Source organism: Brumimicrobium aurantiacum, from assembly GCF_003402975.1.
Taxonomy (GTDB): domain Bacteria; phylum Bacteroidota; class Bacteroidia; order Flavobacteriales_D; family Crocinitomicaceae; genus Brumimicrobium; species Brumimicrobium aurantiacum.
The window spans coordinates 471,115-586,457 of sequence record NZ_QURB01000002.1; the positions used below are offsets into that span (position 1 = coordinate 471,115).

The window sequence follows — 115,343 nt, forward strand, 5'->3', positions numbered from 1 at the left end:
ATGAATTTGAAAAGAGCATTATCCCTGTAGCGGTTGGAGATACCATCTTAAGAAATAAGTTTCTATTTAAATTAGTAGAAAACCTATACTCTCGTGCTGGAGATGAGTTTAAACGTGGAACTTTTCGTGTCACCGGAGATACAGTAGATGTTTATCTCGCTTATGCAGATTATGCCTTGAGAATTGAATTTTGGGATGATGATATTGAAGGGATTTTCACCATTGATCCAGAAAGTAATGATGTCATTGATGAATTAGATGCCATCAACATTTATCCGGCCAATATCTTTGTGAGTTCACCAGAAACAACGAAACAAGCCATTGAATTTATCCAGGAAGACATGGTAATTCAAGTGGAAGCTTTCAAACAAGAAGGTAAACACGCTGAAGCAAAACGTTTGTTAGAAAGAACGGAATATGACTTAGAAATGATCCGTGAACTAGGATATTGTCAAGGAATTGAGAATTATTCACGTTATTTTGACAAAAGATTACCAGGTACACGTCCTTTCTGTTTGTTGGATTACTTCCCAAAAGACTTTTTGATGGTTGTTGATGAAAGTCATGTGACACTACCTCAAATTCGAGCTATGTATGGTGGTGACCGTGCAAGAAAAATCAATTTGGTAGATTATGGATTCCGTTTACAAGCCGCTATGGATAATCGCCCGTTAAAGTTTGAGGAATTTCAATCCATCATGAATCAAATGATTTATGTGAGTGCTACACCTGCCGATTATGAAATTGAAATGTCTGATGGTGTTGTTGTAGAACAAGTTATTCGTCCTACTGGTCTACTCGATCCTGAAATTGATGTTCGTCCAAGTTTAAACCAGATAGATGATTTAATTGAAGAAATTCAAAATAGAATTGCAGTTAAAGAAAGAACCCTTGTAACGACTTTGACGAAAAGAATGGCTGAGGAATTACAAAAATACCTCGACCGAATGGGGATTCTTTGTCGATATATACACAGTGAAGTGGATACACTAGAACGTGTTGAAATTTTGCAACAATTACGAGAAGGTGTTTTTGATGTTTTAATTGGCGTTAACCTTTTACGTGAAGGACTTGATTTACCAGAAGTAAGTTTAGTAGCAATTCTCGATGCGGACAAAGAAGGATTTTTGAGAAATGAACGTTCACTCGTTCAAACCGTTGGTAGAGCTGCAAGAAATGTCAATGGATTAGTCATCATGTATGCCGATAAAGTTACTAAGTCGATGGAAAGAACAATTGACGAAACCAATCGTAGACGAGCGATACAAATGGCGTATAACGAAGAACATGGAATCGTACCGACTGCATTAAACAAAACCAATGAAAATGCTTTCCATTATAGAACTGAGGAAGAAGACAACAGTATGATTGCCGCTGATCCGGTAGAACAATACATGGACACAAAACAATTGGAGAAGAGTATTAAAAATGCAGAGCGTCAAATGAAAAAAGCTGCCAAAGACCTTGACTTTATGGAAGCAGCTCGTTTGCGTGATGAAATGTTTAGACTTCAAAAATTAATGGAAGGAAAAGATTAATTAGGGAGTGGTTTGAAGGTCTAGGGAGAGGTTTGGGAGTTTAAGAACAGAGTTTTTAAAATTCTAGCAACGAATAAATGAAAGAAATAAAATATGAATATTCCACCCTTGATTCATCACACTTTGAATAGATTTCGTGAAAAGAAAAAAACAATTAAATTTGTAAAAAATATTGGCAATGATGTCTGCCCAAAACCGTCCGCAAAAGACTAATGACTTCTGTTTAAACTTTAAATTAAGGGATTAAATATGAGGTCAAAAATTTCGCAAATAAGTCAATGGCTACTCATCGTTATACTTGTTTCTATAGTTGCAGGAAGTATTTCAGCACTTTTCTTGGGAAGTCTATCATTTGTAACCAATCTACGTTCTAATCACGATATTTTCATTTATCTTTTACCTATTGGTGGATTATTAATTGGACTCATGTACTTCTATGGTTCAAGAGGTGTTGAAGGTGGAAACAATTTACTCATCAAGGAAATGAATGCTCCTAAAACAACAATTCATTGGAAAATCGTCCCATTGGTTTTTATTGGAACGATAACAACACATTTATTTGGCGGTTCCGCTGGACGAGAAGGAACTGCTGTCCAAATGGGAGGAGCTATTGGTGACGCAATAACTTACTTCTTTAAATGGACTAAAAAACATAGAAAACGTTTATTAAGAATGGGAGTTGCAGCTGGGTTTTCTGGAGTATTTGGAACCCCACTCGCAGGTGCAATTTTCGCTTTTGAATTGGCAAGAGATAAAAAGTTCAATATTCAAGATTCTATCTTGGTTATAATGACCTCTTTTGGTGGACACATTTTTTGTATAATTTGGGGAGTAAATCATACAACTTATCCTGTAAAAATGTTCCCCGAATTTTCATGGACCCTACTGCTATTGGTAATTATCGCAGGACTTTCTTTTGGAGTTTCCGCCTATGTTTTCGCAAAATTCAAACAGTTTTTTACCCAGCTTTTCAGTAAAATACAAATTCCCTTTTTACGACCAATGATTGGAGGAATAATCTTACTGCTCCTATTTATCACTTTTAAAATCCGACCATTTCTAGGATTAGGAATTCCCGAAATTCAAGATGCATTTATGCAACAACAATTTGAGTTCAGTTTTCTGATTAAGATTTTACTCACCGCATTAACATTAGGAGCTGGGTTCAAAGGTGGAGAAGCCACTCCACTCTTCTTCATTGGTGCTATGTTGGGAAATACATTATTCTTATTCCTACCATTACCGATGGACTTCCTTGCAGCTTTAGGTTTTGTCGCTGTATTTGGTGCAGCAACCAATACGCCTATTGCAAGTAGCTTGATTGGTGCAGAGTTATTTGGATTTGAAGGATTGTTGTATTTTACAATCGCCAATTTCTTCGCTTATATCATTTCAGGAAACAATAGTGTTTATAGCGATCAACAAAAGTTATTGAAAAAGAAATCACTTTTTTCACGCAAATAAAAAAGCGCTTTATTCACACGGAACAAAGCGCTTCAATGATTTTGAAGTAGTTTACTGCATTTTATTCAAACGGTCAGTCCACTCATTTCTTGTTTTTTCAACTTTAGCTTCAATCGCCTTGTAGTCTTTTTTATTGCTTGCTTTTTTAATTTCAGCCATAATTTCTTCTTGAAAATCAGCAGCGTCATCGATAAAAGCATCAGATTCTTCAGTTTTTGATTCATTATAAAGTTGAACGCTATAACATTCGTCAACTACATCATATATCATCCCATTAATGTTCTTTTTCAAATCTCTAATATTTGCCATTTTTTTAATCTTTAAATGTGCACACAGCACCGTTAGTAAATCGTAGTAAAGTTAATTCTAAACTTTTACTTTATCTGTATATTATTCAATTGAAATTTATAACACTCACATAAAAACTCATTAACACACTGTTTTACAACAAACTACGTCTTATTAAAATTTACTTTGATAAACGAATTGAATAGCATATCTTTTTCTAAAAAAATGAGCAAAAAAAATATTTTGATAATAATTGGTCGCTATCATTAATGATGTTATTTTTGACTATTCAAGAATAAAATTATGAAAGGATTTTTAATAGAAGAATTGTTGACAGATTTAAAGAATATCAGTGAATCTAACATCAATTTGGTACAGAAAAAATGTACGCATCTCGGTGAAAATCAAATAAAATGGAGGCCCAACAAGGAGAGTTGGAACATTCAAGAAGTGCTTTCCCATTTGAATAGCTATTCTTCCTATTATCATCATCTTTTTATAGAAAAAATCAACAATACTAAATTTCTAAGCATCAAAGAGAACTTTGTTTCTTCTCCTTTAGGCAGAAGTGCATGGAAATCTATGAAATTAGGACGTTTAAACAATGTTAAACGAAAGTTTCGTGCACCAAGAAATCAAAATCCATCAATTACACCAGAGTTAATTGAAAAAGAAGCTGTTGAAAAATTCATCAGTAATCAGAAAGAAATGTTGACAATCTTGGATTCTGCTGAAAAGGTAAACTTGAAAAAAGTTAAAATTCCGATTTCTATCAGTAAAATTGTTAGACTTCGGTTAGGAGATGCACTAATGTTTGTCGTTTATCACAACGAACGTCACATCCAACAAGTAAAAAACATTCTTAGTCATCCTAATTTCCCTAAAAAACAATGAACATTGGCATTAACGCAATTTGTGGACTAACAGTAATTCCTGTTCGAGCTGATCATCAAGACACTTCTGAAATTGTAACTCAACTTCTTTTTGGAGAAACAGTTACTATAATTGAAATTCATCATCAGTGGGTGAAAATAAAAATTGTTCACGATCAATATGAAGGTTGGGTAGACAATAAACAACTTTTAAAAGTTTCAGATAGCACATTTGAATCTTTGAATAAGAATACCAAGAGACAGCATACAGATTTAAATACATTGCAAACACCTTGGGGGAAACAACATGTATTACAAGGCAGTCCGATCTTGAGTACATCAAATAATTTTCGAATTGACGATTTACAATTTGAATCCCATTCAAATTCGGGGTCAAACACAGTTTACGATTCTTTGACGGAAATAGCACTCTCCTACTCCAACAGTCCATATTTATGGGGAGGAAGAACAGCTTTTGGAATTGATTGTTCAGGCTTTACTCAAACGGTATATCACCAAATGAATTATTATTTACCTCGAGATGCTTCTCAGCAATTCCTAAAAGGAGAACCAATTGCATTTGATCAACAACAACCTGGCGATTTAGCTTTTTTCAAGTCAGAAAAAACAGGAAACATACACCATGTGGGAATAATTTTGGATAAAGAAAAAATTATTCATGCCCATGGAAAAGTTAGAATAGACACTTTAAATCCAGAAGGAGTTTATAACGAGGATAAAAAATATTATTCTCATAAGTTTACTGGCATAAAAAGATACTTCTAATCATAACCAAATCTAAAAATTGATAATAAGAATAAAACACAAGCGAATGAAAAGAGATAAAGAAATTTTTAATCTGATTGGATTAGAAAAAGAGCGTCAAATCAACGGTATAGAATTGATTGCATCAGAAAACTTTGTTAGTGAAGAAGTAATGGAAGCAATGGGATCAATTTTAACCAATAAATACGCTGAAGGTTTACCTGAAAAAAGGTATTACGGAGGTTGTGAAGTTGTAGATAAAGTTGAACAACTTGCAATCGACAGATTGTGCGAACTCTTTGGAGCTGAATGGGCCAATGTACAACCTCACTCTGGATCTCAAGCAAATGCTGCAGTAATGTTAGCATGTCTAAAACCTGGAGATAATATTCTTGGGTTTGACCTATCTCACGGTGGTCACCTAACCCATGGTTCTTCTGTAAATTTCTCAGGAAAACTATACAATCCACATTTTTATGGTGTAGACAAAGAAACAGGACTTATTGACTATGATGCTTTAGAGCAAAAAGCAGAAGAAGTTAAACCAAAAATGATTATCGCTGGAGCTTCCGCATATTCAAGAGACTGGGATTATGCACGAATTCGTCAAATCGCAGATAAAGTTGGAGCTTTAATTCTAGCAGATATTTCTCACCCTGCAGGATTAATTGCGACTAAACAATTGGCCAACCCAATGGAACATTGTCATATCATTACCTCAACAACGCATAAGACATTGCGTGGACCTAGAGGTGGTGTAATTATGATGGGAAAAAACTTTGAAAACCCATTTGGAATTCGTTGGAAGAACGGAAATTTAAGAACAATGGCTTCTTTACTAGATGCTGCTGTATTCCCAGGTACACAAGGCGGACCATTAGAACATGTAATTGCTGCAAAAGCAGTTGCGTTTGGTGAAGCACTAGATCCTAAATTTACTGAATATCAAAAACAAGTTGCTGCCAATGCAAAAGTTATGGCTGAAGAATTTGTTAAACGTGGTTATGATATAATTTCTAAAGGGACTGACAATCACAGTATGTTGATCGATCTTCGTTCAAAAGGAATTACAGGAAAAGATGCAGAGATTGCATTGAATGACGCTCATATTACGGTTAACAAAAATATGGTTCCATTTGATACAGAATCACCATTTGTTACTTCAGGAATTAGAATAGGTACACCTGCAATTACAACGAGAGGATTAAAGGAAAAAGATATCCCAAAAATTGTTGAATTGATGGATAAAGTAATGACCAATATCAATGATCAAACAGTTACAGAATCTGTTGTGAAAGAGGTAAAAGAAATGATGTCGGGCTACCCTTTATTTCAACTCTAATTTTAATTGAATATTTCAAAGGGCAATTGAGATCTCACTTGCCCTTTTTTTATGCTTCATTTGGCATATTCATAAATGAAACAATATTTGCATATTTACCGATTCCAAGAATGCAAAAAAATAGCTCAAAATCACTTCTATTTCACCTTTGAAGAATCGAAAGACTTTAGTATTTTTGCTTAAAACAAAATCAAATCAATAATAAAATGATTAAAGCAAACGACCCTTCATTAAAATCTTGGATTGAAGTAGAAGAAAATTCAGATTTTCCTATTCAAAATTTACCTTTTGGAATTTTTAAAACTGATCAAGAAAAAGCCCGTGTAGGGAGTAGAATTGGAAACAAAATCATTGATCTTTCTGCATTGTATGTTTTGGGTTATTTTAAAAACTTACCATTCGAGCAATCAGACTTCCAAACAGATGCGCTTAATCCAATAATGAAAAAAGGAAAAGAAGCAACAACTGATTTGAGAAACAGATTATCTAAATTGTTTGATGTAAACAATGATGATCTTTCAAACAACAATCATCACGTAGAGCAAGTATTGATCGACGAATCAAAAGTTGAAATGTTAATGCCTGTTCAAGTTGGTGACTATACTGATTTTTATTCTTCTAGAGGACACGCAACAAATGTTGGAACTTTATTTAGAGATCCAGACAATGCCCTTTTACCAAACTGGTTATGGATTCCTGTAGGATACCACGGAAGAGCAAGTTCTATAATTCCTAGTCATCAAGATATCAAACGTCCAAAAGGACAAACAAAACCAAATGACGATCAAGATCCAGTTTTCGGACCAAGTAAATTGGTTGATTTCGAATTGGAAATGGCATTTGTAACTTTTGATGGTAAACCATTAGGAGAAAACATTTCGACTGCTGAAGCAAGTGATTACATCTTTGGTATGTGTATCATGAATGACTGGTCAGCACGTGACATTCAAAAATGGGAATATGTTCCACTAGGACCTTTCTTGGCTAAGAGTTTTGCTTCGTCAATTTCTCCTTGGATAGTTACAATGGATGCTTTAGAACCATTTAAAACAGAAGGTCCAAAACAAGATCCAAAAGTTCTTCCATATTTAGAATACGAAGGTAATCATCACTATGATATTAACCTAGAGGTTGGTATCAAACCAGAAAACAGTGAAGAAACTACAGTTTGTAACTCAAACTACAAGTACATGTATTGGAACATGGCACAACAATTAGCACATCACACGATAAATGGATGTAATGTTCGTTGTGGTGACATGATGGCTTCAGGTACTATTTCAGGTGATGAACGTGAATCATTTGGTTCGATGTTAGAATTATCATGGAGAGGTACTAAACCACTTCCAATGAAAGATGGTTCTGAGAGAAAGTTTATTCAAGATAACGACACTGTAATTATGCGTGGACACTGTAACGCAAATGGAGTACGTATTGGTTTTGGTGAAGTTTCAACTAAAGTATTACCTGCAGATTAACATTTATATTTAGACTGAGTGGAAAACAAGCAAGAAATTGATTTAGAAAAAGAACGCAAGGAAATATTAAATGCGTTTAGAAGTTTACTACGTGTAACGAAAGATAATCGAACACGTGAAGAAACTAAACAAATTCGTAAAGCATTTGACGTAGCTGTTGAAGCTCATAAAGATATGCGACGCAAATCGGGTGAACCTTATATTTATCACCCGATTGCTGTTGCAAAAATCTGTGCAGAAGAAATGGAACTTGGTCCAACTGCAGTTATTGCAGCACTTTTGCACGATACCGTAGAAGACACCTATATCACCCTTGATGATATTGAAGAGCTTTTTGGAGAAACAGTACGTAAGGTCATTGATGGTCTAACAAAAATTCCAGAAGTTTTTGATGAAAATGTGTCTATACAAGCTGAAAATTTCAGAAAAATGATCCTTACCATCTCTGATGATTTAAGGGTGGTTTTAATTAAATTGGCAGATCGTTTACACAATATGCGTACCCTAGAAAGTATGCGGCCAGATAAACAACTAAAAATTGCTTCAGAAACTAATTTTCTGTATGCTCCTCTCGCCCATCGACTAGGATTATATACCATTAAAAGTGAATTAGAAGATTTATGTCTTCGTTACATGAATCCTCAAGCATACCGTGAAATCAGTAGTAAACTTAAGTCAACACACGCAGTTCGACAACGTTTTATTCGCCGATTTACACATCCGATTAAAGAAGCACTTAAAAACGAAGGATATGTTTTTGATTTAAAAGCAAGAACCAAATCCATTGCTTCTATTTATCGTAAAATGAAAAGTAAAGGAGTACCATTCGAGGAGGTATTTGACTTATTTGCCATTAGAATTATTTTAGATACTCCTGAGGAACTTGAAAAGCCAGATTGCTGGAGGGTTTATAGTATTGTCACTGATTTTTATCAACCAAATCCTGACAGACTGAGAGATTGGGTATCTACTCCAAGAGCAAATGGATATGAATCACTTCATACCACTGTAATGAGCCCACAAGGTAAATGGGTTGAAGTTCAAATTCGTTCTCAACGAATGGATCAAATCGCTGAAAAAGGTTTGGCGGCACATTACAATTATAAAGAATCGAAAAGTGGTGAAAACAAATTTGATCGATGGATTGGTGAAATCCGTGATTTAATTGGAAATCATTCCCAAGATGCAATGGATTTTGTGAATGAATTCAAACTAAATCTTTTCAATGATGAAATTTATGTGTTTACACCTAATGGAGACCTGCGAGTACTTCCTACAGGAGCAACAACATTAGATTTCGCCTTTGATATTCATACTGATATTGGACTTACTTGTATTGGTGCTAAAGTGAACAAAAAATTAGTTCCGTTAAGTCACCAATTGAAAAGTGGACATCAGGTAGAAATTATCACCTCAAGTAAGCAAAGACCAAATGAAGAATGGTTGAAATTTGCAATTACAGGACGTGCTAAACAAAAAATTAAAGCCGCTTTAAATGAGGAACGCAATAGAATTGCTGAAGATGGTAAAGAAATTCTAGACCGAAAGTTTAAGCAACATAACATTCGTTTTATAAGTGAAAACATCTCTGTACTAGAGCGTTATTACAATGTTTCAACAGGAACAGAATTGTACATAAGAATCGCTAAAGGAAAAGTCGATCTCACTAAACTTCGTAAGATAAAGAATGTTGGTGGGATTTTAAAAGTTGAAAAAGAACACAAACCTAAAAAAGTCAAACATGCTTCTGACATCAACAAACGCATTGATAGTAAGAAGGACACTTTAGTAATTGGTGATGACTTTAAAGACATTGATTACGATTTTGCCAAATGTTGTAACCCATTACCCGGTGATGGTGTTTTCGGTTTTATTACGGTTAGTAATGGAATAAAAATACACAGAAATGATTGTCCTAATGCAGAAAATTTAATGGGTAAAATGAATTACCGTTGTATTGCTGCAAAATGGAAGAACCATGAGGTTAAAGACCACTTGGCGAAATTGAAACTTATTGGAATCGATGACATCGGAATTGTAAATAAAATTACAGAAATCGTGTCCTTCCAGCATAATGTAAATATGCGTTCAATTAGTTTTGAATCTAAAGATGGAATTTTTGAAGGGAAAATCCAAGTGTATGTTATGGACAAATATCATCTTGATGAATTAATCGAGAAGTTTGAAATGACTGAAGGTATTCAGCGAGTAGAACGATGGGATGATATCTCAAAAGAAAACCCATTGGATTATATAGAGGGTGATTTCCATGATTAAAATCCAGTTTACTTATTATTTCAGTTAGCAATGAGTTATCGATACATCATCTTCTTTTCCATAATTCTTGGAATATTTATCGTCTTTGATTTATATATATGGAAAGGATATAGCAAAACTGTTCAGCAGAAAAGATTTAGCATTTTCAAATGGCTCATCCCCTTTTCATCTCTGTTATTTTTAGCTGGATTTGCGATCAACCTATATAGAGGTTCAAATGGTATTTATAATGCCAATCCAATTATTAACATATTTTTCGGGACATCACTCGGTTTTTTCGTAGCAAAACTTATCGCAGCCATATTTCTACTTACCGAAGATATTGTACGTATTAGCTTTTGGATTAAAAATTTAATTTTTAAGAAGGATAAAAAAGAGAAGAACTTTGCCAGCAGAAGAAATTTCGTTCGCAATATTTCACTTGGAATGGCCTCCCTTCCTATTCTCGGAAGTATTTATGCAGTGACGAAAGGCAAATACAACTTCCACATCAAGAGGTTAGACCTTTCAATGAAAAGACTACCAGCGTCGTTTGATGGCTTGCAAGTTATTCAGTTTTCAGATTTTCATGCAGGAAGTTTCGACGATTTTGAGTCTGTTGAATACGGATTATCCCTCATTAATAAAGAAAACCCAGATTTAATTCTTTTTACTGGTGACCTAGTAAATAACCGTGCAGCAGAAATGTTACCTTATATAGAAAGCATGAAAAAACTTTCAGCCAAATATGGAAAATTTGCGGTATTGGGAAATCATGATTATGGTGATTATGTTCCTTTTGAAAATGAAGCTGCCCGACAAGCCAATTTAGATTATTTAGAAAGTATATTCAAAGAAGCTGGTTTCAAACTTTTGAAAAATGAAAGTATACAAATAAATAATGGTCAAGAAGAAATAGATTTAATTGGATTAGAAAACTGGGGAGAAGGTCCATTTCCAAAGTATGGAGATATTGATTTAGCTTCCATTAATACTCCTTATGAACGCTTTAATATCGTAATGAGTCACGATCCTGATCATTGGGAAAACGAACTTCGCATGCATAAAAAGCAATTTGATTTAACCTTAAGTGGTCACACACATGGTTCCCAAATTGGGATCGAAATTCCTGGATGGAAATGGAGTCCGGTGAAGTATAGATACAAAAGATGGTTGGGTTTATATGAAGAAAACGATCAGTATCTTTTTGTAAGTAAAGGTTTTGGATTCTTAGGTTTCCCGGGAAGAATTGGGATGTCACCTGAGATTATAAAATTTAAATTACATGCCAACAAGGCTTAACATATATGGATTAACCATCGTTAACACTAAAGATTAAGTTGAAATGTTAAAAAGGTCTCTTAAATGACTATTTTTGTCAAACAATTCCGCTTATTGATTTTATTCATAACAAATGTAGAATCAAAAGTAAATAGACTACAATATTGAACAAATTTAACAGATGAAAAAGAACATTTTATTTTTAACTGCACTACTATTCTCATTAAACTTTGCAAGTTTTGGACAGGACACAAATTCAATTGACGATCAATTTAGTGATTTAATTAATAAATCTAATTCATATCAAAGCTATAAAGTCATTGACAAAACAGAATTAGGTAAATTACAGAACAACATTCATGATTCTATTGCTAATTTAAAGGAGACCATCAAAACTTCAAAAGCAAAAATTACAGCGCAAAAAAATAAAATTGACAGTATTTCAAATCAAGTATCTGCATTAGAAAAAGAACTAACTGATACAAAAAAACAAGTTGAAACCATCGATTTTGTGGGTATTCCAACACATAAAGTAGTTTACAATAGCATTACTTGGGGAATTATTGGCGGATTGATGATATTGAGTTTAATCTTATTCGTTATTTTCAACAAAAGCAATAGAAAAACAAAAGAAGCCAAAGAAAAGCTTCAATCGACAGAAAATGATTTAGTAAGTTTAAGAAAAAGATCTTTGGAAAAAGAGCAACAAATTAAACGTGAATTGCAAGACGAAATCAATAAAAACAGACAACGTAAGGAGTAAAACAATATAGATTTGATGTAATTTTAATACAACTCAAATTTCACTGTTTATAACTTATCTATAAATCTCGAGAAAAGAGCTTATCAGTTTCACAATTTCCTTATTTTTGTCTTTTAAGTAATTGATGCATGAATAGCGTACAAGAAACAGTTAAAGATATATTTTCTGCTTATTTAGAAAAGAATGGTCATAGGAAAACACCTGAAAGATTTGCTATACTTGAGGAAATATACAATTATGAAGGTCACTTTGATATAGAATCACTTTATATTAAAATGAAAAACAAAAATTATCGTGTATCGCGTGCAACATTGTACAACACGATAGATTTATTGTTGGCTTGTAACCTTGTTCGAAAACACCAATTTGGTAAGAATATTGCACAATTCGAAAAGTCACACGGATTTAAACAACATGACCACCTTGTATTGACAGATACTGGGGAGTTAATTGAGTTTTGTGATCCAAGAATTCAGAATATTAAATCGACTATAGAAGAGGTATTTGGTGTTAAAATCAATCACCATTCACTTTACTTTTATGGTGAACGTGTTGAAAAAGACACTGACAATTCATCTGAAAAATCTTAAAACGTGAGTCTTTCTATCGACATAGAAATAGAATCTTCAGTTTGTTGCTTGATTTTTTCGGGCACTATTTTATCACAAAATGAGGCGATAGAAGCAGTTGATCTTGTAGAAGAAAAAATACATGAAGGGTTTAAGAATTTCATAATAGACTTAAAAGATTTAAAACAAATCAACAGTAGTGGTTTGAACTTACTTTTAAGAATGTTTACACGAATTAGAAATAAAGGAGGTGAGTTAATCCTCACAAATGCTAACAAAACTGTTAGTACACTATTTAAAATATCTAAGTTAAATACAGTTTTTAAAATTTCGGCAGACAAACAAACTGCCATTAACCAATTAAATGCGCCAGAGGCATGAGTAAAGTAGACGTATTATTAGGATTACAATGGGGTGATGAAGGAAAAGGGAAAATCGTTGATGTATTGACCCCAAAATATGATATCATCGCACGTTTTCAAGGAGGACCAAATGCAGGTCATACTTTGGAGTTCGATGGAATTAAGCATGTTTTGCATACAATTCCGTCAGGTATATTCAGAAAAGGAACATTGAATATTGTTGGTAACGGTGTTGTTATAGACCCTGTAATCTTTCAAAAAGAGATTGAAAACCTAGCTCAATTCAACCTTCCGATTAAGGAAACTTTGTTGATTTCAAACAAAGCTCACTTGATTTTACCTACTCACCGTTTATTGGATGCTGCATCTGAACAAGCGAAAGGTAACTCTAAAATCGGTTCTACATTAAAAGGAATTGGTCCAACTTACATGGACAAAACAGGTAGAAATGGTTTGAGAGTTGGTGATATTTTTACAGCTAACTTTCAAGAAAAATATGAAAGTCTTGTAGAAAAGCACAAAGGAATGCTTGATCACTACGAAGGATTTGAATACAATGTTGAGGAGTTAGAAGCTGCTTTCTTTGAAGGAATTGAACTATTGAAATCATTGACAACTATTGACAGTGAACACTACATCAATAAAGCAATGAAAGAAGGAAAAACAATTCTTGCAGAAGGTGCTCAAGGTACTCTTTTAGACATTGACTTTGGTAGTTACCCATTTGTAACTTCGTCAAATACAATTACAGCAGGTACTTGTACAGGTCTTGGAGTTGCACCAACAAAGATTGGTGATGTAATCGGTATTTTTAAAGCTTACTGTACACGTGTTGGTTCGGGGCCCTTCCCTACTGAACTTCATGATGAAGTTGGAGAAAACATCCGTAAAGCAGGTGGTGAATTTGGAGCTACAACAGGAAGACCAAGAAGATGTGGTTGGATCGATTTACCAGCATTAAAATATGGTATTATGATTAATGGTGCTTCGGAACTTTCTATGATGAAAGGTGATGTACTTGATCACTTCGAAGAAATCAAAGTTTGTACACATTACATCATTGATGGCAAGAAAATTGATTATCTTCCGTTTGATATTACGGACATTGAAATTGAACCTGTTTACGAAACAATCAAAGGATGGAATACTGATACAACGAAATTAACTTCGTTTGATGATGCTCCAAAAGCGCTTAAAGACTATGTAAGTTATTTGGAAAAACACCTTGAAGTTCCGATTACAACAGTTTCAGTTGGTCCAGATAGAAGTCAAACATTGAACAATAAAAAGTAATTGAAAACCAAATTCAACATATTTAAAATTGCGCTCCTTCTTGGAAGCGCAATTTTTTTGTCTTCGGGAAATGCCTTCTCTCAGGATTATTTTGAATTATTAGAAGGTTCTGATGATATACGTTTGGATGGAAAAACAGGGAATTACATTGTAAAAGGAAATGTGATTTTCAAAAAAGAAAACACAAAACTTTATTGTGATTCAGCCTATTATAATCTTGTACAAAGTAACATCCGCGCCTATGGAAACATTCATCTCAACAAGGAAGACACATTAAACATGTTTTGTGACTCTATTTTTTTCGATACTAAAAAAGAGTATGCAAAAATGTATGGAAATGTGAGAATTCGTGACAATGAATATAAACTCACTACAGATTCTCTCGATTATGATGTAAAAAATGATGTTGGTATCTACAAGAATAAAGGATTAATCACCAGTATTTCATCTAGCGACAGTTTAAGCAGTGTCATTGGCTACTTCTATCCAAATAATAAACAATTCAATTTTAGAAAAAATGTTGTTTACAAAGGAGAAGAATTCACGGTAAAATCAGACACACTTCAATTTAATGCCAATTCTGAAAAAGCATTTTTTTACGGTCCTACTTATATCACAAATGAGGACATGAAAATGTATTGCGAAAAAGGATGGTATAACCTTAAGGAAGACATTGGTGTGCTTGAACATAATGCATCTATTGATCGAGAAAACCTTAAAATAAATGCAGACAGTCTTTTCTATTCTGCTCCAGACAGTTTATATATTGCAAAAAGAAAAGTGCGTATTGTAGATACAACAAACAAAATCGGTTTTCAAGGAGATTATGCTATCAATGATGACAAGAAAGGATATGCCTTTATAACCGGTCATGCTTTAGCAAAGCAATTTGAAGATGAAGACACGCTTTATATACATGCAGATACATTGTATAATTATGCCGATTCTTCAGGAAAACCTACTATGATGCAAGCCTATAATAAAGTTGAACTATTCCGTGGAGATATGCAAGGAATTTGTGATTCACTGGTTTATGACAAAGCTAACGGAGAAATGAATATGTTTCATGATCCTACGTTATGGGCTCAAAATGCACAATTAACAAGTGATACAATCAGTATTTACGAAAAAGACAACAAGATTCATCGTGCATTTTTAAGAAAGAATGGACTTGTAGCTACTGCTGTTGATTCCACAAACTATTATAATCAAGTTGCTGGAACGCTTATGAATGCCTATTTCGATAGTACACAAATTAAAAGAGTCGACATCATAGGTAATGCAAAAACACTATATTTCTTGGAGGAAGAAGATGAAAAAGATACGGTAATCATCGTCAATCGTCAAGGAATGAATAGAATTTACGCTTCAAATATAAGTTTAGGTTTTGTTGATGGAGATATTGAAACTGCAACTTATAGAGATAAACCTGATGGTATTGTTTATCCTATGTCTGATATTGATAAGAAAGAAGAACGCGTCGATCAATTCATTTGGAGCATTGAAAAACGTCCTTTGAGTTGGCAAGACATGATTTATTCTGAAGAGGAAAAGGAATTGATATTAAAGACATTTGAACGTCTAAAACATTCTGTTCTTTTTTAGTTTTCTTGCTCCCCCTTTCGATCTAGTCTTCTGGTGATTTGTAATAACCAAACTACTGAAATCGTAAATAGAACAAACATAATCCATGATATAATTTCGAACATCTCAATTTCGGAAATTTTCAACCAATCCATAATCTCTGGGAAGAAAGCGAAACATGATAATTGAATCGATGTTGTAAAGATTCCAACCCAGAAAAACCATTTCAACTTCCCTATAATAGCTGGAATCATCGAAATTGAAGAAGCAACGAAATTTGCCATCAACCAAGGAGATAAAACAGCTGCAATGTTACCAGATAATCTCCATTCGGATCCAAAAACAAATTCGAAAATAGGAGCGCCATAAAAATAGATAACTGTAAAAGGAATAATTCCAATGCAAGTGAGCAGCACAACAGAGCGTTTCAATAATGGAAATATCTTACTTCCTTGCGCAAAATCAGTTGAAACACGATTATAAAGCACCTGACCTACTGCCACTCCAATCAATAAAAGAGGTATTTTCAACATTCTAAACGAATGGTCATAAGATCCAAACAAAGCTGTACTCAAATACAATGTTAGGAAAAAAGCAATTAACAACTCTCGACTGGCATCGATTAAAGCATGAGGAAGGTTTACTCTAGGAAACTCTTTATATTGATGAGCAACAACAGACTTTCTCAGTTTTTCCTTCTTGTTGTTTACTTTATAAATTCCAACTGCATCAAAGACATAAACCAAACTCCCAATTATGAGTCCTAAAAGCGTTGAGACAGCTAATCCAAAAACACCAAAACCAGCAATTCCAGCCAATAATTTAGCAATGTTAGAAGTGGAAGAAGTCAACAAAGTTGAAATGGTGATATTTTTAAACCACTTTTTACGAATTGCCCAATGTCTACCGATACTAATAAATACGGTAAATCCAGTAAGTGCTGAAATTAGTAAAACATAGAAAAAATAGTGATCTTGCTTGGTATCAAAAAACCAATAAATTCCCCCTACGAATAAAGACAATATTATGGTGTATAATAAAATTCTTAGTGAGAGTCTATAAACATGAAAAGCATGTTCATCTTTCTTAGGAAGCGGAATGGCATATTCATAGCGCGCAGCTCCAATAACAGATAAAAAAGCTACAATTCTCATTATTACACCAAATTCACCGAAGTCTTCAGGGGAATATAGTCGGGTGATAAAAGGTGTAAGGACATAACTAATGGCTTGGGCGATAACCGTTCCAGAGGTAAGCAAAAGTGCAGACCTTATCAATTCGGATTTCAGGTTAAATTTCACCCCCATTTAATGAATTCTTAGCATAGATAAATAATTAAACAATTACTCAAACCAGATATCATTAACCACCTGATGTCCTGCGTATTCGTTTACTCTTTGAATAATTATAGAACGCCCGTAATGCAATTCATCTCTCATCACAGAAGAGTTCATTTTCAAGTGTAATATTTTATTTCGAATATATATTTTTTCGGTACGACTTGCGATACCTTGCCCCATCATTTCTGGCCAAGCATTGATGATATCCATTTCTTTCATCTTCCCTTCAAGTCCCCATGCTTTCATCATTTTATCAATGATCTTATCGATTCCTTGATCCTTCTGATTTCTATCCTTTTCTTTCATCAAACAGTTGTTTTTAATGTGGATTCAACCACAGTATTTTCTTCAATTTCGAAGGCTTTATATTCGATTTGATTATTCTTAAAAATAGTATCTATTCTTTCCTTATCGGTGTCTGTAATGAGCACTTGACCAAAATCTTGATCACTTACCATTTGCATTAATCGCTCAACTCGCCCATTGTCTAATTTATCAAAAATATCATCCAATAACAAAACAGGCTTTCTATTCAATTGGGTTAAAAGCCACTCATACTGGGCAAGTTTTAATGCAATGAGATATGATTTTTGTTGACCTTGTGAACCGAATTTTTTTATTGGATGTCCTTTTATCGTAAAAATAAAATCATCCTTATGTGTCCCAACAGTCGTATATTGTTTCCTTTGATCGTTTCTTGTAGCACCCGCCAATAAATCTTCAAAAGAAGAATCAAATAACTGTGATCGATAGGTCAAACTTACCTCTTCATTGTTGTTAGAAAGCCATTGATAATACTTCTGAAAAATTGGAATAAAGTCATCTACGATTTTTTTTCGAGCGGCATGAATATTATTTCCGTATTCTATCAATTGTTCATTCCAAACACTAATACTCTCCTGATCGAAAAAGCCATAACTCCCCATATTTTTAAGCAAGGCATTTCGTTGACTCAAAACTTTCCCATATTTGATCAGGTCATGTAAAAATTGTCTATCAAACTGAGAAATTATTCCATCCATCCATTTTCTTCTCACTTCACTCCCTTCAAGGATAAGATTTCTGTCATATGGCGAAATCATAACAGATGGAAACAAGCCAATATGATCGGCCAATTTCTCATAGGTCACTTTATTTTTCTTGAAAACTTTCTTTTGCCCTTTTTTAACTCCGCAATAAACAGTATCATCATTATTCCATGTACTCTGAATGACAAAAAAATTCTCATCAAAAAGAATATTCTGACTATCAATAGGATTCAAATATGATTTACACATACTTAAATAATAAATAGCATCTAGAATATTGGTTTTACCAGCACCATTTGGACCAATAAAACAGTTGATATCGGGCGAAAGCGATACATCAGCTTGTTGATAATTCTTAAAATTAATCAAGCTCAATTTGGATAAATATATATGATTGCTCACGCCGTAAAGATACAGAAATTGTAATGTTTTAAAAGCATTTTAGCGGACTTAAAAAATTAAAATTAGTTACTAACAAAGGACTTTTTAAAAATTCTTCGTTTTGGATGAAAAAAAAAATTACTTTTGCAATTGCTTTAAAATAGCTAATTATGAGTGAAAACATTACAAAAGAAGAATTGATCGAACAGTTTAAGGGAAACAAGATCCTTAAATACGCTACAACAGGTGTAGGTGTAATAGCAGTAATAGTACTGGCAGTACTTGCTTACAATAACTTTATTGTTGAACCGACAGAGAAAGCCTCAGAGGCAGAAATTGCAAATGCAGTAATGTATTTAGAAAAGGATTCTACGCAATTAGCAACAGAAGAGTTTGAGTATTTAGCATCAGAATATGATGGATACAATGGTGGTGAAGTTGCTCAGTTTGAACTTGGAAATTTATATTTCGAACAAGGAGATTATGAAGCAGCATTGAACGAATTAAAAGGTGTTGATATTGATGACACATACTTAATGACTTTAGCCATTGGAACTCAAGGAGACTGTTATTCAGAGCTTGGAGATTACCAAAGTGCTGTTGAAATGTATGTTAAAGCTGCTGAGCGTAGAGATAATGATGTAACTTCTCCAATGTTTTACTTCAAAGCCGGATTAAACGCAGAAGAAGCGGGTGACTTTGGAAAAGCAGCAGAATTTTACAAAATCATTAAAAGTGATTATTCAACTTTTGCAAATCAAAAAGGAATTGATAAATATATCACTAGAGCAGAAAACTCAATAATTGAATAATCGTGGCTACAGTAAATAAAAACTTATCACATTACGATAAAGACAGTATTCCAAACGGTGCCGATTTTAATATCGGCATTGTTGTTTCAGAGTGGAATGAAAACATTACTTTCAACCTTCTTGAAGGAGCCAAATCGGCATTAATTGAAAACGGTGTTAAAGAAGAAAATATTCACGTTCACCTAACTCCTGGTTCTTTTGAATTGCCACTTGCATCGCAATGGTTAGTTGAAAAAGAAAAAATTGATGGCGTTGTTGCTATCGGTTCGGTTATTCAAGGCGAAACAAAACACTTTGACTTCGTTTGTGACGCTACAGCGCAAGGCGTGAAAGACGTGAGTTTAAAATACAACAAACCTGTTATATTTTGTGTACTTACAGACAATACATTGCAACAAGCAATTGACCGATCTGGAGGAAAACACGGTAACAAAGGAGTTGAAGCAGCTATTGCTTGCTTAAAAATGATACAATTGAAAAACACACTTTAAATTTATATGATATGACCTTAATTAAATCTATTTCTGGAATTCGTGGTACAATCGGTGGAAAAGTTGGTGAAGGACTTTCTCCATTAGATGTTGTAAAGTTTGCATCTGCCTACGGAACTTGGTTGCAACAAGAAAGTAACGCCAAAAAGTTGACTATCGTTATTGGTAGAGATGCAAGAATCTCAGGTTCTATCGTCAACAACTTGGTTATTTCATCACTGAGAAGTCTAGGAATTAATGTTATTGATTTAGGTCTATCTACCACTCCAACAGTTGAAATGGCTGTGACTATGGAAAAAGCACATGGTGGGATCATCATCACTGCAAGTCACAATCCTAAACAATGGAATGCTTTGAAACTTTTAAATGGAGCAGGTGAATTTATTTCTGGTGAAGAAGGTGAAAAAGTACTTAAAATCGCAGAAGAAGAATCTTTCGATTTTGCGGAAGTTGATCACTTAGGAAAGTTAACAGAGAACAACGACTATATTCAAAAACATATTGAGGCTGTATTAAATCTACCTTATGTAGATATTGAAGCCATTAAAAAAGCAGATTTTTCAATTGTTGTTGATGCGGTAAATTCAACTGGTGGAATTGCAGTTCCTTTATTATTAGACGCATTAGGTGTGAAAAAAGTAACAGGAATTCACTGCGAACCAACAGGTATTTTTGCACACAATCCAGAGCCTTTACCAGCGCATTTAACAGATTTATCTGAAGCTATTGTAGAGCAAAAAGCCGATTTAGGAATCACAGTTGACCCTGATGTTGATCGTTTGGCCATGGTTTGTGAAGACGGAACTATGTTTGGTGAGGAGTATACACTTGTTGCTGTTGCCGATTTCGTTTTGGCCCAAAAAGGTGGCGCTACAGTTTCGAACCTCTCCTCTACTCGAGCGTTGAGAGATGTGACAGAGAAACATGGACATGATTATTATGCTTCTGCTGTTGGAGAAGTAAATGTAGTTGAAAAAATGAAAGCTGTAAACGCTGTAATCGGTGGTGAAGGAAACGGTGGTGTAATATTACCAGAATTACATTACGGTAGAGATGCCTTAGTTGGAATAGCTTTATTCTTGACGCATTTAGCCAACAAAAAAATGAAAGTTACAGAATTGAGAGATAGCTATCCAAAATACATCATCTCAAAAAACAAATTACAATTAACTCCAGAAACAAATGTGGATAAAGTTCTTGTAGAAATGGCTGACAAATACAGTAAACAAGAAGTAGATTCTACTGATGGAGTGAAAATTTATTTTGAAAAAGAATGGGTTCATTTACGTAAGAGTAACACAGAACCAATCATTAGAATTTATGCAGAAAGTACTGATAATACTAAAGCAGATCAATTGGCTAAAGATATTATGCAAGAAATCGAAACTATAATCTAATTCAATGTTGATCAAATGATTCCAACTAAGATTACAATAATGAAGATTTTTAGTGAGGAAGAATAAATTAATGAAATCTAATTTTAATTAATTTAGACAAAAAATTTGGGGTCTTAAAATTGACCTTAAAACAATATAAAGTAATGAAAGTTTATTTAGATAACGCAGCAACAACACCAGTAGCTTCAGAAGTTTTTGAAGCGATGGTTCCCTATTTAAAAAATGAATTCGGAAATCCTTCTTCAACACATTCATTTGGTAGACAAGCCAAAGGAACAATTGAGACATCAAGAAGAAAAATTGCAAGTCTAATAAACGCTAAGCCATCAGAAATCATCTTTACTTCTGGAGGAACAGAAGCCGACAACATGGCTTTCACAGTTGCGATTAACCAACTTGGAGTGAAACGTGTAATTACTTCTGAAATTGAACATCACGCAGTAATTCACACTGCTGAGAACATCTGTGAGGACAAAAATGTTGAATTTCAATTGGTAAAATTATTACCGAATGGACACGTTGACCTTGATCATTTGCAAGAATTATTAGAACAAGGTGATAAAAAAACCTTAGTTTCATTAATGCACGGGAACAATGAAATAGGTAACTTATTACCATTAAAAAAAGTAAGTGAACTATGTCGTCAAAATGGAGCTTACTTCCATTCTGACACTGTTCAAACAATGGCACATTACAAGTTCGATATGCAAGAATTGGATATCGATTTCATTACAGGAGCTGCCCATAAATTTCACGGACCAAAAGGTGTAGGATTTTTATACATCAAAAACGAAATAAAAGGATTGCCATTTATTCACGGTGGTTCACAAGAGAGAGGCTTACGTGGTGGTACAGAAAATCTTTATGGAATCGTTGGTTTAGCCAAAGCAATGGAAATCGCCTACGAAGACTTAGAAGAACACCAAAATCATGTTCAAGGTTTGAAATCTCACATGATTGCTGAATTAAAGAAAAATATAGAAGATATACATTTTCATGGTGACATCACACCTGAAAACAGCTTATATACAGTGGTGAATGTTTGCATTCCTCCTACTCCAAAAGCATCAATGCTATTGTTCACGCTTGACATCAAAGGAGTAGCTTGCTCTGGTGGTTCTGCATGTACATCCGGAAGTGCGAAAGGTTCTCACGTTCTTGAAGGTATTAAAGCAGATACAAGTCGACCAAATGTGCGTTTTTCATTCTCAAGATATACAACAAAAGAAGAGGTTGATTTTGCCGTTGGAATTTTAAAGGAAGCTCTTGAGAAGGAATTGGTTGATTAAACAATTTCACCATGTTATTTAATAGTATAGTTTTTCTTTTTGCATTTCTACCTATACTATTAACGCTCTATTACCTTACGCCAAAAAAATATAGAAACTATACAATTTTACTGTTTAGTTTCATTTTTTATGCATGGGGAGGCGTTTCATATACATTCATTTTAATTGGCTCAATTCTAATCAATTATCTCTTCGTTAAACAAATAGAGAAAAATAATGCGCTAAAAAAAACTTGGTTAATAATAGGACTAACGGTCAATGTACTGATTATTGTCTTGTTCAAATACCTAGATTTTTTAATTGATAATTTCAATATTTTAGGCGCTGTTTTTATATCTGATTTTTCACCGGTTCCTTTTAAGAATATTGTTTTACCCTTAGGGATTTCATTTTTCACCTTTCAACAAATGTCCTTATTATGGGATGTCTACAGAAATGAAAACACCGAAAAAACTTCTCTATCCAACATTGCTCTCTACATCAGTTTATTTCCACAACTTATTGCTGGGCCCATTGTGAGATACAATGATATTGTTGGTCAAATAAAACACAGAGTCTCTTCTATTTCACTTTTTCGTTCAGGAATTCAGAGGTTTGTTCTAGGACTTTTCAAGAAAGTTGTCATAGCGAATACGTGTGGTGAATTGGCAGATAGTATTTTCAACAGCTCCTATGATTCCCTCGATTCGCCAACAGCTTGGCTAGGTATTGTCGCTTATTCTCTTCAAATCTACTTTGACTTTTCAGGTTATTCTGACATGGCCATTGGATTAGGTCGAATGTTTGGTTTTAAAATTCTAGAAAACTTTAACTTCCCATATATTTCAAAAAGTATTCAGGAATTCTGGAGAAGATGGCACATTTCTTTATCTACTTGGTTTAGAGATTATGTTTATATTCCTATGGGTGGAAATAGAAATGGATCTTATAAAACCTATTTCAATTTAATCACCGTATTTTTTCTCACCGGAATTTGGCACGGTGCAACGTGGAGTTTTGTAATTTGGGGATTATTTCACGGTTTTTTCCTTATTATCGAACGCATTGGGTTTAAAAACATTCTACACAAGCTACCAAAGGGAGTTCAATGGTTCTATACCATCATAGTGGTTATGATTGGCTGGGTTTTATTTCGTGTCGAAATATTTTCAGATGCGCTATTATACATTAAAAAACTATTTAGTTTTAATCTTTCAAGTGAATTTAGCTTCCTTAATTATTTGAATAATGAAAGAATTTTAGTTTTAATTCTGGCCATAATTTCTAGCTCCTTGTTTTTTATGAAAATCAAAGAAATCCTGGAAAGAAGATCACTATTGCTCACCAAAACGGTTCAAACTTTCATGGATTTGGGTGTAGTTTTACTTTTAATAATTTCTATTATTTATATTAATTCTGGCTCTTACAGTCCTTTTATTTATTTTAGATTCTAAGAAATGAAGGAAAGTAAACTCATAAAATATCAGCTATCGATTATATTTCTTCTTATAATTATCATTCCTGCCATAGGAACTATTTTGGGCATTGACTTTTTCGAAAGGAAAGATGAAAATAGAGCATTCAAAGAATCCATAAATTTCAATATAAAGAAGCTAGACAACTTCCCTCCTCATTTTAATGCTTACATTAACGATAATTTCATATTAAGATCTCCAATGTTGAGCGTCTATCATAGAATTAAGTTTGATATTTTTAAAACCTCTCCATATCCTGAAAAAGCAATTATTGGAAAAGATGGTTGGATGTTTAAAGCAGGAAAGGAAACAGATATAATGAGCGGTGAACTTAACTTTTCAACGGCTACTTTAGATTCTTTCACCAATGAATGGAAAGAGAGAAAACAATATTATGAGGCATTGGAAATACCTGTATATTGGATGATTTGTCCCATAAAGCATAGAGTATATACTGAAAAATTACCCAATCATTATAATATATCGGAAACCAGTAGAATAAACGTCTTAAAGAAACATCTTGAAAAGGACTTTCCTGATTTAATTATCGACCCTACTGATCTTTTAAAATCTAAAAAGAAAGAGGCTAAACTTTATTTCAAACTAGATAATCACTGGAATGAACGTGCAGGATACTATATTACGGAGCAACTAATAGAAAAATTAAGGTTTAAATTTCCAAATAAGGATATTCCAAATATTCCAGAAATTAAATGGAATATAAATGAAGATTTTAGATCTGGATTCCATCATCGCGTTATGGGTATTGATGAATTAAGCGAAAAAATTGAAACAATCACAATACCTAACTCTCTTGCTACTGAAGCTGAAAAATATGGCTTTAAAGGTGTTGATGGTTTTGCTTATCCATGGGAGTTCGAAAATCGATTTATTCATAAAACACTTAATGACGGATTACGGGTTCTTTTCATTCGAGATTCCTTCGGTGGTGCAATTCGCCCTTTCGTTAAAGAGGTTTTTCAAGAAACGCTGATGATTTTTGATGCTTGGCAATACAAAATCAATGAAGAAGTTATAGATACTTTTAAACCAGATGTGGTAATTTATATTGGATTAGAAACACATATTGAAAGCTTTCTCAAAGAATATAATTAAACCTTTACTTCATTCAATCTAACTCTTTTCCATCGACCAACATTACCCACAAGGAAATTTTTCGATTATCCATTCTTGGCCAAATTGGACGAACAACATTGTTAACAGCATCAATATTCAAATAATCTCCAAAGAAAACATCTTGATCAGGTTTAAATGGCTTGGCAGACACCGTCATTTCTTTAATCGTTTCTCCACCATCCTTAGACCATGCCATGACAACTTCTGTGGCACTCCCACGGGTATTTCTTCTATCATAATATATGAAATAGAGATTACCGTTACTTTGATCGATTCTCATCCAAGTAAAAAATTGTTCTCTACTGGTATCATCTTGATTGACACGCTTTCTCTCTGACCATGTTTCTCCGTTATCATCCGAATAAACAAACCAACTATCAGGATTTCCACGGCCATTTTTCTGATCTACCCAATTCACATAAATTCGACCGTGATATTTACCTTTTGATTGATCAGTATATGTCACCGGCAATCCATTACTCCTGCCTAATCCTTGAATAGGGAATTTCCATCCTCCTACTTGATCTACGATTCCTTTTTCTTCTTCAAGCCATGTTTCGCCATAATCGGTAGAACGGTTCATTCTTATTCCATACGGTCCTGTCCAAACGACGACAATTTCTCCATCACTATTCACTGCAGACATCGCGCCTTCAACGGTGTTATTTCCATCTAAACAGTCTCCATGTTGAGTAGAAACCACTTTTGGTACCGACCATGTAGCGCCATCGTCTATACTTCGAGAGAACATTATTCTTGAAGAATCACTCCATTTGTCTGAACCATAAAAATCAAACTCTGTCCAAGTGAGATACAAGTTCCCCGTTATAGGACATTCTGAAACCCAATGTTTATCTTGTGCCTTAGGTGGATTCGCCTTTGTAGCTGAGCTTGTCCATTCTCCTGAAATAGTATCACTATAATCGCAAACAATACGGTCTATCCATTGTCCTCCCTTCGGATTGGAAAGATGAAAGTAAAAGTATCTGCCTTTTTGATTGATATGTAGAACAGGATCTCCGTTCACTCCAAACTTTGATTGTAATGACGAGCTTTCCCAAGATTTCCCTCCATCGATAGAATAGTAATAATCATTCATCACTGTTCCTGCAATCATTTCATTTGGTTGAGATGGATTAATTGCAATACTCGGCTCTACTTGAGCGTAACGGTAAGTTGCATTCACTGGTTTTTCCAATTGAACGCGTTCAAAATTTTGTCCAAAAACAAAAAAGCTTGTCCCTATAAACAATAAGGACAAGCGATTTAATAACTTCATAACTGTGTTTTATATACTAACAATAGCTTATAATTATTTTTTACGTAACCAATACGTTCCTAATTTATGTTCTTCGTAAGAGAATTCATAACGAGGAGCGTCAATTGTTCCCATTTTGGCATCAATACTCATCAATTGGTCACCACGAGCAATAATCAAGTTAAACTCTGTACCCACTGGTAATTCACCTAAAAAGTCATGTAAAGATCTTACATCAACTCTAAATCCATTAAAGGCAATAACTTCATCGTTTGGAGACAATCCAGCTTTTTCACCTTCACTATTTGATTGAACTCTATCAATAATCACTTTTCCTTCTTTACTAGACATTGAAATTCCTAATGAAGTTCTTGTCTCACGTACTTTTTCGATGGTTAATCCTAAGTCTTTAAAGTAAGAAGCGTAAGGGATAGTTTCTATACCATAAACGTAATTTTTAAAGAAATCATCAAGGTTATCTCCTAGGAAATCTTCTAAAGTAGCTTTGAATTGTGCAGGTGTCATTCCTGAATTTTCCTCTTCGTAAAATTTCTTGTATAACAATTGCATAAATTCATCCAATGATTTCTTTCCTTTAAACTTCTTAATAATCATTGCGTCTATAGCATGTGCCAACATTGCACCTTTAGAATAATATGAAATTCCTGTATTTCTACTGTTTTCATTTGGGCGATATGATTTAATCCATGCATCATACGATGAATGTGCTACAGGTTGAACCCTATTTCCAGGCGTTCCTTCAACATAATTAATCGTATTTTTAAAAACATTTAAATAATCTTCTTCAGAATAGAAACCTGCTCTACGTAAAATTAATTCATCATAGTACGAAGTAAATCCTTCCATTACCCATAATAAATCTGTGTAGTTTTCATTGCTATAGTCATATTCTACAAGATTAGCTGGACGTAAACGTTTTACATTCCAAATATGGAAATATTCATGAGCAACTAAAGACAAGAATGAAAGATAAGCATCGCCAGAATAAGTCCAACGATTTACATGTAAAGTTGTCGAGTTCATGTGCTCTAATCCTCCACCTCTACTATCCGTATTGTGAATGATGAACCAATATTCTTTATTTGGGTTTTGTCCAAAAACTGCAGTTGTTGATTCAACGATTTTCGCCATATCAACTTTTAATCTCTCGATATCATAGTTTCCTGGACCATAAATTGCAACGTTGTGCTTTGTTCCTGCAGCTTCAAAAGTAAAAGTTTCTTGATTTCCGATTTCGATAGGAGAATCTGCTAAGTGATCAAAACTATCAAATACAAAAGTTTTTGCGTTGTTGTCTGTACTGAATCCTTCTTTACTTTCTTCAAGTGGAGCAGTAATCGTTTTAAAAGAAGAATGAGGAATAATTGTCAAATTTCCACCTAAATCGATGTGATTTTCTGGAAAGGTAAAGATTGAAGTACCATTGATATAACCATGTGTTTTATCAAGGAATGACGTTCTCACAGTTAATTCAAAAGCATAAACTTCATAGTTTACAGTTACTTTATTCGCATTTCCTTTATCAATTTGCCATTTGTTTTTACTTACCTTTTTGACTTCAAGTTTATTTCCTTTTTCATCTTTGGCTCTAACTAAATTGACATTTTTCGGAAATTCTCTTACCAAATATGAACCTGGTGTCCACACCGGCATAACAATCACCAATTCTTCCTCATCAAAATCTGTGAGGGTTGTTTCTACGTGAAAATAATGTGTTTCTGGAGCGGGCATCGAGAGTTTATGATGCACTTTTTGACCTAAGACAGTTCCACTAAAAAATAGAACTAAAGCAAGTAAATTGTAAATTTTCATAATATATCATTGATTTTTCTCAAATATACGATTTACCCAAAGAAATCCTTAATTTTGTAAGAGGAATCAAATAAACAAACATATGAAATACTTATTATCATTATCACTTATAATTGCGTTGTTTGCCTGTACAGATGATGCGAAAAATACTGAGAACACAGCAAATAATGAAAAAGAACTTATTGAATTACGCAACAAAGTTTCTCAATTAGAATTGGAAAGCGTTCAAAAAGATTCAGCCTTAAATGAAGCAATTGCTTTCTTTAATGAAGTACAAGACAACTTAGCAAAAATCAATGTTAAGGAAGAAGAAATTCGTGTGAGAAGTGATAATCCTGAAATTTCAAATGATGATCAAGAATGGATTTTACAAGAAATTCAAAATATCAACTTTTTAAGAAAACAAAATGCTCAAAACCTTAAGGACTTAAAACAAAGTTTGAGTGAGAAAAACCTTAAGATTTCTGAATTAGAAAGTATGAGAGACCGTTTGGTGATGCAAATTCGTGCAAAAGATGAACAAATTGCTTCACTACAGAAAACACTTGCTGACTTAGACATGGAATATTCTGAGTTATTTGATGAATACCAAGAACAAGTTGAAATGACTTTAGACGCAATTAAGGAGTTAAACACTGTTTTCTATGCTTATGGAACTTTAGATGAATTAACTGAAAATGATGTTTTAGTAAGAGAAGGAGGTTTTATTGGAATTGGACGTAAAACGAATATTGCTGAAGATTTAAATGAAAAGTACTTCCAAAAAATGGATAAAACCAAAACGAAAGAAATTAGAATCGTAGGTGATAAACCAGATTTAATCACAGATCACCCAATTTCTTCATATAAATGGGAAGGTGATAAATTAGTGATTCTAGATGCTGATAAATTCTGGAAAGTTTCAAAGTATTTGGTTGTTACTGTTAAGTAAAAACCGATTATATCTATTAAAAGCGCAATCACAGATTTGTTATTGCGCTTTTTTTATTTCTGTTTTATACTGTTTATAATAAGAATAATTATTCCATAGAAACACTATTCGAACAGTAAAATTTATTCATTTATTGAATATGTGTAAACGTTAAAAATTCCTGGGAAGTACGTAGAATCGATTGATACAGAGTCACCCTTCAACTTGTCATTCAAATAATTCTTAATATTGTTGTCGCTATAGGCAAAATCTGCATCCGCATCAATATAAATAAACTTTTCGTAGTTGTTCAGTTTTGATATTGAATCTACTTCATGATCGCTTTTTACTAAAAATACATTTTCATCACTTAAAACCGTCTTTAAATGACCTGAAGGATTCTGTCCCTCTGTATGAGTAAATAACTCTTTATTAAAATAATAAGTGAAAGTAGGACCAAAATAATCAGGACACATAAATATCGCACTGTTTCCATTTTCATGTTGAGCTTTAACCTTTGCAACCAATGCTTTAACATCTCTATCATTATTTGTTACCGGTTTAAATGGAATTAACATTAAAATAATCAGAAGTATAGCTAGACTAGGAAATAATTTAGAATCCAGTTTACTAATTGATACAGATAGAAAAATTAAGAATCCAGGTACAATAAAAACCAAATACCGTTCAATAAACATTGGAATAATAAAAGAGCTTACAAACATTATAAAACCAGGCAAGAAGAACCAAGACAGTATCACTTTGGTCTCATAGTTTTGACCACTTTTCATTTGAAAATGAACAAACAAAACGAAGAAAAACAAAAGAAACGAGACCATTAATAAAGGCGATAAAAATTCATTTTCTAATGGAATTAAATAAGATGGAAATAGGGGAATTCGTATTGAAAGACTTATAATAAGTATAACAATGCTTAGAAATATAAAACCAAACCTTATTAAATTTCTCTTGAAAAAATGGGTGATATACTTTTGAATTATTACCCACGCTAGTGTTAAAACAACAATATAAGCTATGTGTGTATCATTGACCAATTTGCCAAAATATACGTGAAGTGGACGTAAATTCTCAACAGCTTTAATCCATGTTCCCCCTGAGGAGTCTATAAATCGAGCAATAAAGATTCCGACATAAGGCAAATAAAAGATGAGTATTATCCCCAAATATTTACCAAACCTCATTATCTCCTCTTTTTTAAAAGAAATTACAAGTCCTATGAACTGTACAAAAAAGATAAACCAACTAAAAAAATGACTGTACAGCAGTAAAACACCTATGACAATGTATAATACAACATCAAGTTTAGCGTAATTTGAAGAAAGTAACTTTAGAAATTGATACATTGAAACTGTTGACAGCAATACAAATAGTGCATAAACCCTAGCTTCATGCGCAAAATACATTTGATAATTGGACAAAGTAAATAAGGTAACAGCTAAAAAGGCTACCTTTAAGTTAAAGTATTTTCGGCAAATTTGATAAATAAAGTAAATTGTTAGACTACTAAAAATTACGGAAGGAAATCTAACAGACAACTCACTGATTCCAAAAAATGAAATCCATATATGTAAGAATATCTCATAAAGTGGCGGATTATTCCCTTGACTTAATTCACTTAAAATAGTTGAAATGCTGTATTGAGCGTGATAAACAGAAAATGGCTCATCATTTGCTAAAGATGGATAACTTACATATCGAATCTTAAGGACAAGATTAATGAGCACATATAGCAATGGCACTATAAAAGCAAAAAACAATCCCTTTATCTCATCTTTACTTTTGATTCTAAACATGACAATATTTTATATAAATTAATAATGAAGTTGAAAAATGTACCACTGTTCAGAAGCTCCTGATAAAGTAATGATTTTTATAATAATATGAATTTAATTCAACAAAGGAGATGCATACTTTTTAAATATATTATGGAATCAACCTCCTTTGCGTTTCGTTTTGTAATCTTTACTGTTCAAGATTTCAATTACTTTATCTCTATGATTTCCTTGAATCAGTATTTCGCCATCTTTGACTGTTCCTCCTACTCCACAGGAAGACTTAAGCATTTTGCCGAGATCCTTTAAATCATCTTCTGTTCCCACAAAACCTTCAACTAAAGTGACATCTTTACCTTTACGTTTTTTTCGATCGATTGAAACATACAACAATTGTTGATTGTTGGGTAAAGTTTCCTCTTCTGTTATTTCCTCATCATCATATCCGAAATCTGGGTTCGTGCTGTACACTATACGTTCTCTTTTTTTACTCTTTTTCCCCATACCTTAAATACTATTTTTCTTTTTTTCTAATGTTCTCCAATTTGAGAATACTCAATAAATGATTTAATGATTCTTGATTCTCTTTAGAGTGAACAGCATTAATAATCTTTTCTTTTTCCTTTTTCGTCAAATGCCAAGATAAAGAAATTTTATCATTGTAATTCTCTCGCAGGTTAAATGTCACAACTTGAATAGGATATTCCATCGATCGAATGGCTGTAGAAAACAACTCGTCTTGATTGAAGTCTTGAACTCTTGGAAAATTTCCATACATATTTCCAAAAGGCAATAACAACCTATCAAACAATCCTATGTTCTCAAATTTCTCTCCGATTAAGGTCTTTTTGGTGTCCCTAACTTTTAAAACAACTACTCCACTTGTGTTTTCTTTAATCCATTTTCTCAAAGCAATTAAGTAGCGCACCGTAATTTTGGAACCATAATTATCTCGAATTCCTGCATCCATAATCTGCATTCCAGGATTTGAAGGCATGGTAATCATCGGCATAATATATGGAAATGTAGCACTCATCCTTAACACTGAAGTAAAACGCACTTCATGAGGTTCATTTTTATCGAAATATTTTAAGAATTCAATATTTTCCATTTGAGGATTTAATCCAACGCGCTCATCCAATTGACTCATGGATTGGAGATAACCATGATGTTGAGCACTCACCAATAAACGACGGCCATCATTCACAATTGTTGGCGTAAAAATCATTGTTGGAACTAAACCAGACGTTTCATACTGCTCATATTCTCCCAATGAATGATCTAATGCTCCATCTAAATTTGAAATCAAAGCTTGTTCAAAAGCATAACCACGGTCTTTACTATAACTGTGGTCATTGATATTTACTTTTTGAAATCTAAATAGCAAGTCATTAGTAGAAATTGAAAAAGATAATCGATTCAATAGGTCTTTTGAAATGTTTGACAAATAACGGTTATTTGTACGATTTTCAATTTCACCATTATTTTGTAGAATGATTAAATCACGATAATAGGCTGCACCAACCATACCACCAGAAGCACCAGTAATCATCTGAATATTCTTTGAAAACTCATTACCAGTAATACTATCCAATTCTTGTAGTACACGGAAAGTCCACATAGCACTTCTCAATCCACCTCCACTGGTATTCAGTAAAATCAATTTTGGTTTTTGTTTTCCCGTTTTTCGTTTCCAATTTTCTAATGTCTGAATGTAATTATCATAATCCTTCTGAATGATAGAATCAGAATAACGAAAATCAATAAGTGAAGACTTGGAAAAATCAACGAGCTTCTCCTTTTCATAGGAAAGCCCAAAAGCGGAACTTCGAAATTGAAAGAAGTCAGTTATTGTACTTAAATAATTTACTAAAAAGAATGCAGCAACAATAAAAGGATAGGTCCAAGCTTTGAACCAAGAGAAAAGCGCACTAATTAACATGATAATAATCGTCATTATCATCATTACACTAACACTTGCTGGGACCTGAAAAATCTCATGGTCACGAAAAAAACCAATGAGTATGTAAGTAAAGAGTAATAAAATTTCAAATAATGAAGCGTTGATATGGTTTTGTGAAAACACTTTATTTAAGACATTTATATCATAATGTGAACTACTACGTGATTGACGAATTTTGAATCTTGAACCGATATAATAATAGCGATCTACATTTTTTGTCATGAATGGCTCATACCAAGTTTGCTTTCTATGTAAAGTAGTTTTTATGTTACTCGTCTTCCTTTTAAATTCCTCTGAACGTTTTCCTGTAAAAGAGAGTAAATCTTTATTGGTTGGGAAAAAATAAAGTAAGGAAATTAAGATAAACAATAGAATTCCACCGAGCAAACAAGCAATTTGTCCATAAACAATGTATTCACCAACATACTCTTGTTCTATTCTAAAATAATAAATACGTAGACAGAAGTTAATGATGAAAGCAAATGGTATTAAACTATTGTTCAGTGAGAATTTATAAAAAGGTCGAGATAATGTGGCTATAAATGGATATTTGGGACCAATTTGAATATAGCTGTAAATATGGAAAGCCATTATAAAACCTCCAACGCTGGTTCCAAGAATAAAAAATGCCAAGTAACTTGACAAACCAAGATATTCTGGTGAAAGAAATAAATAAGGTAGTCCAATACCGAGTCCTATTGCACTATTAATTATTCCAAATAGAAAAATCCAATAGAACAAGACAATGAGATTGTATTTAATTTGTGAAAACACCAAGTTGATTGGAAAGAATGCGCGTAAAGCGGCCAAGAATTTTAAAATCAACTTTATCATTATCTCTGAAATCTGGATTAGTTAGTCAACAAATTATTAAAAGGTATATATCCAACGAAAATATTGAATATATATTTCCGTAGTCATTTATTCAGTTGAACGTGATAAATAAGAGGATACGAAATCACTAACAAAATAAGCCAATGCTTTCCCTACAATTCTATCTTCATATTCATCCATCGGTGCTCCTTCCGGTAAATGAAGATACGCTAATTTTTGACATTTTCCAAAAACCTTTAAATATCTACGACAATCATCAATTTCAACACCTACAGGCGTAAAAGCACTACTTGGCATGCGAGAAATCACGTCTAAATCCAACTCCACACCTAAGTATTTATTTGAATCTAATTCTGAGAAACACTTTTTAAAGTCAGAATAGTAATTGCGTTCTTTCATTAAATATTCTTCATGAAAAGTAAAAGTGTGTTGATCTCTTCGCAGGTCATTTAGGATTTGCTGACTATTGTAGCGTTGATGCAATCCAAAAACAGTATAACGATCGAGGTACTCATCTCTATATGCATAAGAAAATGGATTTCCAGAGTGTCTCCCTTCTAATAAACGATAATCAGCATGTGCATCAAAATTTACTACATCAATTTTTTGATCATAACGTTTAGCTGAAAAGTGAATAAGTGGATAAGCATTATTGTGTCCACCTCCAATTATGATAGGAATTTGTCCTTCACCGATATATTCTTTGAGCACAGAATAAATAAAATCATCTAGTTCTTCCACTCCATTCTTCGAATTCTTATTTTCATCAATTCGACTTACTTTTCCAAGAATACAAATTTCCTCACCATTCAGATACTCATTGGATTGCATGTTTAAAAAAGTGTTTAAAAACGCTTTAAAACCGTTTTCAGCACCTTTTCTTCCCTTATTTGCAATTGGGCCAATACTCTCTTCAATTCCTAAAATTACAAACTTAGAATTTGAAGAATTGTTAATAACTTCTCCGAGCTTTTGTTCACCATCTCGAGGAGAAAAATGATTCAAAATATCTGAATTACGTAATTTTGAAAATTCGAAACTTTTATGTTTACTCTTCATTATAATTTCGCTTTTTTAGACCTTAATAATTGAACAAAATCATCCGGTGGAAGTACAGGTTTCATTGTATTTTTATTTACAAAAACAAGAACCGTTTCAGCGCTTGCAACTTGGACATTTTCTTCATTGTAAATTTCATATTCAAAAAACAAACGAACGCCTTGTTGGTCCGTAATTTTGGTTACGATTGTCAGTAAATCATCATACAAAGCTGGGGCTTTATACTTCACACTAAAGGTTGCCACAGGAAGCATAAACCCTTTGTTTTCAATATCTTTATAAGACATCCCAAGATCTCTCATTGCCTCTACCCGACCAACTTCAAAGAATTGCGCATAGTTTCCGTAATAACAATATCCCATTTGATCAGTCTCGCCGTACCTTACACGAATTTGTGTTTTTGCAATGTGTAAACTATTATTTTCTGACTTCATTTAATTAATGATTTTTAAGTAAGTTTTAAAAAAAAGATGCGTATATTTAAACTCAATTTTAAATAGGCACACTACGGATCATTTTTTCATAAAATGTCGATTAAAATAACATAATTTTCCGATGAAAACGATAAAATATTAGATAATATTAATTTTATGTTAGCTGTAAAAGTTTTGTAAAAGTCAATAGGCTTTTTATTTTTTTTTAAACTTTTTTATCCAAATATTTGCCCTAAGAAAATGATACAAAAAGTGATTAATTTCACTTTCAACATATTTATTTGCTATTAACGCTTTAAACTGATTAAATGAATCAATTGCATGAACAAAAATGGGAGGCTTGTCTAAAAATTATTAAAGACATCGTTCCGTTGCAAGCTTTTAAAACTTGGTTTTCACCAATTGTTCCCGTGAAATTGGATGGTGATATCCTAACGATTCAAGTACCTTCTCACTTTTTCTATGAATGGTTAGAAGAACACTATATTGGCTTACTTAAGAAAGTAATCAAAAAAGAACTTGGAGCAAATGGAAGGTTAGAATATAGTATTATTATGGAACGTAATACGCCTAACTCAACACCTTATACTGTAAAAATACCTACATCAGGAGGTAGTTCATTAAAGAACTCACCTGTTTCTGTTCCACTTCAAGTTGGAGAAGATCAAATTAGAAATCCATTTGTTATTCCAGGATTAAAGAAAATTGAAGTAGAATCTAACTTAAATCCTGTTTATACTTTTGACAATTTTGTTGAGGGTGATTGTAATCGCTTGGCTAGGTCTGCTGGTTATGCTGTAGCAAACAAACCTGGAGGAACAGCATTCAACCCTTTACTTATATATGGAGGTGTTGGACTTGGTAAAACACATTTGGCCAATGCAATTGGTATTGGAATAAAAGAACAGTTTCCGAACAAAACAGTATTATATGTTAGTTCTGAAAAATTTGTTCACCAATTTATTGATTCGATTAAGAACAATACATCAAACGATTTCGTTCACTTCTATCAAATGATGGATGTTTTAATCATTGATGATGTTCAGTTCTTCTCTAATAAGGAGAAAACACAAGATGTATTTTTCCACATCTTTAATCACTTGCACCAAAATGGAAAGCAAATCATTTTAACATCTGATAAAGCACCTGTTGACATTCAAGGAATGGAACAACGTTTATTGAGTCGTTTAAAATGGGGATTATCAGCCGATTTACAAGCTCCAGAATTGGAGACAAGAATCGCTATTCTAGAAAAGAAAATGTACAGCAACGGAATTGAACTTTCTAAAGAAGTTGTAGAATACCTTGCATACAGTATTAATACGAATGTTCGTGAAATTGAAGGAGCTTTAAATTCATTGATTGCCCAAGCATCATTAAACAAAAAAGCCATCACATTAGATTTGGCGAAACAAATGATTGACAAATTCGTGAAAAACATCACTCGTGAAGTTTCTATCGAATACATTCAAAAAGTAGTTTGTGATTATTTTGATATTGAAATTGAAATTTTAAAATCAAAAACAAGAAAAAGAGAAATCGTTCAAGCAAGACAAATTGCGATGTACTTCTCTAAGAAAATGACGAAATCATCTTTGGCAAATATTGGTGCACATTGCGGTGGAAAAGATCATGCAACTGTATTACATGCTTGTAGAACGGTTAACAATCTTTCAGAAACCGATAAACAATTTAAAGCCTACTTAAGTGATTTAGAAAAGAAATTATCAATGCAATAGAATTACATCGTTAGAGATATAAAAAAGCCGTTTTGATTAAGTCAAAACGGCTTTTTTATTGAAATCAATAGTACAACTTTTCGGCTTATTCAATTTCAATCATTCCCACCACTTCATATGCTCGGGTGACATCAACTTGAATCTTTTCATACAAAACATTGGCATACTCATAATATGTTATTCCATCGATTTCTACTTTTTCATATTCATCTGGTAATTCATAAATAATTGTTCCAATTTCAGGATTCACCACTTCATATTGACTTTGACTTTGCTTGAAAAAAATTCCGTTCACCACAAAATAGTCTCGGTTATTGTAATGTACCTTTCTATAATTTGATGGCAATACAATAATTTTAAATCCAACCTTCGGAGCAATTCTAATATAATGTCCTCTTGATTGCGTGTAAAATCTATTGTTGGCATAATAGTAATTATGTCCTTTATGTACAATTACTGTTTTCTTAGGTAATGTTCTTACCGAAACCACCTTTCGGGTTGGCTTCTTATACTTTACTTGGCTTTGTTTTACCACTTTCACCTTTTTCGGTTTATGATTAGGTTGGGCCATGGCAGATGTTGTAAAACCTACAATTATCAATGTTGCAAATGCACAAGCTTTAATTAAATTCATCATTTCTAGGTATTAATTGTTAAACATTATGCTAAACTCTTTTCATTATCAGAATTATAGCTTCTTCCTTCATTAAATATACCTTCTATGTTTTAATAGTATAGCCTACAATAGACAGTTGACATTATTTTACCCACAGAAAAGTTGCTTCTATAGATTTAATTCACCTCCTATCATTTAAATTCAACTTTTAAATATCCTTAATTCTATCTTTGTCGCATGAGAGGTATGTCAAGCCAAGAAGGCAAAAAAGAAAAAAATAAGAATGTTTCCTTTAAATGGGCATTCAAGGAATATATTTGGCCAAGGAAAAAACTCATTTTCTTAGGTCTTTTTTTAATCTTAATCAAAAGTGGTGCAGGACTTGTACTCCCCTATTCAACCAAGTTTTTTCTAGATGATATTGTCCCAAGTGGAAATATGCAAAACCTGATGATCCTGGTTGGAATCGTGGCAATCGCAGTATTGGTTCAAGCAATTACATCCTACTTATTAACTCTTTTACTGAGTGTAGAAGCACAACGGTTAATTTCAATTTTAAGAGCAGAAGTTCAGCGTAAATTATTGAAATTACCCATTAGCTTTTTCGATAATAATAAATCTGGAGCTTTAGTTTCTCGCGTCATGAATGATGTTGAAGGCGTACGTAATCTTGTTGGAACAGGACTCGTTCAATTAGTTGGAGGTTCATTAACCGCTGTATTGTCGTTGATAATTTTATTGAACATGAATTGGGTGATGACCCTTTTTACGATCATACCTGTTGCCTTATTTGGAATTATAGCCTTAAAATCCTTTAAAAAGATTAGACCAATATTTAGAGCCAGGGGAAAAATCAATGCCGAAGTCACAGGACGATTAACAGAAACACTTAATGGTGTCCGCGTCATTAAAGGATTTAACGCAGAAGAACAAGAAAGTGAAGTCTTTGAAGATGGTGTAGAGCGTTTATTTCAAAATGTAAAAAAGAGTTTAACTACAACTTCATTTATCACCAGCTCTTCAACTTTTCTCCTTGGCTTAGCTTCAGCTGGAATAATTGGATTGAGTGGATATTATATGATGTTTGAAGATATGACCTCTGGTGACTTCATCATGTTTACCTTATTTCTTGGATTCATGATTGCACCTATCGTTCAGATGAGTAATATTGGTTCTCAGTTAACCGATGCTATGGCAGGACTCGATAGAACACAAGAATTAATGAAAATGAAGGAAGAAGATGACAATGAAAAAAGAACGCATATCATTAAAAATTTGAATGGTGATGTTGTTTTTAAAGATGTTCGATTCAGCTACGAGGAAGATAAAGAGGTTTTACATTCCATTGACTTTGAAGCCCCTGCTGGTACTGTAACTGCTTTGGTTGGATCTTCAGGTTCTGGTAAATCAACAATTGCAGGCTTGGTGGCTACATTTTTAAACCCTACAGAGGGTAAAGTAACGGTTGATGGAATTGATTTGGCCACAGTAAACCTTTCTTCCTACAGATCAAATTTAGGGGTTGTTTTACAAGATGATTTCCTCTATGAAGGAACCATCAGAGAGAATATTTTATTCCCTAAACCGAATGCTACTGAAGAGGAGTTACAAAATGCCGTTATTGGTGCTTATGTAAATGAATTTACAGATCGATTTGAATTAGGATTAGATACTGTAATCGGAGAACGAGGTGTTAAGCTTTCGGGTGGTCAGAAACAACGTATTTCAATTGCGCGTGCTTTACTTGCAGATCCTAAAGTGATTATTTTAGATGAAGCAACTTCAAATTTAGATACACAAAGCGAAACCTTTATTCAGAAAAGTTTGAATGAATTGATGAAAGACAGAACAACTTTTGTGATTGCACACAGATTAAGTACTATTCAACAAGCAGATCAAATTTTAGTGATTGAAGACGGAAATATCGTAGAAAAAGGAAAGCATAAAGAACTCCTTGAACGTGAAGGAAGATATTATGAACTCTACACTTACCAAAGTAGAATTTAGGTTAAAACGAAAGGGGAGTACTAGCGTATTCCCCTTTTTTTGTATTCAAAAAAAGGACACCAAATGGCATCCTTTAATTTCTTATATTAAAAAGTAAATTTACTCTTCAGTAAACTTGTCGATTACTTCTTGAGTTACTCCAGTAGAACTGAATCCTCCATCGTGGAATAAGTTCTGCATTGTTACGTATCTCGTGTAATCTGAGAACATAGAAATACAGTACTCTGCACACGCTTCTGCTGATGCATTTCCAAGTGGACTCATTTTATCAGAGAATGAAACAAATTCATCAAATCCTTTAATTCCCTCTCCTGCTGTTGTTGGCGTTGGAGATTGAGAAATCGTGTTGATTCTTACTTTGTTCTTAATTCCGTAGTGGTAACCAAAGCTACGAGAAATAGATTCTAATAATGATTTAGCATCTGCCATATCATTGTAATCTGGGAAAATTCTTTGCGCAGCAATGTAAGTCAATGCCAAAACAGATCCCCATTCGCTAATTGCATCTTTTTTCATCGCAATAGATAAAATCTTGTGCAAAGAAGTTGCTGAGATATCTAAACTTTGACTGTAAAACTTATAGTTTACTTCTGTATAATGTTTTCCTTTTCTTACGTTTGGTGACATTCCGATAGAGTGTAAAACAAAATCGATTTTACCTCCAAGAATCTCCATTGACTGATCAATCAAGTTTGAAATATCTTCATCACTTGTTGCATCAGCTGGAATAATTTGACTATTTGTTTTTTCTGCTAACTCTTTAATTTGTCCCATTCGCATTGCGATAGGCGCGTTAGTCAATACAAACTCTGCTCCTTCAGCATGAGCCAATTCAGCAACTTTCCAGGCAATTGACTTATCGTTCAATGCACCGAAAATAATTCCTCTTTTTCCTTTTAGTATGTTATTAGCCATATTCTTTTCTTTGCTTACAAAAATAGAAAACTTCTTGAAATAGGCGACTTTTAAAACTAATAGAAAATTACTTTAAACATTTAAACCAAATCCATATCTTCGTGTTATAAGTAGGAAAACTTAAAAGCTGTATGTAATGAGTAAGGAGAAGAAAGAGAATTCACAACAACACGACAATAAAGATTTCATCAATCCGATTGATCCAGATCACATTACAGAAAATCCACATAACCTGCCTTATCCTCACACAACAGGAAGTGCATTGGTAAAGCCGGAAGACGAAGGTAAATTGAAAAGTCGTGCCCTCAACGCCATGGATCACCAAACTGACATGCAGTTAAAACAACTGTATGAACAAATGAATTTACTGGCCGAACAAGCCAAAGGTCTACAAGACAGAAAAGTGATTTCAGAAAAGATTTACAATGCTGAAATGCGATTTGAGCCACTCATTAATCACATTTATCACCTCTACCAAAAGGAAGATAAAACCTATTTACTTTCATTGATTGCGCCTGACCAATGGGGAAGGTCTAAAAAGTCATTCGAATTTGTTGCCACTGTGCGATTATTGGCAGACCATACATGGGATATTATAGAAAAATCTGATATTGAAATATAATCAACATTTAAATCAAAAGAAAAACAGAAACTATATATTATAATTGGTTTTCATTTGCTTAATTCGTTTCACCAATTCATCTTTTAGACTATTTGGTTCTTGAACAATAATATCACCACCATAGCTTAGTAATTCACGAATTAATTCTTCTGAAATCAAAGCGAATAGCTCAAATTTAGTATGTTCTAGTGTATCTAAAACAATTTTCTGACTTTCATGAAAGGGTTGTGAATTAATATACTTTGCTGCAATATTTCCTGCTGAAAAAATAATCTTCTCTGGTCTTGCCTCAGCAGAAGCAGTAATACCAATGGAATGTCTAAAAAATAAATCAGCTTTAAAATCACTCGGCTTCTCTCCTACTTGTTCAATAATTTCTAAGTCCGAAATTCGATCTAAAGCATAAGTAATTACCTTCTCCTTCACAGAATCAAAACAAATAAGATACCATCGATTATTGTACTCTTTCAAAAGCAAGGGGGTTACCTTACGCTGTTTCTTCACTTGAGTAACAAAACTTTCATACATGAAATAAGCAATGTATTGATGCTGAATTGCAGAAAGCAAAGGCTGAAGAAATTCGTTTCCTTTGGCCGCAGTGGATTTCTCAAATTGTATCATCTGATCAATATCTGCATCTGATTTTCGTGCATCGGAATCGACATTTACCCTATCAATGATTTTATTCAAAGCAAAACCAAAATTTTGAAACATCTCCGTTTCCTTAAATTGTGATAAAGTGCTTAACGCAAATTGAATGGATGTTAAATCATCTTCCGATAAAGGCTTTTCATTAATTGTAAAATCAGGATTGTCATAATAATATCCTTTATGTGCTTTAGAATATTTTATCGGCGCATCCATTTCTTGACGCATAGCAAAAAGGTCTTTCTCTATGGTAGAATCAGAAATATGTTTTCCATTTGTGTCACCATACAATTCCATTTCACAAGCATGACGCAAATCTAATTTTGAAGGATAAGGATTATAGGTATTTCCTAAGGCTTTATCTATAATTCTATAACGAATAAGTGCATTCTTTATATGCGGCATTTTAACGCTTTTAAATCGATTTAAAATTGTTTAAGAATTTGAATTCTTTTTTCAATTGGTGGATGAGTTGAAAACATTCCTTTGAAGCCTCCAAATAAACTTGCAGAAGTATCTTCAGGAGCGTTTTCTATAAACATTTGTTGAACATCCTCGTTTTTTACGGCATCAACGTGATGATTTCCTGATATCTTTTCTAAAGCACTAGCTAAACCTAAAGGATTTTTAGTCATTTCAGCAGCACCTGAATCTGCCAAGTATTCTCTTTTACGACTTAAAGCAAATTTAAAAAGTAAGGATAAAAAATAAGCCAATGCAGCTAAAACCATAATGACAACCATTACAGCAGCTCCACCTTTACCGTCATTTTTATTGTTTCTTCGAGAAGACATTCCACCATATAGAAATGAACGAAAGGCAAATTGTAAGATAAAAGAGAAAATACCAACAAAAACAATTGAAACGATGAGTAATTTTACATCATTATTGCGAATATGCATTAATTCATGTGCTATTACTCCCTCCAGTTCTTCGTCGTTGAGTTGATCAATAATCCCACGTGTCAATGTAACTGTGAAGTTCTTTTGATTAATTCCACTAGCAAATGCATTTAATGCTTGGCTTTCAATGATTCTCAACTTTGGCATTGGCATTCCAACACTGATACACAAGTTCTCTGTTAGATTGTAAACACGCATATGGTCCTTTCGAGAAAGTGTATGAGATTTGGCCGCACGATTAATCATTGCAGTATTAAAAAAATAGGCGATCAAGAACCAAACAGCAACTCCACCAAGTATATAAGGAATGGTAATAATAAATTGATCGAATACAAAGTTTAAATTTGGTGGGCCTTCTTCACTATAATTTACAATAAAAAAGAAAAGGAAAACCATAATTAACACCAAAATCGGAAAGCCCATGAGTAATAAGATAGACTTTCTATTGTTACTGCTTATTTGTTGCTGTAAACCAATGTATTTCATAGAGAACTATAGATCAATTAAAACTTAATCTCAGGAGCTTTATCTAAAACAACTCTTTCTGCTTGTCCAACGTCAAACATTGGTTCTTCTTTGAATCCAAACATCCCTGCGAAAACTATATTCGGGAATTTTTGAACCGATACATTTAGCTCTTTAGTTGATGAATTAAAGAATCGTCTTACTGCAGCTAATTTATTTTCTATATCAGCCAACTCATTTTGTAATTGCATAAAGTTTGAACTTGCTTTTAAATCAGGGTAAGCTTCAACTTGAATGTTTAAACCACTCAATGCTGAGTCCAATTGTTTTTCTGCAGCTATTTTTTCATTAACAGAACTTGCATTTATTGCTGCTTGTCGGGCCGCTGTTACCGCACCCAAAGTCCCTGCTTCATGTTCCATATATCCTTTTACCGCTCCCACTAATTGAGGAACTAAATCATGACGTTGTTTTAATTGAACATCAATATCTGCAAAAGCATTATCTCTGTTTTCTCTTAATCTTACTAAACTGTTGTAAATTGAAATGACCCATATAACGAGTACCGCAACAACAATAATTCCTATCCAAAATCCACTCATATTTCATGTTTTATTTATTATAAAAATAGTAAAATTTTAAATGTAAAAATTAAGATCTTTTTATATTATGATTTTTTAATGAACAAGTATTCTTTGAACATTTTAATCTTGAAAATTTTATAGCCTTAAAACTAAAGATACAACAGAAAGCTATCTTTTATTACAATATTTTTTTTTTGAATTGAACAATCACTTTTGAAATGTATAAAGTACTTCCTACTATTTTGGCTATCACCTTAAATTTCATATTTATCTCTCAGGCCCCTGGATACAACTATGGAAAACAAATCATTATTAATTCAAGTAAAGTTTCGGGAACTAGTAACTTGAGCAATTTTCCTGTACTCATTTCTTTTACAGATCCTGATTTAAGATCAAATGCAAATGGTGGTAGAATTCAAAATGAAAATGGTTATGACATCACATTTACTTCAGATGATTGTGTAACTGAACTCGATTATGAAATTGAAAGCTATAACGCTGCAAATGGAACATATAATATATGGGTGAAAATTCCTTCGTTACTTGCTACTTCTGATTATGCTTTGTATATGTATTATGGAAATAATACAATAACTTCAAACCCCTCCTCCGCTAACACATGGAGTCACGGATATGATGGAGTATGGCACCTCCATAATGATTTGTTGGACGCATCTGCATCTGGTAACAACGGTTCTAACTTTGGGTCGACAAATACATCCCCTTCTAAAATAGCAAATGGTCAAAACTTTGCAAGACCAAATCATTATATCTCAATTAATAATCATCCTTCAAGAACTGGTAGTTTTAGTTATTCTGGGTGGGCAAAAACAATTAATCGTTCTAGTCATGGACAACGTATAATCTGTGATGATGAAAACAATAGCAATGGTAGTCATGCCCTAAGCGTTGGAGATCCAGGTACTGGAAGAATTCGATTCTACATTCGTGGAATGAATCCTGTGAGTTTAGATAGTCCGGTTTTAATTTCTAATAACACTTGGCATTATTGCGTTGCGAGTTACGATAATTCAACAAAAGAGAAGAAAATTTACATTGATGGAATTGAGGTTGCATCAGAAAATGTAACAGGGACATTAGTAGCGGCTTCAGGAACTCCATCAATTGGTGGGGAAAACTCATCTGGAGAAGTAAACAATCGATTTTCTGGAGATCTAGATGAGATAAGAGCGATTCCATCTGTTTTGTCTCCTGACTGGATTAAAACAGAGTTCAACAATCAAAATAGTCCGTCGGATTTTTACAGTATTTCAGCAGAATATCCTGCAGAGGATTTATGTATAACACTTCCTATAAAATTAATTGATTTTAATGCAAAACTACTCGATGAACGAAAAGTTGAGATCAATTGGATAACTTCATCTGAAGTAAATAATAGTCACTTTATTGTTCAAAAATCAAAGCATAATGAATGGATAAATTTAGAAAAAGTAAAAGCTGCTGGAAATTCAAGTACGCAAAGGATTAACCAAATAATTGACAATAATCCATTTAAAGGTGTTTCATATTACAGGTTAAAGCAGGTATATTTTGATGGAAAATTCTCTTATTCAGCAGTAAGAACTATTGACAACTCAAACGAAAATAATGGGAATTTAAATATATATCCAAATCCGACCAATCATTCAGTTACTATTTCTGGAGACGCTTTTGAACTAGAGCAATTGAATTTAATAAGTTTAACGGGAAAAGAGATTACCCATCTAGTTAAGTTCACGAAACTCAATAGCTCTAAATACATTCTCGATATTTCTAAATTATCTAAAGGTCAATATCTTTTAAAAACTAAAACGAAGGTTTATAGAATTCAAAAAATATAGTTTATTATCCTTTTGCTTTCTTCTTTGAGTCTTCAAAATAATTGAAATTCTTACCAAAAGAAAATACCAGAAGTTAGTTCTATAATAGAATGAACAAAATTATATGATTGTTCTATAACGAAGTAATGAATGCTTCATTGATGCATTTCATCACTTTACCAACATTAGTAAGATTGATATTTTCGTCCATTAAAAAGTTATTCATTAACGAAATTGAAATAACTAAGCATACTATATAAAATTGATTGTAATCCACAATTATTGGATTAAAATTTTTTTATCAAATATTAATTTTAAGATAGCTCAAATAAAAATACAGTACATCAAACTTATCTGAACAAAGTTAAAACCACAAAAAAATCCCGACATTTCTGCCGGGATTTAATATTATGTTAGAAGTTTAAAACTACGCTTCCGTAATTTCGTCATTCTTTTTCTTTTTCAATAAATCTGCTACGATTGGTGTTGCAACACAAACAGAAGAGTAAGTACCAACAATCACACCGATCATTAAGGCAAATACAAATCCTTTTATTGCACCTCCATCAAAGATGAAGATTGTTAACAATACAATAAACGTAGACAATGAAGTATTGATCGTACGACCTAATGTAGAGTTAATTGCATCATTAATAATATCGTTTTGAGATTTTCTTCTGTATTTGTTTAAGAACTCACGAATTCTATCAAATACAACAACCGTATCATTAATTGAGTAACCTACAACAGTAAGAATTGCAGCGATAAATGCTTGGTCAACCTCCATGTTGAATGGAAGAATACCATGCAACATTGCAAACAATCCAAGTACAATAATCACATCATGTGACATTGCTACGATTGCTCCTAAACCATATTGCCATTTTCCGAATCGGATTAAGATATAAACGAAAATGATAATCAATGAAAGGATAATTGCGATAGAAGAAGACTTTTGCAATTCTTCAGAAACAGTTGGTGAAACTGAACGACTGTTTTCAATCGTTGCAACACCATAGTCATCTTCAACACTTGCCAATGCTGCAAGTAAGTCTTTACGTACATCAGCTTCAGAGTTTGGAACATTTTGTAAGTAATCTGTTGCAATTTCTACACGGTAATCAGAGTTTCTTACCTTCACTTCAACAGAAGCTTTAGATTCGTCAACAACTAATGTGTTTCTAATTACTTCAGTTAATTCTTCAACGTTTTGTCCTACTGGTTTTTCAAAAACAGTTTCATAAGTACGACCACCAGCGAATTCTACAGAAGGCTTCAATCCTCTAGTAGAAATTGCAATAATACCTGCTAAAACAAAAATTCCTGAAACGATATAGAACTTTTTACGGTTTTTAATAAAACCTAAGTTGATGTTTGTAAAGGCATTTTTAGAAATCGAAGTCGTAAATGCAAATCCTTTGTTTTTTGAAACTTGAGATTCAAAAATCAAACGTGTAATAACAACGGCAGCGAATACAGAAGTAAAGATACCGATGATTAACGTAGTTGCGAAACTTTCGATTGGTCCTGTACCAAATGTTTTCAATACGATAGCAACTAATAATGTTGTTACGTTGGCATCAATAATCGAAGACAATGCATTACTATAACCGTCTTTGATAGCCAACTTCATACCTTTACCTTCACGAATTTCTTCACGAACACGTTCGAAGATCAGTACGTTTGCATCCACAGACATACCAATTGTTAATACGATACCTGCAATACCTGCTAGTGTTAGAACAGCACCAAATGCAGCTAAGAAACCTACAATTAATACGATATTCATAATCAAAGCAATATCAGCAACTAAACCTGCTCTACCGTAATAGAACACCATGTAAATCAATACTAATGCAAGCGCAAAAGCGAAAGAAATTAAACCAGAACGTGAATTTTCTTCACCGATTGTTGGTCCAACAACTGCTTCATCTACAATAATACATGGAGCAGGAAGCGCTCCAGCGTTCAATAGGTTCGTTAAGTTTTGTGCCTCAGCCACTGTAAAATCACCAGAGATTAGAGTTTGTCCTCCTGTAATTGCACCGTTAATAATTGGCGCGCTGTACACTTTATTATCCATTGTAATGGCAATAAAGTTTCCAACATTTTCAGAAGTCATTTTACCCCACTCTTCAGCACCACGGTCACTCATGTCGATACTTACACCTCTATCAGATTGATTTGGATCAAAAGATAAACGGGCATTTTCGATATCAGTACCACCTACTCTTGCTTTAAGGTCTTGAGGTATCTTCATAGCATATAAAGTGTAATATAAAGTATCAGAAACTCCGATATTATCACTTTTAGCACCCCAAACGAATCTGATGTTTTCCAACATCATTTCTTCAGCCTTTTCATTTAAGATTTTATTCACCTTAGAAGTATCAGAAGATTTAGAAAAACCTAAACGAGGACTGTTTTGGAATCTATTTTCAGCATCAATATTTACTTGGAACATTTTACCAAAGTCAGACAGTCTAAAAGATGTATCTTCTTCAGCATCATTTTCCATTCCTAACTCCTCCTCAAGAGACATTTCAGTTGTGTCTTCTTCAGTAGTTTCTGCAACATCTTCTGTAACAGTTGTATCTTCTTCTTCAGAGAATAAGTCTTCAAACTCATCATCACTTACGTCATCAGAACGCTCAATTAACAATTCATTAAAGAAACCTCCTAGTTCTTGTCCTTTATATGCAAGGTAAAACTCAAGATTTGCAGTTGATTGAAGACGCTCTCTTACAGTTGCTTGATCTTTAACACCTGGAAGTTCGATATACAAACGGTTAGCATTATCATCTTTTGTGATATTAGGTTGAGCAACCCCGAATTGGTTAATACGATTTTCCATAATCGTTTCAACACCGTCAAGTGCACCTTCAGAAAGACTTCTTAAGTATTCTTTAGTTTCCTCATCTGTTGCTTTGTTTGTAATCTTAGAAACAACATCATCTGTTGAGAATTCACGAATCAAAAGACGGTCTGGGTACATTTCTTGATGCTTCGCAACAAAAATATCGATGAAGTCTCCTCCTTGGGCATTGAATTCCTCCAAAGCACTTTCGTAAGGTTTCTTAAAATGTAAATCTCTTGGGTTAAGAGCTGCATTTTGTACTAAGTCAGACATTGATAACTCAAGTGTTACTGACATACCTCCTTCAAGGTCAAGTCCAAGCGAAACGCTTTTCCCTTTTACTTCATTGAAAGTGTTTCCTAAGAAAACTTCTTCTTCATTTTTCTCCTTTAAAATTTCATTGATAAAAGCAGCTTTAGCCAAAGCTTCAGCTTCATTATTTGTACTGAAATTTACAAAAGTTCCGTTTGGCAACTTAACTGAGTCACCATTCGCACTAGCCTTAAGAGCTTCCACTCTTTCAGTAGCTAATACTTCTGCTTCTTTTTCAATACCACCTCCAATGAACGAAAATGAGATTTGGTAAATACTTACAACAAGAAGTAATATTGTAAAAAACCAAAAAAATCCTTTGTTACGCATAGTTAAAGTGTCGTTTATTATTTAATAGCTGGCAAATATAGAATTATCATTTATTAATCACAACCTAAACTGCAAGTAGTTCTGATTTTTTTTAAAAACACATTTTTCAGAAATATTTTCTTTTTCATAAACAAATAGAAAAGCCTTCATAATGCTGGTTCACTACTCCAACAAGGCTAATCTCGCGAAATTGCTGAAAGTTCTGAGAATTTACTATTTTTGCCCTCGTTTAACAATTTGAAACACCCTTTTTAAATAACAAGAAAAATAGATATGAAAAAACAAATCATTGCACTTACTTTTATCAGTACATTGCTTTTTTCTGGCTTTGCTAAAGCAGACGAAGGAATGTGGCTGCCATTTTTATTAGGTAGGAACTATGAAGACATGAAAAAACATGGTCTTAACCTAACCCAAGAAGAAATTTACAGTATTAACAACTCATCTTTAAAAGATGCAATTGTTTCTTTCGGTGGATTTTGTACTGCAGAAGTTATTTCTGACCAAGGTTTAATTTTAACAAACCACCACTGTGGTTATGATGCAATTGCAGAAGCTTCAACAGAAGAGGAAAACCACCTTGACAACGGTTTTTGGGCAAAGAACCACAAAGAAGAAATTGCGATTCCTGGTTTAACAGCTACTTTTATCATTTCTATTGATGATGTGACTGAACAAATCACGAAGAACCTTACAGACGATATGACTGAAGAGGAACGTGCAACGAAAATTAAAGAGATCTCTGCACAGTTGACTAAAGAAGCTGTTGGAGACTCAAACTATAAAGCATTTGTACGTGATTTCTTTGAAGGAAATGAATTTTACATTTTCGTAACAGAAACATACCAAGACGTTCGTTTGGCAGGTACACCACCAGAGTCAATCGGAAAATTCGGTCACGATTCAGACAACTGGATGTACCCTAGACACACAGGTGATTTTTCACTATTCAGAATTTACTCTGGAGAAGACAACAAACCAGCTGCATACAGTGAAAACAACAAACCATATACTCCAAAACACTCTTTACCTGTTTCGATCAAAGGATATGAAAAAGGTGATTTTGCAATGGTATTTGGTTTCCCAGGTTCTACAGACAGATACCTTTCTTCTTTTGGAGTTGAACAAGCAGTTAGCCTTGAACAACCAAAAAGAGTTGAGATCCGTAAGGTAAAACTTGACATCATGAAAAAATACATGAAAGAAAGTACTGAAGTACGTTTAAACTATGCTTCAAAGCATGCACAAGTAGCCAACTACTGGAAATACTTTATCGGTCAATCTGAGCAATTAAAAAATAACAAGGTAGCGGATAAAAAACGTGAATTAGAAGCACGTTTTACTGAATTTGCTGAAGAGAATCCACAATATGCAGAAGTATTACCAATGATCGAAAACACTTACAAATTCACGAATAACAGTGTTTATGCAAATGTTTACCAAAGTGAATTTATTTACTCTGTTGATCTAAACCTTAACGTATTCCGTTTTGTATTATTGGAAAATTATGTAAAGCAAGGAATGGGCGACAGAGCTTACGCTAGCTTTAAAGAAAGATTAATGAGTTTCTACGAGACTGCAAACATGGATTTAGAATTCGAAACTTTAGAAGCAGTGCTTAAGATGTACTACAAAGACATTCCAGAAGATATGATGCCAGAGTTAATTCAAAAAGCTGGTGACAAAGGAAAACTTGACAAATTAGTAAAGAAAGCGAGAAAAAAATCAATTTTTGCTTCAAAAGAAAGTTTTGAAAAGTTTGATGCTAAAGTTCAAGATTCGGAAGAATTTCCAATTGAAAAACTTAAAAAAGATCCATTATTCCAAATCATTGAGTCGATTTATACTGAATACGAAGCTTTAACTAGTGACGAAGAGTATATTCAACAAATGAACAACCTTAAACGTGCAAATAGATTATTCGTTAAAGGATACCGTGAAATGGATGCTGACAAAACATTCTACCCGAATGCAAACAGTACTTTACGTTTAACTTATGGTTCTATCTTGCCATACTCTCCTGAAGAAGGAAAAGAGTACGGAATTTACACTACCTTAGAAGAAGGTTTGAAAAAAGAAGATCCAAACAACCCTGAATTCCATGTATCTCCTAAATTGAAAGAACTATTCAAAAACAAAGATTACGGAAGATATGCAAATGACAAAGGTGAAATGGTTGTTAACTTTATCAGTAATAACGACATCACTGGAGGTAATTCAGGTTCTCCTGTAATTAATGCAGATGGTGAATTGATCGGTACTGCTTTTGATGGTAACTGGGAAGCAATGTCTGGAGATATTTTCTTTGAGAAAGACATCCAACGTACAATTTCTTGTGACATTCGTTATGTATTATTCATAATTGAAAAATACGGAGAAGCACACAACTTGATTGAAGAAATGGAGATTGTTGAATAATCATACATTATTTTTAAAGAGAGCCCAAGCATTTATGTTTGGGCTTTTTTATGATCTAATTTTTTCAACTATAAAGAAACGGTAAAGGAAGTTAAAGAAGAATTATTTTGGAATTAAACAATTGTCCGATTGAAAATGTTAATTTAATGCACAGTTAGAAAGAATAATAAATGAAGTTAACGATTCACGAAATAAGAGAAACTTTAAAGCTGGGCCTACCTGGAGAGGAAGCACATATCCCTATGTCCCCTACTGGAAGAGGAAGATCCTCTGAAGCAAAAAGAAATGCAAAAAACTTCAAAGAAAGTGCTGTAGCTTTGGTCTTATATGAAAGCGAGAACAAACTCAATGGAATATTAACAGAACGTTCTCCGTACAAAGGTTTACACAGTGGAGAAATCTGTCTACCTGGTGGAAAAATGGAAACATTCGATGAGGATTTAAAAGCTACTGCCTTAAGAGAATGTGTTGAGGAAACTGGTCTAAAATATGAAGGTTTTGATTTTATGGGAGAATTAACACCCGTTTTTATTCCTGTGAGTAATTTCAGCATTCAACCCTTTGTTTTTCATTATAAATCTCAGCCTTTGTTTTATCCAGACACCCGAGAAGTGGCTGAAATATTCTCCTTCCCTATCGCACAACTTTTAGAGAAAGATGTCATTAAAAAAACGAAGATTGAACTTTCTGGACGCAGGTTTTTGGATGACATCCCCTATTTCGATATCAATAACAAAGTGGTTTGGGGGGCCACCGCTTTGATACTACATGAATTTAAGCAACTGATTGGTTCACCAAGATAATTCTTTTCTCACATTCTAATTCTTACTTTCATACGCTGTGAAGGGAGTCTATGAACCATATAAATTCCTTCTAAAAACTTGCATTTCAAAACAGCTATGATACCGTGTATGTCAATAAGTAATATTGACCTCCTTTTAAAACTAAACGATTCTCTCAATACCCAGTAGCAGTAAAGCCTTACGATTACACTGATAAAGAATAACTAACTTTGATTGTGTAACTTATAGATTTTAATCAAGATAATCACTAAATTCGTAACAACACATAAAATTCTCATATGAAAATCTTCTTAGTATTATTCGCTTTGGTCTTTTGTTTTACAGCTTGCCAACCTGAAAACAGAATTTATCATGAACATCAAGTATTATCACCAGACCTTGAGTGGTTAAAAGAAGATGTTAAAGAATTCGAAGTAGCCATCAAAGACAATAGTGTTCCTTATGACATGAGTTTAACATTTAGATATGCAACAGGATATCAGTTTCAAACTGCGAATATTAAGGTTACTGAAACAAGTCCAAGTGGAAAAATATCGGTAAAAGAATATAAGCTTAAAGTGCGTGAAGAAAATGGAGATTATATTGGAGAACCAGGATATGATATATGGGACAGTCAACATTTGGTAGAAGAAGACAAACAATATGAAGAAACAGGAGTTTACACTTACAAAATGGAACAAGTTACTCCAGCCGATCCATTAAACTTCGCTATGGAAATTGGCCTAATATTGGATAAAGTTGTACAGTAAATATTAAGCGATTTCAAGGTATTCTTTTGAAACAAGTGAAATCTGGAATCATTCTTAATTTCAATATAAATGGGACTTCTGTAAAGAACTAATTAGTAAACAACCATATACCCAACATAGCCAACAACTTCTTTGATGAGACCAAACCAACCTTGAAATGTATCAACACTAGGAATTATAAACTCATCCCATGTATAAAAACGTTCTTTCCCTACGTATTGATCTGTGGAAAAAGGAGTCACTTCCAAATTATAATTCTCAAATGATGCTTTGGCGCGCTTCATGTGTCGGGCAGAAGTAATCAATAAAAATGAATCAAAGTGTGGGTATGATTGCTGCATTAATTCGGCAGTAAACTTCGCATTTTCATTGGTATTCCTCGATTCTGTTTCAACGATAATATCAATTTTAGGAATTCCCCAGGAAACCAATAATTCTTTCAATTGAATAGCTTCTTTTAATCCTTTATCAATCACATCTCCATGTTTTCCTATAATACAAATCTTATCTATTTTTTTGGATTTATATAAATCAATGGCTTGCCAAATTCGATCTCCTCCCCTACGGATACTTAAACGATCAGCATCATTATCGTATTCAAACATTCCACCCAAAACGAGGCCAACATCATGGTGTTTTATTTCCGTTTTTTTTACTGCATTAAACTCCCACATTCTTAAAGACTCCTTGTATATAAAAGTGTTTGAAAAAAATATTGCAATGATAAGACTCAATAATTTGGCATTCCGTTTTATCTTTTTATTTCGAGCAACAAAACTGACAATTAAGGCAATGATTAACCATGATAAAGGAGTGATAAAAAAATAGATTATTTTGGAGACTATGAGCATGTTACGAAAATATTATTAGGCAAAAACAGAATAAATATTATATTTGTTCCAAATCTAATTAAAATTTAAAATATGAACACAGAAGAATTATTTGGCATACCACAAGAAGAAATTTTCTCAACATTAGTGGAAATTGGAATCAACTTGATTATTGCTATTGTAATATTCATTATTGGTATGAGATTAGCTAAGTTTTTTAGTAAAATGGTTGCTAAAATTCTCGAAAAACGAGATTCTGATAAAGGACTTATCTCTTTCATGAATGGTCTCGTTGGTGGTTTAATTAAAGTCTTAACTGTTCTAACAGTATTTTCTCAATTGGGAATTGAAATGACTTCATTCATTGCTATTCTCGGTGCTGCTGGTTTGGCTATTGGTATGGCCTTCTCAGGAACATTAAGCAATTTAGCTGGTGGGGTAATGTTATTAATTTTCAAGCCTTTTACAGTTGGTGACTACGTTGAATGTCAAGGTGAATCTGGAACAGTGAAAGAAATTCAAATTTTCCATACTGTTTTGACAACTCCAGACAACAAAACGATTATAGTACCGAATGGTTCTCTATACAATGGAAACATTACAAACTATAGCATGCAACCTACACGTCGTGTTGATTTCACATTTGGATTTGGTTATGGTGAAGATTTAAAATTGGCGAAACAAACAGTTTTAGACATCGTAAATAGTCACCCAAAAGTAATGCAAGATCCAGAACCATTTGTAAAATTAGGTTCTTTAGGAGATTCTTCAGTGAACTTAACAGTACGTGTTTGGGCGAAAAAAGAGGATTACTGGGATATTCACTTCTATGTTAACGAATTGGTTTATGAAAAATTCGATCAAGAAGTAGATGGATTATCTATTCCTTATCCACAAATGGATGTCCATGTAGACGGAAATGCATAAGATTTAAATTGAGCATAGCTCATTTCAAGAATGCCGTATACTTTTGTGTACGGCATTTTTTTTAATCTTAAATTTTGAATTTTTCTGGGATTAACAAAAAAGCGTCTTAACTTATTCTTCTATCTCTTCTCCAACAGAGAAAAAAGTTCCGCTCGGTGTTATTTTCATTTGAACTACCTCCCAGGTAATGAAAAGAATCAATAGCTTGTCGATGTAAGACTTTTTTAATTGAGTACTTCTATACAACTTACTCAATGTGATGCTTCCTGCTTCTTTAATGGTGTTTAAAATCAATTGTTCGTCCTTATCGAAGGTTTGCGGCGTTGATGTCTTATTGCGCATCTTTTTCCAAACACCAATCAATATTTTACTTGCCAATAAAGTATGGTCTTCTCGACGAACATAGGTTTTCCAGTTTCCATTGTCATCTAATGCTTTGATTGGTTTATTTTCTACTTCAGCAACTGTTACTTCCAAAACCAACTTATGCTCATCTTGCATAATTTGGGTTTTCACATCTAACTCAGGTTTACAATACAATGTTGCGGCCCCTTGAATAACATGAAACTCCTCTTCTGGATTGACACCAACAACTTTTCCATTGTCTTTCACACCGATCAATAATCTTCCACCATCTGTATTGGCAAAAGCGGCTAAGGTGCGTGCAATTTTCTTGGCATCATCTACTCGAAATTTAAAATCTTGTGTTTGATGTTCCCCTTCTCTGATATAGGATTTAAGAATGTTCACGGTTTGATGTTTTAAGTCTGAATCAACAGACAGTACTTTTCAAAGATAATCAGCTATTCCAAATTTCCCAAGCCTTTAGTGCTTGATGTTTTAGCATAGACAATCCATTGAGTGTATCAGCTCCATTTTCACGGGCTTTTGCAAGTAATTTTGTTTCTGATGGATTATAAATTAAATCAACCACAAAATGATCTTCCCCTACATATTCTATGGGAATTTCAGGTTGTTCATCTATATTTGGATGTGTACCTAAAGGTGTACAATTCACTATCATCAAAAAGGAGTTTACCATGATATTATTGGCTTGATCATAACCAAAAATCATATTTTCAGGATCTGGAGTTCGAGATAAAAACCCGACAGTTATTCCAAGATTTTTGAGTGTGTAGGCTACAGCTTTTGAAGCGCCTCCTGTTCCTAAAATTAAAGCTCTTTCATGTACATTCCTTAAGAAAGGCTTGATGGATTGTCCAAACCCAAAAGCATCTGTATTGTGTCCAATTGAACGACCATCTTTAAAACGAATACAGTTTACTGCACCGATGACTTTTGCTTCTGGACTTAACTCATCAAGAAAAGGAATGACAGTTTGTTTATATGGAATGGTTACACTTACACCTGTAAATTGTTTTCCGGCAGTTTGAAACCACGTTTTTACTGAATTTTCGTCTTCCAACTCAATGTTTTCAAAAGTAGCATTCAATTTTTCTGCTTTGAATTTATCTGTAAAAAAATCCTTAGAAAACGAATGTCCAAGGGTTTTACCTAACAAACCAAATTGCTGAACTTGCTTTTCCATAATTATGCTTTCTTACTTTTATTTCCGAAGCGGTCCAAAAGGAAAACTATTAAATAACCAACCACAGCTAAAAGGATCACTGAAGTTAATTGTGCGTCACCGATGAAGTTTTCTGGTAAAACATTTACCATCATCCAATCTTCCTTTCCATCTGAATGAACAACAATAGGCTCTTCCCCAATAGGATTTTTCCAAGGCCAAATTTTCAATAAGGATCCGATTAAAAATCCTGACAATACAGCCAATACAAGGTTTTTATAGTTTTCGTAAAGGAATTTCAGTAATTTACTAAATGATAAAATACCCACTAAACATCCTAAGCAAAACAAACCAATTATTGTAAAATCTAAATTTTTCAGTCCTTCGATAATCATTCCGTAAGAACCCAATAATACCAAAATAAAGGCGCCACTAATTCCAGGAAGTATCATAGCACAGATGGCGATTGCACCACTTAAAACAACATACCAAAGGTCTCCTCCACTTGCTACAACATGCACAGTTGAAATATAACCAGCAACAGCAGTTCCTACTATGAGTCCTATGACATTCACCACATTCCATTTACTCACTGTTTTTAAAATCAATTGAGCGCTAGCAATGATCAAACCGAAAAAGAAAGCCCACAATAAAACAGGATATTCTACTAAAAAGAATGTAACTACTTTTGCTAAAGACATTACACTAACGCCTATTCCAAGGATCAATGCAACAAAGAAATTACCATTTACATGATTCCAAAAAGATGAAAATCCTTCATCTTTAAGCTTTTTTAATGCGGCAAGATTTATGTTACTGATGCTAGTAATCAGTTCCTCATAAATCCCCGTAATAAAAGCGATTGTTCCTCCAGATACACCTGGTATTACATCTGCTGCTCCCATGGCCAAACCACGTAAGCTAATTCCTCCCAATTGCGGAAGTGACCTTGATTTCTTTTCCATTAAACTTCTATTGATTGATCAACTTCTTCAGCATATGCTGTAACACCGCCGGTAATGATAGCGATATCTCTAAAATCATGGTTTGCACACAAGAAATTGGCAATAGCCTCTGCCCTTTTACCAGATCGACAGATAACATAAGTTGTTTTGGTATTATCTAACTCATTTGCACGTGAAGGAATTTCACCCATTGGAATATGTGTACAATCAAGGTGTCCAATTTCATATTCATAAGGTTCACGAACATCTAACAGAGTAAAAGACTCTTTATTCTCAATAGCATGCGCTAATTCTTGTGCAGTTATTTCTTTCATGGGTTTCATTCAAATAAAAATTCTCCGTAAAATTAGAAAAAAAACAATCAATTGCGAATAGTCAATTATATAATAACTATTACAAATTTTACTTAGATGTAAAAAATCAAATTCCACCATTCGTAATTCTACCATTCGTAATTCATAATTGATTTATATCTTTATAAAAAATTAAACAATGAGTAAAGCAATAACATCAGAAAGCAAAGACTTTTTAAAGAAATACTTAAACAATGCAGCACCAACAGGTTTTGAAGCTCCAGGACAAAAAATGTGGTTGGAATACATCAAACCTTACATTGATGATTATATGGTAGACAACTATGGAACTGTGGTTGGAATCATCAATCCTGAAGCAAAATACAAGGTTGTCATTGAAGCACACGCCGATGAAATTTCTTGGTTTGTACATTACATTACCGATGATGGTTTTATTTATGTTCGAAGAAATGGAGGTTCTGACCATATGATTGCACCATCAAAACGCGTGAATATTCACACAGATAAAGGAATAGTAAAAGCTGTTTTTGGTTGGCCAGCTATTCACACTCGTCACGAAAATGATCCAAAACCAAGTTTAAAAAACATCACTTTAGATTGTGGATGTAGTGACAAGGAGGAAGTAGAGAAATTAGGTGTACATGTAGGTTGTGTTGTCACTTTCGAGGACGACTTTATGATTTTAAACGAAAAGCGCTATGTTGGACGCGCTTTAGACAATCGTGTTGGTGGATTTATGATTGCACAAGTTGCCAGAATGTTGAAGGAAACAAACACTGAATTACCTTTTGGTTTATATATTGTAAATTCTGTTCAAGAAGAAATTGGACTGCGTGGTGCACAAATGATAGCACAAAAAATAAAGCCTGATGTGGCCATTATCACTGATGTTTGTCACGACACCAACACGCCGATGATCAATAAAAAAGAGCAAGGAGACTTAAAAGGTGGAAAAGGTCCCGTCTTAACGTATGGTCCAGCGGTTCAAAACAATTTATTGAAATTGATTATAGAAGCTGCAGAAAAAGAAGAAATTCCGTTCCAACGTTTGGCTGCATCTCGCGCCACAGGAACAGATACTGATGCTTTTGCTTATAGTAATGAAGGTGTTCCAGCTGCTTTAATCTCCTTACCCATTCGCTACATGCACACGACAGTTGAGATGACACACGAAGAAGATGTAGCCAATACCATAAAGTTGATTCTAGCTTCGATTAAGAAAATTGAAAACAATCAAGACTTCAGGTATTTTAAATAAAAAATAATCTTTTTTAATGTCGCCGAGTGATTCTTTTGAGTTACTCGGTTTTTTTGTAATTAAAATGGAATACATAGCAATCGGAAAACATCTATTGATCAAACACTACCTGAAATCCATTACTTTGAAAACCACTTTATATTGTTAACGGGCAAACAAAAGTTTGATATAATTTTATTAAGTCAATACTATTAAATTTAGATTGTAAGAAAAGTGATTCTTGGGTTATTATTCAACAGGTGAGATGAAACTTAAAAAGCAAGTAGATAAACTCAAAAGAATAGATTATTTATTGAGTCTTCTTCAGATTCTAGAGGCAAATTGAACATTCTTTTGTGGTAGCCTATCATCTCAACAAATAATTCCTTTCTACGAAGTTGTTTTTAACTTTTATTTCCTCAAAGATTGTTGTTGGTCAGTATTTTCTAAAAGTTTAAATTTTATTACTATATTGTAAACTGTTTATATTTCAATTAGATAACCCATAAATCCGGATTCTTTACCTGATTACTTGAGTTATTATTTTCTGAAGAAAACTTTTTTAAATAAAAACTACTGATGAAAGAACCTAAAATACCAAAAAACGAGTCGGAACGGCTAAAAGAGTTGGAAAGCCATCAAATAATTGGGCTTGACGAAAATCCGGATTTTGATTTTATTACTTCAATGGCGGCTGAAATTTGTGGTGTAAAAGTATCGCTGATTAGTCTTATTACTGAGGACAAACAATGGTTTCTTTCCCACTATGGTATCGATATTAAAGAAACACTAAAAAAGTATTCTTTTTGCGCACACGCCATCAACACCCCTAATAGCCCTTTTATAATAGAGGATGCTCGTAGTGATGAAAGGTTTCATGACAACCCTTTTACCGCTGGCGACCCACACATTGTTTTCTATGTTGGTATTCCTTTAGTTACAGCCAATGGCTACCCGCTCGGTTCTTTATGTGCTATCGATGACACTCCAAAAAAGCTAAACAAATTGCAGTTGGAGAAGCTTAAAAAATTAGCAAAACAGACTGTTAACCTGATTGAAAGTAGAAAAAAAAGCATAAAACTTGATAACTTAAATACTGAATTAGAGAAGAAGAATAAATTGCTTTTAGAAACACAAAAAGCAAACAATATAGGTATATGGGAGTTAGATATAGCAACAGGTAAGACTATTTGGTCTGATTTTGTATACAAAATTCATGAAGTACCTATGGACTTTGACCATAACAAAGTAAAGGCCATAGAATTTTACCATCCTGATTACAGGCCTATTATTTCAAATGCCATTACAGAATGTATTTCTAAAGACAAATCTTTTATTATAACTTGTCAAATTATTACCGCTAAAGATAGGTTAATATGGGTAAAAGTCACAGGAAGAAAAGTAGACAATAAGCTGATCGGAAGTTTTCAGGATATTTCTGACTTAAAGAAGAATGAAATACGATATAAATTTGTACTTGAAGGTACTAATGTTGGTATCTGGAAATGGAATATCCAAACAAATGAGACTGTTTTTAATGAACGATGGGCTGAAATGATTGGATACACGATCGAAGAACTCGCACCAATCAGCATTGAAACTTGGCGAAAGTTTTGTCATCCAGACGACCTCAAAGAATCAGAACGAAAACTTCAAGACTGTTTCGAAAAAAAGACAGAATTCTATGAGATTGAACTTCGCATGACACACAAAAATGGTAATTTGGTTTGGGTTTATGATAGAGGTAAGGTTATTGAATGGACAAAAGACGGTAAACCTTTAATGATGTATGGTACACATCAGGACATCACCAAACGTAAGTTAGCAGAAAAGGCCATTAAAAAATCTGAGAAGTTTTTACGTGATACGCTCAATGGACTAACAGAGCACATTGTTGTATTGAATGATCAAGGAGAAATTATACTTACCAATAAAGCCTACAAAAAGTTCGGAGAGCGTAATGGAGTCGATTCCAAGACAACAATAGAAGGTGTCAATTACATTCAAATATGTGAAGATGCAATAGGAGATTTTTCAAAAGGAGCAACTCCTTTTGCGAATGGGATTAAAGATGTTTTATCAGGTAAACGAAAGTATTTCGAGATGGAATATCCATGTCATTCACCTATTGAAAAAAGATGGTTTTTAGGTCGTGTAACACCTATTCAGATTGAAGGAAAAATGCACGCAGTAATCACCCACAAAAACATTACTACCACAAAACAGAATCATACTAAACTACTACAAACAAAAATGTTAGTTGAAGAAAGAGAAACGAAGTATAATATTTTGGTTGAAAATATGGAGACGGGTCTTTTTTTACATGACGCGAGTACACAAGTTATATTTTCTAACGCAGCTGCATCAAAAATTACAGGCTTATCAAAAGACCAACTCATTGGAAAAAAAGCAATAGATCCTGCGTGGTCCTTTAAAAGGCTTGATGGCTCAGACATACCCTTAGAAGAATATCCTGTAAATAAATGTATTAAATCGAAAAAACAAATAAAAGATTACAAATTAGGGATTAATATTCCAGGTAGTAAGAACCTTAAGTGGGTGTCTATTAACGCTGTCCCTGTTTTAGATTCGAAGGATAAAATATTATACATTTCGATTACTGCTCTCGACATTACAGAACGTTTATTCAATGAAAAAGAATTAAAAAAATCTAAGGAAAGAGCCGAAGAATCAGAGTTTAGATTGAAGCTAGCTTCAAAATCGGCATTGTTAGGGATTTGGGACTGGAACATTATTGATAACCAACTCATATGGGACGACCAAATGTATAAACTCTATGGATTGAATAAGTCTACTACAGAAGATACAATAGTTGATTTATGGTTAAATCGACTGCATTCAGATGATAAAGAAAGTGCTTTTCAAGAATTAACAGCAGCGGTAAATGGGGAAAAAGACTTCGACACCTCCTATAGGGTCATTCACCCCGATGGTAAAACAGTGTATATAAAAGCAAATGGTATAGTGTTGAAAAACGATTTAGGCCATGCAGAAAGAATCATTGGTGTAAACCGTGATATAACTGCAAAAAAGCTCAAAGAAATTGAACTAAAAAAATCAAAAGAAAAAGCTGAAAAAAGTAAACAAAATTTAATTAAAATTAATAATGAACTCAAGCGAACTCAAAAGTTACTTGAACAAACTGAAGAGGTCGCAAATATTGGGGCTTGGGAATTTGATCTTGTTTCAAACACAATCAAAATAAGTAAAACAACTTATGCTATTTTCGAATTATCTAAAGATACTGTGTTAACTCCAAGTACCGAAATACCACTTTATAGAGAAGGAATTGAAAAAGGTAAAATTTCAGATGTACTAAGGGAGCGTTTTAAGCATGTGAGCCATTTTGACGATGAAATACAACTAGTTACCTTTGAAAAAAATATTATTTGGGTGAGGATAATAGGATTATCAGAAATAAAAGACGGAAAATGTATTAGGTTTTACGGTACTTTACAAGACATTTCAGAACAAAAGAAGAATGAGCTAGACATAAAAAGGTACTCTCAAATATTTGAAGATTCATTGAATGAAGTATACCTATTTGATTCAGAAAGTTTCAAATTTATTCAAGTTAATCAAGCCAGTATAGAAAACATCGGTTTTTCAAGTGATGAATTATTGGACATGACACCATTTGATATCAACCCTGAATATTCACTTGAAAGTTTCAAGGAACTGATACAGCCACTTTACACCAAAACCAAGGGTATTATTGTATTTGAATCTGTTCATCAGCGTAAAGACAAATCACTATACAATGTTGAAGTACATCTTCAACTCATGAAACTCGATAAAAAAAATGTTTTCGTTGCCATTATTAATGACATCACCGACCGAATACAATTGAGGAAAGAAATAAAAGCCAAAGAAGTAGCAGAAGAAAGCGACCGTTTAAAATCTGCTTTTTTATCTAACATGTCTCATGAAATTCGTACACCATTGAATGCAATACTTGGTTTTTCAAGTTTACTTAAAAAGAAGAACTTATCTGAAGAGAAAAAAGACCAATATTTAGAATATATTGAATCAGGTGGTAAAAACCTACTAAACCTCATTTCAGACATTGTTGATTTATCGAAATTAGATGCGAATCAACTTAATATACTTAATGAAACTTTTAGTCTTAATAAACTCATAAATCATTTACATGAAAAATTTAAAGTAATAAATACCAAATCTTCTTGTGAAATTATTGCGCACAAAGGTTTAGATGAAGCTAAAAGCAGTATTGTTTCGGATGAAAATCGATTGTCTCAAATACTCTCTAACCTACTTGAAAATGCAATAAAATTTACCGAAGAAGGCAAGATAGAATTTGGGTATGTTCTGAAAGGAGAAGTACTTGAGTTTTATGTTAAAGATGATGGTATTGGAATTAGTGAAGAAGACCAAGCGTTTATTTTTGAAAGGTTTAGGCAAGTTGAAGACGATTATACAAAATCTAAACCTGGAACGGGTCTAGGATTAGCAATATCGAAAAATTTAACAGAATTACTAGGAGGAAAAATTTGGATAGAATCAGAGCTCAACAAAGGAGCTACCTTCCGATTTACTATTCCATATAATCAAGCCAAAGAAATAATAGATTCAAATAATAGCACTGAAATTAATTCAGTTTTAAGCACTGATAAAACAATTCTAATTGCCGAAGATCAAGCTATTAATTTCTTGTTTATCAAAGCATTATTGGAGGAACACGATTATAAAATTATTCGTGCAAAAAATGGATTAGAAGCGATTGATATATTTCTAAATAACAATACAATTGACTTAATTATTATGGATATTGGAATGCCTAAAATGGATGGTTTGGAAGCTACAGAAAAAATTAGAGAAACAAATCAAGACATTCCAATCATTGCAGTAACAGGTTATGCAATGGAAGAGGAAAAAAAGAAAATACGGGAAGCGGGATGTGATTATTATTTATCAAAACCAATCGCAGAAAATAAACTTTTAGAAATTTTAAAAAAACACTTGTAATAGACTAATTAAAACCAAGGGTGAATTTAAACGATCTAAAATTTTATTTGTTAAAAAAATATGCAATCGGCTTGACCGAAGATTGGGAAAACAATCGTTTCAGTTTTCTAATTTTATTAAATTTCGATTAACATTCCAAAAAGAGACGAAGTATACTTTTTACAATAAATCGAAACTATAAACAAAGTGTATTTAGCTTGAAATCCAAAACTTTGAAAACAACTTTAATTTCCCAGGCCGAAGAACCACGATTTACAAAGCTGGAAGAATGCTAAATCATACCCTTACTAACAACCCGAAAGTAAACTGTGAATTCGCGATTTATTGGAAAGACATTACGGTAAGGCAAGAATGCCAAGTTTTAGAAAAAAAAGCTCTAAATAAGCACGTTTTAAATAAAAACATTCGGGACATAAGTTAACTACATATTGATGAGATTCATGAAGAAGTCTTCGGGTATTCAACACAAATTGATCCATTAAAGTATACAGGTAAAGTGGTCAAAAAAAATGACCTCAACGCAAAACACGATGGCGAAATACTTCAAGAGCCTATTGACTCAATAGAACAAGGTTATATTTATCAAATTCTTATCGATAACTCACACGAAGAAGATTTAGTTATGGATATTCGTGTTCCAGTGGTTGGTGAAGTTTTGGATTTTGTCTATCTTAAATATAGAAATATATCTGAACGTTTTAAAAATACAACCGTTGACACGAAAATTAAAAAGACATCTGAAATTTTCACAGACGGAGAAATAAAATTATTGAATGCCTATTGTAAGCAACTAAAATTGGAATACGGAGAACTTGACGTGTTGAGAGATAAACACAACAACAAAATATATATCGTAGATGTGAACAATACACCTTATGGTCCTCCCGCAAATACGTCAAAACAAAATTCAATATTTGCTATTCGTGAAATTTCAAAATGCTTAAAAAAGTATTCTCCTACTAATCAAGCAAAGCAGAAATAAATGCGCAAATAGAAACTTAAAAATTTACATTATGACAACAATAAATACCTATTTGACATTTGATGGAAATTGTGAAGAAGCTTTTAACTTTTATAAATCAGTATTTGGTGGAGACTTCGCACATATTCAAAAGTTTAAAGACATGCCAGAAAACCCAAAATTTCCAGTTGCAGCGTCTGATAAAGAAAAAATAATGCATGTTTCATATCCAATTAGCCCAAATTCAATTCTGTTGGGCAGTGACACTGGTGGAGAATGGGCTGCAAATTTCAAACAAGGGAATAATTTCTCTATTTCAATTAATGCCGACAGTAAAGAAGAAGCTGATAAAATATTTGACGCCCTCTCAAAAAATGGAGAAATAATTATGCCTATGACTAAAACGTTTTGGGATTCTTACTTTGGAAATTTCACGGATCAATTTGGAGTTCAATGGATGGTAAGTTTTGATGAACCTAAACATTAAATGATTTAAATTTTTGACGACTTTTTGAGGCAAGGAATTATGAAATAAGTCATGCCACTGAATTGAATTTATAGTTTCGAACAACTTGGACTTCACCTTTTTAAATTTTCTAAGAACTAGAAAGAATATCCATATTTATTTCAAGAAATAAACCCTTTTCAATTGTCACTTATTTATCTGTTAGTCTTATATTTGTAAGGAAGTTTAGAGGTCTGAATAGACACGTAATTTAAGTCACAATTACACTCCGTAAATTGACAAAGTATTGCGCAATAAAATATCAAAAAAGTAGGAAACAATTCCCTTATTTATTATTGATCCTTTTTGGGTTTATTTCTTGTGAAAAAGAAACTCAGCTTGATTTCTTTATAGAAAATCAATCTTTAAGTACAATAAATATTGAAGGGACTAATATTATTTCCTCAACGGATATTGATCAAACAATAAATCAAAAAGTACAAAAGAATGTTGCCACTTGGAGTAAACGCGGAAAACAGACAGATTATTTCGAACCAACTGCTATATTCGGTAATAACTTGATAATTACAAATGCAACGGGAGATACTTTGATTAAAGATTACAAACTACTATCCAATTGGAATGCTAGCGTTGATGATCAAAGAACAATAGCTAGTCACGAATATGTTTTAGTAATTAGTGATACAGACTTTTAAACAAAAAATAGAAATGAACAGAACAATACGTATCAATCGCAATTTCATCAATTTTGGTGTTCCATTTTCTCTTTTGGTATCCCTAATCTTTTTAATGAAATCTTCATTTTTTAAATGGAAATAACATCTTAAACCTTGCCGTAACAATTGACTTGCTAATTGTGGTTCCTCTTGTTTACTTATTGCTCATACGAAAATCTAAAATCCCCAACACTACAGCTATTCCGGTTATGATAATTGGACTCGTAATCGGTTCATATTTTCTACCTCAAGAAAGTCAATCCTATTTGTCAATATTCAAAACATGGGCATTACCCGTAATTGAAATATCAATTTTAACTTTTGTTATTTTTAAAGTGCGAAGAGCCCTAAAAGTTCACAAAAGTCTAAAGAATTCTACACCAGACTTCTTTAGCGCGCTAAAAAACACTTGCGCTGAAATTCTTCCAAAAAAACTTGTCATGCCTTTTGCTACAGAAGTTGCTGTTTTCTATTATGGATTATTCAATTGGAAGACAAAAAAGATAAAGGACAACGAATTTACTTATCACAAAGAAAGTGGAGCCCCTGCGTTATTTGGTGTATTTATTATGATAATTGTTATTGAAACAATTGCACTTCATTTCTTACTTGCCCAATGGAGTTTAGTTGCTGCCTGGATTTTAACAACATTAAGTGTCTACACTGCCCTTCAGGTTTTTGGGTTTGCAAAATCACTTTCTAAAAGGCCTATTTCCATTAATTAAAAACAGTTTAACATTAAAATATGGAATTTTAAATGAAGTGGAAATTCCATTTTCGGATATCCAAAAAATTGAACTATCAAGTAAGTCTTTAGAAAAGAAAAAATTCACCAAAACACTTTCTCCACTTGGAAATCTTGAAAGCCACAATGTTATAATTCACTTAAAAAGGGAAAACGAATTAATTGGTTTATATGGAATTAAAAAAAGATTTAACCTTCTTGGACTGCACATCGATAAACCAAAAGATTTTAATGAAAACATGGAAAACGCATTAAAATTAAGCTCTCAAATAGACCAGTTCAACTAAAAAAAGTACTTTTTTTTCTCACTTAAAACCTTTATAAAGACAGATAACTCATTGTTTATTACATTACTTGAACCCTTAAGATTAATTTATTACTTTCGAATAGAAAGTTGACTTAGAGGAGTCTAAAACGCACCTTCACACCATAACTGATCTGAGGATTGAATGATTTTTTAGCATCATTAAAGTTAGGTTGAACGCTTAAAAAAGGGAATCTAAGGCTTAGCAAATCTTATTATATTTAATTAAAAAAACACTGATGAAACAATGGATATGCTTCCTAATAATTTTAGGTATTTACAACATACTTTATGCACAGGAGTTTAGTACAGAGTTTACTAATAATACTACACTTCATAAAAATAACTATTCCGTATTGAGCAATACAAATAAACATTGGCTTATATTAACTGAAGTGGATACTTCCAATAATTTCAGAAAATCTGTTTCCGCTCTTTCAATAAATTCTGATGGCAATATTCAATTTGCAAATTCTTATGAGACGAATGACGTTAGTATTTCTTTAAACAGTCAACAGGCATTGGCCTTGCCTAACGGTGATGTTATAGTAGCTGGAACTTATAAAACCAACACTTCGCCCCTCTCATTCCCTTATTTCATGTCTCTAGATTCTATTGGAAATATCAATTGGGTTAAGCAAATGAACATCTCAAATGCATCTGGAAATTTCTTTTTAAAGCAGTTATCTGACAGTAGTATATTAGTTAACGCTAGATATAATGATGGGGGCATACATCAGCTACTTTTTAAAGTCGATTTACTTGGCAATTTCACCGATATTCATGAGCACAACCTTATTACGTCAAATGTGAAAGATGTTTTAGTGAACACCAATTCTTTTGATTTACTTTTATTAGATGGAAACCTCATCAACATTGATAATGATTTACAAAGTATAAATTGGCAAAGAAAATACGATCACATGATTGGTATAACTATTAATAAAGCGGCCAATGGTGATTATTTGTTAGCAACGGCGCAAGTGGCATTTCCTGGACACATGACCGTATCAAGGATAGATGCATCAGGCGCAATTATTTGGACAAAATACATTGAAACTTTTGAAATGGTAAACGCTCACGAATTTGATATTGTAGGATTTCATTTTATTTCCGAAAATTCTGATGGTGACATAATTATTTGTGCCAATAGTGAAGGTGGCAGTAATGGTTCATTATTTGTCAGGTTAGATGAAAATGGTAACTACATTTCAAACCATAAAAGTACATCTTTTCGCAATAAAATGACACACCCTACAAACGATAGTTATAGTTACGGTGGTTTTCTAAATCCTGGAACTTTTAATACACAAAATTTTGTTTTTAACAAACTGTTTCTCACAAGTAGATTAGATTGTGATGTTACTTATAATCACACAATTGAAGATGGGATACAATCTATTTCAACACCAGATGCGTTTCAACTAAATCCTGTTACGGGAATTTCCTTTTCTGATGTATCTGTCCTTAAAAACGCGTTAACTTTTAATCAACAAAATTATTGTAATAACGTATTATCAAATACAATTAATAGTGTTGACAATCCTACGATAAGTGTATTTCCTAATCCAGTGAGTTCTACATTAACAATAGAATCGAAATCACCAATTGTAAAAATTTCGGTGTATGATTTGAGCGGAAAATTACTTTTTGAAAAATATAAAACCAAGCAAATCGATCTAAGTCAATTGGAAGGTGGTGTTTACTTTTTAAATATACATAGCTCAAAGGGTCAAGTATTAAAAAAGGTTGTAAAAAAATAAAGTAATTTTTCATTGAGAAAACCTTATAAATATCATAACCGTCTTATAGTTAATCCGTATTATTAACTTCGTTGAGCTCGCAAGCTCGGTTCATGAGATTATTTTTGATTTTAGATGAGATTCGTGATTTGATGATAATAGCATTCTATATCAGTAAATTACAATTGAAATATAAAATCAAAAGAATCCAAGAATTAAATAATTGATACCCAACCCGATAATTATCGGATTTGGGGTAGTCATTTACACTTCAAAATCAGTGTAGATAACTGACAAACAGTATTTTTTATATTTAAGTAAAGTAATGTGTTGAATAATCCGGGTTAAACATACTAACTGAAAAGGACAGGAAAAATAATTCACTATTTAAAAAAAATTTATGAAACATTTAAAAACTATTTTAATTTTCTTTGCCACATTCATCGCTAGTGAAAGCTTTAGTCAATTCGCACCGAGAAACATTGTAGATGCTAATATAGGAGGAGTTTCGGAGATAATTACACCTGACCTCAACAATGATAATTTGCCAGATATTGTTGTTTCTCAAAAGTATAATCCTTTCAACAAGGTGAGCTATTATATAAATCAAGGAGCAGGTATATTTGGAAATCAACAGGTGATTGACTCAAACATTTATTACCCTACTGATTTGGCTTCTGCTGATTTTGATGGCAATGGATGGAAGGATATTGTCTCATTCACAACTGAGGCAAGCGGAGATCTATTTATTTATCTAAATAATACAGCTACGATTTCTTCAAGAATAATTATAGATTCAAATCTTAATTATAATGTCAAAGTAAAATCTGAAGATATTGACATCGATGGTGATCAAGACATCATTTTGATAACAGATTTGGAGTTAATCGTTTATTATAACGATGGAACCGGAAGTTTTACAAAAAACATAATTCCAAGTGGAATTTTAACCGAATACTATGAACTCTCAATTGCTGATATTGATAATGATGGATTCAAAGATATTGTCATAGGAGGTATAAAAACGATAATCTACAAAAACATGAATGGCGTGATTAGCTATGATTCTTTACGTACAGCCAATATTCCCGACAACAACACCTTGGTATTTTTAACGCATTTAAACGATTTTGATGGAGATGGCGACCTCGATCTTTTAACAGATAAGTCCGCAGCAAATAACATTCGTTGGTATTCCAATGACGGTAATGGTAATTTTTCATCTCCTTTAACAATTGATTCTAACGCTATGCAATGTAATTCAATTACCTCTGCAGATTTTGACAATGATGGAGATTTTGATCTTTATACTACTATGCCACAATTAGGTACTGTTGTTTGGTATAAGAATGACGGTGCTGGAAACTTTGGTTCATCAATACTTATACACCAAGGAGTTGTCGTGTCTACAGTAGAAGTTGCCACTGACGATTTAAATAATGATGGATTACCTGATATAATTTGGTCTAACGAATTATCGATTCATTTAAACAACTCCAGTAATTTAAGTACTAAAGACTTCACTTCTAAGAAAAAGGTGAAAGTTTATCCTAATCCCACTTCCAAAACGTTAAATATCATAAGTTCAGAAGATGAAAGTTCCTTAACTCTAATGAATAATATAGGTCAAGTAGTAATGTCTGACTACTCTTTATCAACTGGCCACAACGTCCTAAGTCTAGACTTAAAACCAGGTATCTATTTTTTAATTATCGCAAAAGATGGACTTTTAGAACGTCAGAAAATTTTAATAGAATAATTTGCATATCTTTATGTGTCAATTCTTACATTGCATTGCTATAGGATGCTTCAAAAGAATTAGTATCAGCATTTTAAATCTAGCAACAAATATGATTTTTTAATGAAAATCAGCATTAAAAACAAGCCCTTTCAACTCAGTATTAAAAGTCCAATGAGCCCAAAAGATAATCCCAATATTATTAATTGAAGTTTTACAATTGGCAAAAAAGTGGATTTTTTAATTTGCAGAAAGTTTAAGAAATAACTTTTTAGGATAAATTAAGAAAGCATCATTTAACAGCCCAATTACATCGGATTAAAACTAACGATAACATTTGTACCATTGCTAGAATCGATTTGAATAGAGCCTTCAAGTTGTTCCACAAGGTCATTCACAATTTCAAGTCCGATTCCCTTCGTGTTTTTTTTTAGGATCAAAACCAGCTCCGTTATCTGAAAAACTAATAATGAATTCTTCCGTTTCATTTTCCATTTCAATCTTCAGTTGTGGTGTTGAATTTGATGGGCCAAAAGCATATTTATAAGTATTGGTCAATACTTCATTTGCTATCAAACCATAAGGATGCAATTGTTTTTTATTAATGCACTATAGCTTCTAATTATGAAAGCACTACACATTTTAACTCAACGACTATTTCATTCTTTTATTTACATTACGACTCGTAAATAATTGATTTTTCTCATCTGAAACAATCCCTAAAAAACGCTCATAATGTTTGAGTACATCTGAAATCAACTCATTCTCTGTAAACAACTGAACATCGTACCCTTCACGCTCATCACCAAAATAAGACTTGGGAAAGAACACACGGTTGTTTTCTACAACATTTGAATTTTGTTCATTCATCAAACTATCAGACACTAATTTAGACTCGTTTCTTACTCCATATATAAAGTTATTGAGTAAATCATACTCCACTTCTATTTCCATTTTATTGGGGTCTTTAAAAGAATTAAGTTTGGCATTTACACCATTCTCTAAGAACTCTTTGTGCAAGCTTTCAAATGCTGGTTTTACTGTCTTTTCAATATATTCATTTGTTGTTTTTTTATCGCTAAATGAAATAATTTGTTCAAGTCTTGACTTCCACGATTGACCTGACCATGGAACTGTAGAAACAGAATAGTCTCGTTCGTAATAATTTTGATCAATGATTAAGGCTTTCACAAAACTTATCATGAATAAAAGCATTATTACCGCAAATGGCAAGGCTGTTATTAATGTCATGGATTGTAAGGCTTCGAGTCCACCAGCACGCAATAACATGAGCGCAAGAGATGCAAGCAAAACTCCCCAACTTACAATTTGCCACTTCGGTGATGTAGGTGCGTTCCTTGATGCAATTCCATTCATTACAAATATTCCTGAATCCGCTGAAGTCACAAAGAAAATAATGATAATAGCCAATGTCAAAAAACTAGTGATTTCAGATAATGGCAAATATTCTAAAAAGCTAAACATCAATGCATCAGGATTATCTGCGAGTAAACTCAATGCACCATCTGCTATATTCTGATCAAACCATACTGCACTATTCCCGAAAACTGACATCCAGATGAAATTAAACAAGGTAGGAATAATCAAAACTGCGGATACAAACTCTCTAATCGTTCGTCCTTTAGAAATTCTAGCGATAAAAATCCCAACATAAGGAGACCATGAAATCCACCATGCCCAATATAGAATTGTCCAATCAAAGAACCAGGGTTGCTTTGCTTCTTCATTGGCATAGGTCGAAAATGTTAAGTCGAAAAAACGAGAGACATAGCTACCTAAGCCTTCCGTAAAAGTTCCAATTAAATAAACAGTGGGACCTAAAAAAAGTACAAATAATAAAAGTACTACTACACTCACAATATTGATCCTGCTCAAGACCTTTACTCCTTTATCAACTCCACTAACTGCAGAGAATACTGAAATGGATACCAAAACAATAACGATTAAAGCTTGATAAGCGAAGCTCGTATCTGGAACAATATTAAACTTTTCTAATCCAGAATTTAATTGTAATACTCCAAACCCAAGCGTTGTAGTAATTCCGAAGAAAGTACTACACAAGGCGAATATATCAATTATATTTCCCCACTTTCCTTTAATTCTGTCTTTTAAAATCGGGTAAAAACAACTACGTAAGGACAGCGGTAATCGGTAACGATAAGCAAAGTAAGAAAGAGAAAGCCCGACAACTCCGTAAATAGCCCAAGCATGCACTCCCCAATGGAAAAAAGTAAATAACTGAGCATCATTTGCCCTTTGAAGCGTTGAGTTTTCAGAAAATGCAGTGTGGGTATAATGCTGCATGGGTTCAGCCACGCTAAAATACATCAATCCAATTCCCATCCCTGCTGCAAAAAGCATTGAAATCCAGGAGAAAAAAGAATATTCGGGTCTACTATTATTCTTTCCCAACCGAATGTTTCCGTACTTCGTAAAAAGTAAAAAAATTAAAAACAGTACAAATGCTGTTACTGACCATACAAATACGAAGTAGAGGTTGGTGAAAATGTAATTCTTTACAAAGTCGAGAATTGAATTGGTAGCATCTGGAAAAATGGCAGATAAAATACAAACTCCAATAATAAATATCATACTGGGAATAAAAATCCCCTTACTTAATGTAGAACTCAATTTCTTTTTATTGCTCATGTTTATTGTATTTTATATGTACAAATGTATGATCGATCGATTTGCTTATTTCTATTTAACCGTTGTTCAATGCTCAAAGGTAACAAGATAAATTTTCTGAATTGAAAAGCCTACAAAACAGATATTATAAATTATAACACTTTAATCCTTTATGTAAATCTAAAATACAATCCGTTTTTATAATTTGTTTCAACTCAATTAACAACATTAAAAAATCCCCTTTTATGGTGATTGACTTCAAATACTTATACCAATAAATTTGAAAAATAATTAAAACTACAATTATGAAATTATTTGCTTATTTAACAGGATCAATATTTCCAAGTTTAACGCTATTAGGTGTACTATTTAAGTATATGCAATGGCCTGGTGCATAAATTGGATTTATTTTAGGTATTATAGGAATTGCTGTACTTTTCATTCCTAGTTTTGCAATTTACAAGTACAACAAAAAGTAAAGTGGAATCAGAAGCAATTCTTTATTTAATATTTGTCTTCACCTATATTTATTGAATAATTCTTTGCAATTTTCTTAATTTTGGAAATCATAAATAATTTTCAAAATAATGATCAAACAAGGAAAAGAATATACCAAAGACAAACACATTGTTTTTGTATTTAATAAAGATTTCGAATTAATTGAAGGTCTTCCATCAATCGCAGAAGAACAAGCAAAAACATTCATGAAATCTGAAGATAAAACAGATTTTTTAAAACTTGGTAATCAATTTATTTTCTTTGTTAAAACACAAGATAATTTAGAAAAAATGCGCGTTGCGGGTCATGGTATTCGTAAACAATTGGCTAAATCAGCTAAGGAAATATTCATTTCTGGAGAAGGAGAACCAGCATTAGCTTTAGCGGAAGGATTGGCGCTTTCGAATTATCAGTTTTTGAAATATTTCAAAGATGCCGATAAAAAACGTTATCAGTTAAGTGAAATCAACTTGTTGAATGACTTTGAAGAAAAAGAAATTAGTCGATTAAATAACACTACGAAAGCCGTTTTTTGGGCAAGGGATATGGTAAACGAGCCACTCTCCTATTTAACAGCACCTCAATTGGCCAAAGAGATTCAGTCTTTTGACCATGTTGAGAATTTATCGGTAACTGTTTTCGATAAAAAGAAAATTGAAGAATTAAAAATGGGTGGATTGTTGGCAGTAAACTTAGGTTCTGTTGATGAACCTACATTTACCATAGCCGAATATAAACCTAAAAATCCAAAGAATAAAAAACCAATTGTTTTAGTTGGAAAAGGCGTGGTTTATGACACAGGAGGATTAAGTCTGAAACCAACTGCAGGTTCCATGGACATAATGAAAAGTGATATGGGTGGAGCGGCTTGTATTGCAGGAACAATTTACGCTGCGGCAATGAACCAATTGGATTTACACATCATTGCATTGATTCCAGCAACAGATAATCGTCCGGGTAAAAATGCTTATGCTCCCGGTGATGTCATTAAAATGTATGATGGAACAACCGTTGAAGTTTTAAATACTGATGCTGAAGGACGAATGATTTTAGCAGATGCATTGGCTTATTCCAACGAATTGAATCCAGAATTAGTTATCGACGCTGCGACTTTAACTGGAGCTGCTGTTGCTGCAGTGGGACAAAAAGGTGCTTGTGTAATGGGAAATGCCAATCAAGAAACGATATCACAATTGATTTCATCAGGGAGTACAGTTCACGAAAGATTAGTTCAGTTTCCATTCTGGGATGATTATGCAGAAGATTTAAAATCGAATATCGCAGACATGAAAAACCTCGGTGGGAAATTCGCTGGTATGGTTACCGCCGGAAAATTCTTAGAACATTTCGTTGATGCTCCTTATATTCATTTAGACATTGCAGGGCCTGCATTTTTGAGTTCAGAAGATAATTACAAAGGAAAAGGTGGAACTGGAACTGGAGTTCGATTATTAAATAACTTTTTAGAGAAGTATTAAACAGTCAGAAACTGATTAATGCATTATAGATAGTATTATCGAGGTAGAATTGAATTCGATTTATCTTATCATGTAACGCGGATGACGCAGATGCTAAAGCAACACGGATAAAGGCCGATTTATTATAGTATCTATCTATGATAAATGAAATAACTTAAGGAGTAAGTAACTTTGATAGTATTGAAATACTCAGTTATTGGTGATATCTATATTTAAAATATTCTAAAATAAAATCCGCGATGATCTGCGTTCGAAGATCCGTGTCATTCGCGTTCCATTATGGCGTCTGAACAAGAAGTAATAAACATATATATGAGACTTGTTTCAGTATTAACATTTGGAAGGCTAAAACTCTTTGCGTTTTTATGTTTCAATAGCATCAGATTTACTTAAATTTGCTAGACAGTCATAACTGACAAAATTTGTGTTATATTAAACCGAATTAGATTCAAAAAAGCGTGAAAGAAATAATTAAACAATTTAAGGATAAAACCCCTGAGCCATTATATTTATTACATGGTGATGAATCTTTTTACATTGACGAGATTGTTGATGCAGCTCAAAAATACATATTAGATGAAAGCGAAAAAGACTTTAATTTAACCGTTTTATATGGAAAAGATGTAGATATGCGTCAGCTTCAAGAGCAAGTAAAACAATATCCAATGATGGCAGAACGTCAATTGGTTATCCTTAAAGAAGCGCAAGATGTGAAAAGTTGGTCTGAGATGGAGAAATACTTAGACAATCCTGTTCCTTCAACGGTATTAATTATAGCACACAAGCATAAAAAAGCTGATTCTAGAAAAAAGTTTTTTAAATCGATCAAGAAGAATGGTGTAATTTTCGAAAGTAAAAAGCTCTATGAAAATCAGGTTGATGGTTGGATCATCAATTATTTAAAAGAGAAAGGATATGCCATCAATCAAAAAGCCACAATGCTCTTGGTTGAATTTCTAGGTACGAACTTAGGGAAAATCGCCAAAGAACTGGAAAAATTGATGATTGTACTTGAAAAAGGCACACAAATTAGCGAAGTTCACATTGAAGAAAACATCGGAATTTCGAAAGACTACAACGCTTTTGAATTGACAAATGCGATGGCTTCACGTGATATTTTAAAAGCCAATAAAATCATCAATTATTTTGAACAAAATCCTAAAGCTGCTCATATTACACAATTAGTACCCCTACTTTTTGGTTTTCACGAACGATTGATGAAAGCACATTTCTCTAATGCACAAGATATTAATGGACTAATGTCAGCGTTAAAAATGAGCTATCCAGCAGCCAAAGAGGTTTTGCAAGCAAAGAAAATTTATAATCCAAAGAAAATTGCAAGGAACATTGCGACATTGCAAGAATATGATTTGAAAAGTAAAGGTATCGATCGTGGTCCGGGAACAGATGCCGATTTGTTGAGAGAATTAATATATTTATTGATGCACTAATGAGAAGGTTTTTTGTTGATATCACAGATTTAAATCAGGACAAGGTCACTTTACCTCCTGATGAATCAAAACATGCCGCAAAAGTTCTACGCATGAAATGTGGCGATCAAATGGAGATTGTAAATGGAAAAGGTGTGCTTTTTACAGGTGAAATAATTGATGATGCTCCGAAATCAGTGATCGTTCAAAAACTTGATTATATTCAGGAATCGCCAGATGAACACCATATTCATATTGCCATAGCACCTACAAAAAACAATGACCGCTATGAATGGTTTTTGGAAAAAGCTACCGAACTTGGTATTCATGAAATAACGCCAATTTTATGTAAGAACGCAGAACGTAAACGAATAAAACCAGAACGTTTTCAGAAGATTTTGGTTTCTGCCATTAAGCAATCGAAAAGATTATTTCTTCCGAAGCTCAATGCACTAACAAAAGTTGAGGATTTCATCTCACAACATCCATCAGGATTAATCGCACATTGCTACGAAGAAGAAGATAGAAACACCACAATTGCAAAATCACTTTCGACCAATAGCAGTCAATTTACAAAAGCAAATACACCTATCCTCATTGGTCCAGAAGGTGACTTTACCTTAAATGAAATAGAAAAAGCACTAAAAAATCAATATCAAGCTGTAACTTTAGGCAAAACTCGGTTAAGAACAGAAACCGCTGGTGTTTATGCTTGTATGGCAGTCAAACAATATTTTGAAGAACAGTAGAATTAAAAATTATGAAATATATTTTCAGCTTTCTTATCACAACACTTTGCTCCATTGCATTTGCGCAAGGAAGTTATCAAGTGGCTGTTTTAAAATACAACGGAGGAGGTGATTATTACGCCAACCCAACAGCGGTTCCTAATTTGGTGGAATATGCAAATCAACAATTTGACGCCAATATTTCAACTGAGGTTCCTTATGTTGATGCTGGTTCTCCACTACTCTCTTCTTATCCGTTTATCCACATGACAGGACATGGAAATGTTGTTTTTTCCAATTCAGAATTAGAAAATTTAAGAAATTATCTGATTGGAGGTGGATTTCTTCACATTGATGACAATTATGGAATGGATCAATACATTCGTCCAGAGTTAGAAAAGCTTTTCCCAAATTTAGATTTGGTAGAAATTCCATACGATCATGCTTTATTTAATCAAAAATTCAAGTTCAATGGATTACCAAAAATTCATGAACACGACGACAAAAGACCTCAAGCTTTTGGAATTTTTATTGAAGGGAGAATGGCTTTGCTTTATACTTACGAATCAGATTTAGGTGATGGATGGGAAGATTTATCAGTACATAACGATACCCAGGAAAATCATGAAAAAGCTTTAAAAATGGGAATTAACATCTTACAGTTTTCACTAATTAATGGCGGTTTAGAATGAAAAAATCATTAAATATTATCATTGTTTTATTAACTATATTTCTAAATTTTAATTTAGTCATTGGTCAAAAAATAGATTTTCAGAATCCACCAAAGCAAGAAAATACTTACCTGTTTAAGGTGGTTAAATATCATCGCCAGCTTGCTCCACCACAATATATGGTAGATCATATTGAAGAAATTGTGAATAAGCCAAAAACCAAATGGACTGCAGAGGACAGTTTATTTTATGCCTACGAAAATGTACATTTAGAAAATTTTGAAATGGCACTAAGTGTTTTTGCACGAATTGAAATGGATACGGTGCAAGATCCTCATGCGCAAATGCTCTACAGAACCACCCTGCAACATCTTCAACGATACGATATGTTGATGGAATATAATCAACAAAATGTTCAGGATGATGAATCTACAATTTACAGCATTAAAGACGCAATGTTTGAATTAAATAGTGCCTTTAAAAAATATAAGGAACAAGCGTTTATACCAGATTCAACTAAAATCTTTACCATTTTAGAACAAGATACTTTAAATTCTAGGATGAACAAGAAATCTCCGAAAAACAATATTCATGTTGATGTAGCTTTTGCAATAGATTCAGCGCTTCGTCATGCGACAATTCTCAATGATGATAAGAATTATATTTTAGCTAAAGCCTTCGAAGAAATGGGAGATTATCAAATGGATTACTTTTATTTGACCAATGCATTTTTTTATTATTCAGCCGCATTGCATTATTATGGAACAGACCAAGGTATAATTGAAAAGTACAATGATGTTGCTGATGAAATCACCGAACAAAACTATATTTCAATCAGTTTTAAAAACAATTTTGGAAAGATCATTAGCAACAGATACCGCATGAATACGGACTATATTGAGAAAGAAAAAATGGATTCTTCTATTGTTCCAAAAATGACTCCTCCACCTAAGAAAGAAACACAAAAGGACTATTTACCATGGATTAATAATTCCATTTTGATCATGATCATTTTGGCTCTAGCGCTAGTTTTTGTTGTGTTCTTTATGAAAACGAAAAAAGAATAAATTAAAATTTAGAAGTAAGCCTTGAATTTTCGTCGATGCTATATATTTAAACAATGGAAATATTTGATACCTATAAATAACTTAATCTTAACTAGGCTCAATTTTAAAAGAGCTTTGTAATAACAGTTATCTAATTTATAAGAATGAACATTTTAATTATAGAAGACGACCCAGATCTCAACAACAACATAAAAGAAGCTTTAATGGAAGAAAATTATTCTGTGGAAACTGCTTATGATGGTCAAATTGGATTGAAAATTCTTAAAAAACACAATTTTGACTGTATAGTTCTAGACATAAATCTACCATTTATTAATGGTTTGGAGGTCTGCAAATTATTCAGAGAATTCAATAAAACAACACCAGTCATAATGCTAACTGCTTTTGGAGAACTTGAAGATAAAATTGAAGGTTATGCTAAAGGCGCTGATGACTATCTAACTAAACCCTTTTTTATGAAGGAGTTAACATTAAGAATTAATTCTTTGATCAAAAGAGGTGGAAATTCAAATCAACCTATTAAAAATGAGACTTTAATTGCAGATGATATTGTTTTACATAAAAAATCAATGACTGTTATGCGCAACAATAAAGAAGTCATTTTAACTCAGAGAGAATACCAAATTATTTTATTACTTATAGAGAAAAAAGGAGAAGTTGTATCAAAGAAAGAGATGCTTGAAAAGATATGGAACACGCATTATGATATAAATACAAATACTGTTGAAGTTTATATAAATTTCCTTAGAAATAAGTTAGATAAACCATTTGACAAAAAAACCATTAAAACAAAAGTTGGATACGGCTATTATTTAGAGATTAATGAAGATTAAACACAAAATTCTTACGTATATTTCAATTAGTGTTATTCCTATAGTAGCAGTAACTTTTGTTTTGATTTATATCTTGTTTTCAGGATATAGAGAAGAAGAGTTTCAACAACAACAAAATACAAAAATAATAGCTACAGTTAAATTAATCGAACAGTTCAAAGATCAATCTGCTAAGATTTCCTACTTGCTGGACGAACAAGATATTAATGACTTCTACGACGAAAAACTGCTTATTTTTAATGAAAACAAAGAGGAGATTTTTACCAGTTTAGACGACTTAGATATCTATAAAGTTAAACCATTGATTAATAATCTTTCTTCCGAAAACTCATGGATAGAAACCAAAGAAGGTGAATATGATTTAATTGGGGTTTATATAGAAAGAAATGGTGAAGTATATTACGCAATAAGTAAAGCGTTTGATGCCTCCGGATATACAAAATTGGAGTTTTTGAGGAATATTCTAATTCTTACTTTTCTTTTGATAACCATAGCAATAGTGGTTGTTTCGATTTACATCTCTAGAATGATTGCTAATCCCATAACTGAATTGGCTTCAAAAATCAATAATTATGAATTAGATAAAGAAAATAATCTACCCATTCTACTCAACACTTCAACCATTGAATTAAATACTTTATCGACTCGATTTAATGAATTATTAATTCATACAAATGATGTTTTCAAATTTCAAAAGCACACAATCAATCATATTTCACATCAATTAAAAACGCCTATTACAATCCTGGTTACGGAGTTAGAAAAAATTCAAGATCAGACAAATGAGATTGAAATTCAGCAAAAAATCAATCTACAAAAGATAAAAGCTCAGTCTTTGGGTAACATAATTAATGTACTTTTAGAGATTTCCAAAATTGATTCTGGACAAAATATTAAAAATAAGAAACGAAGAGTTGACGAATTACTTTATGATTGTATCAATGAATTAAACATCATTTATCCAGATTTTATTTTTGACGTAAATTATTCTCCAATGAATTTTGAAGAAAAATATTTAATGGTAGAAATGAATCCAATACTTTTGAAACAAGCGTTTTCTAATTTGCTTTCGAATGCCATCTCCTACTCAAGTAAAAAAAATGCTGATATTTTTATTGAAATTACTTCCGAAAATCAACTAACCATACAATTTACCAACAGTGGTGATTCAATTACCAATGAAGAAGAAAAGTTCTTATTCAAACACTTTTTTAGAGGTCAGAATAGCCTAAATAAATCTGGTCAAGGTTTAGGGTTGATTTTAACAAAAAGGATAATTGAGTTACACAACGCTTCAATTTATTATTCCAGAAAAGAAGGCCTAAACGTTTTCGAAATCAAATTCCCTTTAAGCTAAATTTAATTCATTTTAAGTTTATTTTAAGTTCGTTCTCATGATGTTTGCCTTGTTCAAAAAAGGTAATTAAATGATTCGAAAACTAATTAAAGTATCTCTTCTTTTTAGCGTAGTTTTTTATGCTAAAAACGGTCTTTCGCAAGACACACTCATTTTCAATAAAGCAGAAGCTGAAACGGTATTCCTAAAAAATAATCTTGTTATTTTGGCAGAAAACCTTTCAATTTCTAAAGCCGAAGCAAAAGTAATTCAAGCTAAAGTATGGCCCAATCCAACTTTTACACTTGATCAAATTAATTTGTGGAGACCTAAAAATCCAACGTCGGAGCCAATTCCTCCTATTTTTGGAAATTATAATAACCAACAAGTAGGAATTTCAATTGAGCAATTAATATTGACGGCTGGAAAACGAAAAAAATTAGTTGCCCTAGAAAAAGTTGGTCTAAATCAATCAATACACTACTTTGAAGAAGTACTTCGTGGATTAAAAATAGAGTTTAGAACTTTATTGAATGAACTCATTTTTTATCAAAATCAGACTGAAATTTATGAAAATCAATTAGCCTCAATTAATCAACTACTTGATTCTTATAAAAATCAAGTTGAATCAGGTTTTTTAAATAAAGGTGAATACATCAGATTAAAGGCTGTTTCCCTAGAATTAGTAAATAACCTCAATGAAATCGAAAGTAATTTAAACAAGGTGAAACTCAATCTAAAAAACTTGATGAATTTGCCTCCATCCTCTCATTTTGAATTAAAACTAGAGTTTGACAAAGAACAGAGAAATCCAATTTTAAATCTAGACATTGAGGCATTAATCGATTCGGCCCACCAAAACAGACCTGAATATCAAATCTCTAAACTCCAAGAAGATTATACCCAAAAACACTTGGCCGTTGAGCGAGCAGAAAAAGTACCAAATCTTACATTAATTGGAAGTTACGATCGTGGAGGAAGTATTTACACTGATTTCATTGGTTTTGGAGTGGCGTTAGATGTTCCTGTTTTTAATCGTAACAAAGGAAATATTCGAATTGCGGAATTAAATATTGAAGAGGCTAAATTCAATCATGAATTAGTTTCTTCAGTAATTGAAAAAGAAGTGAATTCGGCTCTGTTCAATTATAGAAAATCATTAAAAATGATTCAACAGATTGACGAAGGTTATGAGATAGAATTAGATCAGACCTTAAAATCTTACACCTCTAATTTCCAAAATAGAAACATTGATATTCTACAATATTTAGATTTTTTCGAAGCATACCTTGAAAACAAAAATATTATTCTAGAAGCTACATTGAAATTAAAAAACAGAGCTGAAGAATTGAATTATGCCGTTGGAAAAGACATTATAAAATAGTCGATACGAAAAAGTTTAAACATTAAGAAATTTCACATAAATAAAAATAATATGACCAATTGGAATAAAAATACGCGTTTACTATTAAGCGGTACAATTATTATGTCCTTGCTTCTTTCCTGTTCTGAGCGTGAAGAGAAAAAAAACACGGGAGATGTAAATAAAAATAAATCCTTCTGTTTGGATGAAAATTTAAAAATTAAAACTGTCAATCCAGTTCACGAAATGATAATCAACGAGATTCCAATGACAGGAGTTGTAGAAACGGTTCCAGATAAGGTAATTCACTTTAGTAATTTGGTAAACGGAATTATTGTAAGTACAAATTTTTCACTTGGAGACTTTGTTCATAAAGGTCAAGTTTTAGCTAAAGTAAAAAGTACTGAACTTTCTGAATGGAAATCTCAACAAAAGATTTTGACATCACAATTGACAGTTGCAAAACAAGAATTTAAATCTGTTCAATCAATGTTTAAGGATGGAATAGCTTCGTTAAAACAACTTAATCAATCCGAAAGTGCTGTTATTTCTTTAACTTCTGAATTAGAAGAATTAAGTTCAAATTTGGCATTATATAACGCCAGTACAGAAAATGGAGTATTTTTAATTAAAGCCCCAGGAAGCGGGTATATTACAGAAAAGAATATTACATCAGGAACACATGTTTCGGCATATAATGAATCTTTATTTACAATTTCCGATATCAGTGAAGTTTGGGTTCAAATCAGTGTTTATCCTTCTAACATTCAAAACATAAATCAAGGGATGGAAGTACATATTCGATCACTCTCCTACCCAAACATTAATTTTATTGGCAGAATTGATGCAATTCCACATGTTATTGATAATGACTCTCGAATTTTAAAAGCACGCGTTTCCATTGACAATAAAGACAAACTGTTGAAACCAGGAATGTTTGTTGATGTAATTGCCAAGCAAAAAACGGATCAAAAAGCAATATCTATCCCTACAGATGCTTTAATTTTTGACGACAATGAAAACTTTGTAATGATTTACAAGGATGATTGTAATATCATAAAAACACCTGTCAATTTCATCAGCCAAAATAATGATAAGTGCTATATCGAGGATAATTTAAATCCTGAGGATAAAATTATAGTGAAGAATAATCTGCTCTTATTCGCACAAATTAAGAACTTTCAAAAACAAGATTAATGAATAAGTTGATACAAAATATTATTGGTTTTTCGTTAAAGAATTCATTCATTGTATTTTTCCTAACAGGAATTTTAATCGTTGCGGGAATCATAAGTTTGGTGAATACTCCGATTGAGGCTTTTCCAGATGTGACCAATACCAGAACAAGAATAATTACGCAATGGCCGGGCAGAAGTGCTGAAGAAGTGGAGAAATTTGTAACACTTCCTTTAATGAAGGAAATGAATACAATTCCAAAAAAGGCGGAAGTGCGTTCGATTTCCTTATTTGGATTATCTGTTGTGACTGTTTTATTTGAAGATGATGTGGAAGATTTTTTCGCCCAGCAATACACTTCAAACCGGCTACAAGGAATAGAACTTCCCGAAGGCGCTGAAGCAGGAATTGAACCTCCTTTCGGAGCAACAGGTGAAATTTTCAGATACATAATTGAAAGTGATCGCCCTATCAAAGAACAAACTGCAATTCAAGATTGGCTTATTGAAAGAGAAATAGTCTCTGTTCCTGGAATTGCAAATGTGGTTAGTTTTGGTGGTGAAGAAAAGATTTATGAAATAAAAATTAATCCACATCAACTAGAAAGCTATGGCTTATCTCCTTTAGATGTTCATGAAGCAGTTGGAAAAACAAATATAAATGTTGGTGGAGATGTAATTGAAAGAGGTTCTCAAGCTTATGTCGTTCGTGGAATAGGCTTACTTGAAAAAATTGAGGATATTGAAAATATAATCATTGAAGTTCGAGACAATGCTCCAATTCTTGTAAAACATGTTGCAGAAGTTATTATTTCTTCAAAACCTAGATTAGGACAAGTTAGTTTCCAAGATCAGGATGATGTTGTTCAAGGAATTGTTGTAATGTTACGCGGTGAAAACCCAGGGGATGTAATCAATAGTTTAAAAGCGAAAATTGATGAGCTCAATAAATCTATTTTACCAGATGATGTAAAAATCATTCCGTTTATCGATAGAACAGACTTAGTAAATACAACAGTAACCACAGTTAGTAAAAATATTATTGAGGGAATTCTTTTGGTTTCATTTATTGTCTTTATCTTCTTATTTAACTGGAAAACCACTGTAATCGTTGCTTCAGTTATCCCACTTTCGTTTCTTTTTGCAATAATCATGTTGAGAATTCAAGGCTTACCCGCCAATTTAATTTCTATGGGTGCAATTGATTTTGGTTTGCTTTTAGAAGGAACGTTAGTAATTGTAGAAACAGTTTTTGTCGGTATGGCCACACAAGCTGAAAAATTAGGAATGAAACGATTCAATAAAGTCAGTAAATCTGGGATAATCAAAAAAAGTGCAGGAAGTGTGGGTTCTTATATTGTATTCGCACAAATTATTTTAATTGTGGCACTTCTTCCTATATTCTCATTCCAAAAAGTGGAAGGAAAAATGTTCTCTCCACTCGCCTTTACATTAGGATATGCACTTATTGGTTCTTTGTTATTAAGCATCACTTTCGTGCCAGTCATGTTAAAAGCACTGCTCAAAAAGAATGTAAAAGAAAAAGAAAATTTCATTTCTCGGGGATTTCAAAAATACATGAACAAGATGTTTCTATGGAGTACAAGAAATAAAAAAATTACAATTTCCTCATTTGTGGGACTTCTAATTTTATGTTCTATAGGATTTATGAATTATGGAACCGAATTTATTCCAAGTTTAAATGAAGGAGCTTTATACGTCCGGGCTACTTTACCCAACAATATTAACTTGGAAGAATCGGTTAAACTTTCCAAGGAAATGAAAGGTAAAATCAGAAGCTTTGAAGAAGTTGAATTCGTACTTACACAAACGGGAAGACCCAATGACGGATCTGATCCAACAGGATTTTTCAACAACGAATTCCACATTCAATTGTATCCAGAAGAAGAATGGAATCGTGATATTTCTAAAGAAGAATTATTGAATGAAATGAGAAGTAAACTCAGCGTATTCCCTGGCGTTGTATTCGGCTTTAGTCAACCCATTCAAGATAACGTAGAAGAATATGTTGCTGGTGTAAAGAGCTCTTTGGTTATCAAAATATTTGGAGATGATCTTTTCAAACTTGAAGAATACGCAGATGAAGTAGCCCAAAACATTACAAATATCGAGGGAATAACGGATATCAATGTCTATCGAAACATTGGACTTCCAGAACTTCGTATTCAGCTTCATGATCATAAAATTGCAAGATACGGAGTTGACATTCAACATGCACAAGCAGTAATTGAAATGGCAATTGGTGGAACAGAAGCTACGAAATTCTATGAAGACGAACGTGTTTTCGATGTTCGGTTACGATTCCAGAAAGAATTTAGAGACGATGCCAATAAGATTGGAGATATCCTTATTCCTTCTTCAAGTGGAAAAAAAATTCCTCTAAAAGAAATAGCAACGATTGAATATTTAACCGGTCCAGCATTCATTTACCGTGAAGGTGGTGGTCGATTTATTGCAATTGGTTTCAGTATTGAAGGAAGAGATTTAGGTTCTACCATTGAAGAAGCTAAAGAAGTTGTTGCAGCAAATATTGACCTTCCAAAAAAGAACAAAATTATTTGGTCTGGTGAGTTCGAAAGTAAAGAACGCGCTACGAAACAATTAGCAATGATTGTTCCTGCAGTTTTAGTTTTAATTCTGTTCTTATTGTATTTCAATTTTGGTAGCACAAAAGATACAATTATCGCAGCAAGTACAATTCCATTTGCTTTTATTGGTGGATTTGCTTCTCTATGGATAACTGGAACAACATTTGGAATATCGGCTGGAATCGGTTTCATAATTCTCTTTGGCGTAAATACAATTAACAGTATAATTCTAATTGCAATAATGAAAGAAAACCTACGCTTTATGAATTTAAAAGATGCCATTTCTAAAGGAGTATATAGTAGAATTCGACCAATTGTTATGATTGCTTTAATGGGTTCTATGGGATTACTTCCTGCGGCACTTTCAACAAGTATGGGATCAGAAATACAAAAACCTTTAGCCATAATGATTGTTGGTGGATTACTGATTTGTATGGTTCTTTCCCTAACTGTTTTACCTCAAATTTTCTATTGGGTTTACAGAAATAATGATAATAATAAAGAATTAGCAAATTAAACTAAAACAGATACGGGATTTCTTTATATGAAATCCCGTATTTATTTTTCTAGGAAAAGAAAAAATATTCAATCCTTTAATCAAATTCTACACAGTTTACGTATTTCCGTACCCCAATACCGCCTTTCGTACAGATCCATATTTTAACAAAAGTGCTTTTGCCTCCTCAAAATCAATTCCACATTGTTCAGCAACCATCTTAGCGCCACGAATAACCAATTTAGCATTACTCAATTGCATATCCACCATTTTGTTTCCTTCTACTTTTCCTAGTCCGATCATTAAACTGGTTGAAATCATATTTAATATAAGTTTCTGTGCGGTTCCAGACTTCAATCGAGTACTTCCCGTTACAAACTCTGGTCCTACAATTGCAGCCATCGTATGTTGTGCAATCTTACTTAATGGACTATCAGGATTACAAGTTATTCCGGCCGTTAAATTTCCTGCAACATTTGCTTTTTCAACTGCTCCAAGAACGTAAGGCGTTGTTCCTGAAGCGGCAATTCCAACAATAATATCATTGGAATTCACATCGTGTTTTTCCAGCTCTTCCCATCCTAAATCTCTATTGTCTTCTGCATTTTCAACCGCTATTCTTATCGCAGTATCACCTCCAGCAATTAATCCAACAACTAATCCTTGTTCAACACCAAAAGTTGGTGGACATTCTGAAGCATCTAAAATTCCAAGCCTACCTGAAGTTCCAGCACCGAGATAAAACAGCCTCCCTCCTTTTTTCATACGTACCAATGCTTCTTCTACAAAAGCTGTGATTTCAGGAATTATTTTTTCAACCGCTAAAGGAACACCTTGGTCCTCCTTATTCATGGCTGTTAATTGTTCTGCTACGCTCAACTTTTCTAAATTATCGTAATGACTTGATTGCTCTGTTATTTTATTCAAAAGGATTATTTTTTTAAATGTTTAACCAACACAGCTGAGCTTTATTTACTACTCAAAATCCACTATGATGATTGAGATCACGAATATAAATAAAATTACAATTGTACTTGAAGAAACAGAATTAAACGAAACATAAATTCTTTAATCTTGGCATTCGCTAAATAAAGTCTATTTTTGCACCCACAAAAATACACAGCAATGAATAGTTTTATTAGAAGATTCACCATCAACCCAAAGAATGATATATTGAGTGGAATCACTGTTTCTTTAGCAATGATTCCTGAGGTGGTAGCCTTTGCGTTTGTAGCTCAAATCGATCCATTAATGGCACTTTCTGGTGCCTTTATTGTTGGATTAATCGCTGCTATTTTTGGAGGTAGACCAGGATTGATTTCAGGTGCTGCTGGTGCAGTTGCGGTTATTTTCGTATCCATGATTGCAGAAGGTCACACCAAAGGAATGCTCATGGACCAACCCATAGAAAACATGGGATTCTTCTATCTCATGGCCTGTGTAATCCTTATGGGAATTATACAAGTTTTCGCTGGTGTTTTTAAACTTGGTCGATTTGTTCGCTTAATTCCTCACCCTGTAATGATGGGGTTTGTAAACGGTTTAGCAATCGTTATTTTCTGGGCACAAGTTAAAATGTTTTCTCACAAAGAAATGGTGATGTCAGCTGATGGTGTAAAACAATATGTAAGTACTTTCATGCACGGAACGGAACTATACATTATGATTGCATTGGTTCTCCTCACAATGGGAATCATTTGGTTATTGCCAAAAATCACGAAGAAAATTCCTGCAGCTTTAACTGCTATCTTGGTAACTACATTAATCGTTGTTGGATTTGACATCAATGTTTCAACTGTTGGTTCTTACATCATTGAAGGTGGTGGAACAGGTTTAAAGGGTGAACTACCAACACCAAACGTTGAACTTTGGCAAAATCTTCCTTTTAATCTAGACACTTTAAAATTCATTTTACCTTATGCATTTTTAGCCGCTTCAGTTGGTTTAATTGAGTCTTTAATGACCATGAACTTGGTAGATGAAATGACAGAAACTAGAGGAAATGGAGATAAAGAATGTATCGCTCAAGGTGCTGGAAATATCATGTCAGGACTTTTTGGAGGAACTGGTGGTTGTGGAATGATTGGCCAAACGGTAATCAACATCAATGCTGGTGGTCGTGGACGTTTATCTGGAATTATGATGGCTGTAACTTTATTGACTTTCATTTTATTCACAGATAAATTAATCGAACAAGTTCCAATTGCAGCGCTTGTAGGAGTAATGTTTATGATGGTAATTCAAACCTTTGCATGGTCGAGTTTTAGAATTATTAAAAAAATACCAAAATCTGATGCTGTTGTTTTAATTATCGTTTCTGCCGTAACAGTGATCTTTGATTTAGCCATTGCCGTTTTCGTTGGTGTTATTATCTCTGCTTTGTCATTTGCTTGGCAAAATGCAGTAAGAATTCGTGCAAGAAAACGTTTTAAAGAAGACGGAACAAAGGTTTACGAAATTTGGGGTCCACTATTCTTTGGTTCTATCCAGGCCTTCAATGAAAAATTTGACCCAAAGAACGATCCAGAACGTGTAGAGATTGATTTTGTGGAATCACGCGTAAGTGACCATTCTGCACTTGAAGCGATTTACAACATTGTTGAAAAATATGAAACCGCTGGAAAAACAATTCGATTAAAACACTTAAGCGAAGATTGTAAAATTCTCATGCATAAGGCAAGTCCAAAATTCAAGGAAGTCATCATCGAAGACATTGATGATCCAAGATATCATTTGGTGGCCAATCCAGAAGAATTTACAAAGCCTTTGTCGGAGTATAAGTTTTAATTATAAGAGCACTCCGTTGACTTCGCCAGTCTGAGACATGAGCATAATTATCAATTTTCAATTATAAAATTACCAATTACCCTCTATTCATAATAATAGGTCTTGTCTTCATCTTCGCTTTTCAAGACTAATTCTGAATCGCTTAAGGAAATAATTTTATACCTTAAAACAAGTATTGTGGTTCCGCTTCCGTTACTAGACTTCATTGTTTTTGTGATTTTTAGACCTTCCCCGTCATCTTTAAATTCCCATTTTCCAGATTTAAAAATCATTTCTTCATGACAAATATTCTCTCCTTCAATGAAAGTAAAAGATTCTTCTTCGAATCGAATAATGTCATCTTTTTCACATTCTTCGGTTATTGAGTTTCCGTTATCATCCTTAACTTCTGTAACATCCCAAAGGCCATTTGTTAACTGTTCATAATGGTTAAAGGAAGTGTTCTTTTTACAAGAAACAGTAGCTAAAAGGAAAAAACAAATTGATAAACTATAAATAAAACACTTGATATTTTTCATTGCTTTGGATTTACAAGACAAACAAATCTATTAATTTTCAGCTACTTTTACAAAAATACCTTAATAGGATTGTTTGATTTTCTAAAGTGGTTATATTTTTAAATCATCAATTTTAAACTAAGGTGTAACTTTTAAAACACTTGTTCGTCCTACATGTATAATTCGAATTTGAAAAATTCATAATTGAATAAAAAAAACTACCATAACGCAGTATTTGAATACAGTGACAAACTGTATCGCTTCGCTATTAAACTCAGTAAAAGTGAGTCATTAGCAGAAGATTTGGTGCAAGATGCCTTTGAAAAAGTTTGGATTAAAAAAGAGGATATTCAAGCGGAAAAAATAAAGTCCTATTTATTCAGAACAGTTTACAATCGCTTTTTAGACAATCAAAAAAAGGATAGGGTTATTTCGATTGATGAATATCATAATCCACCGAGTTTTCATCCTGAAACGAGCGATTTAAAAGAGGTTTTAGAACAAGCGTTATCCACCTTACCCTCTGTTCAAAGATCGGCAATTTTACTACGAGATTATGAAGGATATAGTTATGATGAGATTGGTGAAATTTTAAAATTAAACGCCTCTCAAGTCAAAGTTTACATCTATCGTGCAAGAAAACAATTACAGAAATACATCGGAAAATTAGAAGCAGTTATATAATGGAAATAAATTTAGAAAATTACGAAGCTTATTTACTTGACCTTTGGGAAGGAAATCTTTCCAAGCAAGAAGAAGCTATGCTGAATGATTTTTTAGACCTGCATCCTGAACTGAAAGAAGAGGCTGATTTAGGGCTTTATTCCGATATTAAGTTTGAAGAAGAAGCAATTGATTTCGATAAGGAAGCCATCAAATTTGAATCTATAAATATTAAAAATTACAAATACTTTTTTGTCGCTTATTTTGAGAACGATTTAACTGATAATGAAAAGCAAGGTGTGTTGAACTTTTTAAATCAACATCCTCAGTTACAAAAAGAGTTTAAATCATTTCAACTTACGAAATTACCGAATGAAGAAGTTTTATTTCCAAACAAGGAAAAACTACTTTTAGGTAAAACTCAAGTCATTTCAATACAAAATAGAAGATGGATTTTCACCGCGATTGCTGCATGTATAGCACTTTTTCTTTGGTTTAACCTTTTCGATCAAGATATCGAAAAACGATATACCTTAGAGCAAAGTAAAGGAATTAATGTGCTATCCATTGAAGATCAGATTTTAAATCAGCCTCCTGTTCTTAATACATTGGTTGCTGTTAAGAATGAAGGAATACCAAAAAGCAGCGTTAGAAAATCTACAGCTATTCAGAATAAAAAAGAGGTTTCAGAACCAAAACAAATAAATTCGGCATCTAAAATAGATCAGCTTCCACTCCACAGTGAATCAACAAGAAATAACAAGCTTTCTACTTCCAAAATCCCGACATTAATTGCTTCTGTTGCATCATCAAAAAAGAATTCATATAAAAATTTTGAGGAGAATACTGAAACTAAAAATGTGGAAAATAAAACCATTTTCGATTTAACAGCAGATTACTTACAAAGGAAAAATGTTTTAGACGAAGACCGTAAACCTAACATGAAAGAACTCATTGCAAATACACTAACAGAAGTCAATACAAGAAAAAAGCCAATCATTCTTATCCAAGAAAAAGAACAATCAAAAACAGTAATTTTCCAATTGGGTGGATTTAAAATTGAACGAAAAAAGAAGAAATAATTTTTTCACCTGTAACAAAACAAAAGGTTAATCGTCTTACAGACAAACAAAACAAAATTATTATGAAAATAGCATTTACAATTTTAGCAGCATTATTGATCACCACATTTTCATTTGCACAAGAAGAAAAGGAACGTGATACTACCAAAGTTAAATACAAAGGAAAAGTGGTCATTTTCACTTCCGACGATGAAGAACCTATGTTGGATGAAGACAAAAAATGGGATGTGAGTCAATGGGAAGGAATAGAATTTGGGGTTAATGGATTTTTTACCTCGAATGATTTCGGAATAAATGATGATCCAAATAACCTTTATCTTGAATTAGATTATGCCAAAAGCTTAATGATCAATTTAAACCTTTTTGAATTCAACAGAAGAATTGGTTCCGAGAAATTTAGATTTTACACAGGATTAGGACTTCGCTTTAACAGGTATGCATTTAAATCAACAAATTCAACATTATCTTATAATGACACTTCAATTTATAGCGTTACCGACAGTGTAAAAACCTTTGATAAGAATTACTTAAACACTTCTTATTTAACAGCTCCACTATTCCTCTCATTTATGCCAGGTAAAGATCCTAACAAAAGTTTTCATGTTTCAGTTGGTGCGATTGTGAATTATAGAATTGGTTCAAGAATTAAACAAAAATATGTCATTCAAGATCAAAAACGTAAGGATATTGAAAAAGGACATTATCATTTGAACCCATTCTTGTTAGATGCAAGTGTTCGTATTGGAGTTGGAGATGTTAGCATATTCGCAAATTATGGAATGAATGGATTATTTGAATCAGGTAAAGGACCAGACTACATTCCTTTCAACGCTGGAATTAGTTTAACCTTTTAAAACACTCTGTATATCGAGTGATAACTCAGGAATTACAAGTAAAAAATAAAGCAATCTCCACCCAATAGGCGTGGAGATTTGTATTTAACAGCCGCCTTTGACAATTAAGTTTCTGTCAAATTTTATAACCGAAAGAACCTAAAAAGGTTTTTAAATGTTATATTTAGATAAATAAACATTCAAAATGTCGCAACCAAAAACGCGTAAACTATTACTATTTCTTGTAACTATCCCACTACTTGCATTGGCAATATTCTTTGCGAATGGTGTTTATCAAGACTCAATTAAGAGATCTGAGATCAAGGATGATTACAGCACACTCAACTACATCGATAAAGGAATTTTGTCTGTAACAGCTTGGAAAGAAGCGATGACAAAAATAGCGAAGCACCAAATTGAAGAATTTGAATTAACAGAGAAACAAGACAGTTTACTGCATCTCCAGCTTACAGAACTCATCAGGAGTTTAGTGGATCAAGCCGACAGTACAATTAAAGCAAATGACCAAGGATTTAAAGGAACCATTCGTAAATGGGCAGTTCAAACCTTTGTAGATCCAAATGAGGTTAAAGCAGGTGCTCCCCATTTTAGTCGAAGTATCATTGACGAAGTCATGAAGGAAGAAAATAAGGACAGGATGAAAACCATTGCGGTGAGTAAAATGAACGAGTTTGCAGAAGAAACTTACAGCAGGCAAGACTCATTAGAGGTACTTAAAGTATATGAGAAATATGAAATGTCCTTAGACGAAAATATAAACTCAGTTTTATTAAAAAAAGCGAGTCAATTAGAAGACCAAAATTATCGAGAAGCATTTTACATCATAGGAATTATCGTAATTTTCTTATTGCTTTGGCTTTTTGTTTTCAAATACAATGATCTCCAAAAACCCTTGTTTTTCATGTCAATTCTACTCGCAATTGTTGTATTATTGACAGGGTTAACCAGCGCTATGATAGAAATAGATGCGCGTATTGACCAGGTAGATTTTGTTTTATTAGGTGAAAATGTTCAGTTTAAGGATCAAGTTATTTTCTATCAGAGTAAAAGTATTTTACAAATGGTCACCATTTTACTACAAACAGGTAAAATCGATTCTATCTTCGTAGGTGCATTGGTATTGGCTTTTAGTGTTATCCTACCTATATCTAAATTAATTTCAACGCAAGTTTATTTATTTGGAAAGGAGAAATGGCAGAATAATAAAGTGATTTTTTGGTTGGCTTTTAAATCAGGAAAATGGTCAATGGCTGATGTAATGGTGGTGGCCATCTTTATGGCTTATGTTGGATTCAATGGAATTTTAGAGGATCAAATGGAGTATTTGAATGTCGATACAGAAACAATGACCAGTATTGCAACGAACAATACATCTTTACAACCCGGATACATATTGTTTATTGCCTATGTTCTATTTGGATTAATACTCGCAGCGATTTTGAAAGGAATTATCAAAAGACAGAAAAAGAGAATACAAAATTCTTAAAAATAGATTTAAAAGAATTCTAGTAATTCATCAATATCATTCAATTTATATCTGAACTGAACATGGTTTTCAAAACTTCTTTTGATATCCATCAAATACTTTTTAATAATTAATGTATTTGGAGAAGGTTCAAATTGAGATTTATTTTGTGGTAGACCTTCACTAGCATAAGCTTCTTTCAATTGTTTTGGATCTATAATCAATCCTTTAGAACCTATTCCAATATAAAAAAGTACCCCATTATTTTCAATTCCCCAATTCAGAATAGGCAATAAATTATCTTTGTCCATATAGGCCAAAATATAAGGTGCTCGATTATTTAGCGTTGTAACTCCATAAACAGGAATATCTAGGGATTCGGCAACTATACTATAAATTAATCCTAAAGAGATATCTGTTCCTTGCCGACTGTCCATCACCGAATTAATAAAAATGTCAAATGGCGAATATGGGATTTCACTTACTTTCACAAAATTGAAAACGTCGAAAAATACTTTATTCAATGCTTCAACTTTTTCAAAACTCGTTTGACGAGAATTTACCTCCATCCAACATTGATGACGTAACTTTTGAAACAGCGCAGTAAAGTCCTCTATTTTAAGTTCAGGATATTGATATGAACAAATGATAAATAAAGCATGCATTAAGTTTTTATCTTCCGATTGCAACCAACCTTTAAGACTGCTTTTAATGTGTTGCAAGCGCAAAGCATCTAAAACTTCTGTTACATTTTCCAATTGTCTCGGATTCACAAAGCTGTCTTCTTCAAGTCGCTCTAGATTTGGTATAATTTCAGTACCAAACTCTAACAACTTGTGCTTTGCATGTTTCACAACCATTTGGTCTGAATCATCCATCAACTTTATAAGTGCGTGTATTGAGGTTTTAGTAATCACATGACAAAGGTAATTCAGATTTAAGGTCGAAATAAACAAGTCGTGAGTTGTTATAAAAAAGGAAATGTTAATAGTTGTAAATAACTCGCTAGTTTTCTCTTTATTAATGGTTTTAAATATCCATCTTCATTTTTGGACTTTTAAATATTTAAAACATTTAGAAATAAGTCTCCTCCCCTCTTTGAATAAGAATTAATTTGTGATTAATTACTATTTTTGCAACATGAGAATTGATATTTTAACCGTAGTTCCAGATTTACTTGAAGGCCCTTTTAGCCACTCAATTATGCAAAGAGCGAAAGACAAAGGTCTGGCAGAAGTACATATACACAATATTCGTGACTACTCTACAGATAAACACAAAAATGTGGATGATTACCAGTATGGTGGTGGTGCAGGAATGGTAATGTCAATTCAACCTATAGCTGCCTGCATTGAAAAATTACAATCTGAACGTAAATATGATGAAATCATTTATATGACACCAGATGGCGAACTTTTTGAACAATCAACTGCAAACCAACTCAGTAGACTTAAAAACATTATTTTGCTGTGTGGACATTATAAAGGTGTGGATGAGCGTGTTCGTGAATTGTTTGTAACTAAAGAAATTTCAATAGGATCTTATGTTCTTTCGGGTGGAGAATTGGCAGCTGCAGTTGTTGCAGATAGTCTAATTAGATTGCTTCCTGGCGTTTTAAATGATGAAACTTCGGCCTTAACAGATAGTTTTCAAGACAATTTGCTATCTCCCCCAATTTATACAAGACCTGCAGATTACAAAGGACATAAGGTTCCAGAAATACTACTCTCAGGTAACCTTAAGAAAATTGAAGAATATCGAGAAAACGAGGCAATAAGGAGAACTAATGAGCGACGACCAGATCTTCTAAAGGACTAAAAACAATTGTTTTGAAAATTAAAATAGCAATTATATTATAGATATTAAAGAAGAAAATATTACATTTGTTACAACCTAAATTTAAAAAAAACGCTAAATTCTAAAAACTGTTTTAATTGTAAGTTTATATAGTATTTAGTACAAAACTAAATTAAATGATTTTTTTAATCTATACCGCTATTCTTTTTGTGTTCTCATATTTGACATGTGATTACCTGATACCTAAGATTAGGACGTTGATGATTTCAAAAAAAATAGCTGCTCAACCAGACCATAGATCCTCACATGATGTACCTACTCCAAATTTAGGAGGAATTGCATTTTATGTAGTATTAATGATTTCTTTTTATCTGATTGCTTCGGCAAAGTTTTTCGGAATTGATAATGCCAACCCAGTTTATGAAGCCAGTAATCTAATCGTGGCTTTAATTCCTGGACTCACCATATTATTTATTGTTGGATTAAAAGACGATATAATTGCATTAGCTCCAATATCAAAGCTTTTAGCTCAAATTATATCTGCTGCTTTATTCGTTTTTCATTATTCCAAATCCATTAATAACTTATATGGATTTATGGGAATTGAAGATATTAATCCGATTCTCGCAGGTGCAATTGCCGTTTTCATTTTAGTTGCTGTAATCAACGCTTTAAACTTAATTGATGGAATTGATGGACTGGCAGCAACAGTTTCCATCATAATGTTTTCTACATTTGGCTTTGCTTTTTTCACAATTAGTCACACCTTTCTATTTTCAATCTGTCTTGTAATGGTAGGTGTTTTATTGGCCTATCTAAGGTACAACCTCTCTTCTACTCAAAAGATATTTATGGGTGATACAGGTTCTATGGTTCTTGGATTTATGTTAGGAGTTATGGCAATTTCTTTTTTATCTTTAGATCCAACTGACCTAGCTAAAATGCCTATTAGAGCAGAAAACCTACCAATTGTTACAGGTGCAATTTTGATTATCCCATTTTTCGATACAGTTCGTGTATTTATTGTTCGAATTTCTAAAAAGAAAAACCCTTTTAAGCCTGACCGCTCTCACATACATCATATTATAATTGATAAATTCAGTATTTCTCACAGAAGAGCTAGTTTCGTACTGGGAGTTTCAAATTTCTTGGTTATCATATTGATTTCACTTTTAGCTGTCTCTTCAAACAATTGGATTCTACTTACCTTATTTATCTGTCTTTTATTGTTGTTTACTCTATTCTTCTTTTTAATCAATAAAACAGGATGGTTTGTAAAAATAAAACGAAGAAATTCCAAGCAACAAAAAATGAATGCTAGGAGTTCTAAAATTAGTTCTTAACCATTATTGAATCTGAATCAATAATGATTCAACAATTCAAATTCTTCTTCATCTGCTTCTGGAAACAGAGCACTACTTATCAAATCATCAGTCGTTTAATGTGACGTAATAGATAATACTCATGGTCTATTTCATTTAGACACCATTTCTATTGCTTTCCAATTAATAATTAAAACAAATTAAAGAATTATACTAAAAAAATACTGGCCTAACTCCATTTTCTAAAGCTTTCTAATTATTGTAGATAATGCTTATTTACTTATATTCGTAGCAGTTTAAATGAGTATTTAAAATGATTTAATCTTTCTTTAACATAGCCAATAGAAAATTAACACTAAACAAAAACTTAATGATATGAAAGGAATTATTTTAGCAGGAGGTTCAGGAACAAGACTACATCCCTTAACACATGTAGTAAGTAAACAATTATTACCTATTTATGATAAGCCAATGATTTATTATCCACTTTCTGTATTGATGCTGGCTGGAATTAAAGATATTTTAATCATTTCAACACCAAGTGATTTACCAAACTTTCAAAAACTATTAGGCGATGGTAGTCGATTTGGTGTTCAACTAAACTACAAGGTGCAACCTAGCCCAGATGGTTTAGCACAAGCATTCATTATTGGAGAAGAGTTTATAGGAAACGATGATGTTTGTTTGGTACTTGGTGACAATATTTTCCATGGAGCTGGCTTACAAAATATTCTTAAAGAAGCTGTTAAAACTGTAGAAACAGAAAAAAAAGCTGTCATATTTGGTAACTATGTCAATGACCCTGAAAGATATGGAGTAGCAGAATTTGATGATGAGAACAATGTTATCAGTATAGAGGAAAAGCCGAAGGAACCAAAATCTAATTATGCTGTGGTTGGATTGTATTTTTACCCTAATTCAGTAATTGAAATAGCAAAAAAAACAGAGCCCTCTGATCGTGGTGAACTTGAAATAACTTCAGTAAATCAAAGCTATCTTGAAGAAGAGAATCTTAAACTTCAAATTTTAAGCAGAGGTTTTGCTTGGTTAGATACAGGAACACATGAAGCATTAACGGAGGCCACAGAGTTCGTTAAAGCAATAGAGAAAAGAACAGGATTAAAAATTGCTTGTTTGGAAGAAATCGCATTTAGACAAGGTTGGATAGAAAGTGATGCCATTATGAAAAACATAGAAAATACCAAAGGAAATTATTACGATTACATCAAAGATATTCTAAAACAATAATTTGATTTACTGTAAGTAATGTCATTCTACATTAAATGAGTTTAAGAAAACAAGCCATCAATGGCGTAATTTGGTCTTTCTCGCAGCAATTCAGTATGCAGATCATCAATTTTGGTGTTCAAATTATACTTGCTCGACTCTTAATGCCCGAGGTATTTGGTTTAGTTGCTATGCTCACGGTTTTTATTTCAATTGGCCAAACCCTTATGGATAGTGGAATGACTAGTTCTTTAATTAGAACTAAAAATCCAGATCAAATTGATTATTCAACGGTGTTTTTCACCAACATGATGGTCAGTGTAGGGATTTATATCCTCACCTATCTTTCTGCTCCTGCAATTGCAGCATTTTATGAACAAGAAATCCTCACGAATCTACTGCGTGTTTATGCTTTAACTTTTGTAATTCGCTCTTTCGTAGCAGTTCATACTGCAAAACTCACGAAGGAAATGAATTTCAAAACACTTATGAAACTTCAGGTTCCTTCAACAATTGTTGGTGGTATTGTTGGTGTCGTACTTGCATACATGGGGTTTGGAGTTTGGAGTTTGGTATGGCTAAACTTAAGTCAAGCCATTATTTTCACCATACAAAACTGGATATTTATACAGTGGAGACCCTCATTCTTATTTAACAAAAGAAGATTCAAATATCATTTTAGTTTTGGTTATAAACTAACCCTTTCAGGTTTGTTAGACACAGTTTACAATGATGCTTATAGAATCGTTATTGGTAAATATTTCTCTCCAACCTCAGTGGGTTTTTTCAATCAGGCTGAAAACATGCGTTTATTTCCCGTACAGCAGATGTCTTATGTAATGGGAAAAGTAACTTTTCCTCTCTTTTCTAATCTTAGCAATGATCAACAACTAAAATCAGCTTATCGGTCAACAATGAAACTCGTCCTGTTTGCAGTTTTACCCGTCATGCTTATTTTAATCATTGGTGCAGAAGAATTATTTTTGTTCCTTTTTGGAGAAAAATGGTTGCCTGCTGTCCCCTATTTTAAGATCTTAGCCATTGCTTCAATTATTCGCCCAATTAGTCAATACAATCTAAATATACTCAAAGTAAAAGGGCGAAGTGACTTATTTCTAAAGTTGGAAGTGATAAAGAAAATCATAGGAATCATTGTAATTATCATTGCGCTTCCATACGGAATTATGGGATTGGTTATTTCGTTAACGGCTGTTTCATTTTTCTTTACCGCTTTAAACATGGCTGTAAGTGGAAAACTTATCTCATATTCTGTTCAAGAACAAATAAAGGACACCATTCGTTTATTTATCATTAGCGCTGTAACGATGCTAATATCTTATCACCTTCATTCCCAACTAATCTTAGTTTTAGAAAGCCCATTCCTTATACTTTCGGCATTGACAATTGCTTTTTTATTATTGTACTTTGCCATTATTTATCTATTCGAAAAGGATGTTGTTGCTTTATTGTTGAAAGTATTAAAAAAATAAAATGATTAAAAAGTATATTCCTTTAAGTATCAAAAATAAGATTGAGAAAATTCTTATTAAGATTCAAATAGCCAAAACGAAATCAACGCATAAAAAAGAGGTCTTAAAATTAAGGAATAAAGAAAAAATAAAAGTGGCATTTTTCCTGATCTACGAATCAATGTGGAAATATGAAAAACTCTACTTTTTATTGAAAGAAGATGAGCGTTATGAGCCTGTGGTATTCGTTTGTCCGTTTATTTCCTATGGAGAAGATATTGCAAACTCAGAAATGGAAAGAGCATATCAAAATTTTAAGAAGAAAGGATATACTGTTCATAAAACAAGAAATGAAGATCAAAGTTTTATAGACATCAAACAGGAGTTTAATCCAGATATCATATTTTTCACTAATCCCTGGAATCATACCTTACCACAATATTTGATTTCAAATTTTATGGATAAATTAACTTGTTACACTCCTTATGGCTTTAACTCTTCAAATCTTCACAAAGTTCATTTTCAAATGAATATGCAGAACTATTGTTGGAAGGTTTTTACAGAAACTAATTTTCATAAAGAACTGGCTGAAAAATACTCTCCAAGAAAGGGTGATAATTTTGTGGTGACCGGTTATCCTGGTATTGACAATTTAATTGACAACCAATACAATCCAAATGAAGTTTGGAAAAAAACCAACAAAACATTAAAAAAGATAATATGGGCGCCGCACCATACAATTCCTGGATTTAAAAAATTATTAGACTACTCCACCTTTTTAGATTATGCAGAGTTTATGCTCGAATTAGCATCTGAATACAAAGAAGAAATCCAATTTTGTTTTAAACCGCATCCTAATTTAAAAGGAAAGTTGAGCGACGATAAAATTTGGGGAAAAGAGAAAACCGAAGCTTATTATTCGCAATGGGCAAATATGGAGAATGGTCAAATAGCCGAAGGAGGATATATCGATTTATTTTTAACCTCCGACGCAATGATACATGATAGTGGGTCTTTTTTAATTGAATATATTTACACCCATAAACCTGTTCAGTTTTTAATGAGTAATGAGGAGGTAAAATCACAATTCAATGAATTAGGAAAAGAGGTTTTCAATGTGATAGATTTAGCCAAATCTAAAGCTGATATCCGAAGATTTATAGAAGAAGTAGTCATCAAGGAAAATGACAATTTAAAGCACAAAAGAGATACATTCTACAATGACTTCTTAAATTTGCCGAACAATAAATTAGCTTCCAAAAATATTTTTGATGAACTTAGTAGAGATTTATTAAAAAAATAAAAGGTAAGTAATTAGGCACATGTCTGTTAACATCGGTTTCAAACAAGAATAAAAAAATATGAAAATTACAATACTTGGTGGTGGTTCTTTTGGTACTGCATTTGCAAATCAAATATCGTTCAATCCTCATAATGAGGTTACAATTTTATTGCGAGATACTGAAGTTAGGGATGAAATCAATAACAAACACTCCAACTCAAAATATTTTCTCAATAAAGACTTGAACAAAAGCCTTAAGGCAACCACTGACTATAGTATTATTTCTGATTCAGATGTTTTAATTTACTCAATTCCTGCGAATAGTATTGAAAACACCATTGAAAAGGTCAAAAAACATTTAAAGGATTCAACACTCATTATCAATGTTTCCAAAGGAATCTTCGATGAAGGAAAAACCATTGTCGAATACCTGCAAGAATCTTTAGAGAGTCAGAATGTGATTACCTTAAAAGGTGCATCTTTTAGTGCTGAAATGATCAATAGAATACCCACCCTTCTCACCGTAGGATTCACATTAAAAAAACAGCTTGAAACTGTAGATAAAATGTTGGACAACACCAATATTTTCACTGATTACACTACTGACATTAAAGGTGTTGAAATTTTAAGTGCCGTTAAAAATATTTACGCTATCCTATTGGGTAATATTGATGCAAAATACAATTCAGCAAATACACGTTTCTTGATTTTAACTAAGGCTATTTCTGAAATTAAAATTATATTAAGAAAACTAGGAGGACGTGAGGAAACAATATTTTTAGGCTGTGGAGTCGGAGATATTTCACTTACTTCCTTGAATGATTTGAGCAGAAATAGAACTTTAGGCTTGCTCATTGGTAAAGGTTTTTACAATTCTTCGTTCAATGAAAATTCCGTTGTATTGGAAGGCATAAAAACACTCAAGTTAATCGATTCGATCATAACTGATGACCTACAAAAAAGATTACCATTACTCAACAAAATGATTGATTTACTTGTTTTACAAAAGAAACAGACACTTTCATTAAACTTTAAGGAACTCCTTAGTAAGGATTATACTACAGTAATCACTTATGGTACATTTGATTTATTACATTTTGGTCATCTTGAAATACTAAGGAGAGCAAAAGACCTAGGCGATCGACTCATTGTTGGATTATCTACAGATGAATTTAATCTTGAAAAAGGTAAAGTTTGTGAATTCTCTTATGAAAGAAGAAAACAGTTTTTAGAGTCTCTATCTTATGTCGATCTTGTAATCCCAGAAAGTAATTGGGAACAAAAAACCAATGATGTAATCTCTAATGACGCTGATATTTTTGTAATGGGAAGTGACTGGGAAGGAAAATTTGATTTCTTAAAAGAACACTGTGAAGTTCGTTATTTCCCAAGAACCAAAGGAGTTTCAACAACTGAATTAAAGAAAATCATCAAAAAACAATAACTTTATTAAGATATGTTTTCAGTTGTTATCCCTCTTTACAATAAAGAACAAAGTATTACAGAAACGATTCAATCTGTTCTGAATCAAAGTTTTCAAGAATTTGAAATAATTGTTGTCAATGATGGATCAAAAGACAGAAGCGTCGAGGTTGTAAAACAAATCAAAGATCAAAGAATTCGGCTTGTTGACCAAAAAAACCAAGGTGTTTCTGCCGCTAGAAACAAAGGAATTAAAGAAGCTAGAAATGAATGGATTGCATTCTTGGATGGAGATGACATCTGGAATGACGACCATTTGGCAACATTTGTAGATTTAATTCAACGCTATAAAGACCACTATATTTTCACAAGTTCTTTTGTTTATTCAATACCTCGAGAACAACATGTAAATCGTCCTGAAGTTAAAGATTATGTAGTCGACAACTATTTTAAGGCTTCATTAACAGAGCACCTAATGTGGACAAGTGTTGTTGTTGTTCACAAAAAATGTCTTGTTGATGATTTATTTTGTGAAGACTTTGTAAGAGGTGAGGATATTGATTTATGGGTGCGTTTGGCTCAAAAATATAAGATTGTAAAATCAAATCATGTTACCGCCGAATATAAAATTGAGGCTGAAAATAGAAGTGACGTAAACACTGTTGACATCAGGAAAACATTTTTTAGAGATGTTAATCTTTCAAAAATGAAGGACAAATATCAAAAGCAGTATTTTAGAAAACTGATGTACACCAAGTTAAAACATTATGCTGTTAAAAAGGAATGGGGAAATTTATTTTATTTAATCAAGAAATATATCTAGGTAAATCGTTAAGCATTTAACTTGTAATAAGGTTAATACCAGCAAATATTATTACTTTTGCTGCCAATATTAAAAACTTGTTATCATACCGTTAATTTTTGACTAAAATTTATGTATTTTATTCCTACTGATACTACGCCTAAAAATAATAAATACGATTATTTCTTGATAGGTTATATTGCATTAGTAGTTTTTGGAATGTATGGAAATGCGTTTCAACCGATAAGAATTATAACCTTAGCCTCACTCCCATTTATTGTGATTCAATGTGCAAAATCAACAAAGGGATCTTTTATTTTCAGAGCTTATACGGTCTCCATATTTTTATATTTAGCAATCATTTCTAGTATTTTTTGGACTCCTGACCTCAAGCAAGGACTGAAAGAAATCGTTTATTACTTCACACATTTGTCTGTTTTTGTTTTAATTGCAATTCTTTACTCAAAAGCGAATAACCCATTAAGGTCCTTAACAAGAGGCTGGTTTTTTCTAATTCTCTTCACTTCTTTTATAGCTCTGATAGAAATTTTCTTGGGCATTCACTTAAGTGTAAACCTAATAGCCGATGACTTTAAGATCCAAACACAAAGTTTTAGCGCTGCAAAGAAATATGCTTCTGTAACATTTGGTAACTATAACACCTACGTTATGGTAATCACCATGTCCATTCCATTTTTATATTCTTATATCTACACACATAAAAAGTTTGGCACTCAAATTTTAGGAATTATCATCTTAGCTTACGCTTATTTTGCATTAATGATTAATGCTTCAAGAGGTGGTCTTATTGCTGGTGCCATCGTTTTTTTCATTTGGATGTTTTACATTCAGAAACTTAAAGTTCATCACTTCAAAAAAAAGCTACTTCTATTTATCCCAATTTCTGCATATGTGGCCATTTTTCAAGTTAAAACCTTCTTCAGAGAAGTCTCAAATAGAGCAAAAACTGACATCTCCATAGTTAAAGAAAACGGAAGGTTTGATATAATTATCAATGCATTAGAAAAATACTTGGAAAAACCTTTCTTTGGCTCTGGTATTGGAAGTATCCAAACAGTTCTTAAAGATTTTAAATATACTGTACCACACAATTTAATTCTTGAATTTTTAATTCAATTTGGAGGAATCCTTAGTTTAATTGTACTCTTTTTCATTCTTAAAATGCTTCTAAGAATTCCAAAACTAGAATTGAAACAAAAAGCGATATTGGTTTCTACTTTGTTCGCACTTCCTTTTATATTTGTGATTAACAGTAATTATTTACTTCAACCTGTCTTATGGGTTTTTATAGGTAGTATTTATTGTGTAAGTTATTATAAAAAACCAACGCTTCAGCATGATTGATTTTTTTTCTAAGCTTTATTCGTCCATAGAAAATAAAAATGCTTTCCTATCAAAAGTAAAATTCTATGGTGCACAACGTGCTATCTTAAAATTCCTTGCGAATCTTTTTATCCCCATATATTTAAAGCTAACCAACCACAACAACCATCGTTTGAAAGTTGATGGAAAATCTAATCTTATTGTTTCATTAACAACTTTTCCTGTCCGTATTGGTAAAATTTGGATAGTAATTGAATGTATGTTAAGACAAACTTATAAGCCTGATAAAATTATACTTTGGCTTTCAAAAGAACAGTTTAAAAGTCTTGACCAACTCCCGAAAAGATTATTGAAACTGAGAGAAAGGGGATTAGAAATTAATTTATGTGATGGAGATCTTAGATCCTATAAAAAGTATATTTATACGCTAGAAGAATTCCCTGATAGTCATTTTATCACTGTAGACGACGACTTCATTTATCCTTCTAGTTTAATTGAAGAACTAATGTCAGCACATAAGAAGAAAAAAGACCATATTATTTGTCACCGTGCCCACATGATGACTAAAGTAAACGGAGCGTTAGCACCATATCATAATTGGATCAAGGAATACAAAGGTGCGAGTACATCCAATCAAATTTTCTTCACCAGTGGAGGTGGAACATTATTTCCTCCAAAATCTTTGGGAGAAGAAGCTTCTAATGCTACTGTTTTCATGAATAAATGTAAACTTGCAGACGATGTTTGGCTCAATGCGATGAGTAATTTAAACAATACTTCTATCACTAAAATTGATTCAAAATATAAGGTGAACATTCCTATCACAATCATGAGTAACGTTACTTTAGCTTCTTCAAATGTTGACAAAGATTTAAACGATATTCAAATCAAAGCTGTGAGAGATCACTATTGGAATACATTAAAACATGATGTCTTCAAAATATAATTTGTAATATGCATTATTAACTATAAATTTTGACATGATACTTCACATCACAAATGATTTCGCCCATTCTAAAGTTTACAAAAATCTTGTTGCAAACCTAGACGAAAATGGGTTGAAACAAACGATTTATACTCCTGTGAAAAATGAAAATAGTGTCGGAGGAAATTTTATTGAATTAAAACAAAAGGAATCTAAAATTATTTATAGTAACATCCTGAACATGCATATTGACAGGATTGTTTTCCCATTAAAAATCAACAAGATATATAAAGACATTTTAACAAAAGTAGACTTTAAAAATATCAAATTGATTCATGCGCACACATGGTATAGCGACGGTGCAGTTGCATTAAAATTGAACAAAAAATATAATATTCCCTATATCATTGCTGTAAGAGGATCAGATTTAAATCAGTTTTGGAAATTACCTCATTTAAAAAATAAAGGATTAGAAATACTGAAAAATGCCTCCAAAGTCATTCTTATCACACCGAGGTATCAAGAACGTTTACTGGCATTAGATAAAATCAAAAGATTGGATACAAATTTCATTGAGAAAACTAAGGTTATCACAAATGGTTTGGACCCCTACTGGATTAATCATGTAAAGGATAGAAAAACAAAAATTGATTCACCAATAAAATTGCTGTTCATCGGTGTATTTTCTGAAGCTAAAAACACTTTGAATCTAGTAAAAGCTGTTAATAAATTAGTTGAACAAGGAGTCAATTGCGAACTTAACCTCGTTGGTGGTGGAGGCTCATGCGAAAAGAAGGTTTTAGCCTTGATTGATAATAAAGCTCACATTAAATTCCACGGAAAAATCTATGCATTTGAAAAACTAGAGCAGCTTTTTGCTCAAGCTCACATTTATGGTATGACCTCCATTCGAGAAACTTTTGGTTTAGTTTATGGCGAGGCTCTATCTCAAGGTCTACCTGTACTCTATTCAAAAAATGAAGGAATAGATGGCGTTTTTAATGAAAATATTGGTGTGGCTGTAAATCCATATTCGATAACTTCAATTTCCGAAGGAATAAAAAGCATTATTGAAAATTATGATTCCTTTGATTTCGATCCAGAAAAAATTGCACAGCATTTAAACTGGAAATCAATTGCACAGCGCTATATTGATCTTTATAATGAGCAGGATTCTAAAACAAATCCTTAATTTTGACATTCATTCATAATTTTTATTGTCTTGAAGCCTGAAATTTCTATCATTTGTCCAACGTATAACGAAGAAAAATACATCCAGAATTGTATTTTATCGATGGTTGAACAAGACATTGATCAAGAGAAAATTGAGATCATTTTTGTGGATGGAAGAAGTACGGATAAAACCCGTGAAATCATTGAAGGTTTACAAAAAAAGTATCCACAGATAAAACTTCTAGATAATCCTGAAAGAACAGTTCCTTACGCAATGAACTATGGAATAAAAGCTGCTTTAGGAGATATTATCATTCGTATTGATGCGCACGCTCAATTTGATAGCAATTATGTTTCTGTATTGAGTAAAGCCCTCATAGAACTCGAGGCTACTAATGTAGGTGCTGTCTGTAAAACGGATGTGATCAATAAAACACCAAAAAGCTTAGCGATTCGTGAAGTTTTAAGTAATAAATTTGGAGTTGGAAACTCACTTTTCAGAATTGGAATTGACAAAATCACCGCAGTTGATACGGTTCCTTTTGGCTGTTATCGAAAGGAAGTTTTTGAGGAATATGGATTATACAATCCGAAATTAACGAGAAATCAAGATATTGAACTCAACAAAAGAATCCTAAGAAACGGAGGGAAAATCTATTTGATTCCAGATACAAGTTGCACCTATTTTGCACGAGAAGAATTTAGTGCGTTGGCAAAGAACAATTTCCAAAATGGAAAATGGAATCTTTTAATGATGAAATACACAAAGAACCTTGATTCTCTTTCTTTTCGTCACTTTATTCCTTTCATTTTTGTAATGTCCATCATTTTGCCTTTACTTCTGGCTTTAATTTGGACGCCTTTCCTATTTCTTTCTGCTTTGTCGTTAATTTCATATTCCGCATTAATTGGGCTAATTAGTCTAAAAGTAGCCATGAACAATAAACTACATTTCCCTTCATTATTTATGGCTTTCCTTACTTTACATTTTTCATACGGAATTGGTTCTTTGGTTGGACTTATTCAATTAATCACAAAAAAGAAATGATTGCAAAACGCTTACTCGACATATTTTTATCCTTATTAGGTTTGTGGCTCATTTGGCCAGTTTTATTGCTCATTGCAATACTTATTAAAATCAAAATGCCAGGTGGACCAGTTATCTTTCAACAAAAAAGAGTTGGACAAAATGGGAAACTCTTTACGATGTACAAATTTCGTTCAATGTCAGTTGGACACGGTGGCTCAAGTGTATCTGTGAAAGGAGAAAGTCGTATTACACCCTTGGGTAAAAAACTTCGTGCCTATAAACTAGATGAATTACCTGAATTATGGAATGTTTTGATTGGTGACATGAGTTTTGTAGGGCCACGACCAGATGTTCCAGGTTACGCTGATCAATTAAAAGGAAAAGACAGAGATATATTAAAGTTAAAACCCGGAATAACAGGACCCGCAAGTTTAAAATATAAAAATGAAGAAGAAATTTTAGCGCAGCAAAAAGATCCTATTCACTATAATGACACCGTAATTTATCCAGATAAAATTAGAATTAATTTACTTTATTTGGAACGACATAATTTGGTTTTAGATCTACAATTAATTGTTCAGACGGTTATTGGTGGTTTTGATAAAAATGAGTGGTAAAATAGAACACCAACAGAATCTAAAAAGCATTACAATATTTAAAATATAGCACATGGCAAAAGATAAAATTTGGCTTTCCTCTCCACACATGGGGGGACATGAACAGAAGTTTATTCAAGAAGCATTTGATGAAAATTGGGTTGCTCCTCTTGGACCAAATGTTAATGGCTTTGAAGAAGATTTGCAGCAGTATGTTGCGCAAAACAAATCGATAGCGGCATTAAGTTCTGGAACAGCAGCCATTCATTTAGCATTAATCATGTTAGATGTTCAACCCGGTGATTTTGTCATTTGTCAATCTATGACTTTTTCTGCTTCTGCAAATCCCATAAAGTATCAAGGAGCACACCCTGTTTTTATTGACAGTGAAAAAGAAACATGGAACTTATGTCCAAAACATGTTGAAGCTGCAATCAAAGGTACCATTGAAAAACATGGAGTAAAGCCTAAAGCGATTATTGGTGTACACTTGTATGGAACACCTTACCAATCTGATGAAATCAACGCTATTGCATATAAGTACGATATCCCTGTAATTGAAGATGCTGCAGAGGCTTTAGGAAGTAAATACAAAGACCAAAAATGCGGAACACTCTCAAAATTTGGAATACTTTCTTTTAATGGAAATAAAATCATCACTACTTCTGGTGGTGGCGCATTAATTACAGCGTCATCTGAAGAAAAACAACGCGTTATATTTTTTGCTACACAATCCCGTGACCAAGCACCACATTATCAACACAGCGAAGTTGGATACAATTATAGAATGTCAAACATTACCGCTGGTATTGGACGTGGACAAATGATGATTTTGGATAAGCATGTTGAATTGCGTAGGGCTAATTTTGAGTTTTACAAGTCAAATTTGGGTCATCTAGCAGGATTTGAGTTTGTTGATGAATTGGAAGGTATATATAGTAATCGTTGGCTTTCTGCAGTACTTATTCATGAAGATAAAGCTGGGTTTTCTAGAGAAGATTTACGCTTAGCATTAGAAAAGGAAAATATAGAAACCCGTCCACTATGGAAACCTATGCACATGCAACCTGTATTTGCTGATTGCGATTACTATGGCGATAAAGTCGCTGAACAACTTTTCAATATAGGATTATGCCTACCTAGTGGGTCTAACTTAACCGACAATGATCGCGATAGAATTTTAAAGGCAATTATGGAAGTTGTAAATAGCTAGAAAAGTAAAACTAAAACATAGAACAATATTAAAAAACGCACTGTCACGGTGCGTTTTTTGGTTTATTTTGCACTGTGAGAGTGCAAATCAGATTAAATATTGTAATTTTCAGTACTATCACTTCAAAAAACTACATTTTAATTCATTAATAAACCTAAATGAAAACCAACAAAGAAATACGAGAAACAGCTTTAAAGAACAGGATTATTGATAGTTTGAATTCAATTGATGGACTTAAAATTGATGACCATTTCAAGATCACCGAGAAGTTTCAATTTCACTTTCGTAATATTATTTTCCTCCTTATAAACATTGGTCTTTTTATTTACTTTACTTTGTTTGATGATCAATGGATCATTGCAACCCTTACAGGAGTCTTAGGGCTAATCATCATCATTGTGGTGGTTTTATATTATTTCAATATAAAACACAGTTTTACATATTTAGATTTCGAGAACCAAAAGGTCATTTATAAAAGGTTCTTTTATTCAAAAATACATGAATTAAATTTAAATAATGAGGCTTTTATTGAGCTTAAAATTATAAAAGGTAATACTGGAAATAAAAGAACTTATCTCCATCAATTGATCATTAACAAAACAATTGTACTCGAACATGTTAATGACTATCAACAAGATAGCTTCTCTAATTACTTATTTAAAATATTCAATCACTATTACAATATAGATCATCAACAAATTAAATATGTAAATGAGGTAAGTTAAAAGCATTTTTATAATTAAAAACTGATTGACTACAATAACATCCTTAAAATCTGTCTAATAATTAGTCGTGTAGAGCAAGGGTATTTTATATAGTCTTTAAACATTACAAAACGTTATTACATAATATTTTACTTTTTAATATTACATCTTTTACTGTATATTTGTGTAAGGAAGATAAAATTCTTAATATGGTTTAGCGTATCAACAACCATAAGATGGTATTTGATTAAATCCATCATTTTTAAATAAACCAAGAAATTGCTAAATAACTAACACAATGACTCAACTTCTTTTAAATATCTCTGATGAAAAAAAAGCAAACAAGCTTATTGAATTCTTAAGAACGCTTAGTTATATTAATGTTCAAGAGTTTAATGAAGAAAACATAATACTTCCTGAGGCAGAAAAAGAACTCATGCGTAATCGTCTTCAAAATGCAAAAGAAGAGGATTTTAAAGATTGGGAAGAAATAAAACAAAAATTTAATATCAAATAATGAAATCTTTTAGTATTCGTGTATTAAAATCTGCAGTAGCCGATCTTGATGAAGCTTACGAATATTACACAGACATTAATCCAAAACTTGGAGAGCGATTTATTAAAATTGTAAATGCAACAATCAACGATCTAAAAAAATATCCGTACTACCAAATTAGATATGACAGCTTTAGAATGAAAGTCATTAATAAGTTTCCATATGTTATACATTATACACTTGATGAAAAAAAACAAATTGTTTTCATTTATGGTATTCGTAACTCATATCAAAATCCAAAGAAATATCCGAAAGTGTAATTATTATATTGATACCCAAGAAACGTGAAGACCTTGCCTAAATTGATTGTAACTTGTTGACAGCTTAGGTTAGACCATTTTTAAAAGCTTGGCTGTTCTAAAAATTCGCTAAAAAAAATATTACACCACTTTCTATAAATAACAATATAGTTAATCTCATTAATATCGGTATAGTGGCTATACTCGCCCATATTATCCTCTATAGTTATCACTAAACTATTTTGACTTAGAAATTCTTTGAACTCGCTATTTCTTTCTACTAAATTTTTTTCATCCCCAACCTTATTTTTAATTAATAACAATTCATAGTTATCAGTAATCCAAACCTCCACCCCCGTCAATCCATAATACATGTTACTTTTGACTATAATTTCATTAAATATTGTTTTGTCACCTATTTTTAATTGAAGTGTATCATTGTCAAATCCATCTGCAAAATAAACTACACATAAAAATGAATCATCTGGTTTAATGTCTTGAGCTATTGCATTATTAATACACAGAAAAGACAAGAAAATTATTCCAATATGATATTTTATCTGGTACTTTATTACATTGCTTCCCATACTTTTTAACTTTATTAATTTGGCTTTTTATGTTAAAATGAAATTTCAACCTAGTCACCACAAAACCCGACATTTGAACGGACACATCTCGAAGTTAACTTAAATCAACCCTTTACTTTCTTAAAAATACTATTTTTTATTTAATACATTCCTACCACTTTTACCACGCGATTTAAAGTATTTAGAAAACACAATAAAAGCCTAAATCCTCAAAAAAAGCAGCTCCCCTCTTACATCCTTTACTCCTATTGACATCCCCTAACTTATCAACAAATTTTGTTTATAACTACGGCTTAAATTTCAATTTAAAAATCACATTCTTATCTATATTTGACGAAAATCCATTTGCTAAGACAATTAGAATTGTCAATTGAAAAAATGGGGGAATCATGTTAAATTCATGAGCTGTTGCGCAACTGTAATTGGTGTTAAAACCATAAGCCAGATTACCCACTTCTTAGCAAATTGAATTTTGTTTTCGCATAAAAAACAAGGTTCAGAAGAGAGCAAAAACTCCCACTTCTTCCCTATTTTTTATGCCTTGTTTTAACTTTTAAAAACTAATAACAATGGGCATTTTCGACAAACGCATTAATTACAAGCCATTTGAATATCCACAAGTAATGGATTTCATTGAAAACATCAACAGAACGTATTGGGTACATTCTGAAGTTGATTTTACTGCGGATACGCAAGACTTTCATTCTCACCTTAATGAGAATGAAAAACAGGCCATTAAGAAAAGTTTATTGGCGATTGCTCAAATTGAAGTTGCTGTAAAATCCTTCTGGGGAAATTTATATCAACACATGCCCAAACCAGAATTGAACGGTCTAGGAAGCACCTTTGCAGAATGTGAGTTCCGTCATTCTGAAGCTTATTCTCGTTTATTAGCTGTCTTAGGTTACGATGAAGAGTTTCAACATGTCATTGAAATTCCAGCAATTCGTAAACGTGTAGAATATTTGGAAGAAGCACTTCAACATACAAAGTCTGACGATAAGCGAAAATACATGTTCTCTCTTATCCTTTTCTCTATACTAATTGAAAATGTCTCATTGTTTAGTCAATTTGCTATTGTATTGTCTTTTACACGTTTCAAAGGACTCATGAAAAACGTAAGTAACATCATTTCATGGACATCAATCGACGAGCAAGTTCATGCCAATGCAGGGATTTTCTTGGTGAATAAAATCAAAGAGGAATATCCAGACTTTTTCGATGAAGAAACACAAAAAGAAATCAAAAAGATCGTTGAAGATTCTATCGCTGTTGAGTCTGAAATATTAGACTGGATTTTCGAAGATGGAGAAATCGAATCAGTAAGTAAAGAAGACCTACTCAACTTCATGAAATTCAGAGTGGACGAAAGTTTACAAGAGATTGGTTTAGAAAAAATGTATGGAATCACACCACTTGATTATCAACCCATGGCGTGGTTTGAGGAAGAAATTTTCGCTAATTCTTTAGACGATTTCTTTGCAAAAAGACCTACAGAATATACCAAACACGATAAAAGTATCAGTGCAGCTGATTTATTTTAATCATCTCAATATCAGTTAAAAAACGCTTATTTAATTTAAAATTAAAAAATGGAAAATCTTTGGTGGTTAAATGACGAAAGTGAGCAGATTTTAAATCGTGGATACTTATTAAAAGGAGAAACGGTAAAAGGTGCCATTGAAAGAGTTGCAACAGCAGCAAGTAAAAGACTATACAAACCTGAATTAAAAGAACCTTTTATTGAATTAATCGAGAAAGGTTGGATGAGTTTAAGCTCCCCAATTTGGGCTAACATGGGAACAGAACGCGGACTCCCTATTTCATGTTTTAATGTTCATATTCCAGATGGAATTGAAGAAATCACACATAAATTAGGTGAAGTGATTATGCAAACCAAAATTGGAGGTGGTACTTCAGGGTATTTTGGTGACTTGCGTGGTCGAGGAAGTGCAGTTACAGATAACGGTCAAAGTAGCGGTGCGGTTTCTTTTATGAAATTATTTGACACTGCAATGGATACCATTTCTCAAGGAGGAGTGCGTCGTGGTGCATTTGCTGCATACCTAGACATCGATCATCCAGATATTAAAGAGTTCCTTCAAATCAAAGACATCGGAAGTCCTCTTCAAAATCTATTTTACGGAGTTTGTGTTCCTGACTATTGGATGATAGAAATGATTGATGGCGATATGGAAAAACGAGAAATTTGGGCAAAAGTGCTTGAATCTCGTCAACAAAAAGGATTACCCTATTTGTTTTTCACAGATAATGTCAATAAAAATAAACCTCAAGTTTACAAAGACAAAAGCATGAGCATTAATTCAAGTAATTTGTGTTCAGAAATCATGTTACCTTCCAACCAAGAGGAATCATTCATTTGTTGTTTGTCTTCAATGAATTTGGAGCTATACGACGAATGGAAAGATACCAATGCTGTACAATTGGGAATTTACTTCTTGGATGCTGTTTTACAAGAATTCATCGCGAAGACAGAAGATAATTACTATCTAAAATCAGCCAATAGGTTTGCCAAACGTCACAGAGCTTTAGGTTTAGGTGCTATGGGATGGCATTCTTACTTACAGAAAAACAGAATTCCTTTTGAAGGATTACAAGCTAAACAATTAACGAGTTCAATCTTTTCACACATCAAAAATGAAGCCGAAAAAGCCTCTCGCGAGTTAGCAGATATCTATGGTGAACCAGAATTGCTCGAAGATTACGGCATGCGAAATACCACACTATTAGCAATTGCGCCTACTACTTCTTCTTCGGCAATTTTGGGTCAAACTTCACCTGGAATCGAACCATTGAGCAGTAATTACTACAAAGCAGGTTTAGCCAAAGGTAACTTTGTGAGAAAGAATAAATACTTAAAGGAGTTATTGATTGAAAAGGGACTTGATAATGAAGAAACTTGGAGAAGTATAATGCTAAACCAAGGGAGTATTCAACATTTGAAGGAACTTACTCAGGAAGAAAAAGCGATATTCAAAACCTTTAAGGAAATAAGTCAATTGGAAATTATTCAACAAGCTTCTATCCGACAAAAATTCATTGATCAATCGCAGAGTTTAAACCTGAATATTCCAGCAAATCTGCCGGTAAAAGACATCAATAAATTAATTATTGAATCTTGGAAACTTGGTGTTAAAACACTATACTACCAAAGAAGTCAAAGTGTTGGGAAAGAGTTTGTGGTTAAAAACCTTGTTGAATGCGTTAGTTGCGAAGGGTAAATTAATTGCGAATTTTTAAATTACGAATTACGAATGTGCTAAATTCGTAATTCGTAATTTTTTTATTTGATTTTCTCTGTTTGTTCGTTTTTATAAAATTGTAACATGATAAAAACAATGATTATAGAAGAACTCAATGCTTCTATAAATAAAGCAAAACTTAATCCAGCATAAGTATCTGCTGGAATTAGACCTTC

99 protein-coding genes and 2 riboswitches (2 of these 101 only partly in view) are annotated in these 115,343 nt (G+C 32.8%); of the genes, 70 read left to right on the plus strand and 29 right to left on the minus strand.

Translation table 11 applies throughout. The annotated features are described in order from the left end of the window. Nucleotides 1–1,538: the 3' portion of an excinuclease ABC subunit UvrB gene (gene uvrB, locus DXU93_RS05310; RefSeq protein ID WP_116880219.1), read on the plus strand. 451 nt of this gene lie to the left of the window's left edge; only the last 1,538 of its 1,989 coding nucleotides appear in the window; the start codon falls outside the window, past its left edge; its stop codon occupies nucleotides 1,536–1,538. Nucleotides 1,539–1,703: 165 nt separating this feature from the next. Then, nucleotides 1,704–1,767, plus strand: a riboswitch (Fluoride riboswitch). Between the two features lie 20 nt (nucleotides 1,768–1,787). Continuing rightward, entirely contained in the window at nucleotides 1,788–3,002 is a 1,215-nt protein-coding gene (locus tag DXU93_RS05315; protein WP_116880220.1) for a chloride channel protein, read from the plus strand. Between the two features lie 51 nt (nucleotides 3,003–3,053). Here DXU93_RS05315 and DXU93_RS05320 read toward each other — a convergent pair whose 3' ends face one another. Beyond that, nucleotides 3,054–3,311 (minus strand): hypothetical protein, encoded by a 258-nt coding sequence (locus DXU93_RS05320; protein ID WP_116880221.1) that lies wholly within the window; start codon nucleotides 3,309–3,311, stop codon nucleotides 3,054–3,056. Between the two features lie 282 nt (nucleotides 3,312–3,593). Here DXU93_RS05320 and DXU93_RS05325 point away from each other — a divergent pair, with 282 nt between their 5' ends. From DXU93_RS05325 to DXU93_RS05375, 11 genes are all read left to right on the plus strand, one after another. Beyond that, complete coding sequence (locus DXU93_RS05325; RefSeq protein WP_116880222.1) at nucleotides 3,594–4,184, plus strand: DinB family protein; 591 nt, start codon at nucleotides 3,594–3,596, stop codon at nucleotides 4,182–4,184. Continuing rightward, entirely contained in the window at nucleotides 4,181–4,948 is a 768-nt protein-coding gene (locus DXU93_RS05330) for a C40 family peptidase (protein ID WP_116880223.1), read from the plus strand. Before DXU93_RS05325 ends, DXU93_RS05330 begins: the two co-directional genes overlap by 4 nt. Nucleotides 4,949–4,994: 46 nt before the next feature. Then, nucleotides 4,995–6,269 (plus strand): serine hydroxymethyltransferase, encoded by a 1,275-nt coding sequence (glyA, locus tag DXU93_RS05335; protein ID WP_116880224.1) that lies wholly within the window; start codon nucleotides 4,995–4,997, stop codon nucleotides 6,267–6,269. Nucleotides 6,270–6,475: 206 nt separating this feature from the next. Further along, nucleotides 6,476–7,747, plus strand: a complete 1,272-nt coding sequence (gene fahA / locus DXU93_RS05340) for a fumarylacetoacetase (protein ID WP_116880225.1) — start codon at nucleotides 6,476–6,478, stop codon at nucleotides 7,745–7,747. A gap of 18 nt (nucleotides 7,748–7,765) precedes the next feature. Next, complete coding sequence (locus tag DXU93_RS05345; RefSeq protein ID WP_116880226.1) at nucleotides 7,766–10,024, plus strand: RelA/SpoT family protein; 2,259 nt, start codon at nucleotides 7,766–7,768, stop codon at nucleotides 10,022–10,024. A gap of 30 nt (nucleotides 10,025–10,054) precedes the next feature. Continuing rightward, nucleotides 10,055–11,305 carry a metallophosphoesterase gene (locus DXU93_RS05350; RefSeq protein ID WP_116880227.1) on the plus strand — a complete coding sequence of 417 codons (1,251 nt, stop codon included), beginning with the start codon at nucleotides 10,055–10,057 and terminating at the stop codon, nucleotides 11,303–11,305. Nucleotides 11,306–11,465: 160 nt separating this feature from the next. Further along, nucleotides 11,466–12,047, plus strand: a complete 582-nt coding sequence (locus DXU93_RS05355; RefSeq protein ID WP_116880228.1) for a hypothetical protein — start codon at nucleotides 11,466–11,468, stop codon at nucleotides 12,045–12,047. 128 nt (nucleotides 12,048–12,175) lie between these two features. Continuing rightward, nucleotides 12,176–12,637, plus strand: a complete 462-nt coding sequence (locus DXU93_RS05360; protein WP_116880229.1) for a Fur family transcriptional regulator — start codon at nucleotides 12,176–12,178, stop codon at nucleotides 12,635–12,637. 3 nt (nucleotides 12,638–12,640) lie between these two features. Continuing rightward, nucleotides 12,641–12,997, plus strand: coding sequence for an STAS domain-containing protein (locus DXU93_RS05365; protein WP_116880230.1), 357 nt, complete (start codon nucleotides 12,641–12,643; stop codon nucleotides 12,995–12,997). Next, the gene (locus DXU93_RS05370) at nucleotides 12,994–14,271 is read left to right on the plus strand and encodes an adenylosuccinate synthase (protein ID WP_116880231.1); all 1,278 of its coding nucleotides are present in this window, start codon (nucleotides 12,994–12,996) and stop codon (nucleotides 14,269–14,271) included. Before DXU93_RS05365 ends, DXU93_RS05370 begins: the two co-directional genes overlap by 4 nt. Next, complete coding sequence (locus DXU93_RS05375; protein WP_116880232.1) at nucleotides 14,272–15,876, plus strand: OstA-like protein; 1,605 nt, start codon at nucleotides 14,272–14,274, stop codon at nucleotides 15,874–15,876. On the opposite strand, the gene DXU93_RS05380 is transcribed toward DXU93_RS05375, so the two are convergent. From DXU93_RS05380 to recF, 3 genes are read right to left on the minus strand one after another with little or no spacing between them, the layout of a single operon-like run. Continuing rightward, on the minus strand, nucleotides 15,873–17,162 hold the full coding sequence (locus DXU93_RS05380; protein ID WP_116880233.1) for a lipopolysaccharide biosynthesis protein: 1,290 nt from the start codon (nucleotides 17,160–17,162) through the stop codon (nucleotides 15,873–15,875). The two genes, DXU93_RS05375 and DXU93_RS05380, sit on opposite strands and share 4 nt — an antisense overlap. A 36-nt stretch (nucleotides 17,163–17,198) precedes the next feature. After that, a complete protein-coding gene (locus tag DXU93_RS05385; protein ID WP_116880234.1) occupies nucleotides 17,199–17,501 on the minus strand; it encodes a DUF721 domain-containing protein in 303 nt (100 codons plus the stop codon). Then, nucleotides 17,501–18,625: a DNA replication/repair protein RecF gene (gene recF / locus DXU93_RS05390; protein ID WP_240623424.1), complete on the minus strand. Its 1,125-nt coding sequence runs from the start codon at nucleotides 18,623–18,625 to the stop codon at nucleotides 17,501–17,503. Before recF ends, DXU93_RS05385 begins: the two co-directional genes overlap by 1 nt. 149 nt (nucleotides 18,626–18,774) lie before the next feature. Between recF and DXU93_RS05395 the strand changes: the two genes are divergently transcribed. The 6 genes from DXU93_RS05395 to DXU93_RS05420 all read left to right on the plus strand — a co-directional run bounded on the left by DXU93_RS05395 (nucleotide 18,775) and on the right by DXU93_RS05420 (nucleotide 25,163). Further along, entirely contained in the window at nucleotides 18,775–19,416 is a 642-nt protein-coding gene (locus tag DXU93_RS05395; RefSeq protein WP_116880235.1) for a tetratricopeptide repeat protein, read from the plus strand. Nucleotides 19,417–19,418: 2 nt separating this feature from the next. Continuing rightward, nucleotides 19,419–19,907, plus strand: coding sequence for a 6,7-dimethyl-8-ribityllumazine synthase (gene ribH / locus DXU93_RS05400; RefSeq protein WP_116880236.1), 489 nt, complete (start codon nucleotides 19,419–19,421; stop codon nucleotides 19,905–19,907). A gap of 11 nt (nucleotides 19,908–19,918) precedes the next feature. Then, nucleotides 19,919–21,304, plus strand: a complete 1,386-nt coding sequence (gene glmM, locus DXU93_RS05405; RefSeq protein WP_116880237.1) for a phosphoglucosamine mutase — start codon at nucleotides 19,919–19,921, stop codon at nucleotides 21,302–21,304. A gap of 143 nt (nucleotides 21,305–21,447) precedes the next feature. Continuing rightward, complete coding sequence (locus DXU93_RS05410) at nucleotides 21,448–22,593, plus strand: cysteine desulfurase family protein (protein ID WP_116880238.1); 1,146 nt, start codon at nucleotides 21,448–21,450, stop codon at nucleotides 22,591–22,593. Nucleotides 22,594–22,604: 11 nt separating this feature from the next. Next, nucleotides 22,605–24,026 (plus strand): MBOAT family O-acyltransferase, encoded by a 1,422-nt coding sequence (locus DXU93_RS05415; protein ID WP_116880239.1) that lies wholly within the window; start codon nucleotides 22,605–22,607, stop codon nucleotides 24,024–24,026. 3 nt (nucleotides 24,027–24,029) lie between these two features. After that, a complete protein-coding gene (locus tag DXU93_RS05420; RefSeq protein ID WP_116880240.1) occupies nucleotides 24,030–25,163 on the plus strand; it encodes an alginate O-acetyltransferase AlgX-related protein in 1,134 nt (377 codons plus the stop codon). Between the two features lie 13 nt (nucleotides 25,164–25,176). On the opposite strand, the gene DXU93_RS05425 is transcribed toward DXU93_RS05420, so the two are convergent. After that, the gene (locus tag DXU93_RS05425) at nucleotides 25,177–26,463 is read right to left on the minus strand and encodes a sialidase family protein (RefSeq protein ID WP_116880241.1); all 1,287 of its coding nucleotides are present in this window, start codon (nucleotides 26,461–26,463) and stop codon (nucleotides 25,177–25,179) included. A 33-nt stretch (nucleotides 26,464–26,496) separates the two neighbouring features. Beyond that, on the minus strand, nucleotides 26,497–28,275 hold the full coding sequence (locus DXU93_RS05430; RefSeq protein WP_116880242.1) for a M61 family metallopeptidase: 1,779 nt from the start codon (nucleotides 28,273–28,275) through the stop codon (nucleotides 26,497–26,499). Between the two features lie 82 nt (nucleotides 28,276–28,357). Here DXU93_RS05430 and DXU93_RS05435 point away from each other — a divergent pair, with 82 nt between their 5' ends. Next, nucleotides 28,358–29,206 (plus strand): Cbp1 family collagen-binding glycoprotein adhesin, encoded by an 849-nt coding sequence (locus DXU93_RS05435; protein ID WP_116880243.1) that lies wholly within the window; start codon nucleotides 28,358–28,360, stop codon nucleotides 29,204–29,206. A gap of 122 nt (nucleotides 29,207–29,328) precedes the next feature. Here the strand turns inward: DXU93_RS05435 and DXU93_RS05440 are convergent, their stop codons facing one another. From DXU93_RS05440 to DXU93_RS05460, 5 genes are all read right to left on the minus strand, one after another. After that, nucleotides 29,329–30,999, minus strand: coding sequence for a glycosyltransferase family 39 protein (locus DXU93_RS05440; RefSeq protein WP_116880244.1), 1,671 nt, complete (start codon nucleotides 30,997–30,999; stop codon nucleotides 29,329–29,331). A gap of 138 nt (nucleotides 31,000–31,137) precedes the next feature. Then, complete coding sequence (locus DXU93_RS05445; protein ID WP_116880245.1) at nucleotides 31,138–31,482, minus strand: translation initiation factor; 345 nt, start codon at nucleotides 31,480–31,482, stop codon at nucleotides 31,138–31,140. Between the two features lie 10 nt (nucleotides 31,483–31,492). Further along, on the minus strand, nucleotides 31,493–33,775 hold the full coding sequence (locus DXU93_RS05450) for a patatin-like phospholipase family protein (protein WP_116880246.1): 2,283 nt from the start codon (nucleotides 33,773–33,775) through the stop codon (nucleotides 31,493–31,495). 87 nt (nucleotides 33,776–33,862) lie between these two features. After that, the gene (locus DXU93_RS05455; RefSeq protein WP_116880247.1) at nucleotides 33,863–34,834 is read right to left on the minus strand and encodes an arginase family protein; all 972 of its coding nucleotides are present in this window, start codon (nucleotides 34,832–34,834) and stop codon (nucleotides 33,863–33,865) included. After that, nucleotides 34,834–35,268 (minus strand): acyl-CoA thioesterase, encoded by a 435-nt coding sequence (locus DXU93_RS05460; RefSeq protein ID WP_116880248.1) that lies wholly within the window; start codon nucleotides 35,266–35,268, stop codon nucleotides 34,834–34,836. The genes DXU93_RS05455 and DXU93_RS05460 overlap by 1 nt, the downstream gene beginning before the upstream one ends. 308 nt (nucleotides 35,269–35,576) lie before the next feature. Between DXU93_RS05460 and dnaA the strand changes: the two genes are divergently transcribed. Beyond that, nucleotides 35,577–37,007 carry a chromosomal replication initiator protein DnaA gene (gene dnaA, locus DXU93_RS05465; protein ID WP_116880249.1) on the plus strand — a complete coding sequence of 477 codons (1,431 nt, stop codon included), beginning with the start codon at nucleotides 35,577–35,579 and terminating at the stop codon, nucleotides 37,005–37,007. Between the two features lie 85 nt (nucleotides 37,008–37,092). Here the strand turns inward: dnaA and DXU93_RS05470 are convergent, their stop codons facing one another. Then, complete coding sequence (locus DXU93_RS05470; RefSeq protein ID WP_116880250.1) at nucleotides 37,093–37,644, minus strand: DUF6515 family protein; 552 nt, start codon at nucleotides 37,642–37,644, stop codon at nucleotides 37,093–37,095. A gap of 216 nt (nucleotides 37,645–37,860) precedes the next feature. Here DXU93_RS05470 and DXU93_RS05475 point away from each other — a divergent pair, with 216 nt between their 5' ends. After that, a complete protein-coding gene (locus DXU93_RS05475) occupies nucleotides 37,861–39,630 on the plus strand; it encodes an ABC transporter ATP-binding protein (protein ID WP_116880251.1) in 1,770 nt (589 codons plus the stop codon). A 99-nt stretch (nucleotides 39,631–39,729) separates the two neighbouring features. Here the strand turns inward: DXU93_RS05475 and DXU93_RS05480 are convergent, their stop codons facing one another. Further along, a complete protein-coding gene (locus DXU93_RS05480) occupies nucleotides 39,730–40,545 on the minus strand; it encodes an enoyl-ACP reductase FabI (RefSeq protein WP_116880252.1) in 816 nt (271 codons plus the stop codon). A 136-nt stretch (nucleotides 40,546–40,681) separates the two neighbouring features. Here DXU93_RS05480 and DXU93_RS05485 point away from each other — a divergent pair, with 136 nt between their 5' ends. Then, on the plus strand, nucleotides 40,682–41,167 hold the full coding sequence (locus DXU93_RS05485) for a DUF2452 domain-containing protein (RefSeq protein WP_116880253.1): 486 nt from the start codon (nucleotides 40,682–40,684) through the stop codon (nucleotides 41,165–41,167). A gap of 30 nt (nucleotides 41,168–41,197) precedes the next feature. Here the strand turns inward: DXU93_RS05485 and DXU93_RS05490 are convergent, their stop codons facing one another. The 3 genes from DXU93_RS05490 to DXU93_RS05500 are packed head-to-tail and all read right to left on the minus strand — an operon-like array spanning nucleotide 41,198 to nucleotide 43,784. Beyond that, on the minus strand, nucleotides 41,198–42,220 hold the full coding sequence (locus DXU93_RS05490) for a helix-turn-helix transcriptional regulator (RefSeq protein ID WP_116880254.1): 1,023 nt from the start codon (nucleotides 42,218–42,220) through the stop codon (nucleotides 41,198–41,200). Between the two features lie 20 nt (nucleotides 42,221–42,240). Continuing rightward, nucleotides 42,241–43,203: a M48 family metallopeptidase gene (locus DXU93_RS05495; protein WP_116880255.1), complete on the minus strand. Its 963-nt coding sequence runs from the start codon at nucleotides 43,201–43,203 to the stop codon at nucleotides 42,241–42,243. Nucleotides 43,204–43,220: 17 nt separating this feature from the next. After that, complete coding sequence (locus DXU93_RS05500) at nucleotides 43,221–43,784, minus strand: LemA family protein (RefSeq protein ID WP_116880256.1); 564 nt, start codon at nucleotides 43,782–43,784, stop codon at nucleotides 43,221–43,223. A 200-nt stretch (nucleotides 43,785–43,984) separates the two neighbouring features. Here DXU93_RS05500 and DXU93_RS05505 point away from each other — a divergent pair, with 200 nt between their 5' ends. Beyond that, nucleotides 43,985–45,607: a DUF2341 domain-containing protein gene (locus tag DXU93_RS05505; RefSeq protein ID WP_116880257.1), complete on the plus strand. Its 1,623-nt coding sequence runs from the start codon at nucleotides 43,985–43,987 to the stop codon at nucleotides 45,605–45,607. 406 nt (nucleotides 45,608–46,013) lie between these two features. Here DXU93_RS05505 and secDF read toward each other — a convergent pair whose 3' ends face one another. Next, nucleotides 46,014–49,085 (minus strand): protein translocase subunit SecDF, encoded by a 3,072-nt coding sequence (gene secDF / locus DXU93_RS05510; RefSeq protein ID WP_116880258.1) that lies wholly within the window; start codon nucleotides 49,083–49,085, stop codon nucleotides 46,014–46,016. A gap of 273 nt (nucleotides 49,086–49,358) precedes the next feature. On the opposite strand from secDF, the gene DXU93_RS05515 reads away from it, so the two are divergent. The 3 genes from DXU93_RS05515 (at nucleotide 49,359) to DXU93_RS05525 (ending at nucleotide 53,055) form a co-directional block, all read left to right on the plus strand. Beyond that, nucleotides 49,359–51,503: a S46 family peptidase gene (locus DXU93_RS05515; RefSeq protein ID WP_116880259.1), complete on the plus strand. Its 2,145-nt coding sequence runs from the start codon at nucleotides 49,359–49,361 to the stop codon at nucleotides 51,501–51,503. A gap of 170 nt (nucleotides 51,504–51,673) precedes the next feature. Next, nucleotides 51,674–52,306: an NUDIX hydrolase gene (locus DXU93_RS05520; RefSeq protein WP_116880260.1), complete on the plus strand. Its 633-nt coding sequence runs from the start codon at nucleotides 51,674–51,676 to the stop codon at nucleotides 52,304–52,306. 278 nt (nucleotides 52,307–52,584) lie between these two features. Next, nucleotides 52,585–53,055, plus strand: coding sequence for a gliding motility lipoprotein GldH family protein (locus DXU93_RS05525; protein WP_116880261.1), 471 nt, complete (start codon nucleotides 52,585–52,587; stop codon nucleotides 53,053–53,055). Nucleotides 53,056–53,147: 92 nt separating this feature from the next. Here DXU93_RS05525 and DXU93_RS05530 read toward each other — a convergent pair whose 3' ends face one another. Continuing rightward, nucleotides 53,148–53,729 carry a YdcF family protein gene (locus DXU93_RS05530; RefSeq protein WP_165851337.1) on the minus strand — a complete coding sequence of 194 codons (582 nt, stop codon included), beginning with the start codon at nucleotides 53,727–53,729 and terminating at the stop codon, nucleotides 53,148–53,150. A gap of 249 nt (nucleotides 53,730–53,978) precedes the next feature. On the opposite strand from DXU93_RS05530, the gene DXU93_RS05535 reads away from it, so the two are divergent. Next, nucleotides 53,979–54,812 carry a mechanosensitive ion channel family protein gene (locus DXU93_RS05535; RefSeq protein ID WP_116880263.1) on the plus strand — a complete coding sequence of 278 codons (834 nt, stop codon included), beginning with the start codon at nucleotides 53,979–53,981 and terminating at the stop codon, nucleotides 54,810–54,812. Between the two features lie 111 nt (nucleotides 54,813–54,923). On the opposite strand, the gene DXU93_RS05540 is transcribed toward DXU93_RS05535, so the two are convergent. The 4 genes from DXU93_RS05540 to DXU93_RS05555 are packed head-to-tail and all read right to left on the minus strand — an operon-like array spanning nucleotide 54,924 to nucleotide 57,619. Then, the gene (locus DXU93_RS05540) at nucleotides 54,924–55,562 is read right to left on the minus strand and encodes an AlbA family DNA-binding domain-containing protein (protein WP_165851338.1); all 639 of its coding nucleotides are present in this window, start codon (nucleotides 55,560–55,562) and stop codon (nucleotides 54,924–54,926) included. Nucleotides 55,563–55,611: 49 nt separating this feature from the next. Further along, complete coding sequence (locus DXU93_RS05545) at nucleotides 55,612–56,361, minus strand: shikimate dehydrogenase family protein (protein ID WP_116880265.1); 750 nt, start codon at nucleotides 56,359–56,361, stop codon at nucleotides 55,612–55,614. Nucleotides 56,362–56,363: 2 nt separating this feature from the next. Continuing rightward, on the minus strand, nucleotides 56,364–57,305 hold the full coding sequence (locus tag DXU93_RS05550; protein WP_240623425.1) for a DUF368 domain-containing protein: 942 nt from the start codon (nucleotides 57,303–57,305) through the stop codon (nucleotides 56,364–56,366). After that, nucleotides 57,305–57,619, minus strand: coding sequence for a rhodanese-like domain-containing protein (locus tag DXU93_RS05555; protein WP_165851339.1), 315 nt, complete (start codon nucleotides 57,617–57,619; stop codon nucleotides 57,305–57,307). The genes DXU93_RS05550 and DXU93_RS05555 overlap by 1 nt, the downstream gene beginning before the upstream one ends. 178 nt (nucleotides 57,620–57,797) lie before the next feature. On the opposite strand from DXU93_RS05555, the gene DXU93_RS05560 reads away from it, so the two are divergent. From DXU93_RS05560 to DXU93_RS05595, 9 genes are all read left to right on the plus strand, one after another. Beyond that, complete coding sequence (locus tag DXU93_RS05560; protein ID WP_116880267.1) at nucleotides 57,798–58,877, plus strand: M42 family metallopeptidase; 1,080 nt, start codon at nucleotides 57,798–57,800, stop codon at nucleotides 58,875–58,877. A gap of 558 nt (nucleotides 58,878–59,435) precedes the next feature. After that, nucleotides 59,436–63,863: a PAS domain S-box protein gene (locus DXU93_RS05565; protein WP_116880268.1), complete on the plus strand. Its 4,428-nt coding sequence runs from the start codon at nucleotides 59,436–59,438 to the stop codon at nucleotides 63,861–63,863. Between the two features lie 496 nt (nucleotides 63,864–64,359). Further along, nucleotides 64,360–64,845, plus strand: a complete 486-nt coding sequence (locus tag DXU93_RS05570) for a hypothetical protein (protein WP_116880269.1) — start codon at nucleotides 64,360–64,362, stop codon at nucleotides 64,843–64,845. A gap of 31 nt (nucleotides 64,846–64,876) precedes the next feature. Next, on the plus strand, nucleotides 64,877–65,311 hold the full coding sequence (locus DXU93_RS05575) for a VOC family protein (protein ID WP_116880270.1): 435 nt from the start codon (nucleotides 64,877–64,879) through the stop codon (nucleotides 65,309–65,311). Between the two features lie 254 nt (nucleotides 65,312–65,565). Next, entirely contained in the window at nucleotides 65,566–65,985 is a 420-nt protein-coding gene (locus DXU93_RS05580; protein WP_123776055.1) for a hypothetical protein, read from the plus strand. A 230-nt stretch (nucleotides 65,986–66,215) separates the two neighbouring features. After that, the gene (locus DXU93_RS15165; protein ID WP_240623426.1) at nucleotides 66,216–66,731 is read left to right on the plus strand and encodes a hypothetical protein; all 516 of its coding nucleotides are present in this window, start codon (nucleotides 66,216–66,218) and stop codon (nucleotides 66,729–66,731) included. Nucleotides 66,732–66,768: 37 nt separating this feature from the next. Further along, nucleotides 66,769–67,038 carry a hypothetical protein gene (locus DXU93_RS15170; RefSeq protein ID WP_240623427.1) on the plus strand — a complete coding sequence of 90 codons (270 nt, stop codon included), beginning with the start codon at nucleotides 66,769–66,771 and terminating at the stop codon, nucleotides 67,036–67,038. Nucleotides 67,039–67,294: 256 nt separating this feature from the next. After that, nucleotides 67,295–68,818, plus strand: a complete 1,524-nt coding sequence (locus DXU93_RS05590; protein WP_116880272.1) for a T9SS type A sorting domain-containing protein — start codon at nucleotides 67,295–67,297, stop codon at nucleotides 68,816–68,818. A gap of 379 nt (nucleotides 68,819–69,197) precedes the next feature. Then, complete coding sequence (locus DXU93_RS05595; RefSeq protein WP_116880273.1) at nucleotides 69,198–70,556, plus strand: T9SS type A sorting domain-containing protein; 1,359 nt, start codon at nucleotides 69,198–69,200, stop codon at nucleotides 70,554–70,556. A gap of 381 nt (nucleotides 70,557–70,937) precedes the next feature. Here the strand turns inward: DXU93_RS05595 and DXU93_RS05600 are convergent, their stop codons facing one another. Further along, nucleotides 70,938–71,111: a sensor histidine kinase gene (locus tag DXU93_RS05600; RefSeq protein ID WP_165851340.1), complete on the minus strand. Its 174-nt coding sequence runs from the start codon at nucleotides 71,109–71,111 to the stop codon at nucleotides 70,938–70,940. A gap of 78 nt (nucleotides 71,112–71,189) precedes the next feature. Next, nucleotides 71,190–73,205 (minus strand): BCCT family transporter, encoded by a 2,016-nt coding sequence (locus tag DXU93_RS05605; RefSeq protein ID WP_116880275.1) that lies wholly within the window; start codon nucleotides 73,203–73,205, stop codon nucleotides 71,190–71,192. Between the two features lie 566 nt (nucleotides 73,206–73,771). Between DXU93_RS05605 and DXU93_RS05610 the strand changes: the two genes are divergently transcribed. The 10 genes from DXU93_RS05610 to DXU93_RS05655 all read left to right on the plus strand — a co-directional run bounded on the left by DXU93_RS05610 (nucleotide 73,772) and on the right by DXU93_RS05655 (nucleotide 86,889). Next, on the plus strand, nucleotides 73,772–75,160 hold the full coding sequence (locus tag DXU93_RS05610; protein WP_116880276.1) for a leucyl aminopeptidase family protein: 1,389 nt from the start codon (nucleotides 73,772–73,774) through the stop codon (nucleotides 75,158–75,160). Nucleotides 75,161–75,618: 458 nt separating this feature from the next. After that, nucleotides 75,619–76,611 (plus strand): DNA polymerase III subunit delta, encoded by a 993-nt coding sequence (gene holA / locus DXU93_RS05615; RefSeq protein WP_165851341.1) that lies wholly within the window; start codon nucleotides 75,619–75,621, stop codon nucleotides 76,609–76,611. Beyond that, a complete protein-coding gene (locus tag DXU93_RS05620) occupies nucleotides 76,611–77,339 on the plus strand; it encodes a 16S rRNA (uracil(1498)-N(3))-methyltransferase (protein ID WP_116880278.1) in 729 nt (242 codons plus the stop codon). The genes holA and DXU93_RS05620 overlap by 1 nt, the downstream gene beginning before the upstream one ends. Before the next feature lie 11 nt (nucleotides 77,340–77,350). After that, the gene (locus DXU93_RS05625; protein WP_116880279.1) at nucleotides 77,351–78,010 is read left to right on the plus strand and encodes a DUF4159 domain-containing protein; all 660 of its coding nucleotides are present in this window, start codon (nucleotides 77,351–77,353) and stop codon (nucleotides 78,008–78,010) included. Beyond that, nucleotides 78,007–79,056 carry a hypothetical protein gene (locus tag DXU93_RS05630; RefSeq protein ID WP_116880280.1) on the plus strand — a complete coding sequence of 350 codons (1,050 nt, stop codon included), beginning with the start codon at nucleotides 78,007–78,009 and terminating at the stop codon, nucleotides 79,054–79,056. The genes DXU93_RS05625 and DXU93_RS05630 overlap by 4 nt, the downstream gene beginning before the upstream one ends. 143 nt (nucleotides 79,057–79,199) lie before the next feature. Further along, complete coding sequence (locus tag DXU93_RS05635; RefSeq protein ID WP_116880281.1) at nucleotides 79,200–79,889, plus strand: response regulator transcription factor; 690 nt, start codon at nucleotides 79,200–79,202, stop codon at nucleotides 79,887–79,889. Beyond that, nucleotides 79,879–81,246: a sensor histidine kinase gene (locus DXU93_RS05640; protein ID WP_116880282.1), complete on the plus strand. Its 1,368-nt coding sequence runs from the start codon at nucleotides 79,879–79,881 to the stop codon at nucleotides 81,244–81,246. The genes DXU93_RS05635 and DXU93_RS05640 overlap by 11 nt, the downstream gene beginning before the upstream one ends. A 70-nt stretch (nucleotides 81,247–81,316) precedes the next feature. After that, on the plus strand, nucleotides 81,317–82,609 hold the full coding sequence (locus DXU93_RS05645; RefSeq protein ID WP_116880283.1) for a TolC family protein: 1,293 nt from the start codon (nucleotides 81,317–81,319) through the stop codon (nucleotides 82,607–82,609). A 51-nt stretch (nucleotides 82,610–82,660) separates the two neighbouring features. Continuing rightward, complete coding sequence (locus DXU93_RS05650) at nucleotides 82,661–83,785, plus strand: efflux RND transporter periplasmic adaptor subunit (RefSeq protein WP_116880284.1); 1,125 nt, start codon at nucleotides 82,661–82,663, stop codon at nucleotides 83,783–83,785. After that, complete coding sequence (locus DXU93_RS05655) at nucleotides 83,785–86,889, plus strand: efflux RND transporter permease subunit (protein ID WP_116880285.1); 3,105 nt, start codon at nucleotides 83,785–83,787, stop codon at nucleotides 86,887–86,889. Before DXU93_RS05650 ends, DXU93_RS05655 begins: the two co-directional genes overlap by 1 nt. Nucleotides 86,890–86,985: 96 nt before the next feature. On the opposite strand, the gene murQ is transcribed toward DXU93_RS05655, so the two are convergent. Beyond that, on the minus strand, nucleotides 86,986–87,795 hold the full coding sequence (gene murQ / locus DXU93_RS05660) for an N-acetylmuramic acid 6-phosphate etherase (RefSeq protein ID WP_394336294.1): 810 nt from the start codon (nucleotides 87,793–87,795) through the stop codon (nucleotides 86,986–86,988). 198 nt (nucleotides 87,796–87,993) lie between these two features. On the opposite strand from murQ, the gene DXU93_RS05665 reads away from it, so the two are divergent. Continuing rightward, nucleotides 87,994–89,655, plus strand: a complete 1,662-nt coding sequence (locus DXU93_RS05665; RefSeq protein ID WP_116880287.1) for a SulP family inorganic anion transporter — start codon at nucleotides 87,994–87,996, stop codon at nucleotides 89,653–89,655. 83 nt (nucleotides 89,656–89,738) lie between these two features. Here the strand turns inward: DXU93_RS05665 and DXU93_RS05670 are convergent, their stop codons facing one another. Continuing rightward, nucleotides 89,739–90,173: a lipocalin family protein gene (locus tag DXU93_RS05670; protein ID WP_116880288.1), complete on the minus strand. Its 435-nt coding sequence runs from the start codon at nucleotides 90,171–90,173 to the stop codon at nucleotides 89,739–89,741. Between the two features lie 183 nt (nucleotides 90,174–90,356). Between DXU93_RS05670 and DXU93_RS05675 the strand changes: the two genes are divergently transcribed. The 4 genes from DXU93_RS05675 to DXU93_RS05690 all read left to right on the plus strand — a co-directional run bounded on the left by DXU93_RS05675 (nucleotide 90,357) and on the right by DXU93_RS05690 (nucleotide 94,237). Next, complete coding sequence (locus DXU93_RS05675) at nucleotides 90,357–90,836, plus strand: RNA polymerase sigma factor (RefSeq protein WP_116880289.1); 480 nt, start codon at nucleotides 90,357–90,359, stop codon at nucleotides 90,834–90,836. After that, nucleotides 90,836–91,897: a hypothetical protein gene (locus DXU93_RS05680; protein WP_116880290.1), complete on the plus strand. Its 1,062-nt coding sequence runs from the start codon at nucleotides 90,836–90,838 to the stop codon at nucleotides 91,895–91,897. The genes DXU93_RS05675 and DXU93_RS05680 overlap by 1 nt, the downstream gene beginning before the upstream one ends. A gap of 62 nt (nucleotides 91,898–91,959) precedes the next feature. Continuing rightward, nucleotides 91,960–92,751 carry an outer membrane beta-barrel protein gene (locus DXU93_RS05685; protein WP_116880291.1) on the plus strand — a complete coding sequence of 264 codons (792 nt, stop codon included), beginning with the start codon at nucleotides 91,960–91,962 and terminating at the stop codon, nucleotides 92,749–92,751. 184 nt (nucleotides 92,752–92,935) lie between these two features. After that, complete coding sequence (locus tag DXU93_RS05690) at nucleotides 92,936–94,237, plus strand: paraquat-inducible protein A (RefSeq protein ID WP_116880292.1); 1,302 nt, start codon at nucleotides 92,936–92,938, stop codon at nucleotides 94,235–94,237. An 8-nt stretch (nucleotides 94,238–94,245) separates the two neighbouring features. Here the strand turns inward: DXU93_RS05690 and DXU93_RS05695 are convergent, their stop codons facing one another. After that, the gene (locus DXU93_RS05695; protein WP_116880293.1) at nucleotides 94,246–95,094 is read right to left on the minus strand and encodes a transglutaminase family protein; all 849 of its coding nucleotides are present in this window, start codon (nucleotides 95,092–95,094) and stop codon (nucleotides 94,246–94,248) included. Nucleotides 95,095–95,356: 262 nt separating this feature from the next. Here DXU93_RS05695 and trmD point away from each other — a divergent pair, with 262 nt between their 5' ends. From trmD to DXU93_RS05775, 16 genes are all read left to right on the plus strand, one after another. Then, nucleotides 95,357–96,034 (plus strand): tRNA (guanosine(37)-N1)-methyltransferase TrmD, encoded by a 678-nt coding sequence (gene trmD, locus DXU93_RS05700; protein WP_116880294.1) that lies wholly within the window; start codon nucleotides 95,357–95,359, stop codon nucleotides 96,032–96,034. A 239-nt stretch (nucleotides 96,035–96,273) separates the two neighbouring features. Next, on the plus strand, nucleotides 96,274–97,356 hold the full coding sequence (locus DXU93_RS05705; protein WP_165851342.1) for an MraY family glycosyltransferase: 1,083 nt from the start codon (nucleotides 96,274–96,276) through the stop codon (nucleotides 97,354–97,356). A gap of 354 nt (nucleotides 97,357–97,710) precedes the next feature. Next, nucleotides 97,711–98,583 carry a glucose-1-phosphate thymidylyltransferase RfbA gene (gene rfbA / locus DXU93_RS05710; protein ID WP_116880296.1) on the plus strand — a complete coding sequence of 291 codons (873 nt, stop codon included), beginning with the start codon at nucleotides 97,711–97,713 and terminating at the stop codon, nucleotides 98,581–98,583. Nucleotides 98,584–98,618: 35 nt separating this feature from the next. Then, nucleotides 98,619–100,052, plus strand: a complete 1,434-nt coding sequence (locus DXU93_RS05715; RefSeq protein WP_116880297.1) for a lipopolysaccharide biosynthesis protein — start codon at nucleotides 98,619–98,621, stop codon at nucleotides 100,050–100,052. Nucleotide 100,053: 1 nt separating this feature from the next. Beyond that, nucleotides 100,054–101,334 carry a CDP-glycerol glycerophosphotransferase family protein gene (locus tag DXU93_RS05720; protein ID WP_116880298.1) on the plus strand — a complete coding sequence of 427 codons (1,281 nt, stop codon included), beginning with the start codon at nucleotides 100,054–100,056 and terminating at the stop codon, nucleotides 101,332–101,334. A 58-nt stretch (nucleotides 101,335–101,392) separates the two neighbouring features. Then, nucleotides 101,393–102,757 carry a glycerol-3-phosphate cytidylyltransferase gene (tagD, locus tag DXU93_RS15175; protein ID WP_116880299.1) on the plus strand — a complete coding sequence of 455 codons (1,365 nt, stop codon included), beginning with the start codon at nucleotides 101,393–101,395 and terminating at the stop codon, nucleotides 102,755–102,757. A gap of 12 nt (nucleotides 102,758–102,769) precedes the next feature. After that, complete coding sequence (locus tag DXU93_RS05730) at nucleotides 102,770–103,558, plus strand: glycosyltransferase family 2 protein (RefSeq protein WP_116880300.1); 789 nt, start codon at nucleotides 102,770–102,772, stop codon at nucleotides 103,556–103,558. A 111-nt stretch (nucleotides 103,559–103,669) separates the two neighbouring features. Continuing rightward, on the plus strand, nucleotides 103,670–104,902 hold the full coding sequence (locus DXU93_RS05735) for an O-antigen ligase family protein (RefSeq protein WP_116880301.1): 1,233 nt from the start codon (nucleotides 103,670–103,672) through the stop codon (nucleotides 104,900–104,902). Beyond that, nucleotides 104,895–105,827, plus strand: coding sequence for a hypothetical protein (locus DXU93_RS05740; RefSeq protein ID WP_116880302.1), 933 nt, complete (start codon nucleotides 104,895–104,897; stop codon nucleotides 105,825–105,827). The genes DXU93_RS05735 and DXU93_RS05740 overlap by 8 nt, the downstream gene beginning before the upstream one ends. Nucleotides 105,828–105,861: 34 nt before the next feature. Continuing rightward, the gene (locus tag DXU93_RS05745; protein ID WP_116880303.1) at nucleotides 105,862–106,998 is read left to right on the plus strand and encodes a glycosyltransferase family 4 protein; all 1,137 of its coding nucleotides are present in this window, start codon (nucleotides 105,862–105,864) and stop codon (nucleotides 106,996–106,998) included. A 30-nt stretch (nucleotides 106,999–107,028) separates the two neighbouring features. Beyond that, nucleotides 107,029–108,027, plus strand: a complete 999-nt coding sequence (locus tag DXU93_RS05750; protein ID WP_116880304.1) for a glycosyltransferase family 2 protein — start codon at nucleotides 107,029–107,031, stop codon at nucleotides 108,025–108,027. Next, nucleotides 108,024–108,626: a sugar transferase gene (locus DXU93_RS05755; RefSeq protein WP_116880305.1), complete on the plus strand. Its 603-nt coding sequence runs from the start codon at nucleotides 108,024–108,026 to the stop codon at nucleotides 108,624–108,626. The genes DXU93_RS05750 and DXU93_RS05755 overlap by 4 nt, the downstream gene beginning before the upstream one ends. Before the next feature lie 52 nt (nucleotides 108,627–108,678). After that, nucleotides 108,679–109,818, plus strand: coding sequence for a DegT/DnrJ/EryC1/StrS family aminotransferase (locus tag DXU93_RS05760; protein WP_116880306.1), 1,140 nt, complete (start codon nucleotides 108,679–108,681; stop codon nucleotides 109,816–109,818). A gap of 158 nt (nucleotides 109,819–109,976) precedes the next feature. Next, nucleotides 109,977–110,543: a hypothetical protein gene (locus DXU93_RS05765; protein WP_116880307.1), complete on the plus strand. Its 567-nt coding sequence runs from the start codon at nucleotides 109,977–109,979 to the stop codon at nucleotides 110,541–110,543. Between the two features lie 277 nt (nucleotides 110,544–110,820). Then, on the plus strand, nucleotides 110,821–111,039 hold the full coding sequence (locus tag DXU93_RS05770; RefSeq protein WP_116880308.1) for a hypothetical protein: 219 nt from the start codon (nucleotides 110,821–110,823) through the stop codon (nucleotides 111,037–111,039). Continuing rightward, nucleotides 111,039–111,338: a type II toxin-antitoxin system RelE/ParE family toxin gene (locus tag DXU93_RS05775; RefSeq protein WP_116880309.1), complete on the plus strand. Its 300-nt coding sequence runs from the start codon at nucleotides 111,039–111,041 to the stop codon at nucleotides 111,336–111,338. Before DXU93_RS05770 ends, DXU93_RS05775 begins: the two co-directional genes overlap by 1 nt. A gap of 80 nt (nucleotides 111,339–111,418) precedes the next feature. On the opposite strand, the gene DXU93_RS05780 is transcribed toward DXU93_RS05775, so the two are convergent. After that, on the minus strand, nucleotides 111,419–111,904 hold the full coding sequence (locus DXU93_RS05780; protein WP_116880310.1) for a hypothetical protein: 486 nt from the start codon (nucleotides 111,902–111,904) through the stop codon (nucleotides 111,419–111,421). Nucleotides 111,905–112,237: 333 nt separating this feature from the next. Then, nucleotides 112,238–112,379, plus strand: a riboswitch (cobalamin riboswitch). Between the two features lie 94 nt (nucleotides 112,380–112,473). Here DXU93_RS05780 and DXU93_RS05785 point away from each other — a divergent pair. Both DXU93_RS05785 and DXU93_RS05790 read left to right on the plus strand, forming a co-directional pair. Further along, nucleotides 112,474–113,448 (plus strand): ribonucleotide-diphosphate reductase subunit beta, encoded by a 975-nt coding sequence (locus DXU93_RS05785; protein ID WP_116880311.1) that lies wholly within the window; start codon nucleotides 112,474–112,476, stop codon nucleotides 113,446–113,448. Nucleotides 113,449–113,496: 48 nt separating this feature from the next. Next, complete coding sequence (locus tag DXU93_RS05790; RefSeq protein WP_116880312.1) at nucleotides 113,497–115,146, plus strand: ribonucleoside-diphosphate reductase subunit alpha; 1,650 nt, start codon at nucleotides 113,497–113,499, stop codon at nucleotides 115,144–115,146. Nucleotides 115,147–115,208: 62 nt separating this feature from the next. Here the strand turns inward: DXU93_RS05790 and DXU93_RS05795 are convergent, their stop codons facing one another. Continuing rightward, nucleotides 115,209–115,343, minus strand: the end of a protein-coding gene (locus DXU93_RS05795) for a hypothetical protein (RefSeq protein ID WP_116880313.1). The gene runs 297 nt beyond the window's last position; only the last 135 of its 432 coding nucleotides appear in the window; the start codon falls outside the window, past its right edge; it ends in the stop codon at nucleotides 115,209–115,211.

Bases quoted from the DNA above. Each gene is read 5' to 3' on its own strand.
- DXU93_RS05315 (WP_116880220.1), top strand. From the start codon at position 1,788: ATGAGGTCAAAAATTTCGCAAATAAGTCAATGGCTACTCATCGTTATA.
- DXU93_RS05320 (WP_116880221.1), bottom strand. From the start codon at position 3,311: ATGGCAAATATTAGAGATTTGAAAAAGAACATTAATGGGATGATATAT.
- DXU93_RS05325 (WP_116880222.1), top strand. From the start codon at position 3,594: ATGAAAGGATTTTTAATAGAAGAATTGTTGACAGATTTAAAGAATATC.
- DXU93_RS05330 (WP_116880223.1), top strand. From the start codon at position 4,181: ATGAACATTGGCATTAACGCAATTTGTGGACTAACAGTAATTCCTGTT.
- glyA (WP_116880224.1), top strand. From the start codon at position 4,995: ATGAAAAGAGATAAAGAAATTTTTAATCTGATTGGATTAGAAAAAGAG.
- fahA (WP_116880225.1), top strand. From the start codon at position 6,476: ATGATTAAAGCAAACGACCCTTCATTAAAATCTTGGATTGAAGTAGAA.
- DXU93_RS05350 (WP_116880227.1), top strand. From the start codon at position 10,055: ATGAGTTATCGATACATCATCTTCTTTTCCATAATTCTTGGAATATTT.
- DXU93_RS05355 (WP_116880228.1), top strand. From the start codon at position 11,466: ATGAAAAAGAACATTTTATTTTTAACTGCACTACTATTCTCATTAAAC.
- DXU93_RS05360 (WP_116880229.1), top strand. From the start codon at position 12,176: ATGAATAGCGTACAAGAAACAGTTAAAGATATATTTTCTGCTTATTTA.
- DXU93_RS05370 (WP_116880231.1), top strand. From the start codon at position 12,994: ATGAGTAAAGTAGACGTATTATTAGGATTACAATGGGGTGATGAAGGA.
- DXU93_RS05380 (WP_116880233.1), bottom strand. From the start codon at position 17,162: ATGGGGGTGAAATTTAACCTGAAATCCGAATTGATAAGGTCTGCACTT.
- DXU93_RS05385 (WP_116880234.1), bottom strand. From the start codon at position 17,501: ATGAAAGAAAAGGATAGAAATCAGAAGGATCAAGGAATCGATAAGATC.
- DXU93_RS05395 (WP_116880235.1), top strand. From the start codon at position 18,775: ATGAGTGAAAACATTACAAAAGAAGAATTGATCGAACAGTTTAAGGGA.
- glmM (WP_116880237.1), top strand. From the start codon at position 19,919: ATGACCTTAATTAAATCTATTTCTGGAATTCGTGGTACAATCGGTGGA.
- DXU93_RS05410 (WP_116880238.1), top strand. From the start codon at position 21,448: ATGAAAGTTTATTTAGATAACGCAGCAACAACACCAGTAGCTTCAGAA.
- DXU93_RS05415 (WP_116880239.1), top strand. From the start codon at position 22,605: ATGTTATTTAATAGTATAGTTTTTCTTTTTGCATTTCTACCTATACTA.
- DXU93_RS05420 (WP_116880240.1), top strand. From the start codon at position 24,030: ATGAAGGAAAGTAAACTCATAAAATATCAGCTATCGATTATATTTCTT.
- DXU93_RS05425 (WP_116880241.1), bottom strand. From the start codon at position 26,463: ATGAAGTTATTAAATCGCTTGTCCTTATTGTTTATAGGGACAAGCTTT.
- DXU93_RS05430 (WP_116880242.1), bottom strand. From the start codon at position 28,275: ATGAAAATTTACAATTTACTTGCTTTAGTTCTATTTTTTAGTGGAACT.
- DXU93_RS05435 (WP_116880243.1), top strand. From the start codon at position 28,358: ATGAAATACTTATTATCATTATCACTTATAATTGCGTTGTTTGCCTGT.
- DXU93_RS05440 (WP_116880244.1), bottom strand. From the start codon at position 30,999: ATGTTTAGAATCAAAAGTAAAGATGAGATAAAGGGATTGTTTTTTGCT.
- DXU93_RS05445 (WP_116880245.1), bottom strand. From the start codon at position 31,482: ATGGGGAAAAAGAGTAAAAAAAGAGAACGTATAGTGTACAGCACGAAC.
- DXU93_RS05450 (WP_116880246.1), bottom strand. From the start codon at position 33,775: ATGATAAAGTTGATTTTAAAATTCTTGGCCGCTTTACGCGCATTCTTT.
- DXU93_RS05455 (WP_116880247.1), bottom strand. From the start codon at position 34,834: ATGAAGAGTAAACATAAAAGTTTCGAATTTTCAAAATTACGTAATTCA.
- DXU93_RS05460 (WP_116880248.1), bottom strand. From the start codon at position 35,268: ATGAAGTCAGAAAATAATAGTTTACACATTGCAAAAACACAAATTCGT.
- dnaA (WP_116880249.1), top strand. From the start codon at position 35,577: ATGAATCAATTGCATGAACAAAAATGGGAGGCTTGTCTAAAAATTATT.
- DXU93_RS05470 (WP_116880250.1), bottom strand. From the start codon at position 37,644: ATGATGAATTTAATTAAAGCTTGTGCATTTGCAACATTGATAATTGTA.
- DXU93_RS05475 (WP_116880251.1), top strand. From the start codon at position 37,861: ATGAGAGGTATGTCAAGCCAAGAAGGCAAAAAAGAAAAAAATAAGAAT.
- DXU93_RS05480 (WP_116880252.1), bottom strand. From the start codon at position 40,545: ATGGCTAATAACATACTAAAAGGAAAAAGAGGAATTATTTTCGGTGCA.
- DXU93_RS05485 (WP_116880253.1), top strand. From the start codon at position 40,682: ATGAGTAAGGAGAAGAAAGAGAATTCACAACAACACGACAATAAAGAT.
- DXU93_RS05490 (WP_116880254.1), bottom strand. From the start codon at position 42,220: ATGCCGCATATAAAGAATGCACTTATTCGTTATAGAATTATAGATAAA.
- DXU93_RS05495 (WP_116880255.1), bottom strand. From the start codon at position 43,203: ATGAAATACATTGGTTTACAGCAACAAATAAGCAGTAACAATAGAAAG.
- DXU93_RS05500 (WP_116880256.1), bottom strand. From the start codon at position 43,784: ATGAGTGGATTTTGGATAGGAATTATTGTTGTTGCGGTACTCGTTATA.
- DXU93_RS05505 (WP_116880257.1), top strand. From the start codon at position 43,985: ATGTATAAAGTACTTCCTACTATTTTGGCTATCACCTTAAATTTCATA.
- secDF (WP_116880258.1), bottom strand. From the start codon at position 49,085: ATGCGTAACAAAGGATTTTTTTGGTTTTTTACAATATTACTTCTTGTT.
- DXU93_RS05515 (WP_116880259.1), top strand. From the start codon at position 49,359: ATGAAAAAACAAATCATTGCACTTACTTTTATCAGTACATTGCTTTTT.
- DXU93_RS05520 (WP_116880260.1), top strand. From the start codon at position 51,674: ATGAAGTTAACGATTCACGAAATAAGAGAAACTTTAAAGCTGGGCCTA.
- DXU93_RS05525 (WP_116880261.1), top strand. From the start codon at position 52,585: ATGAAAATCTTCTTAGTATTATTCGCTTTGGTCTTTTGTTTTACAGCT.
- DXU93_RS05530 (WP_165851337.1), bottom strand. From the start codon at position 53,729: ATGTGGGAGTTTAATGCAGTAAAAAAAACGGAAATAAAACACCATGAT.
- DXU93_RS05535 (WP_116880263.1), top strand. From the start codon at position 53,979: ATGAACACAGAAGAATTATTTGGCATACCACAAGAAGAAATTTTCTCA.
- DXU93_RS05545 (WP_116880265.1), bottom strand. From the start codon at position 56,361: ATGGAAAAGCAAGTTCAGCAATTTGGTTTGTTAGGTAAAACCCTTGGA.
- DXU93_RS05550 (WP_240623425.1), bottom strand. From the start codon at position 57,305: ATGGAAAAGAAATCAAGGTCACTTCCGCAATTGGGAGGAATTAGCTTA.
- DXU93_RS05555 (WP_165851339.1), bottom strand. From the start codon at position 57,619: ATGAAAGAAATAACTGCACAAGAATTAGCGCATGCTATTGAGAATAAA.
- DXU93_RS05560 (WP_116880267.1), top strand. From the start codon at position 57,798: ATGAGTAAAGCAATAACATCAGAAAGCAAAGACTTTTTAAAGAAATAC.
- DXU93_RS05565 (WP_116880268.1), top strand. From the start codon at position 59,436: ATGAAAGAACCTAAAATACCAAAAAACGAGTCGGAACGGCTAAAAGAG.
- DXU93_RS05575 (WP_116880270.1), top strand. From the start codon at position 64,877: ATGACAACAATAAATACCTATTTGACATTTGATGGAAATTGTGAAGAA.
- DXU93_RS15165 (WP_240623426.1), top strand. From the start codon at position 66,216: ATGATAATTGGACTCGTAATCGGTTCATATTTTCTACCTCAAGAAAGT.
- DXU93_RS05590 (WP_116880272.1), top strand. From the start codon at position 67,295: ATGAAACAATGGATATGCTTCCTAATAATTTTAGGTATTTACAACATA.
- DXU93_RS05595 (WP_116880273.1), top strand. From the start codon at position 69,198: ATGAAACATTTAAAAACTATTTTAATTTTCTTTGCCACATTCATCGCT.
- DXU93_RS05605 (WP_116880275.1), bottom strand. From the start codon at position 73,205: ATGAGCAATAAAAAGAAATTGAGTTCTACATTAAGTAAGGGGATTTTT.
- DXU93_RS05610 (WP_116880276.1), top strand. From the start codon at position 73,772: ATGATCAAACAAGGAAAAGAATATACCAAAGACAAACACATTGTTTTT.
- DXU93_RS05620 (WP_116880278.1), top strand. From the start codon at position 76,611: ATGAGAAGGTTTTTTGTTGATATCACAGATTTAAATCAGGACAAGGTC.
- DXU93_RS05625 (WP_116880279.1), top strand. From the start codon at position 77,351: ATGAAATATATTTTCAGCTTTCTTATCACAACACTTTGCTCCATTGCA.
- DXU93_RS05630 (WP_116880280.1), top strand. From the start codon at position 78,007: ATGAAAAAATCATTAAATATTATCATTGTTTTATTAACTATATTTCTA.
- DXU93_RS05635 (WP_116880281.1), top strand. From the start codon at position 79,200: ATGAACATTTTAATTATAGAAGACGACCCAGATCTCAACAACAACATA.
- DXU93_RS05640 (WP_116880282.1), top strand. From the start codon at position 79,879: ATGAAGATTAAACACAAAATTCTTACGTATATTTCAATTAGTGTTATT.
- DXU93_RS05645 (WP_116880283.1), top strand. From the start codon at position 81,317: ATGATTCGAAAACTAATTAAAGTATCTCTTCTTTTTAGCGTAGTTTTT.
- DXU93_RS05650 (WP_116880284.1), top strand. From the start codon at position 82,661: ATGACCAATTGGAATAAAAATACGCGTTTACTATTAAGCGGTACAATT.
- DXU93_RS05655 (WP_116880285.1), top strand. From the start codon at position 83,785: ATGAATAAGTTGATACAAAATATTATTGGTTTTTCGTTAAAGAATTCA.
- DXU93_RS05665 (WP_116880287.1), top strand. From the start codon at position 87,994: ATGAATAGTTTTATTAGAAGATTCACCATCAACCCAAAGAATGATATA.
- DXU93_RS05670 (WP_116880288.1), bottom strand. From the start codon at position 90,173: ATGAAAAATATCAAGTGTTTTATTTATAGTTTATCAATTTGTTTTTTC.
- DXU93_RS05680 (WP_116880290.1), top strand. From the start codon at position 90,836: ATGGAAATAAATTTAGAAAATTACGAAGCTTATTTACTTGACCTTTGG.
- DXU93_RS05685 (WP_116880291.1), top strand. From the start codon at position 91,960: ATGAAAATAGCATTTACAATTTTAGCAGCATTATTGATCACCACATTT.
- DXU93_RS05690 (WP_116880292.1), top strand. From the start codon at position 92,936: ATGTCGCAACCAAAAACGCGTAAACTATTACTATTTCTTGTAACTATC.
- DXU93_RS05695 (WP_116880293.1), bottom strand. From the start codon at position 95,094: ATGGATGATTCAGACCAAATGGTTGTGAAACATGCAAAGCACAAGTTG.
- trmD (WP_116880294.1), top strand. From the start codon at position 95,357: ATGAGAATTGATATTTTAACCGTAGTTCCAGATTTACTTGAAGGCCCT.
- DXU93_RS05705 (WP_165851342.1), top strand. From the start codon at position 96,274: ATGATTTCAAAAAAAATAGCTGCTCAACCAGACCATAGATCCTCACAT.
- rfbA (WP_116880296.1), top strand. From the start codon at position 97,711: ATGAAAGGAATTATTTTAGCAGGAGGTTCAGGAACAAGACTACATCCC.
- DXU93_RS05715 (WP_116880297.1), top strand. From the start codon at position 98,619: ATGAGTTTAAGAAAACAAGCCATCAATGGCGTAATTTGGTCTTTCTCG.
- DXU93_RS05720 (WP_116880298.1), top strand. From the start codon at position 100,054: ATGATTAAAAAGTATATTCCTTTAAGTATCAAAAATAAGATTGAGAAA.
- tagD (WP_116880299.1), top strand. From the start codon at position 101,393: ATGAAAATTACAATACTTGGTGGTGGTTCTTTTGGTACTGCATTTGCA.
- DXU93_RS05730 (WP_116880300.1), top strand. From the start codon at position 102,770: ATGTTTTCAGTTGTTATCCCTCTTTACAATAAAGAACAAAGTATTACA.
- DXU93_RS05735 (WP_116880301.1), top strand. From the start codon at position 103,670: ATGTATTTTATTCCTACTGATACTACGCCTAAAAATAATAAATACGAT.
- DXU93_RS05740 (WP_116880302.1), top strand. From the start codon at position 104,895: ATGATTGATTTTTTTTCTAAGCTTTATTCGTCCATAGAAAATAAAAAT.
- DXU93_RS05745 (WP_116880303.1), top strand. From the start codon at position 105,862: ATGATACTTCACATCACAAATGATTTCGCCCATTCTAAAGTTTACAAA.
- DXU93_RS05755 (WP_116880305.1), top strand. From the start codon at position 108,024: ATGATTGCAAAACGCTTACTCGACATATTTTTATCCTTATTAGGTTTG.
- DXU93_RS05760 (WP_116880306.1), top strand. From the start codon at position 108,679: ATGGCAAAAGATAAAATTTGGCTTTCCTCTCCACACATGGGGGGACAT.
- DXU93_RS05765 (WP_116880307.1), top strand. From the start codon at position 109,977: ATGAAAACCAACAAAGAAATACGAGAAACAGCTTTAAAGAACAGGATT.
- DXU93_RS05770 (WP_116880308.1), top strand. From the start codon at position 110,821: ATGACTCAACTTCTTTTAAATATCTCTGATGAAAAAAAAGCAAACAAG.
- DXU93_RS05775 (WP_116880309.1), top strand. From the start codon at position 111,039: ATGAAATCTTTTAGTATTCGTGTATTAAAATCTGCAGTAGCCGATCTT.
- DXU93_RS05780 (WP_116880310.1), bottom strand. From the start codon at position 111,904: ATGGGAAGCAATGTAATAAAGTACCAGATAAAATATCATATTGGAATA.
- DXU93_RS05785 (WP_116880311.1), top strand. From the start codon at position 112,474: ATGGGCATTTTCGACAAACGCATTAATTACAAGCCATTTGAATATCCA.
- DXU93_RS05790 (WP_116880312.1), top strand. From the start codon at position 113,497: ATGGAAAATCTTTGGTGGTTAAATGACGAAAGTGAGCAGATTTTAAAT.